Origin of the sequence: Fibrella aestuarina BUZ 2 (assembly GCF_000331105.1) — a bacterium.
Lineage (GTDB): Bacteria > Bacteroidota > Bacteroidia > Cytophagales > Spirosomataceae > Fibrella > Fibrella aestuarina.
The window spans coordinates 1,734,969-1,850,311 of the sequence record NC_020054.1; the positions used below are offsets into that span (position 1 = coordinate 1,734,969).

The 115,343-nt window shown below is 57.1% G+C and carries 92 protein-coding genes (1 of these 92 only partly in view); 30 read left to right on the plus strand and 62 right to left on the minus strand.

Annotation, left to right across the window (positions count from 1 at the left end):
* Positions 1-305 precede the first annotated feature (305 nt).
* Positions 306-767 carry a VOC family protein gene (locus FAES_RS07060; protein ID WP_015330514.1) on the plus strand — a complete coding sequence of 154 codons (462 nt, stop codon included), beginning with the start codon at positions 306-308 and terminating at the stop codon, positions 765-767.
* A 77-nt stretch (positions 768-844) separates the two neighbouring features.
* Here FAES_RS07060 and FAES_RS07065 read toward each other — a convergent pair whose 3' ends face one another.
* From FAES_RS07065 to FAES_RS07110, 10 genes are all read right to left on the minus strand, one after another.
* The gene (locus tag FAES_RS07065) at positions 845-1,981 is read right to left on the minus strand and encodes an acetamidase/formamidase family protein (RefSeq protein WP_015330515.1); all 1,137 of its coding nucleotides are present in this window, start codon (positions 1,979-1,981) and stop codon (positions 845-847) included.
* A 204-nt stretch (positions 1,982-2,185) separates the two neighbouring features.
* Positions 2,186-3,901: a GMC oxidoreductase gene (locus FAES_RS07070; RefSeq protein WP_015330516.1), complete on the minus strand. Its 1,716-nt coding sequence runs from the start codon at positions 3,899-3,901 to the stop codon at positions 2,186-2,188.
* An 18-nt stretch (positions 3,902-3,919) separates the two neighbouring features.
* Complete coding sequence (locus tag FAES_RS07075; protein ID WP_015330517.1) at positions 3,920-4,462, minus strand: gluconate 2-dehydrogenase subunit 3 family protein; 543 nt, start codon at positions 4,460-4,462, stop codon at positions 3,920-3,922.
* A gap of 254 nt (positions 4,463-4,716) precedes the next feature.
* Entirely contained in the window at positions 4,717-5,577 is an 861-nt protein-coding gene (locus FAES_RS07080) for a sugar phosphate isomerase/epimerase family protein (RefSeq protein WP_015330518.1), read from the minus strand.
* A gap of 86 nt (positions 5,578-5,663) precedes the next feature.
* A complete protein-coding gene (locus FAES_RS07085) occupies positions 5,664-7,382 on the minus strand; it encodes a GMC oxidoreductase (protein ID WP_015330519.1) in 1,719 nt (572 codons plus the stop codon).
* A 6-nt stretch (positions 7,383-7,388) separates the two neighbouring features.
* Positions 7,389-7,919, minus strand: a complete 531-nt coding sequence (locus FAES_RS07090; RefSeq protein WP_015330520.1) for a gluconate 2-dehydrogenase subunit 3 family protein — start codon at positions 7,917-7,919, stop codon at positions 7,389-7,391.
* A 118-nt stretch (positions 7,920-8,037) separates the two neighbouring features.
* A complete protein-coding gene (locus FAES_RS07095; protein WP_015330521.1) occupies positions 8,038-9,762 on the minus strand; it encodes an ATP-binding protein in 1,725 nt (574 codons plus the stop codon).
* 231 nt (positions 9,763-9,993) lie between these two features.
* Positions 9,994-11,352, minus strand: coding sequence for a cryptochrome/photolyase family protein (locus FAES_RS07100; protein WP_015330522.1), 1,359 nt, complete (start codon positions 11,350-11,352; stop codon positions 9,994-9,996).
* A 99-nt stretch (positions 11,353-11,451) separates the two neighbouring features.
* Positions 11,452-12,372, minus strand: a complete 921-nt coding sequence (locus FAES_RS07105; RefSeq protein WP_041257631.1) for a serine hydrolase — start codon at positions 12,370-12,372, stop codon at positions 11,452-11,454.
* A gap of 106 nt (positions 12,373-12,478) precedes the next feature.
* Positions 12,479-13,441, minus strand: coding sequence for an NAD-dependent epimerase/dehydratase family protein (locus FAES_RS07110; RefSeq protein WP_015330524.1), 963 nt, complete (start codon positions 13,439-13,441; stop codon positions 12,479-12,481).
* A gap of 83 nt (positions 13,442-13,524) precedes the next feature.
* Here FAES_RS07110 and FAES_RS07115 point away from each other — a divergent pair, with 83 nt between their 5' ends.
* Positions 13,525-13,815: a hypothetical protein gene (locus FAES_RS07115; protein ID WP_015330525.1), complete on the plus strand. Its 291-nt coding sequence runs from the start codon at positions 13,525-13,527 to the stop codon at positions 13,813-13,815.
* Here FAES_RS07115 and FAES_RS07120 read toward each other — a convergent pair.
* The 7 genes from FAES_RS07120 to FAES_RS07150 all read right to left on the minus strand — a co-directional run bounded on the left by FAES_RS07120 (position 13,812) and on the right by FAES_RS07150 (position 26,962).
* Positions 13,812-14,891 carry an NADH:flavin oxidoreductase/NADH oxidase gene (locus tag FAES_RS07120; RefSeq protein WP_083891470.1) on the minus strand — a complete coding sequence of 360 codons (1,080 nt, stop codon included), beginning with the start codon at positions 14,889-14,891 and terminating at the stop codon, positions 13,812-13,814. The genes FAES_RS07115 and FAES_RS07120 overlap by 4 nt on opposite strands.
* Positions 14,892-15,056: 165 nt before the next feature.
* Positions 15,057-16,628 carry a glycoside hydrolase family 32 protein gene (locus FAES_RS07125; protein WP_015330527.1) on the minus strand — a complete coding sequence of 524 codons (1,572 nt, stop codon included), beginning with the start codon at positions 16,626-16,628 and terminating at the stop codon, positions 15,057-15,059.
* A 68-nt stretch (positions 16,629-16,696) separates the two neighbouring features.
* A complete protein-coding gene (locus tag FAES_RS07130; protein ID WP_015330528.1) occupies positions 16,697-18,415 on the minus strand; it encodes a RagB/SusD family nutrient uptake outer membrane protein in 1,719 nt (572 codons plus the stop codon).
* 54 nt (positions 18,416-18,469) lie between these two features.
* Positions 18,470-21,592, minus strand: a complete 3,123-nt coding sequence (locus tag FAES_RS07135; RefSeq protein WP_015330529.1) for a SusC/RagA family TonB-linked outer membrane protein — start codon at positions 21,590-21,592, stop codon at positions 18,470-18,472.
* 43 nt (positions 21,593-21,635) lie between these two features.
* On the minus strand, positions 21,636-22,574 hold the full coding sequence (locus FAES_RS07140; RefSeq protein ID WP_015330530.1) for a carbohydrate kinase family protein: 939 nt from the start codon (positions 22,572-22,574) through the stop codon (positions 21,636-21,638).
* A gap of 39 nt (positions 22,575-22,613) precedes the next feature.
* A complete protein-coding gene (locus FAES_RS07145; protein WP_015330531.1) occupies positions 22,614-23,948 on the minus strand; it encodes a sugar porter family MFS transporter in 1,335 nt (444 codons plus the stop codon).
* A gap of 245 nt (positions 23,949-24,193) precedes the next feature.
* Positions 24,194-26,962, minus strand: coding sequence for a hybrid sensor histidine kinase/response regulator transcription factor (locus FAES_RS07150; RefSeq protein WP_015330532.1), 2,769 nt, complete (start codon positions 26,960-26,962; stop codon positions 24,194-24,196).
* A 322-nt stretch (positions 26,963-27,284) separates the two neighbouring features.
* Here FAES_RS07150 and FAES_RS07155 point away from each other — a divergent pair, with 322 nt between their 5' ends.
* On the plus strand, positions 27,285-29,810 hold the full coding sequence (locus tag FAES_RS07155; protein ID WP_041257633.1) for a glutaminase family protein: 2,526 nt from the start codon (positions 27,285-27,287) through the stop codon (positions 29,808-29,810).
* 43 nt (positions 29,811-29,853) lie between these two features.
* On the opposite strand, the gene FAES_RS07160 is transcribed toward FAES_RS07155, so the two are convergent.
* The 5 genes from FAES_RS07160 to rpsT all read right to left on the minus strand — a co-directional run bounded on the left by FAES_RS07160 (position 29,854) and on the right by rpsT (position 34,355).
* Entirely contained in the window at positions 29,854-31,158 is a 1,305-nt protein-coding gene (locus FAES_RS07160) for a 3-deoxy-D-manno-octulosonic acid transferase (RefSeq protein WP_015330534.1), read from the minus strand.
* An 80-nt stretch (positions 31,159-31,238) separates the two neighbouring features.
* A complete protein-coding gene (locus FAES_RS07165; protein ID WP_015330535.1) occupies positions 31,239-32,423 on the minus strand; it encodes a site-2 protease family protein in 1,185 nt (394 codons plus the stop codon).
* A gap of 72 nt (positions 32,424-32,495) precedes the next feature.
* On the minus strand, positions 32,496-33,140 hold the full coding sequence (locus FAES_RS07170) for an HAD family hydrolase (RefSeq protein WP_229364437.1): 645 nt from the start codon (positions 33,138-33,140) through the stop codon (positions 32,496-32,498).
* A gap of 150 nt (positions 33,141-33,290) precedes the next feature.
* Complete coding sequence (gene radC / locus FAES_RS07175) at positions 33,291-33,989, minus strand: RadC family protein (RefSeq protein ID WP_015330537.1); 699 nt, start codon at positions 33,987-33,989, stop codon at positions 33,291-33,293.
* Positions 33,990-34,094: 105 nt separating this feature from the next.
* Positions 34,095-34,355 (minus strand): 30S ribosomal protein S20, encoded by a 261-nt coding sequence (gene rpsT / locus FAES_RS07180; RefSeq protein WP_015330538.1) that lies wholly within the window; start codon positions 34,353-34,355, stop codon positions 34,095-34,097.
* 316 nt (positions 34,356-34,671) lie between these two features.
* On the opposite strand from rpsT, the gene FAES_RS07185 reads away from it, so the two are divergent.
* Complete coding sequence (locus FAES_RS07185) at positions 34,672-35,067, plus strand: hypothetical protein (protein ID WP_015330539.1); 396 nt, start codon at positions 34,672-34,674, stop codon at positions 35,065-35,067.
* A gap of 58 nt (positions 35,068-35,125) precedes the next feature.
* On the opposite strand, the gene FAES_RS07190 is transcribed toward FAES_RS07185, so the two are convergent.
* Positions 35,126-36,895 carry a DUF6044 family protein gene (locus FAES_RS07190; RefSeq protein WP_015330540.1) on the minus strand — a complete coding sequence of 590 codons (1,770 nt, stop codon included), beginning with the start codon at positions 36,893-36,895 and terminating at the stop codon, positions 35,126-35,128.
* A gap of 87 nt (positions 36,896-36,982) precedes the next feature.
* Between FAES_RS07190 and FAES_RS07195 the strand changes: the two genes are divergently transcribed.
* Entirely contained in the window at positions 36,983-37,594 is a 612-nt protein-coding gene (locus FAES_RS07195; RefSeq protein WP_015330541.1) for a hypothetical protein, read from the plus strand.
* A 67-nt stretch (positions 37,595-37,661) separates the two neighbouring features.
* Here the strand turns inward: FAES_RS07195 and FAES_RS07200 are convergent, their stop codons facing one another.
* The 6 genes from FAES_RS07200 to FAES_RS07225 form a co-directional block, all read right to left on the minus strand.
* Positions 37,662-39,473: a family 43 glycosylhydrolase gene (locus FAES_RS07200; RefSeq protein ID WP_015330542.1), complete on the minus strand. Its 1,812-nt coding sequence runs from the start codon at positions 39,471-39,473 to the stop codon at positions 37,662-37,664.
* Between the two features lie 71 nt (positions 39,474-39,544).
* Positions 39,545-39,808: a hypothetical protein gene (locus FAES_RS07205; protein ID WP_148289305.1), complete on the minus strand. Its 264-nt coding sequence runs from the start codon at positions 39,806-39,808 to the stop codon at positions 39,545-39,547.
* A gap of 156 nt (positions 39,809-39,964) precedes the next feature.
* A complete protein-coding gene (locus FAES_RS07210; RefSeq protein ID WP_041257635.1) occupies positions 39,965-40,582 on the minus strand; it encodes a DinB family protein in 618 nt (205 codons plus the stop codon).
* A gap of 11 nt (positions 40,583-40,593) precedes the next feature.
* Positions 40,594-41,031, minus strand: coding sequence for a DsrE family protein (locus FAES_RS07215; protein ID WP_041258649.1), 438 nt, complete (start codon positions 41,029-41,031; stop codon positions 40,594-40,596).
* 72 nt (positions 41,032-41,103) lie between these two features.
* The gene (locus FAES_RS07220) at positions 41,104-41,493 is read right to left on the minus strand and encodes a hypothetical protein (RefSeq protein ID WP_015330546.1); all 390 of its coding nucleotides are present in this window, start codon (positions 41,491-41,493) and stop codon (positions 41,104-41,106) included.
* Between the two features lie 189 nt (positions 41,494-41,682).
* Positions 41,683-42,111: a hypothetical protein gene (locus FAES_RS07225; protein ID WP_015330547.1), complete on the minus strand. Its 429-nt coding sequence runs from the start codon at positions 42,109-42,111 to the stop codon at positions 41,683-41,685.
* Between the two features lie 705 nt (positions 42,112-42,816).
* On the opposite strand from FAES_RS07225, the gene FAES_RS07230 reads away from it, so the two are divergent.
* From FAES_RS07230 to galU, 5 genes are all read left to right on the plus strand, one after another.
* Positions 42,817-43,245, plus strand: a complete 429-nt coding sequence (locus tag FAES_RS07230; RefSeq protein WP_015330548.1) for a thioredoxin family protein — start codon at positions 42,817-42,819, stop codon at positions 43,243-43,245.
* Positions 43,246-43,461: 216 nt separating this feature from the next.
* Positions 43,462-45,906, plus strand: a complete 2,445-nt coding sequence (locus FAES_RS07235) for an endonuclease MutS2 (RefSeq protein ID WP_015330549.1) — start codon at positions 43,462-43,464, stop codon at positions 45,904-45,906.
* Between the two features lie 109 nt (positions 45,907-46,015).
* Positions 46,016-46,801 (plus strand): META domain-containing protein, encoded by a 786-nt coding sequence (locus FAES_RS07240; protein WP_015330550.1) that lies wholly within the window; start codon positions 46,016-46,018, stop codon positions 46,799-46,801.
* A 114-nt stretch (positions 46,802-46,915) separates the two neighbouring features.
* Entirely contained in the window at positions 46,916-47,911 is a 996-nt protein-coding gene (locus FAES_RS07245) for a mevalonate kinase family protein (protein ID WP_015330551.1), read from the plus strand.
* A 116-nt stretch (positions 47,912-48,027) separates the two neighbouring features.
* Positions 48,028-48,888 (plus strand): UTP--glucose-1-phosphate uridylyltransferase GalU, encoded by an 861-nt coding sequence (gene galU / locus FAES_RS07250; RefSeq protein WP_015330552.1) that lies wholly within the window; start codon positions 48,028-48,030, stop codon positions 48,886-48,888.
* A gap of 91 nt (positions 48,889-48,979) precedes the next feature.
* On the opposite strand, the gene FAES_RS07255 is transcribed toward galU, so the two are convergent.
* From FAES_RS07255 to thrA, 3 genes are read right to left on the minus strand one after another with little or no spacing between them, the layout of a single operon-like run.
* Positions 48,980-49,333, minus strand: coding sequence for a DUF5615 family PIN-like protein (locus FAES_RS07255; protein WP_041257636.1), 354 nt, complete (start codon positions 49,331-49,333; stop codon positions 48,980-48,982).
* Complete coding sequence (locus FAES_RS07260) at positions 49,330-49,566, minus strand: DUF433 domain-containing protein (RefSeq protein ID WP_015330553.1); 237 nt, start codon at positions 49,564-49,566, stop codon at positions 49,330-49,332. Before FAES_RS07260 ends, FAES_RS07255 begins: the two co-directional genes overlap by 4 nt.
* 37 nt (positions 49,567-49,603) lie before the next feature.
* On the minus strand, positions 49,604-52,072 hold the full coding sequence (thrA, locus tag FAES_RS07265) for a bifunctional aspartate kinase/homoserine dehydrogenase I (RefSeq protein ID WP_015330554.1): 2,469 nt from the start codon (positions 52,070-52,072) through the stop codon (positions 49,604-49,606).
* A 202-nt stretch (positions 52,073-52,274) separates the two neighbouring features.
* Here thrA and FAES_RS07270 point away from each other — a divergent pair, with 202 nt between their 5' ends.
* Positions 52,275-53,816, plus strand: a complete 1,542-nt coding sequence (locus FAES_RS07270) for an FG-GAP repeat domain-containing protein (protein ID WP_015330555.1) — start codon at positions 52,275-52,277, stop codon at positions 53,814-53,816.
* Here the strand turns inward: FAES_RS07270 and ggt are convergent, their stop codons facing one another.
* A complete protein-coding gene (gene ggt / locus FAES_RS07275; RefSeq protein ID WP_015330556.1) occupies positions 53,817-55,628 on the minus strand; it encodes a gamma-glutamyltransferase in 1,812 nt (603 codons plus the stop codon).
* A gap of 249 nt (positions 55,629-55,877) precedes the next feature.
* On the opposite strand from ggt, the gene FAES_RS07280 reads away from it, so the two are divergent.
* On the plus strand, positions 55,878-56,840 hold the full coding sequence (locus FAES_RS07280) for a glycosyltransferase family 2 protein (protein ID WP_015330557.1): 963 nt from the start codon (positions 55,878-55,880) through the stop codon (positions 56,838-56,840).
* A 281-nt stretch (positions 56,841-57,121) separates the two neighbouring features.
* Positions 57,122-58,363, plus strand: coding sequence for an ABC transporter permease (locus FAES_RS07285; RefSeq protein ID WP_041258651.1), 1,242 nt, complete (start codon positions 57,122-57,124; stop codon positions 58,361-58,363).
* 2 nt (positions 58,364-58,365) lie between these two features.
* Here the strand turns inward: FAES_RS07285 and FAES_RS07290 are convergent, their stop codons facing one another.
* Positions 58,366-59,100, minus strand: coding sequence for a response regulator transcription factor (locus tag FAES_RS07290; RefSeq protein ID WP_015330559.1), 735 nt, complete (start codon positions 59,098-59,100; stop codon positions 58,366-58,368).
* Positions 59,094-60,386: a sensor histidine kinase gene (locus tag FAES_RS07295; protein WP_015330560.1), complete on the minus strand. Its 1,293-nt coding sequence runs from the start codon at positions 60,384-60,386 to the stop codon at positions 59,094-59,096. The genes FAES_RS07290 and FAES_RS07295 overlap by 7 nt, the downstream gene beginning before the upstream one ends.
* 189 nt (positions 60,387-60,575) lie before the next feature.
* Here FAES_RS07295 and FAES_RS07300 point away from each other — a divergent pair, with 189 nt between their 5' ends.
* Complete coding sequence (locus FAES_RS07300) at positions 60,576-60,971, plus strand: DUF1573 domain-containing protein (protein ID WP_015330561.1); 396 nt, start codon at positions 60,576-60,578, stop codon at positions 60,969-60,971.
* Between the two features lie 127 nt (positions 60,972-61,098).
* Positions 61,099-62,388: a chorismate-binding protein gene (locus FAES_RS07305; RefSeq protein ID WP_015330562.1), complete on the plus strand. Its 1,290-nt coding sequence runs from the start codon at positions 61,099-61,101 to the stop codon at positions 62,386-62,388.
* A gap of 14 nt (positions 62,389-62,402) precedes the next feature.
* Here the strand turns inward: FAES_RS07305 and FAES_RS07310 are convergent, their stop codons facing one another.
* The 4 genes from FAES_RS07310 to surE form a co-directional block, all read right to left on the minus strand.
* Positions 62,403-64,229 (minus strand): hypothetical protein, encoded by a 1,827-nt coding sequence (locus FAES_RS07310; RefSeq protein ID WP_015330563.1) that lies wholly within the window; start codon positions 64,227-64,229, stop codon positions 62,403-62,405.
* Positions 64,230-64,245: 16 nt separating this feature from the next.
* Positions 64,246-66,018, minus strand: a complete 1,773-nt coding sequence (locus FAES_RS07315) for a S1 family peptidase (RefSeq protein ID WP_015330564.1) — start codon at positions 66,016-66,018, stop codon at positions 64,246-64,248.
* 92 nt (positions 66,019-66,110) lie between these two features.
* Positions 66,111-67,685, minus strand: a complete 1,575-nt coding sequence (locus FAES_RS07320; RefSeq protein ID WP_015330565.1) for a GH3 family acyl-acid amido synthetase — start codon at positions 67,683-67,685, stop codon at positions 66,111-66,113.
* A 102-nt stretch (positions 67,686-67,787) separates the two neighbouring features.
* A complete protein-coding gene (surE, locus tag FAES_RS07325; protein WP_015330566.1) occupies positions 67,788-68,591 on the minus strand; it encodes a 5'/3'-nucleotidase SurE in 804 nt (267 codons plus the stop codon).
* 186 nt (positions 68,592-68,777) lie between these two features.
* Here surE and FAES_RS07330 point away from each other — a divergent pair, with 186 nt between their 5' ends.
* Entirely contained in the window at positions 68,778-69,470 is a 693-nt protein-coding gene (locus FAES_RS07330; protein WP_015330567.1) for a sulfite oxidase-like oxidoreductase, read from the plus strand.
* Positions 69,471-69,584: 114 nt separating this feature from the next.
* Here FAES_RS07330 and FAES_RS07335 read toward each other — a convergent pair whose 3' ends face one another.
* A complete protein-coding gene (locus tag FAES_RS07335) occupies positions 69,585-69,980 on the minus strand; it encodes a lipocalin-like domain-containing protein (protein ID WP_041257638.1) in 396 nt (131 codons plus the stop codon).
* Between the two features lie 95 nt (positions 69,981-70,075).
* Positions 70,076-70,558: a GAF domain-containing protein gene (locus tag FAES_RS07340; protein ID WP_015330568.1), complete on the minus strand. Its 483-nt coding sequence runs from the start codon at positions 70,556-70,558 to the stop codon at positions 70,076-70,078.
* A 140-nt stretch (positions 70,559-70,698) separates the two neighbouring features.
* On the opposite strand from FAES_RS07340, the gene FAES_RS07345 reads away from it, so the two are divergent.
* On the plus strand, positions 70,699-71,265 hold the full coding sequence (locus FAES_RS07345; protein WP_015330569.1) for an AAA family ATPase: 567 nt from the start codon (positions 70,699-70,701) through the stop codon (positions 71,263-71,265).
* Here the strand turns inward: FAES_RS07345 and FAES_RS07350 are convergent.
* The 8 genes from FAES_RS07350 to FAES_RS07385 form a co-directional block, all read right to left on the minus strand.
* Positions 71,233-72,060, minus strand: coding sequence for an inositol monophosphatase family protein (locus FAES_RS07350; RefSeq protein WP_015330570.1), 828 nt, complete (start codon positions 72,058-72,060; stop codon positions 71,233-71,235). The two genes, FAES_RS07345 and FAES_RS07350, sit on opposite strands and share 33 nt — an antisense overlap.
* A gap of 57 nt (positions 72,061-72,117) precedes the next feature.
* Positions 72,118-73,380: a lipoprotein N-acyltransferase Lnb domain-containing protein gene (locus FAES_RS07355; protein ID WP_041257639.1), complete on the minus strand. Its 1,263-nt coding sequence runs from the start codon at positions 73,378-73,380 to the stop codon at positions 72,118-72,120.
* Entirely contained in the window at positions 73,352-74,113 is a 762-nt protein-coding gene (gene rsmI / locus FAES_RS07360; RefSeq protein WP_015330572.1) for a 16S rRNA (cytidine(1402)-2'-O)-methyltransferase, read from the minus strand. Before rsmI ends, FAES_RS07355 begins: the two co-directional genes overlap by 29 nt.
* A gap of 85 nt (positions 74,114-74,198) precedes the next feature.
* Positions 74,199-74,435 (minus strand): 4a-hydroxytetrahydrobiopterin dehydratase, encoded by a 237-nt coding sequence (locus FAES_RS07365; RefSeq protein WP_015330573.1) that lies wholly within the window; start codon positions 74,433-74,435, stop codon positions 74,199-74,201.
* A gap of 116 nt (positions 74,436-74,551) precedes the next feature.
* A complete protein-coding gene (locus FAES_RS07370) occupies positions 74,552-75,877 on the minus strand; it encodes an ABC transporter permease (RefSeq protein ID WP_015330574.1) in 1,326 nt (441 codons plus the stop codon).
* A gap of 15 nt (positions 75,878-75,892) precedes the next feature.
* Complete coding sequence (locus tag FAES_RS07375) at positions 75,893-76,807, minus strand: ABC transporter ATP-binding protein (protein WP_015330575.1); 915 nt, start codon at positions 76,805-76,807, stop codon at positions 75,893-75,895.
* Between the two features lie 203 nt (positions 76,808-77,010).
* Positions 77,011-77,427, minus strand: a complete 417-nt coding sequence (locus FAES_RS07380; RefSeq protein ID WP_015330576.1) for an RDD family protein — start codon at positions 77,425-77,427, stop codon at positions 77,011-77,013.
* 86 nt (positions 77,428-77,513) lie between these two features.
* Entirely contained in the window at positions 77,514-77,957 is a 444-nt protein-coding gene (locus tag FAES_RS07385; RefSeq protein WP_015330577.1) for an SRPBCC family protein, read from the minus strand.
* Positions 77,958-78,059: 102 nt separating this feature from the next.
* Here FAES_RS07385 and FAES_RS07390 point away from each other — a divergent pair, with 102 nt between their 5' ends.
* The gene (locus FAES_RS07390) at positions 78,060-78,509 is read left to right on the plus strand and encodes a DUF2147 domain-containing protein (RefSeq protein WP_041257640.1); all 450 of its coding nucleotides are present in this window, start codon (positions 78,060-78,062) and stop codon (positions 78,507-78,509) included.
* A gap of 85 nt (positions 78,510-78,594) precedes the next feature.
* On the opposite strand, the gene FAES_RS07395 is transcribed toward FAES_RS07390, so the two are convergent.
* The 6 genes from FAES_RS07395 to FAES_RS07420 form a co-directional block, all read right to left on the minus strand.
* Positions 78,595-79,152 carry a carboxymuconolactone decarboxylase family protein gene (locus tag FAES_RS07395; protein ID WP_015330579.1) on the minus strand — a complete coding sequence of 186 codons (558 nt, stop codon included), beginning with the start codon at positions 79,150-79,152 and terminating at the stop codon, positions 78,595-78,597.
* 99 nt (positions 79,153-79,251) lie between these two features.
* A complete protein-coding gene (locus tag FAES_RS07400; RefSeq protein ID WP_015330580.1) occupies positions 79,252-79,815 on the minus strand; it encodes a carboxymuconolactone decarboxylase family protein in 564 nt (187 codons plus the stop codon).
* A 14-nt stretch (positions 79,816-79,829) separates the two neighbouring features.
* Complete coding sequence (locus FAES_RS07405) at positions 79,830-81,095, minus strand: MFS transporter (RefSeq protein ID WP_229364438.1); 1,266 nt, start codon at positions 81,093-81,095, stop codon at positions 79,830-79,832.
* Positions 81,096-81,153: 58 nt separating this feature from the next.
* Positions 81,154-83,943, minus strand: a complete 2,790-nt coding sequence (locus tag FAES_RS07410; RefSeq protein WP_015330582.1) for a TonB-dependent receptor — start codon at positions 83,941-83,943, stop codon at positions 81,154-81,156.
* A 43-nt stretch (positions 83,944-83,986) separates the two neighbouring features.
* Complete coding sequence (locus FAES_RS07415; RefSeq protein ID WP_015330583.1) at positions 83,987-84,547, minus strand: carboxymuconolactone decarboxylase family protein; 561 nt, start codon at positions 84,545-84,547, stop codon at positions 83,987-83,989.
* Between the two features lie 465 nt (positions 84,548-85,012).
* On the minus strand, positions 85,013-85,558 hold the full coding sequence (locus FAES_RS07420; RefSeq protein WP_015330584.1) for a hypothetical protein: 546 nt from the start codon (positions 85,556-85,558) through the stop codon (positions 85,013-85,015).
* A gap of 646 nt (positions 85,559-86,204) precedes the next feature.
* Here FAES_RS07420 and FAES_RS07425 point away from each other — a divergent pair.
* From FAES_RS07425 to FAES_RS07450, 6 genes are all read left to right on the plus strand, one after another.
* Positions 86,205-87,251, plus strand: coding sequence for an isoaspartyl peptidase/L-asparaginase family protein (locus FAES_RS07425; RefSeq protein ID WP_015330586.1), 1,047 nt, complete (start codon positions 86,205-86,207; stop codon positions 87,249-87,251).
* A gap of 362 nt (positions 87,252-87,613) precedes the next feature.
* Positions 87,614-90,715 (plus strand): SusC/RagA family TonB-linked outer membrane protein, encoded by a 3,102-nt coding sequence (locus FAES_RS07430; protein ID WP_015330587.1) that lies wholly within the window; start codon positions 87,614-87,616, stop codon positions 90,713-90,715.
* A 16-nt stretch (positions 90,716-90,731) separates the two neighbouring features.
* Complete coding sequence (locus FAES_RS07435) at positions 90,732-92,333, plus strand: SusD/RagB family nutrient-binding outer membrane lipoprotein (RefSeq protein ID WP_015330588.1); 1,602 nt, start codon at positions 90,732-90,734, stop codon at positions 92,331-92,333.
* Positions 92,334-92,601: 268 nt separating this feature from the next.
* Complete coding sequence (locus FAES_RS07440) at positions 92,602-93,858, plus strand: endo-beta-N-acetylglucosaminidase H (protein WP_015330589.1); 1,257 nt, start codon at positions 92,602-92,604, stop codon at positions 93,856-93,858.
* 352 nt (positions 93,859-94,210) lie between these two features.
* Positions 94,211-97,477 (plus strand): VCBS repeat-containing protein, encoded by a 3,267-nt coding sequence (locus tag FAES_RS07445; RefSeq protein ID WP_229364439.1) that lies wholly within the window; start codon positions 94,211-94,213, stop codon positions 97,475-97,477.
* The gene (locus tag FAES_RS07450; RefSeq protein WP_015330591.1) at positions 97,474-98,835 is read left to right on the plus strand and encodes a vanadium-dependent haloperoxidase; all 1,362 of its coding nucleotides are present in this window, start codon (positions 97,474-97,476) and stop codon (positions 98,833-98,835) included. The genes FAES_RS07445 and FAES_RS07450 overlap by 4 nt, the downstream gene beginning before the upstream one ends.
* On the opposite strand, the gene FAES_RS07455 is transcribed toward FAES_RS07450, so the two are convergent.
* On the minus strand, positions 98,818-100,047 hold the full coding sequence (locus FAES_RS07455; RefSeq protein WP_015330592.1) for an ROK family transcriptional regulator: 1,230 nt from the start codon (positions 100,045-100,047) through the stop codon (positions 98,818-98,820). The two genes, FAES_RS07450 and FAES_RS07455, sit on opposite strands and share 18 nt — an antisense overlap.
* Positions 100,048-100,280: 233 nt before the next feature.
* On the opposite strand from FAES_RS07455, the gene FAES_RS07460 reads away from it, so the two are divergent.
* The 4 genes from FAES_RS07460 to FAES_RS07475 all read left to right on the plus strand — a co-directional run bounded on the left by FAES_RS07460 (position 100,281) and on the right by FAES_RS07475 (position 105,806).
* Entirely contained in the window at positions 100,281-101,426 is a 1,146-nt protein-coding gene (locus FAES_RS07460; protein ID WP_015330593.1) for a glycoside hydrolase family 18 protein, read from the plus strand.
* Positions 101,427-101,519: 93 nt separating this feature from the next.
* Positions 101,520-102,974 carry an alpha-L-fucosidase gene (locus FAES_RS07465; RefSeq protein WP_015330594.1) on the plus strand — a complete coding sequence of 485 codons (1,455 nt, stop codon included), beginning with the start codon at positions 101,520-101,522 and terminating at the stop codon, positions 102,972-102,974.
* Between the two features lie 76 nt (positions 102,975-103,050).
* Positions 103,051-105,330, plus strand: a complete 2,280-nt coding sequence (locus FAES_RS07470) for a family 20 glycosylhydrolase (RefSeq protein WP_015330595.1) — start codon at positions 103,051-103,053, stop codon at positions 105,328-105,330.
* Between the two features lie 182 nt (positions 105,331-105,512).
* A complete protein-coding gene (locus FAES_RS07475; RefSeq protein WP_015330596.1) occupies positions 105,513-105,806 on the plus strand; it encodes a hypothetical protein in 294 nt (97 codons plus the stop codon).
* A gap of 52 nt (positions 105,807-105,858) precedes the next feature.
* On the opposite strand, the gene FAES_RS07480 is transcribed toward FAES_RS07475, so the two are convergent.
* Both FAES_RS07480 and FAES_RS07485 read right to left on the minus strand, forming a co-directional pair.
* A complete protein-coding gene (locus FAES_RS07480; protein WP_015330597.1) occupies positions 105,859-107,424 on the minus strand; it encodes a DUF1501 domain-containing protein in 1,566 nt (521 codons plus the stop codon).
* Between the two features lie 69 nt (positions 107,425-107,493).
* Positions 107,494-109,062 carry a DUF1800 domain-containing protein gene (locus FAES_RS07485; protein ID WP_041257641.1) on the minus strand — a complete coding sequence of 523 codons (1,569 nt, stop codon included), beginning with the start codon at positions 109,060-109,062 and terminating at the stop codon, positions 107,494-107,496.
* Between the two features lie 292 nt (positions 109,063-109,354).
* Here FAES_RS07485 and FAES_RS07490 point away from each other — a divergent pair, with 292 nt between their 5' ends.
* Positions 109,355-110,470, plus strand: coding sequence for a nucleotidyltransferase family protein (locus FAES_RS07490; RefSeq protein WP_015330599.1), 1,116 nt, complete (start codon positions 109,355-109,357; stop codon positions 110,468-110,470).
* An 11-nt stretch (positions 110,471-110,481) separates the two neighbouring features.
* On the opposite strand, the gene FAES_RS07495 is transcribed toward FAES_RS07490, so the two are convergent.
* Together FAES_RS07495 and FAES_RS07500 are read right to left on the minus strand one after the other, a co-directional pair.
* On the minus strand, positions 110,482-111,846 hold the full coding sequence (locus FAES_RS07495) for an amidohydrolase family protein (protein WP_041257642.1): 1,365 nt from the start codon (positions 111,844-111,846) through the stop codon (positions 110,482-110,484).
* Between the two features lie 62 nt (positions 111,847-111,908).
* Positions 111,909-112,436, minus strand: a complete 528-nt coding sequence (locus FAES_RS07500) for a helix-hairpin-helix domain-containing protein (protein WP_015330601.1) — start codon at positions 112,434-112,436, stop codon at positions 111,909-111,911.
* 149 nt (positions 112,437-112,585) lie between these two features.
* On the opposite strand from FAES_RS07500, the gene FAES_RS07505 reads away from it, so the two are divergent.
* Positions 112,586-113,722, plus strand: a complete 1,137-nt coding sequence (locus tag FAES_RS07505; RefSeq protein WP_015330602.1) for a Fic family protein — start codon at positions 112,586-112,588, stop codon at positions 113,720-113,722.
* Between the two features lie 50 nt (positions 113,723-113,772).
* On the opposite strand, the gene FAES_RS30550 is transcribed toward FAES_RS07505, so the two are convergent.
* Positions 113,773-115,125, minus strand: coding sequence for a DUF6600 domain-containing protein (locus FAES_RS30550; protein ID WP_015330603.1), 1,353 nt, complete (start codon positions 115,123-115,125; stop codon positions 113,773-113,775).
* 159 nt (positions 115,126-115,284) lie between these two features.
* Positions 115,285-115,343, minus strand: the end of a protein-coding gene (locus FAES_RS07515) for a serine hydrolase domain-containing protein (RefSeq protein WP_041257643.1). The gene runs 1,564 nt beyond the window's last position; the window shows 59 of its 1,623 coding nt (coding positions 1,565-1,623); the start codon falls outside the window, past its right edge; it ends in the stop codon at positions 115,285-115,287.

Here is a 115,343-nt window from a genome sequence, read left to right on the forward strand (position 1 = left end):
GCAACAGGTTTCGGATGTAGCACCGCCAGACGGGCGACTACCTACAAAACAGCTGTTAAAGGTAAGTGGCGCACCGTATTTCTGCTCAAAAGCTTGCACTGGCTTTTTTGCCCGACCTGATTAGCCTGTTCGTAAGTAATAAATCAGATGAAGTCTGTCCACCACTGTTCGTTGTGGAAGAGTCGCTGGGGTTGGGTCCACGTTTCTCAGGTTGTCGCAAAGCCCCCTTCAGGCTGGCGTATTTCCCCTCCCCCGTGGACGGTAGACAGGCGTATCTTTGAGCGGTAACCAAACCAGTAAACAACATGAGCAAGATCACCACGTTTCTGACCTACAACAACCAGGCGGAAGAGGCGGTAAGGCACTACACAGCCATTTTTCCGAACTCGGAAATCAAGCACATCAGCTATTACAACGAAGGGGGGCATTTGCCAGAAGGCACGGCCATGTCGGTGGTGTTCATCCTGAATGGGCAGACGTATTATGCACTCAACGCGGGATCGGGTTTTGGGTTTTCCGAGGGAATGTCGCTGCTCGTGACCTGCGAGACGCAGACCGAAATTGACGCCTATTGGCAAAAGCTGACGGAAGGCGGCCAACCCGGGCCCTGTGGCTGGCTCAAAGACAAGTTTGGGGTTTCGTGGCAGGTAGTCCCCGAAGGACTCGACAAGTTATTGCAGCACAGCGATCCCGCGAAAGCAAAGCGGGTGATGGCCGCTATGATGAAGATGTCGAAACTTGATGTCGCCGCCCTGGAAGCCGCGTAAGTGGTTATAAACCTATAAGGTCTTAGACGGGGTCGCCTAGACGGGGTCGCCCAGACCTTATAGGTTTTGGCCTAGTGCTACGTCCAGTAAGGGAACTTGCGTTTGGTGAAGATGGCCTTCGGGATCATGGCGTGTACACCCAGCGTCTGATCCACCACCTGGCTCACTTCAAAGTCGACGCCTGTGCTGGCGATCGACAGGGCTTCGTTGAACGTAAAGCCCAACTCGTCTTTCATGAACGTAACGGCTTCGGTCAGCGCGTTTTTCATGGCTTTGTTCAGGTCTTTGTCGAGCCCCACAGCAATGAAATGCGTGGGTGTTTCGGCGCGGGGCATGGTCAGCTTCTTGCCTTTGTGCACGATAAATTTGGCCGTAAGGGTCAGCGCCGTTTCGATGGCCACCCCACTCACTTCGCCGTTGCCCTGCGCGCCGTGTCCGTCGCCGGTGGTGAACATCCCACCCGGTACCGACACCGGCAGGTATAGCGTAGTACCTTTGGTCAGGTGCTTGATGTCGAGGTTGCCGCCGAAAAAGGCGGGTGGAATGGAACTGACGCGGCCCGTTTCAGGGGGCGGCGACAGCGCCATCACGCCCATAAACGGCTTGAGTGGAATCTCGACACCCTCTTTCAATATGGCCACTTTTCGTTTGGCATCGTAACGGTACACAAACGTTTCGCGGCTGGTGACCGCCTCGGGGATGCCCCCGCCACCGGGCCACACGCTGTTAACGCCGAAACCGGCCGGAAACGTTAGGTCGAGCATCCGAATCTCGAGCGTGTCGCCGGGCTGGGCACCGTCGATGGCAATGGGGCCGGTGAGCATGTGGCCGCGAATCCCCGATGGTTCGGGTTTCACGGTCTTCATGATGGCGATCACCTCCTGCGCGTGGGCGTCGATGGGCAGGTTGTTTTTCGTGTAAAACTCCTCGGGATTGGTGCGGCTCACCCCCGACGGATTGACGGTTTGAATCTCGACCACGTCGCCGTCCTTGACCGTGTACACCGCAGGTACGTTAGCGCCAAAGTAGCCCCACACCATGTTTTCGGGTAGGGAGCGAACCACATGGTCGGGCTTAATACGGGCCGGTTCGGGGCGGGTGGCTGGTTCGTCGGGCAGCAGGGCCGAGGCGGCTGCGGGGAAGCTGGCAACCGATAAAGCTGCCAGCCCACTCTGGGCGGTCCGGCGTAAAAAATGGCGTCGAGATGGTATCATCAGGTTGTCTGGTTATCGCGTAAGGAGCGGTATGTAAGGTAAAAAATAGCCATCGCAAACGCACGTCATTCAACCCGCATCAGCCCATAGATAACCCGATTTGCCCACAAAAAAACACCGCTGCCAGCGGGCGACTGGTTTAGAGTCACGGGCTGGCAGCGGTGCTGGGTACTCCGCCCTTGCTGGGCAGGCTATTCGGCATTCTTACAGGTTCCCTTTCTTCATTTCCTTCACGGCATAATCGGCCGAGCGGGCCGTAAACGCCATGTAGGTGAGCGAGGGGTTCTGCGTGCTGGTCGAGGTCATGCTGGCGCCGTCGGTAACAAACACATTTTTCACCGCATGGAGCTGATTCCACTTGTTGAGCAGCGAGGTCTTAGGGTCTTTACCCATGCGCACGCCGCCCATCTCGTGGATGTCGAGGCCGGGGTTCCGCTTGTCGTCGCGGGTGCGGATGTTGGTGAAGCCGGCCGCCGTAAACATCTCGGTCATCTGCTCCAGGTAATCCTTCACCATTTTCTCGTCGTTGTCGTCATACGCCACCGCGATTTTGAGTTGCGGAATGCCATACGGGTCTTTCAGCGACTTGTCGAGGGCGACGTAATTGCTCTCTTTCGGGATGGTTTCGCCCATCATGTGTGAGCCTACGTACCAGCCGCCCAACGTTTCGGTCAGCAGGTTGGCTTTGAGGTCGGCACCGATGCCCTCCTGGCTATTGCGCGAGATACGACCTGCCGAGAAACCCGCCGCATAGCCGCGCAGGAAGTCGGTCTCCTGCTTGTGCAGGTTGCGGAAACGCGGAATGTACGGGCTGTTGGGCCGCCGACCGTCGGTGGTGCTGTCCAGGAAGCCATCGTACTGCCCCGAAATACCCGCCCGGTAATTGTGGAAGGCGACGTATTTGCCCATCAGGCCGTTGTCGTTACCCAACCCGTTGGGGAAGCGGCTCGACGTGGAGTTGAGCAGGATCAGGTTGGTGTTCAGCGCGGCGGCATTCACGAAAATAATGCGGGCGTAATACTCCGTCATCTGCTTCGTGTTGGCGTCGACGACGCGCACACCCGTCGCTTTTTTCTTTCCTTCGTCGTAGATGATTGAGTGCACCACCGAGTTGGGGCGTAGCGTCATTTTGCCGCTTTTCGCCGCCCAGGGAATGGTGGTGGCGTTGCTGCTGAAATAGCCGCCGAAGGGACAACCCCGCTCGCAGATGGTGCGGTGCTGGCACTGCGCCCGGCCCTGCTGCGCGTGAATCGGCTTCGGCTGGGTCAGGTGCGCGGCGCGGCCCATGATCACGGGGCGGCTGTTCTGGTACTTTTTGGCCATCTGCTGGCTGAAATAGTTCTCCACGCAGTTCCACTCGTGGGCGGGCAGAAACTCGCCGTCGGGCAGTTGGGGCAAGCCGTCTTTGTTGCCGCTGATGCCGGCAAACTTCTCCACGTAGCTGTACCAGGGCGCAATGTCGGCGTAGCGGATAGGCCAATCCACGGCGAAGCCATCGCGGGCGGGGCCGTCAAAATCGAAGTCGCTCCAGCGCTGGGTTTGCCGCGCCCACATCAGCGATTTACCGCCGACCTGATAGCCGCGAATCCAGTCGAAGGGTTTCTCCTGCACATACGGGTGCTCGGCATCTTTCACGAAAAACTGTTCGGTGCCTTCGTAAAAGGCGTAGCATTTGCTGATGATCGGGTTGGCCTCCCGCACATCCTGTTTGAGCTGGTTGCGGTGCTCAAACTCCCAGGGTTGCATGTTGGTGGTGGGGTAGTCGGTCACGTGCCGCACGTCGCGGCCCCGTTCCAGCACCAGTGTCCGCAGGCCTTTGCCCGTTAATTCTTTGGCGGCCCAGCCGCCGCTGATCCCCGACCCAATCACGATGGCGTCGTAGGTGTTGGCGGCCTGAGCGTCGATATTCAGATAAGACATAGCTTGGCGTAAGGCGCGTTATTTCGTTTGAGAAATGGGTTTAGCGGGCACAGGCACGCAGCCGTGGTAGCGACCCGGTATCATTTCGTAATGCGTCAGGTTGGTCATCACGTATTCCGAGGTCATGTAGCCGCGGATGGTCAGCCCTTTCACCAACTGGTAAAAGGCTTTCTGGTCGGCGTCGGTCGACTGTTCCATCCGTTTCAGCACATCGATGCGCTGCGCCGTGTCGGCCTCCGTAAAAGGCCGGTTGTAGGTTTGCCGGGCTAGTGCGTCGGCGGCGTTCAGCCCGTTCGACAGCGTGGTCTGGGCTTTGGGTTCGTAGCAATCGGCCACCATCTTCTGCACAAACGTCGCGACACCCAGCGATTTGGCACCCGGCGTATCGGTTTCGGGAATGAAGGTGTCGACAACGCCCGTAAGCAGCGCGGTTTGGTCGGCCGTGAACGCGTTGGGCAACGTACCCAGCGACTGACGGCTCCAGCCATTGGCCCATTCGGGTACAACCAGCATGGCCCCCAACGACGCCGACAGCGTTTGTAATGCTTGTCTCCGTTTCATGAATTGATTATCGACACGAACTGTCAGTTAAGTAACAACGTGGTAGCAAGACAAATTCGTACCAGCGAAGTTACGTGGCAGTTTAGTTGTAATTAGTAGGGTTAATCCTAGATTTGGTCAGTTGCCTTCGGCGTCATTAGGCTTCGCGTCATTAGTGGTCAGTTGCCTTCGGCGTCATCCGTTGTTTTTACGATGAATGACAACGAATGACCATGAATGACGCGAAGCCTAATGACGCCGAAGGCAACTGACCATCAATTCCGCAAACTCTTCAGATAGGCGATGCTGGCGGGCATTTGCTCGAACTCCTTGTTGCTTTCGTCTTCAATGAAGAAGTGCTTGATGCCGATGCGGTTGGCTTCTTTCAAAATGCCTACAAAATCAGCCTGACCCGCGCCCACCACGACGTCGTTTTCGGGTGGGGTGCCGCCCGTGAGGTCGCCTTTGATGCCCTTTTTGAGGTCTTTCACGTGCATCAGTTTCCAGCGGTTGCCATACTTTTTCAGCAGGGCTACCGGGTCGGCCCCGCCGTGGAGGGTCCAGAGCACGTCCATCTCGAATGACACGTACCTGGGATCGGTGTTCTGGATGATGTAGTCCATCAGGGTGCCGTCGCCGTGCTTCTGGAACTCATACCCGTGATCGTGGTAGCAGAATGTCAGCCCGTTGTCGCGCATCACCTTGCCAATCGCGTTGAAATCGGCCACGGCTTTCTTGGCGTTGTCGAGGGTGAAGTTGCCTTTCTGATGTGGAATCCAGGCGCACATCACGTAGCTGGCACCCAGCGCTTTGGCGTTGTTGGCGGCTTCCTGCGGGTTGGCCACCAACTGCTCATAGCCGCCGCCCGTCGATGGAATGCTGATGCCGCGTTCGTTACAGGCTTTTTTGAACTCGGCCGCCGTTATGCCTTTGGGCGCGCCGCCTTCCAGTTCGGTAAAGCCCAGTGCCTTGATAGTGTCGAGCGTGGCGATAATGCCCTTAGGGAAGGCGTTACGGAAGGTGTAAGCCTGCACGCCGAAGGCCGCTTTGTAAAGCGGTGCGCCTTTTTTCTGCCCGAACGACAGAGTCGCGCAGAGCGTCAGGCAAAGGAAGAGGGTCGTTTTTTTCGTACGCATAAAGAATCGTATAGGTCTGGTTAATTGGTAGTCGTTTTTGTTTTTTTACCTGTCATCCCTCCGTTGTCGGGATGACAGAAAACGTGTTACAGGTTTCGCTTTTTCAACTCCTTCACGGCATGATCTACGGCGCGGGCGGTGAGGGCCATGTAGGTAAGCGACGGGTTCTGCGTGCCGGTCGAGGTCATGCTGGCGCCATCGGTGACGAAGACATTTTTACAGGCGTGGAGTTGATTCCACTCGTTGAGCAACGAGGTTTTGGGGTCTTTGCCCATGCGCACGCCGCCCATCTCGTGGATGTCGGAGCCGGGGTTTGATTTGGTGTCGGTAGCGCGCACATTCTTGAACCCCGCCAGCGTAAACATCTCCGTAATCTGCTCGTTGAAATCCTGCACCATCCGCGCGTCGTTGTCGGTCCATTTCGCCGACAAAATGATCTGCGGAATGCCATATTTATCGGTCTGATCGGTCGAGAGCCGAACGTGATTTTCTTCGATCGGCACGCATTCGCCCATCATCCAGGCGCTGATGTTCCAGTTACCGTAGTGCGGGTTGAGGAGTTGCGCCTTCAGGTCATCGCCCAGCCCATCGCGGTTCGAGGTAAGGCCCCGCCCGCCGCCAATGCCAATGGCGTACCCCCGCAGAAACTGGGATGCCGGCCCCGTCGTCTCCTGCTTGTACACATTGCGGAACCGGGGCATGTAGCCGTTGCTGGGGTTTTTGCCGTCGGTGCGTTTATCCTGAAGACCGTCGAATTCGGCGTTGGCTTTGCCCCGGTAGTTGTGCCACGACAGGTATTTGCCCATCAGGCCGTTGTCGTTGCCCAGCCCGTTGGGAAAACGGCCCGATTGGGAGTTGAGCAGGATGGCGTTGGAGTTGATGGCCGACGCGTTGACGAAGATGATGTTGGCGAAATACTCGATCGGTTCGAGCGAATTGGCATCGATGATACGTACCCCAACGGCCTTCTTTTTGACCTCATCGTAGATCACCGACTGCACTACCGAGTGCGGCCGCAGGGTAAGCTTGCCCGTTCGGGCGGCCCAGGGCAGGGTTGAGGCGTTGCTGCTGAAATAGCCGCCGTAGGGGCAACCTCGCACGCACAACGCCCGGTGCTGGCATTTGGCGCGACCCTGTTCGCCATGGATGGCCTGCGGGTCGGTGATGTGCGCGGCGCGGCCCTGAATGAAGTGCCGGTCCTTGTAGTTTTTGTCGATCGACGCTTTGAGGTGTTGCTCCACGCAGCTCAGCTCGAAGGGAGGCAGAAATTCGCCGTCGGGCAGCACGTCGAGGCCGTCTTTGTTGCCACTGATGCCAGCGAATTTCTCGACGTGGCTATACCAGGGGGCCAGGTCTTTGTAGCGGATGGGCCAATCGATAGCGAAACCGTCGCGGGCGGGGCCGTCGAAATCGAAGTCGCTCCAGCGTTGGGTTTGCCGCGCCCACAGCAGCGATTTGCCGCCCACGTGGTAGCCCCGCGTCCAGGTGAAGGGTTGCTCTTCGATGATGGGTTGCTCGTCGGGTTTGATGGCCCAGTGGAGTGTTTCTTCGCGCATAAACGAGCGGCTGCTGTAGCGGTTGCGCACCTCGAGCGGCACCTGCCCCCGGTGCGGAAGCTCCCAGGGGTTGAGCATGGCCGTGGGGTAGTCGGCGATGTGCTTGACGTCGCGTCCCCGCTCCAGGACGAGCGTTTTCAGGCCTTTCTCGCACAGCTCTTTGGCCGCCCAGCCGCCGCTAATGCCCGACCCGATCACGATGGCGTCGTAAGTATTGCGCTTCTTACTGTCGATGTTGAACGTAGCCATTGCGATTTATACGGTTACGCAGCCATGATAGTGGCCGGGTGCCATTACGTAGTTGAGGTGATTGACCATCACGTATTCCGAGGTGGTGTACCCCTGAATGGTCAGGCTTTTGAGCAGACCGAAAAATTCCTTCTGCGTCGCGTCGGTGGTTTGTCCAAAGGCGGTTAGCAGGGCGAGCTTCTCGGCGGGCTGAAGCGCCACAAACGGTTTGCCATAGGTCGTCTGAGCGCTGCCGTCGATCGCCGCCAGGCCCTTTTTGAAATCAGCCTGGGCGGCTGGTTCGTAGCAGTCGGCAAGCATCGTTTCGATGAACGCCGGTACGCCCACCCCTGTCGCGCCCACCACCTGACCGTCGGGAATGATGGTCGAGACGATGTCTGTCAACAACGTGGTCTGGTCGGCGGTGAGCAGGCCGGGTCCTGCGGGACCGGACAACGTACCCAGCGAGGTTCGATTCCAGGCCGTGGCCCAATCGGGCCAGACCAGTACGGCACTCAGCGACGCCGACAGCGTTTGCAGGGCCTGTCTCCGTTTCATCAGTAAGTCGGTTAAGAGCGTACGCTCAGATCGTGTACCCCGTTGTGGGTACGTACCTGAAAAGAAGATTACGCCTTCCGATTACCTATGCCCGGTGGTATCGACGTACCGGCCGCGCTTATTCGGGAAAGTAGATGTAAAACGTAGCGCCCTGGCCGGGCTGGCTGAAGGCCGTAATCCCTCCCCCGTGATTGGTGACGACCTTCTGGCAAATGGCAAGGCCGATGCCCGTACCCGTAAATTCGGTTCTGTTGTGCAGCCGTTGGAACACCTGAAAGATGCGATCGGTATGCCGTTGGTCAAACCCGATGCCATTGTCGCTTACACTGATCCGGTGGTAGGTAGGGGTTTGTCGCACCGGCTTCACCGTCGTGGGCAGGTCGCTGGCCGGGATCCGCTGGGCGGTCAGCTGGATCTGGGGCGGGATGTAGTGCCCCAATGCGTCCTTGCGGCGAAATTTCAGCGCGTTGCTCAGCAGGTTCTGAAACAGCTGGCCCAACTGCGAGGCGTCGCCCTGTATGGTTGGCAGGGGAGCCAGCGTGATGAGCGCCTGGGTTTCGTCGATGACCAGCTCCAGATCCAGCAGCGTGGTCTGCACGACCTGGTTGAGCGAAACAGGGCTGGCCGCTTCCTGCCGGGTCGAGATGCGGGCATAGGCCAGCAAGTCTTTGATCAGCGCCGACATACGCCCGGCCGACTGCTGCATGCGGTCGATGTATTCGATGCCGTCGCCCAGTGAGTTGCCGTACCGTTCCCTGAGCATGTCGCTGAACGACTGAATTTTGCGCAGCGGCTCCTGCAGATCGTGGGAGGCGATGTAGGCAAATTGTTGCAGGCTCTGGTTCGACCGTTCGAGGTCTTGAATCGAGGCCTGTAGCTCCCGGGTTCGTTCGGCGACTTCCTGCTCCAGGTGTTCCGACAACGTTCGGTACCGTTGTTCGCTGACTTCCAGCGCCTGGCGGGCCACGACCTGCTCGGTGACATCCACCGACACATCGAGAATGGCATAGACCGCGCCCGCTTCGTTGAAGAGAGGCGTAAACGTGATGTTGTAATACCGGTCGATCACGCCGCCGTCCCGGGTAATCTGCAACCGCGATTCGAAGGCCTGAAACAACTGCCCCGACGTGTAGACCTCGTCAAGAATCTGCAGAAATGGCTGATGCGCCAGTTCGGGCATTACCTCGCCCAGGGGTTTGCCGGCAATATCGGGGCCCCGACCGATGACGTCGATGAAGGTTTGGTTGGGTAATTCAATGATCAGATCGCGACCGATGAACAGGCCAATGGCCACCGGAGCGGTCGATACGATTGCCTGTAATTTGGCCTGGCTAACCTGAAGGGCCAGGTCGGCCTGGCGACGTTCGGTGATGTTGGTGTGCACCCCAACCCACTCCCGAATGCTGCCGTCGTCGTTCAGCACGGGTACCGCCCGAATGGAAAACAGCGCCCAGTGGCCAGCTTTGACCCGTACCCGATGCTCAAAAATGAAAGGTTTGCGCTCCTGAACGGCTACCTGCCAGGCCTCGATGGTGGGTTGTGCATCGTCGGGATGAACGGCTTTGGCCCAGCCGTACCCCTGGTATTCGTCGTAGGATTGCCCCGTCAGCGACGCCCAGCCGCGTTGCTCGCCGGTCATCTCACCGGCGGCATTGTTGGTCCATAAGATGCCCTGAACAGCCTCAATGGCCGCTCTGAACCGATCATCGTGCTCCCGAATGACCAGATCAGCGGCCGGTTGGTCGGGAAGGTCAACCGCCGGGGTGTCGCTCACTGCCGATAACGGCTGGTCGGTGGTAGCAGGGTCTGAATGGATCGCCGGTGCCGTAGCCTTATCGAGCATAGAAACGAATGAAATAGCCAGCGATCTGGAGGGGGTTCAGACAGCTGGCGGTGATCGTAGTCAAGTTACTAAACTGGACTGCACGGATAACTAAGTCTGTACAAAGTTAGTTTTTGCCCCGCAGCAACCAGCTATGGCATCTGCTAAAGGTATCCGGAGGTTGTTTTCGAGACAGGCTTTAGGCTACGCTGAACGTGGGTACGTAGCGTAGCCCGTCAACTGTGGTAGGGGCTATCGGAGTTTGACCGGTTCTCCGTTCTTTTCGGCATTGAGTGCGGTTTTGTAGGTCGTGATCGCCCGTTGGCGGGCAAATGCATGGTCCACGATGGGCGCTGGGTACGTTACCGAAGCACCGGCCGGGTTGTTGTACTCGGGCACCCACCGCCGGATGTATTCGCCCTTGGGATCGAATTTGCGGGCCTGTTCGGTGGGGTTGAACACCCGGAAATAGGGGGCCGCGTCGGTACCCGAGCCAGCGGCCCATTGCCAGCCCCCGTTGTTGGCCGACAGGTCGTAATCGCGCAGTTTCTCGGCAAAATACGCCTCGCCGATGCGCCAGTCGATCAGCAGATGCTTCACGCAGAAACTCGCCGTCACCATCCTGACGCGATTGTGCATCCAGCCAATTTCGTTCAGTTGGCGCATCCCCGCATCGACCAGCGGATAGCCTGTCTGGCCCGCTTTCCAGCGCTCGATGTCCTCCGGACGATTGAGCCAGGGCACCTGGTCATATTCCCGGCGGAAGGATTCGTGCTCGACGTGGGGGAAATGGTCGAGCACCTGGAAATAGAAATCACGCCAGCAGAGTTCTTTCAGGTACGTCAGGTTATTGGCCTGCGCCTGCCGGGCCAGCTCGCGGATGCTGATGGTGCCAAAGCGCAGGTGAATGCTCAGTTCGCTGGTGCCGCGCTGAGCGGGAAAATCGCGGGTTTTGTCGTAGGTGGTCAGCAGTTTGTCGGATACCGTCGATTTGGGGAATTTTTCGTTCAGCGGTTCAAAGCCCATCTGCTCGAGTGTGACCATCGGCGTGGGCGCCGTTTTGAGGAACCGGTCGGCGTATTTTTCGGTCGGGTACGATTTGAGGTAAAACGGATCGTCGAGTTTGCTCAGCCAGTTGCGGCTGTAGGGGCCAAACACGGTATAGGGCTTGCCGGAGCCGGTGAGCACCTCGTCACGATCGAAGAGGGTCTGATCTTTGTAGCTGTGAAACCCCGCGTTTACGCTTTTCAGGTACGTTGCTACTTCGGCGTCGCGGCCTTTGGCGTAGGTTTCGTAGTCGTAATTGGTAAACACGTTGGCGAGGGTGTACTCGCTGGCCAGTTCCTTGAACACGTCCAGCGGTCGCCCATACCGCACCAGCAGCGTTGACCCCTGTTTGTGCAGGGCCTGCTGCATGGCCAGTACTTCTTCGTAAATGAATTCCACCCGGCGGTCGCGCTTGTCGTTAAGGTGGTCGAGGATGTCTTTGTCGAAAATGAAGAGTGGCAGTACGGGGCGTCCGGCTTTCAGGGCGTAGTAGAGGGCCGCGTTGTCGTGCAGACGCAGATCGCGCCGATGCCACATGATGGCAATGGGAGTTTCAGGTTTCATGGTTCACGTTTCCGGTGCGCGTTGCCTGGGCACAAAAGGTGTGTTAGCCGCGCACTTGACACGCTAACCCTGAAACCTGAAACGCACCCTAAGGGTTTATCACCATTTTTCGTAGCCAGCAACGGGTTTGAAGTCCGATTTGGGTTCAAAGTGCTGCCAGAGGAGCGCGCCCACGGTGCGTAGCAGGGTGCTGCCCTCATTGGTGCGCCCCCAGCTTTCGTCCTGCTGATTTTTGGTCATCAGGCAGTAGACGTAATCGCCGTGGGGCGCGTGTACCAGCACCACCTCCGACCGCGACCGGTTGACGGCCCCGTTTTTGGAGGCCACCTTTACGTTGGCGGGCAGTTGTGAAAGACCGTCGTGGTCCCAATATTGCCGACAGAGGTTGCGGTACATGCGGTCGGAGGCGTCGGGGCTGACGGCGCGGCCATCGCGGATGTAGGTCAGCAGGCTGGCCAGTTCGCGGGGGGTGGTTTGGCCCCAGCCGTAGCGCGCCTGAAACTCCTTGCGGCCCGGCGTCCGCGAGTTCATGCGGGTGTTCGGGAATCCATTGGCGTCGAGCCAGGCGTTGATGGCCGTGCCGCCACCCGCCAGTGCCTGACACCACAGGCTGCCCGTATTGTCGGAAACGGTTTCCATCAGCATCACCACCTGGCTCAGCGGGATTTTGGCCCCATCGCGCAGCGAGCCCACGATGCCATCGTCGTAGTGCAGGGAGTCGCGGTACACCAGTTCCTGTTCGTAGCTGACAGTGCCTTTCTGAATCTGGTCGAACAGCCCGATCATGATGGGAATCTTGATGGTACTGGCCGTGGGAAAGGTGCTGTCGGCGTTGATCGCGACGGTTTTGCCCGTTTTTAGGTGGCGCACATACACGCCTACGTCGCCCCGGAAGCCACGAAGCGCATCGGCCAGTTGTTGCGTGAGACGGGCATCGGGTTTATCGGGTACCGTCTGGGCAACGGCTGGGTACGTTAGGAGAAGCAAGATCAGGCAAAGAAAACGGGCAAGTATACGCATGGTTGATGGGTTGACTATGAAACCGATTGATTCGCGTTGTTTACAGGCGGTGTAACGCGGCATCTTTTCGTAATCGGCTATTCCGATAAGGCCGTTAAGGCCGTGATTAGGCGTTTGCCAGCGCCGCTACGACTCGCCGGACGGCGTCGGCGTTGGTGGTGGGTACGTAGTTGAAGGTCTTGTTATACTTGGCCGAATCGAAGAAATAGGGGCGGTCGTACTGGTAGCGCATCTCATACATTTCGCGTAGGATTGGCACAAACAGGCCCAGCGCCCGCAGGCCCCAGCCGGGTAGCGTTTGCACGCTATGCCACAGTTTGGTGGGCACCCCGCCCGAGCCGGGCAGGCTGTCGATCGCTTCGGCAAACAGACTGACCCATTGCGCCCCGGTGATCGGCTGCGGGTCGGTGGGTAGGTTCCAGATTTGGTTAAAGGCGGAAGGCGTATTGCCCAGCCGGGCCGTGCCGATAGCCAGATCAGGCGTGTAGCCGGTGCTGTGCAGCTGGTTGGCATCGCAAAACCACTGCGCCTGTTTGCCCTTGATCAGGTTGTCGTAGATCAGGTTCATAGTGATGCTCGTGGCTTTGATCGGGCCGAAGAAATCGGGCGACCGGGCAATGATAGCATCTACCCTGCCTTTCTCGACCGCCTCGAGGATGAGCCGATCGACCTCAGCGCGGGTCTCGCCTTTTTTGCTGGTCGGGCTGATGGGCGACGACTCTGTGAGGTGCCGCACGTTGTCGCCCCCTATGGCGTAGACATTATCGAAAAAGACGAGCTTACTCTGGTGGCGGCTACAGGCTTCCAGCACGTTGCGGATAAGGAGAGGCCACTGTTGCTGCCATATCTTGGTGTTGTAGGGCAGGCCCGCGACCAGGTACACGACCGTGCTGCCTTCCACGGCCTGCATGACCTGCGCCGGGTCCAGCAGGTCGGCGGGGCGCAGGCTGTCAGACGCGTTGACCGCTACGGGCTTACGGCTCACCAGCCGGATATCCTTCGTGTAGGCGGGCAGGGCTTTGGCGAGTTCAACGCCGATGGCGCCGCCCGCCCCCAGGATCGTTTGCATGGGGTTGTCGTGTTTGGGTATGTGGTTCTCCGCTACCTTTAATCAAACAAAACGGCAACGTACGCATAAATCCAAACCGAACGATGAACCTCAACGAGTTTACTGCCTCGCTCGCTCAACCCACGCCACCCGTAGGTCTGAACCCCATCCTGACGGCCCTTTGGCACGATGCAAATGGCGACTGGGAGGCCGCCCACGAAGTCGCTCAGTCGCGCGAGGGGACCCCGGCCTACGACCGGCTCCACGCCTACCTGCACCGCAAGGAAGGTGATGCCTTCAACGCCGGGTATTGGTACCGCCGGGCCAGAACGAGTGTCTACACTGGTCCGCTGGCCGACGAGTGGCGGGAGCTGGTCGAAGCCAATCAGGACTAGCGCGCGGGTCTCGGTTTGGCCCGTTCGTACTGCACGGGCCACGGTTGCTCGTCGCCCAGGATGTGCGCGGCATGCAGCGGAAAATACGGATCACGGAGCGACTCCCGCGCCAGCAGGATCAGGTCAGCCTGCCCGTTGGTCAGGATGGCTTCGGCCTGGTCGGCGTCGGTGATGAGGCCCACGGCACCCGTTGGTACCCCCGTTTCGCGTTTGATGCGCTCGGCAAACGGCACCTGATAGCCTGGCCCCGTCGGGATGGTGGCTTTGGGTACGTTGCCGCCCGTTGAGCAGTCGATCAGGTCAACGCCCTGCTCGTTCAACAAGGCTACCAGCGCCACAGAATCATCGGCGGTCCAGCCGCCTTCGGTCCAGTCGGTCGCCGAAATGCGCACGAAAAGCGGGTACTCATCGGGCCAGATAGCGCGCACATCATCGACCACTTCTTGCAGTAACCGGATGCGATTGGCAAACGAGCCGCCGTAGTCGTCGGTCCGGTGGTTGCTCTGGGGCGAAAGGAACTGGTGAAGCAGATAACCGTGGGCGGCGTGAAGTTCGGCCACCACAAACCCCGCCTGCAAGGCCCGTATCGCCGCCGCCCGGAAATCGGCCCGCACCTGCTGAATGCCGTCGAGCGTAAGGGCCGTGGGCGCTGGTTCGTTGTCGGTAAAGGGGATGGCGCTGGGGGCTACCGTTTGCCAGCCGGTGGGCTGGTCGGGGGCGATGGCCTGACCGCCGTCCCAAGGGCGTTGATGGCTGGCTTTTCGCCCGGCATGAGCCAGTTGAATGCCCGGCACAGCCCCGTTGGCCGTTAGAAAATCGGTGATGCGTTGTAGCCCTGGCACGTGATCGTCGGACCAGATACCGAGGTCATTGGGTGTGATGCGGCCCTCGGGCGATACGGCGGTGGCTTCGGTGATAATCAGGCCCGCGCCGCCCACGGCCCGGCTTCCCAGGTGTACCAGGTGCCAGTCGGTGGCGAATCCGTCGACACTCGAATACTGGCACATGGGTGAGACAACGAGGCGGTTTTTGAGCGTAACCCCGCGTAACGTCAGGGGTGAAAGTAAAACAGACATAGTGGTTGGCATACGTACTAGGGGCATAACCGACGGTTGGCCCGTTGAGTTGCCCGTTGCGCTCAAACAGGGGCTACCAAGGCAACGTACCCCGTCCAGACTGTCCCAACCCTGAGTGATCCGGTTGAAACAGCGTAGACGGGGTACGTTGTCAGGCTGGCAGGCTTACTGCTGGGTCGGTTTGCTAGACCAGCGGGTAATCTGCCTGATCTCGGCGCTGCCCCCTTCGGCAAATAGGTCGATGCCGCCGGTTGTCTCCGTCGGGAAAATGTAATCCGTAATGACGCGCTCCCCGTCGTTGGCATACACTTCCACAATCGATTTGTCCACGAAAATACGTAGCGTAATCAGGCCGTTTTTCGGGGTTAACGGGGCTTCTTCGACGCTGGCAAACCGCTTGTTGAACGTTACATTCCCCGACTGCCGCCGGTCGAGCTGAAGCTTGCCATCGGCATAATAGATGGCGGTGGCTTCGTTGGCGCTCCGGGCCAGTTTCAACCCAACCTTTTTGGCAGTACCGGGGGCAATCGTTACCTCCAGTTCATAGGCGTTGTCGGTAGCCGATTCAAAAGGGATGATTTGGTTGGTGAGGCGAATAGCCTGTCTGGTGCGTTTGTCGCCACGTAGTTTAGCGGTGGCAGCAATGGGCTGTTGCAGCAGTTGCAGGCCCGCCGGGGTCCGTTTCAGCGCGATCTGCCGGGGCAACGACATGGCGCCTTTAAACGGGGTCGTGGGCAAATCACCCGCATAGGCCCAGTTATTGAGCCAGCCAATCATCACCGGTCCCGGCTGACTGGCGGGCAGGTTGTTGTACTGGATGGCCGCGTAATAGTCTTTTCCCCAATCGACCACGTTGCCCGTCGCGGGCGCAATAGGTTTGGGGTTGGCCGGGTCGAGGATGAAGCGGGTGCCGTCGAACGTACCCACGAAGTATTGCATGCCGATAAAGTCTTTCTGGGGGTGCCCCGCCGAGATGAACAGCACCCATTCCTGATCGCCCGTAACGCGCCCGGTTTCGTCCTGAACGGGCACCGGCATCAGGGCCGGGCATTCCCATATTTTGGACGTATCGCCCACGGCACCGAAGTCGCTCAGCAGCTCCCAGTTTTTCAGGTCCTTGGAGGCATAAAACAGCGCCCGGTGCTCAAGCGGTTTGACGGTCGTCATGATCCATTTCTGCTGGGGCGCATACCAGAACACGTTCGGGTCGCGGAATTCTTTGAGCCCCAGATCGACGACGGGGTTTTTGGCATATTGGGTCCAGGTACGTCCCTTATCGGCGCTGTAGGCCAGGTTCTGGTACTGAGCCAGGTGCTCATCGCCTTTGGTCACGTGGCCGGTGTAGAGGGCCACCATACAGTCTTTAGTGCCGGTGGGGCAGAGGCCGTTCCGATTTCCGGCATCAATAACCGAACTGCCTGAGAAAATGGCCGTTTTGGTTTGGCCATCAGTGTGCGTGAACTCGGGGATGGCGACGGGCAGGTGCTGCCAGTGCAACAGATCGGGGCTGACGGCGTGGCCCCAGCTCATGTGCCCCCACTGGTTGGCAAAGGGGTTATGCTGATAAAACAGGTGGTATTCGCCCTCGTAATAGACTAGGCCGTTGGGGTCGTTGATCCAGTTCTGGGGCGGCGTGAAGTGGTACAGCGGCCGGTAGTCGGGCTTGGGTTGCGCCTGCGCCGTAGCTGTGTTGGACAGCGTGGCCAGTACCGCCAGGGCGATCAGTTGGTTTCTCATACGATTGTTGGGCGTAGCGACGGCGGATGACGATAATTGATTGGGTGCGTCATCCGCCGTCGGGTCGGTTAAAAGCCTGGATTCTGCTTGTACAGCCCTTTGCTGAAGTTGATCTGGTTAAACGGAATAGGCAGGTACTCGTCGCGGTTTTTGGTGAACTTGGCTTCTTTCAGGTATTCGCGCTTCGTTTTCTCGACCGTGAAGTAGCTGTTCAGGTAATCGGCCGCGATACCCCAGCGCACCAGATCAAAGAACCGGTTGCCTTCCATCGCTAATTCGAGGCGACGCTCCCACCGCAACGCCTGCCGGGCGAACGACTGGTTCCAGGTGCAGTTGGTGCCCGGCTTGTACACGTCGATCCGGTAGGTCGAAGTAGGCTTACCCGTCGCATCGATCAGCAGGCTCGTACTCTTACTAGCCCGCGCCCGAATCTGGTTGATCAGCGGCAGGGCTTCGTCCTGCCGACCCAGCTCGATCAGGGCTTCGGCGCGCCACAGCAGCACGTCGGCGTAGCGGATCAGCACCGAATTTTTGGAGCTGCTCATAAACGGCGGCAGCTTGCGGAAGGCCGGGCTATCAGGCGACACCACTTCTTTCAGCGACGCCGTGGCACCGTAGATTTCCGGCGCCCGCGCCCATTCCGATTTGAAGATCAGGTTTGGCTTGTACTTGTACGGATGCCCCGGAATGGTGGCCGTGTGGTCGACGCGCGGATCGACGGGATTGGCCCGGAAATCGTCGGGCGTTTTGATATCGGCGTTGTTAAACGTATCGAAAAGCGGCAGGCCGTTGGCATTGGTTTTAAACGCGTTGAGCAGGTTCTGGCTGGGTAGGTGGAAGCCGCAGCAGCCAAACTCGGGGTTCATGGGGTAATTGAGCATGCTGCTGTAATCGAGCCGGCCTTTGGGGGTGCCGTCGTCGAGTGAGCGCTGAATGGCAAAGATCGATTCGAGGCCGTTGTCATACTCGGGCAGGAAGTTCTTGCCAAAATCGTCGTACAGGCCGTATTTGCCCGACGTGATGATGTCGTTGGTCAGCGTCAGCACTTCCTGAAGCTTGGCGGCGTCGGTGCCCGTCACGTTGTAGCTGGCATCCTGCTTATAGGCCTGATAAAGCAGCGTTTTGGCCAGATACGCTTTGGCCGACAACTGGTTGGCGCGGCCCACTTCCGACTGCGTGAGGGGCAGATCCTGCACCCCCGCCCGGAAATCGGCGGCAATCTTATCCCAGAGTTCGTCGCTCGTCAGGGCTACGTTCGAGATGGTCGCGTATTGATCGTCGGCTACCGTTTCGTCGATGTACGGCACCCGGTTCCAGAGCGTTTTCAGCGCGAAATAGGAATGCCCGCGCAGGAAGCGCATCTCGGCCATGCGCACCTTCTTGCTCGGAAACTCGGTCTCGCTGATGGCGCTCAAGCGGCGCAGCGCATCGTTGGCCCGCGAAATCGACACGTAGTACCGGAACCAGAGCTTGTCGGCAGGTCCCAGATCGGGCCGGATGTAGGCGAAGGTTTCAAAGAAATGGTACTCGAAAATATCGGCCGTGCCACCCCCACCTTTGTAGGCGTCGCCCGAGCGAAGGTTGCCGTAGGGCCAGAGCGTGAAGGGCGCCGTAAAATGGTCGTTGCCGATGGCCGAATAGGCCGCTACCACCAGCTTGTCGAGGTTGTCGGGTGTGTTCAGGTCATCGCCGCTGATGACAGCTTTCGGGGTTACGTCGAGCGTATCCTGGCAGGAGAAACTCGTGGCCAGCAGCGCCGAGAGAACTAACGTTTTGATCGTTTTCATAAAGAGTAAGTTCGTTGCCGCTGCCGCAAGTGGCGGGCAGCAGCGGCAATTGGTTTAGAAGGAGACGTTCACGCCGGCCGTGTACATGGCCGGGATTGGGTACGTGCTGTTGGGCGTTTCGGGGTCGACGCCCGTGTAGGCGTTGGCGCGCGTGCCGGGCCTGATCGTCAGGATGTTCTGGCCCTGCACATACACGCGGGCGCGCTGCATCTTCAGGCGTTGTGTCAGCGCCGTGGGTACGTTGTAGCCGAACTGGATGTTCCGCAGTTTCAGGTACGACCCGTTCTCGATGAAGTAGGTCGACGTACGGCCTTCGTTGTTTTTGTCGGTCAGCGTTACGGCCGGAATCGACGAGCCCGTGTTGGTCGGTGACCAGGCCTGCAACGTGCGCGCGCCCCAGTTGGTACCGGCCCAGAGCGACGTAAAGTCGGTCAGGATTTTATTGTCGTTGTAGACGTCGACACCCTGCACACCCTGGAAGAACAGAGCCAGATCGAAGCCCCGGTACGACAGGCTGGTGTTGAACCCGTAGATAAATTTGGGGTCACGAACGGCAATCCAGGTGCGGTCGTTCGCGTCGATCTTGTTGTCGCCGTTCAGGTCTTTGTAGCGGATGCGCCCGACGCCTTTCCCCACCTGATCGCCCACCGCATCGACCTCAGCCTGGCTCTGAAAAATACCGTCGGTCACGTACCCATAGGTCGAGTTGATCGACCGGCCCAGGATGTTGTCGGTCGTGCCGTTGCCGCCGTAGGCATTGACCACCTCTTCGGGCAGCGCCACCACCCTGTTGCGGTAGGTTGAGACGTTGGCCGAGATGTTGTAGCTGAACTCCGAACCGATTTTATTCTGGTAGCCCAGTTGCACTTCGACACCCCGGTTTTGCAGGGCAGCCCCGTTGACCCACCGGCCACCGCCGTCGCCCACAACGGCCAGGTAGGGCGGTTGCACCAGAATGTCTTTGGTATTCTTGACAAAGTAATCGATCGAGCCGGTCAGTTTGTAGTTGAACAGGCTGAAATCAAGCCCGACATTGGTCTGGGTCAGGGTTTCCCAGCGCAGGTTGCTGTTGCCCAACTGAATGCGCCGGAAGCCCGACGGTAACGTACCCGACGCCTGCCCACCAATGGCGTAGGCCGTGCCGTTGTCGTTGTCCCAGGTAGCGTCGGTACCGTATTGGGGGATGTAGAGCGCGTAGATGGCGTTGTTGGCGATGTTTTGGTTGCCCGTCTGGCCCCAGCCCGCACGCAGTTTCAGGTCCGAAATGATCGGAAGCCGGTCTTTGACGAAGGCTTCTTCGCTGATGCGCCAGCCGAGCGATACCGCCGGGAACGTACCATAGCGATTGTCCTGCCCGAAGCGCGACGAGCCATCGCGGCGTAGCGTGACCGCTGCCAGATAGCGGTCGTTGAACGCGTAGTTGACTTTCCCGAAAAACGACATCAGCGCGTAGGCTTGCCCCGACCCGCCATTGTCTTTGTTGCCCGACCCGGCGTCGAGGTACATGTAGTCAGGGTTTTGCAGGGCGAAGTTTTCGCGCATGGCTGAGAAACCACTGCCCGTGAACTGAATCTGCTCGGTGCCAGCCAGGGCTTCCACCCGGCTCTTGCCCAGCGTCAGGTCATAGTTCAGCGTGTTCTGCCAGACCCAGTTGCCATAAAAATTGCTGAAGTTGGTCACCCGGTTGGTGTTGTCCGACAGGAAGCCCGACGTGTACGCCTTGTACATCGATCGTAGGCTGGTCAGGGTGTAATCGACACCGATGTTCGAGCGCAGCCGAAGCCCTTTCAGCGGCTCTACCTCGATAAACGCGTTCCCGAAGAGCCGGCCGCCGTAGGTTTTGTTCTGCGCGTTGTCTTCGATGAGCCGCACCGGATTGTGCCGGTCGGTCATGCTTGGTGCGGGGCCGCCCCAGCCGCCCGTTTCCGTGTAGACCGGCACAATGGGCTGCTGCACCAGGGCCAGGTACATGATGTCGCCCACCGGGATCTCGGTGTTACGTGTCTTGGTGAACATGACATTCTCGCCCACTTTGAGCCGCCCGTTCAGGAAGCTGTAGTCTGAGTTCATGCGGGCCGTAATCCGGTTGAAGTTGGTGCCCCGGATGATGCCGTCGTGGTTGAAATAGTTGAGCGAAAACAGCATGTTGCCCCGCTCACCGCCGTTGGCCAGGCTCAGGTCATACGACTGGATAATGCCCGTCCGCGCTATTTCGTCGAACCAGCGCGTATCGGACGGGCGCATGGTTTTCTGGGGGTCTATAAACTCAGGTACGTTCACGCTCTGTAACACCGGCTTGCCATCGGGGCCGGGCACAGTCTGGAACGAATAGATGGGGCTGACGGGCGTTACGCCGTCGTTGGTAGCCGCCTGCCAGAACACCCGCCCCCGCTGCTCGGTATTCAGCACATCGAGTTTCGAGTTGTAGCGCTGGGCAGTAGTATAGGCGGTGAAGTCGATGCGGCTGACACCTTTTTTGGCCCGCTTGGTGGTCACGATGATGACGCCATTCCCCGCCCGTGAACCATAGATGCTGGCTGCCGACGCGTCTTTGAGCACCTGAATCGACTCGATGTCGTTCTGATTGAGCGTTTGCAGCCCTTCGGTCGTTGGCACACCGTCGATGACGTAGAGCGGGCTGTTGTTGCCCAACGTACCTACCCCGCGAATCTGCACGTTGGCCCCCGCGCCGGGGTTTCCGTCGGTGGTGATAAACACGCCCGCCACGCGCCCCTGCAGGTTTTGCATCACGTTGGGGGCGGGCAGCGTTTTCACGTCGCTCACGTTCACCACGGCAACGGCTCCCGTCAGGTCGGCTTTGCGTTCGGTTCGGTAACCCGTCACGACCACCTCCGTCAGGTTTTGCTGGTCTTCGGCCAGCGTTACGTTGAGGGTGCCGCCGTTACCCACGGGCACCTCTTTGGGCAGCATCCCGACGAAAGAGAACACCAGCGTGGAGCCCGGCGAAACCGTGAGTTGGTAGACACCGTCGGCGTTGGACGTCGTCCCGTTTTGCCGAACCGCCGGACCATCGCCTTTTTCAATGACGGTTACACCGGGAATGGGCCTGCCGTCGGCCTGCCCCGTCACCACCCCGGTGACAGAAAGTTTGCTTTGAGCCAGCGCCATCTGGCTAATGCCCAAAGCCAGCATAAGGAAGAGTACGGCTTGTTTCATACGTTTTGAGGAGTTATTGGATTTAGTAAAGGGAAAGAAGGGGCTAGGGTATGGCCGGTGCCAGCGAACCAGCCAGTGGGCGGGCGGCGGCCAGGAAAGCCTGAATCGTGTCTTCGGAAAAGGATGGTGTGGCGCCGTGCTGGGTGGCGACGTAAGCGCCGGTCGCGCAGGCCAGTTCGAGCGCCTGCCGGGTGGGTCTGCCCGCCCGCAGGCTGGCCAGCAACGCCGCCAGAAACGAATCACCACTGCCGATGGTGTCGGCCACCTGCACCGGAAAGCCCCCCTGCCGAACGTACCCAGCGTGGTCGAGCAAGGCCGCGCCGTCAGGCCCCAGCGTGACGCAGAGCGTGTCGAGCTGGTAGTGGTTATATAGCTGCTGCATGGCTAGTTTGAGATCGGGTTCGTAGCCGTGCCAGTCGGTCAGCTCGATCAGTTCATGCTCATTGAGCTTCACCAGATTGGCCCGGCTCAGCAACGCCTCGATCGTTGGCCGGTCGTAGTGCGGGGCGCGCAGGTTCACGTCAAATACCGTTTGCGTACCCGATTGGGCGGCTACGTCCAGGAGCCCGAGCAGCGTCTCGCCGGTTTGTGGGCTCCGCGCCGCCAGACTGCCGTAGATGAATACCTCGCTTTGTCGAACCAGTTCGGTCTGGGCGTCGTCGGGCTGGATGTAATCCCAGGCGACCGGCTGCACAATCTTGTAGGTGACTTCGTTGGCATCCGAAACGTTCGCTTTGGCCACGCCCGTCAGGTGCGATTGACCGATCTGCACGTAAGGGGTGGACAGGCCGTGGTCGTGCAGGAAATCGAGCAGTTCGCGGCCCAGGTCGTCGGTGCCTACCCGGCTGATGAGCTGGGCCTGCTGCCCGAGGTTGCGCAGGTGCAGCGCCACGTTCATGGGCGCACCACCGGCTTGTTTACCCGTCGGCAGCACGTCCCAGAGGACTTCACCGAAACAGACGAATGTGGGTAGTTGAGTCATTAGTTGGGGTGTTTGGGGGGTGTAGCCAGGCGTCGGCGGTTAGTGCACCACGAAGGTTTTGCCGACTTGTTCGAGGCTGGTCCCTTTGGTTTCGGGCATCCATTTCCAGACAAAGACCAGTTGGAGCACCATCATCAGGCAGAAGAACAGGAAGGTGTAAGCACCGCCCAGCTTTTCGGCGAAGTAGGGAAACGCAAACGTGATGACGGCGGCCATGAGCCAGTGGGTAAAGCTGCCCAGCGCCTGCCCGTTGGCACGCACCTCGTTGGGGAAGATTTCGGAGATGAACACCCAGATCACGCCGCCCTGCGAAAAGGCAAAGAAGGCGATGTAGACAAACAGGAGTACCGGTACCGACATGCCCCCGAAGTCGTGCACGTAGAAGGCGCGGGCAACCAGACCCAGCGTGGCGATCAACCCCAGCGACCCGATGAACATGAGCGTCCGGCGGCCAAAGCGGTCGATCAGGTTCATGGCCAAGAGCGTGAAGAGCAGGTTGATCACCCCGATTCCTGCCGACGACAGCAGCGCCGAGCTTTTGCCCAAGCCCGTCATTTCAAAAATCCGGGGGGCGTAGTAGATGATGGCGTTGATGCCCGATACCTGGTTAAACACGGCAAACAGCACGGCCAGCATCACGGGCACTTTGTAACGGGCAGAAAACAGCCGGGCGGGTTGCTGCGAGAGGGTTTGCTGCTCGGCCGTGTAGCGGAGGGCGTCGAGCGTATCTTCGTAATGGTCGGCGTCGATCAGTTGCAGCACCTCGCGGGCTTCTTCCACGCGCCCGGCTCGCAACAGCAGCCAGCGGGGGCTTTCGGGAATCAGGAGCACCGCCAGCAGAAACAACAGCGACGGGATGGCCTGCACGCCGAGCATCCAGCGCCAGGCGGCATCGCCTGCGTTCTGCAAGAGGTAATTCGACAGGTAGGCGATCAGAATGCCCAGCACCACGTTGAACTGGAACAAGGCCACCAGCCGCCCCCGCGACCGGGCCGGCGAGATTTCGGTGATGTACATGGGAGCGGCCACCGACGACGCCCCGACGCCCAGCCCGCCCAGAAAACGGAAGACAAGAAAGACGCTCCAGTCGACGGCGAGCGACGTACCCAGCGATGAAACCAAATACAGAACGGCAATCCAGAAGAGGGTTTTACGGCGCCCGTAGCGCTCGGCCGGGATACCGCCCAGCATGGCGCCGAGCACCGTACCGAACAGCGCCATCGAGACTGTAAGGCCGTGTTCCCACACGCTGAGTTGCCAGAGTTCCTGAAGCGACTGCTCGACACCCGAGATTACGGCCGTGTCAAACCCGAAAAGAAAGCCGCCCAGAGCAGCCGTAATAGACCAAAGAAAAATGCGTTGTTGTTGGCTCATGTCAGACAGGGAAGCGTCGTTTGATGAGCCAAAGCTAGTAGGGCACCTGCCCCGCCGACTTACGAAAATCGTTCAGATACTTATGTATTGAATGATTATTGAATATCGTTGATTGTCAATATATTAACTTGAAAGGCTGCAGGCTGAGTTTCGATTTTGATACGGCTAGTTTGGGTTTTGTTACAAACTCGTATAGCCTCATACTTCGTAGAGGCTTGCCCATTGGCGGGCAACGTACCTGCCCGTCAGGCGATCGCCGCTTTCCGAAACTCCGACGGCGTGCGTTGGGTGTGCTGCTTGAAAAAGGTCGTGAAGTAAGCGGGCGAACTAAAGCCGGTTTCGTAGGCAATTTCGGCGATAGGCTTACCGGTTTCCGTCAAGAGCACCTTGGCTTTCTTCAGGCGGATTTCGGCAAAATAATCGTTTACGTTTCGGCCCAGCAGCGTCTGCGCTTTTCGGTACAGCTGCACCCGCGACAGCCCCATTTCACGGCTCAGCTGCTCGACGCCAAACGCCGGGTCGGCAAGGTGCTGCTCAATCAGGGTGGTTAGTTCGTTCAGGAATTTCTTCTCCTGCCGGTTTTCGGTTTTGGCCAGGTAATCGCCCGTGTATCGGTTCTGCCACTTGGCGCGGTTGGCCAGAATGGTGTTGATTGTTTCGAGCAGGTACGTCATCTGAAACGGCTTGGCGATGTAGGCGTCGGCGCCGGCACGGGTGCCCTCGATCCGCTCGTTCATTTGCCCTTTGGCCGTTAATAAAATGACCGGGATGGTCGATGTTCTGAAATCGGCTTTGATCTGTTGGGTGAGCTGAAGGCCACTGATGCCGGGCAGCATAATGTCACTGATAATCAGGTCGGGGAGTGTGTCCAGAATCTGTTCCCAACCCCGTTCTGCCGACGGCTCGGCCAGGATCTCGAAGTGGTCGCCTAGCCGGGTGGTCAGATACTGCCGCAGGTCGTCGTGGTCTTCGATGATGAGCAACGTACCTGCCTTGTTCCGACCGACCGGCGGGGAGATTATCGGTTCGGTTTCCTGCCAATCGTCGTCGGCGGGCAGATAGGTGGCCGATGTGCCCGGCGTCCCCAGCTCAGAGGCATCGAGGTGGGCGTTACCCAGCGGCAGCGTCAGTGTGAACGTAGTGCCTTTGTCTTTGGCTGATTCTACCTGCAAGTCGCCGTGATGCAACGACACAAACTCCCGCGACAGCGCTAGGCCAAGGCCGTTGCCCAGGGTGAAGTTGGTGTTGCTGGTGTAGAACAGGTCAAAGATGCGCGTCTGTTCGTCGGGCGTCATGCCTTCGCCATTATCCTGAACCTGAAGCTGCACGGTGTCATCAGTTCGTGTCAGCCGAACGTGGATAAACCCGCCCCGCGGCGTGTATTTGACCGCATTCGACAACAGGTTGAACAGTACCTTATCCAGCTTTTCAGGATCAAACCAGAGGGCTAGTTGCGGCTCCGTCGTCAGCAGGCGAAGGTCGATGCGCAGTTTGTCGGCTTTTGCCTGAAAATCCTGCACGATCTCGCGCGTGAACCCGACGATGTCGCCCTCCTGCGCCCGCAACAGTAGCTTCCCGGCATCCGCCCGGCGCAGATCGAGCATCTGATCAACGAGCCGTAATAGGCGATGCGCGTTTTTGCGGATCAATTGCAGGTTGCTGCGCACCTCGCGGCTGTCGGTCTGTTTGCGGGTGAGCATATCCTCGGTGGGCGTCAGAATCAGGCTCAGCGGCGTGTTGAACTCGTGCGAGATGTAGGAATAGAACCGTAGCTTCTCTTCCGTGGCCAGCCGGGCCTGCTTCGATACGGCCTCGATCTGGTCTTTCTGTTGCCGAATCTCTTCGGTCTGCTGCGTCAGGCGCTGGTAGGCCGTCTGTTTTTCGCGCACCAGATACAGCGCGTAGGCGCCCAGCACAATCACGATCAGCAAACTGACCAGCGTGACGTAGAGCCGATTACGCTGGTTGGAATACGTGCGGTTCAGGTCGCTAATGCGTTTATGTTGCCGGTCAATATCCAATTGCTGCTCGATTACCTTGTCGTTTTGCAGCTTCATGGTCGGCACGTTTGTCGAGTCGATGAGGGTAATGGGCAGGCGATTTTCCCGCTTGAAGGGTTGTTTTTTCAGAATCGCCAGCGCCGTTCGGATGGCCTCCCGACCACCGGTGGGGTAGAGCACGGTCGCGTTAAGCACCCCCCGATCGACCAGATCAATGCCCTCGTTTTGTCCCGGCAGGCCATCGACACCAATAATCGTTACGCGATCGGCCAGACCCACCCGCTGGCAAACGCGATACGCTTTCAACGCCATGCGGTCGTTCTGCGAGAAAATAAGATCGACGGTCGGCTGAGCCGTGAGCAGGCGGGTCAATTGGTCGTCGAATGACTGCTTGTCCCAGTCGCCCGCCAGTTTTCTGACCACCTGTATTCCCGGCGTCTGCCTGATCGCCTCCATGAAGCCCCGGTGCCGGTCGGTGTCGGCCGACGAACCCGGTGATTCACCAATTTCGACGACGGTGCCCCGGCCTTTAAGCAGGTTGCTGGCGTACATACCGGCGGTACGGCCCACTTCTACGTTATCGGCCCCTACATAGGCCGTGTACTGGTCGGACGCCGTCCGCCGATCGAGCACAACAACCGGAATTCCCTGCTGATAGGCTTTCTCCACAACCGGGGTAATGGGCTGTGCCGAATTGGGCGATACAATCAGCAGATCGATTTGCTGATCGAGAAGCTCCTGAATCTGGGCGGCTTGGCGGGCGCTTTGGCCACCGGCATCTTTGACGATGAAGGCGACATCTGGCGAGAACGAAAGCTCCTGATTCATGTTGTCCAGCATCGTCCGGCGCCAGGTATCGGCGGTGGTGCGTTGCGAGAAACCAATGCGGTACGTTGTTTCCGGCGTCGGGTCAGCGCAACCCAGCAAGCTGAGTGCAGCCCCAATCACCAGATAGAATTGCTGAATGACGAAGCGCCACTGGCAAACAACGCGCCGGTTCTGCTGATGAAACATTGAGTAGAGAGAAGGTAGCCTTTGGGCCAGTCGGTAGTCGTGAAAATGCCGTTATCTCTATCAAATATAGCTTTAATGTAGGAGAATAAGTCTATTTCGGCTCTGTATGATGCAATCGACGGGTTGTTTATGGGGTACGTTGTCTTTGCTTATCAGGCTGACAGCCACCGACATACTGCACGCCAATACCTGTAATGGACTGTGTAGGGTCTATATGAGGAAAACATTAAAATAGTACATAAATATGTTATATAGGTACAATAATTGCGTTATACCATTTAGTTTTAAGGGAAAACTTGTATTTGCCCTTTTTCTCGTAACGATGAACATAACCGATTGCCTGGCACAACCCACTGCCCGGCTAACCAACCTATCAGCGGCGCTACCCGGTGCCGCCAGCGCGGCGCTGAATCCGCCCGCAACGCCCCTTATTACGGTCGATCCGTATACCAGCATCTGGTCCTTTGGCGATCAGCTTAACGACCAGCCCACCCGCCACTGGACCGGTCGTCCGCATGACCTTAACGGGCTGATCCGCGTAGACGGGCGGCTGTATCGCTTCATGGGCAACCCCATGTTTGCGGGTGATACGCTCGTGCGCCCTGGCGCCCGCGTGACGCAGGAAGCCCGTTTTCAGACCGAAGCGCCTGATAACGACCGCTGGATGCAGCCCGATTTCGACGACAGCCATTGGTTGCGGGGCCTAGCGCCGTTTGGCTCGCGCCCAACTGACCGTACGCCCTGGAAAACGCCCGACATCTGGGTACGTCGGGAGGTGATGCTCGACCAGCTTCCAAAAGGGCGGCTGCTGGTGAGTGCCAGCTACAACGACAACTACGAACTGTTTATCAACGGGCAGCGGGTGGCGCAGGCGAGCGGCGTGTCGGCCCGCTACGAACTGACGAGCACCAACCGCGCGATCAGCGAGTTGCTTAAACCCGGCCGAAACGTAATTGCCTTCCACAGCCAGAATTTCGGTGGGCAGCAGTTTGTCGACGTGGGGCTGTTGCAGGAGCGTACGCTGGACCTACGCGCGGCCACTCAAACGGGCAAATCCATGTCGGCCACGCAGTCGCGCTACACGTTTGAGGCGGGTGGCGTCGGGCTGACAGTCACGTTTATGGCTCCGCTACTTATGGATAACCTCGACGTGCTTTCCCGGCCGGTGCAGTACGTCTCGTATCAGGTACGTTCCATCGATGGACAGCAACACCGCGTTGAACTGTATCAGGATGCCTCGTCGGACATCGCCATCGATAATCCCGGCCAGACCGTTACGTGGCGGCGCGGCCGGGTGGCCGCCTCGTCGGCCAAGCAGTTGCCGTTGAACTGGCTACGCGTGGGAACGGCCGAACAGCCTGTGCTGGGCAAGAAAGGCGACAACGTCCGCATCGACTGGGGTTACCTGTACGTGGCGGCCCCGGCAAACCCCGGCATCAGCCACCGCATTGGTACGCTGGCAGGGGCGATCAACCAGTTTGAACGCGAAGGCATCGTCTCCGACATCCGGGCGGGTGGCCGCCCGCTCATGCTGACCGATAGCGCGGTGGTGCTGTCGACGTCGTTTGATCTGGGCATGGTGTCGGAAAAAGCCGTCGAGCGGCATTTACTGGTCGGTTACGACGATCGGCAATCGATCAATTATTTCGGCAAACCGCTCAATGCCTGGTGGCGGCGTTACGACAAACAAAGCACCGATGCGGCGATGGAGCAGGCCCTCCAAGCCGCCGAAGCCGACTACCCGACGCTTCAGAAAGCCTGCTCGGCCTTTGACCAGACACTGTATGCCGATGCGCTGAAGGCGGGTGGGGACACTTACGCCGATCTGTGTGTGCTGGCCTACCGGCAGGCGATTGCGGCGCACAAACTGGTGGCTAACCCAGCGCAGACGGGTGCGCCGCAACCGCTGTTTTTCTCGAAAGAAAACTTCAGCAACGGGTCCATCGGCACCGTCGACGTGACGTACCCGTCGGCTCCGTTGTTTTTGAAATACAACCCGACGCTGCTGAAAGGCATGATGGAGCCGATTTTCGAGTACTCGGAAAGCGGCCGCTGGACTAAACCCTTTGCCGCGCACGACGTGGGTACGTACCCAATCGCGACGGGGCAAACTTACGGCGAAGACATGCCGGTTGAAGAGTGCGGGAACATGCTGGTGCTGACCGCGGCGCTGGCGCACGTGGAAGGCAACGCCAACTACGCCCGTCGTCATTGGCCTGTATTGACCACTTGGGTCGAGTACCTGAAAAAAGAAGGGTTCGACCCGGCCAATCAGCTCTGCACCGACGATTTTGCCGGCCACATTGCCCGCAACGCCAACTTGAGCATCAAGGCGATCATGGGTATTGCCAGCTACGGCTATATGGCTGGCAAACTGGGCGACAAACAAACGGAAACCACGTACCTGACGCTCGCCCGTGATATGGCCAGGAAATGGATGGAACTGGCGAAAGATCCGTCCGGCACGCACTATACACTGACCTTTGAGAACCCAGGTACGTGGAGCCAGAAATACAACCTGGTTTGGGATAAGCTGCTCGGGCTGAATATCTTCCCGATCGAGGTCGCGCAACAGGAAGTGGCCTTTTACCTGACCAAACAGCAACCGTTTGGCCTGCCGCTCGACAGCCGACGTACCTACACCAAATCGGACTGGATTGTCTGGACAGCCACACTGGCAACCACGCAGGCTGATTTCGAGGCGCTGATTCAGCCCATCCGCCGGTTCGTCACGGAGAGCCCCGACCGGGTTCCCCTCAACGACTGGCACGAAACCACCAACGGCCACAAAGTAGGCTTCCAGGCCCGGTCGGTCGTGGGAGGCTACTTTATCAAGATGCTGGAGTAGCGCGCCCAGACCTATAAGGTTTCCAAAACCTTATAGGTCTACCTTAAGCGGCCCCGTTTCCCATGCCTTGTAGGGCCAACCCGTCAACTATCCCCATCACTTTCCCGGTGGCACCGACGTTGTCCAGCACGTAAGCTTTGCAGATCGCCCCGGCCCGTTCGCGCGTCGGGGCGTTTTCGTAGAGGCGGGTGAAGGCCTGCGTGAGTTCGTCGGTATTGCTGATGGCGAACGCCCCGCCCTGCGCCACCAGATCGACGGCCTCCTGAAACTTGCGGTGATTCGGTCCAAAGAGCAACGGTAGGCCAAACGTCGCTGCTTCAAGGCAGTTGTGCAGCCCCTTGCCAAACGCCCCCCCGATGTAGGCCATCGTCCCATACTGATACAGCGACGACAACATACCGATGTTATCGATGAACAGGTAGCGGGGCACCTCACCAGGGGCGGTCCCGCGGCCGGGTGGGGTCGTCAGCGACGAAAAGCGTACCGACGGGGCGGTAAGCTGGGACTGCCAGCGTTCAATGTCGGCGTCGTGAATCTCGTGGGGGGCGATGATGACGCGGAGCGGGGCCGAAAACTGATTGATCATCGGAATGAGCACAGCCATGTCGGCGGCCCACGCGCTGCCTACGACCAGCGTAGGTACGTTGTCCGCTGCGAAGGCCGCTACCTCGGGAATGTCCCGTTTGTTGGCCGCTACCTGCGCAACCCGGTCGAAACGGGTATCACCCGCCAGTATCGCATCAATACCGATTCCCCGCAGCAGATCGACCGATTCCTGGTTCTGCACCAGAATGGCCCGGAAGTACGTCAAGAGCTTTCGGTAAAAACCGCCCCACGGCTTGAAAAAAAGCTGATTGGGCCGGAAAATAGCAGAGAATGAAATCGTGGGTACAGCTTGTCCAGCTCCGGCGGGATTGGCCTCGTTGAGTGCGTGGAGGTAATGGTACCAGAATTCGTACTTGATGAAAAAGGCAAGTTGTGGCCGTACGGTTGCGAGCCACTCCTGAGCGTTGGCGGCGGTGTCGGCGGGCAGGTACGTGATTACGTCGGCGCCCGCGTAGTTTTTGCGCACCTCGTAGCCCGACGGCGAAAAAAACGACAGCACAATCTGATACTGTGGGTACGTGGCCCGCAACGCTTCGATCACCGGTCGGCCCTGTTCAAACTCACCCAGCGAGGCCGCATGAAACCACGCCACCGGCCGAGCGGGATCGAGGGGTTTGGCCCGAAATGGCTCCCGCCACGCCGCCCGCCCCGCCACCAGTAACCGCGCTTTCCGGTTGAACGGAGCCGCCAGCCGGATCAGCAGGCCGTATAGCAGGATGGAAAGGGTGTAGAGATAGTGCATGGGGCTAACGGCAGGGAGCAAGGGGCAGGGTGCTGCGCGCTGTCAAGAACCCTGCTATCCCAGCGCGCAGCACTCTGCTCTTAGCTAAAAATAAACGGCTTGGGGCTGAAGCAGAGCACGAAGATCAGCAGGGCAAGCCAGCCGAGGAGTTGGCGTTTGGTGTCGAGTGGCTCGTCGATTTCGGTTTCGGGGTGATACACGCCCAGGAACCGGCCCAGTACCACGGCAAAGACCATGAAGCCGATGTACCCCTCCGCCTGCGGGAAGAAATACGACACCACCAATTGCCCGAATACGACAGCCAAGGCCATCAGCAGGGACGTAACGGGCTGCTCGTTGATGCGCGAAAAGGCCAGAAATAGGGCGCCCACGTAAATCACCAGACTCCATAACTGGCTGGTGAAAGCGGCATTGTCGCCGGTGGCAAAGTCGGAGATGCGGAAGAAACCGATGCCCGAATAGAAGACAAAAGCCGTAAACAGCACCGGCGCCACCTTATTGAACCGTTTGCGACCAATGAGCGCGTACAGAATATGCCCCCCGTCGAGCTGCCCAATGGGAATCAGGTTCAAGGCCGTGAAGAACAGCGACAGGTATCCCGCCAGCAGGTAGGGGTAATGCACCATCTCGAACGGATGCGGCAGTAGGCTGGCATCGGCCACGTAGGTTTTAAAAAACCAGAACAGCAGGTTGTCGCCAAGGGCTACCGCCGAGCCGCCACCCTTCGCCAGATTCATGTTGATGTATTCGCCGTAGCGAAGGCCGTATTTCTTGTATTCCGGGTGGATCTGGAAAATGTAGTCGATAGGGGGGAGGTGCGTGAACCCGTACCACAGCAGCAGCAGTGCCACTACGAAGCCCGCCAGCGGACCGGCCAGTCCAATATCGAAGTATTTGCGGCGGCTGTTGATGTAATCCTGAATGCGAATGAACGCGCCCATCGTGCCGATTGCCTGAAACGACGGTAGCCAGAACGGGATGTAATAGGGCAGTGTAACCCGCACCCGGTTGGCTTTGGCCACGAAAAAGTGCCCGAACTCGTGCACCGTCAGCACCGTCAAAAACGGGATTGAGAAGTTGAGCCCCGCCAGAAACTCAGGCCACCCCAACGCCCGTAGCTTATACTGCGCGATGGTTTTAGCATCGGCATACCATTCGGGCGGGATAAAGTTGAGACCGTAAATCCACTCCGCACCGGCGGCGGTGGTGGTGGCCAACGTAATCAGAAACAGAATACTATGAAGCAGGTAATTGGGTCGTTGCATGAATGAGGAGTTCAAGGTTCAATGGGATGTTGCGCCGCGTTGAACCCTGGACGTTGAACCTTGAACTTAATTTTAAGCTCCTAATTCGGCGAGGTAATCGATAATCGTTTTGGGCGCCACCACGTGCACGGCCCGAATACCTAACGCAGCGGCGGCATCGATGTTTGCCCGGTTGTCATCCAGAAAGACGGTTTCTTCCGCAACAAGGTTCGCTTCGGAGAGTACATGCTGATAAATGCCGGGATTGGGCTTCATCAGCTTCACTTCGTGCGAATAAAACACCCGTTCGAACAGTTCTTCCAGCGTCGGTTTTCCGAGCGAAACCAGTCGGCGGTTTACTTCCCGGATGTGGATGGCGTTGGTGTTGCTCAGCAAAAAGAGCCGGTGCGGCCTCCCGTGATGCTGTCCCTGCAACGCCTGAATCCGGTCGATACGCTCCACCGGGAGGTCGAGCAGGACGGTATTCCAGGCAGTGTCGATCAGCTCATCGGCCCATTTGTCGGGCGCATCCGTCTCATGCCGGACGAGTTCGCGCACCGCCTGCCGGAAATTCTCGTCGTCGATCAATCCCGTTTCGTATTGTTGCCAGATCCCGTGCTTCTTCCAGAGGGCCTCCATAGCCTCTTCTGATTGATTGGCCAGCATAGCGAAGTTGCGAAGGGGCGCCCGCAGATCAATCGGAATGATGACGTCGCCAAGGTCGAAGATGATGTTCATAAGAGAAGTAAGGGTCATTTGGCTACGCCGTCATTCATGGTCATTGGTAGTCATTTGTCTGTGGCGTCATTAATAGTCATTAATCGTTTTTGACAATAAATGACGGCGCAGCCAAATGACCATGAATGACGCCGTAGGCAAATGACTTTTCTATAGAATGCCTTCGTCCGCGAAGCTCAGGTACGTTCGGTCGGAGAAGATAAGGTGATCGAGTACGGGAATGTCGAGCACCCGGCCCGCTTCTTTGAGCTTGCGCGTCAGGTCGCGGTCGGGTTGCGAGGGAGTCAGGTTGCCCGACGGGTGGTTGTGAAACAGAATGACGCCACTCGCCAGGTGTTCCAGGGCGGCTTTGAAGATCAGGCGCGGATCGGCCACCGTGCCCGAGATGCCACCCGCGCTGATCTGAACGGGCCGAAGCACCTCGTTGGCGCGGTTAAGCAGCAACACCCAGAATTCTTCGTGCTGCTTGTCGAGCAGGTAGGGGCGGATCTCTTCGTACGCGTCGCGCGAGCAGGTGATGCGTCGGCGGTCCACCGGGGCCTGTTCGCGACGGCGCCGACCCAGTTCCAGGGCGGCCACGATGCTGATGGCGCGGGCTTCGCCAATACCCCGAAACTTCGACAGGTCCTTCACGCTGCGTTTGGCCAGCTCATGCAGGTTGTTACCCACGCCGTCCAGCACCTTCCGGGCCACGTCGACGGCCGACAGCTCCGCCGTGCCGGAGTTGATCAGGATGGCGATCAGTTCGGCGTCGGTGAGGGCAGCGGTCCCTTTCAACATCAGTTTTTCGCGCGGGCGATCTTCTTCGGCCCAGCTTTTAATGCTGCGCAGTGGCTGGTAGGTGTTCATGGGGTATTGGTCAGTTTGGTGGTCGCCAAACTTAGCCACGATACAAACAAAAAACCTTATCCGCGCTGACAGATAAGGTCTTGCTGTATCGCCACAAACAGGGGATTACGCCGTAGCGAGGCCGTTCACAAAGCGGGTCAGCTTCGATTTGTTGTTCGAAGCTTTGTTCTTGTGAATGACGTTGCGTTTAGCCAGCCGATCGAGTTTCGAGATAACCGTCTTCAGCAGTTCGCTGGCTTCGGCGTGATCAGTGGTGCCGCGAAGTTTCTTCACGAGGTTCCGGCTGGTTACGGCCTGATACCGGTTCAGGAGCCGCTTTTTCGCACTATTCCGAATAGCTTTCTTGGTATTCTTATGGTTTGCCATTGATTGGACTTGATTCGTGTTCCGAAAATGAGTCCGCAAAAGTAGGGGTTTATCTTGATTATCACAAGGGGAAAGGCAACGTAAACGGCACGATATCTACGACATAGGCAGTAAGTCGATTGGCGACCGTCTGGCCGGCTATGTTACTCTTTATGGATTGTACAAAATTAATGGTTTATAGGATTGATTACTGGTCGATTACTTAAGTAATTTGGTGGATTGCCGATTAGGCAAAATTTAATCTATTCCAACATTAAACGAACGGTTGTTTTATTCGGTCAAACGAATAGATTTGTTTCTGTAACTGTGACCTACTATGAGAACCGTATCGTATGAATCACTTCAGGCGGATCAGGCCTGGATGGTGGTATCAGATCAACTTAACCAGCGAAACACGCTTTTATCCCGGGGCATTTCGAAGTTAGAACAACAGCAACAGTCGTTGCCCATCGCCAGCCGATTGATGACGCTGCGTTTTCACCTCCGGCAAAGCCTGCGCCGCCTCACGTCGGAAGCCCGTCGGCGTCCCGAGAACGCCGATCAGGCCGAAGCGCTCAACCAACAGTGGTGCCACGTGCATCAACTTTACTTTCTGCTGCGTCAGATCGACGCCGAACTGACCAACGCGCGCGAAGACAGCGACGCCCTCAACGAGTGGCTCAACACCATGGAATCGCGGGTTTACAAATCGGCGCTGGTTCATTTGAATTAAAAGCCGGTAGTTGAAGGCGCGGGGATTGCAGGCAACCTACCTGACTATGCCCGCGCCCTCAACTACCGGCTCCGTGCAGTCTGTACAAATACACTTTCCAGTAGCTTTCCGAATCGGAGAAGATGCGTTCGAGGCGTAGGTGTTGGGCGGCGGCGTTGCGGATGGGTAGCCCTGCCAACACATAGCGACAGCCCAACTGGCGCAGAACATCGGTGTTCAGTTGCAGATGTTGCAGCGCCTGGTGCTCATATTTCGATACCATCACGTCGTTCTCCGACAGCCCCAGCTCCGCCGAAAACGCATAGCAACGGTTGGCGTAATAATCGAAGTACGTACGCAGCGTCGGGCTTTTGGCCAGCTCTGCCGCTATCACGCGCCGAAAGAGGTGTTTGTAGGGTAGTGGATAGTTGTTTTGATAGCTGTCGAGTGTGTAGAGACCGTTGTACAGGGCTACGGCCGGGGGAATCCCCACACTCACCACCCGGTAGTTGGCCGGCGCCAGACCCGTGTAGTTGCTGATTTGAGTAAACTGCCGCTCGGCAAAAAAGGCCCGATAGGCTGGGTACGTTGCCTCATTGTCGACTCCTGCCATTTTCGCCACGTTGATACGCCACTCAATATTGGCCAGCCCCATCACGGCCAGCTGACCCAGCAACAAACCACGTACCCACCAACTCGTTGGCGTAAACTGGCGCAGACTCAGGGCTAGCAGCAACAGCCACAGCAGCGGTAGCATGAAATAAAATCGATCGCACTGGAGCGCCTGTAAGAGATTGCCTGCTCCCGCCCAGGTGGCCGGAAAGCGATAGAAGCCATGGCACAGGCAGATGAGGCCGATGAGCCCGAGCAAAGGCAGTATAACCCGGGGCTGCCCGGTTAGGCGCGGCCCCTCGGCAACGGCTTGGCGTCGTCTCCACCAATCCGCCCCTATCACCCACAGACTACCTAGCAGAATGAGCGGCGTGTAAAATGCACCAGAATGGTATTGCGTCTGGATAAACAGGTAAAAGGTCGCTTTCAGGCTGGCCCATAGCGTAATCGGCATCAGGCGGGCGTAGTCATACTCGGTGCGGTGCGAAATGTATGTTTTCGTGACAAAGGCGTAGAGTAACTGCCATTCGGATGCGATGTACAGGCTTGCCAGCATGACCAGCGCCCCCACAAACGGCCACACGATGGCTCGGCGCCGAGCCATCACCAACGCGCCTAACCCAGCCAGGAGCAAGCCCGCAAACAGGCCCGACCAGACCAGAAAGGAATAGAACGGAAACAGCGCTATGATGAGCCAGTCGCGCCATGATGCCCGGCGATTCAGCAGATTCAGGAAGGCAAACAGGAGCAGCGGCTGGCCGGTAACACTCGCGCCATGCACCGTGTAACACGGCACCAGCGCAAACAGTAAGGCCACACCCACGCGGATGGGCGCCTGTGGGGGATCAGGCAGTACGTAGCGCCGAAGCAGCGCGTACATGCCCATAAACCCGATGGCATGAATCAGCCCGAAATTGACGAGCCAGGCGCCGTAAGGAGGCAGTAGCGCGTAGGTCAGCACTTCGAGGTTCAGGCCCGACCGCAATACGGCCCGGGGCAGGCCATTCATCACGATGGGTAGCCGTGCCGCTGAATCAAGCGTAATGGCTTTGCCACTATGCGCCAGTAGCCGCAGGTACAGAAAGTCGCTGTCGAGGTTGTCGTGGATGGTCAGGTACGCGCCTTCGCCCAGCCACACGTAGGGGAGGAGGTACAGCACCAACAGGCCCAGCGCCACCCACAGATAGGGTTTGTCACGGGCAATCCAGAACGATCGAGGAGCAGAACGATGAGGCATCAGACCGGCAAAATACGACCGGGAGCCCTATTTTAGAAAGCGGACTTTTCTGTATATCTTGTCGTTGCACTCAACTGCTTGCCCAATATGGTCGCTGAGAAAAAACCACGCCGTTCGTCGGCCCGTACCGTACCGTCGGCGCTCATCTACGAGATGTGGGCCGGGAAACCTGTGTATTACAAAGGTTACCGGGAGGTGCTGGCTGGCAAAAAAACCATCCAGGAAGTTATGTCATGTTCAGATCTGCAGGGGGTGCTGGTATCTATTCTACATGGTACGCTGTATGGATTAATTGACCGAAAGCAGTACCTTCTGGCTACGAACGAATCGGGTCTTCATCTGGCTACCAACGAACATCTGAGTAACGACATTGCTATCTACGAGAAAGTCAACGTTGGGAAACTACGGGATAAATACTTCGACATTCCGCCAAAGGTGGTCATCGAAGTCGATATCAAAGCCGACGTGGCCGAATTCGAAAACGGAAACGATGGCTATCTGATGCAGAAAGCCCGTAAACTCCTCGACTTTGGGGTTGAGCGCGTACTCTGGATCGTGACAAATGTGCAGAAAACCTACGTTATCGACCGAAACGACCCCACCTGGTACGTAGTCGACTGGTCAGAAACCATCAAGGTTCTCGACGAGTGTACACTCAACATCGGGCAACTGCTGGCCGATGAGCAGATCGAGTATTAGTGGTTAAGCCGTCCGCCGTTGCGGGTTCAACGGGCAAAGTACTGGTCGATCCCTCCAGGCATTGGCGCTATTTTTTCACGAAGCCATCGCTCACTACCGGGCTTAGCGCCGATACGCCGTTTTCGTTGAATGCTTCAACCGCGAAATAATACGGTACCCCCCGGTTCAGCGCGCGTAGTTCAAACGGCCGGCCGGGGCGCCCCATTGGGTCATCGGCCCAGAACTGATAGGTCTGGTAGAGCTTATCGGGCGCAATTCCCCAGCGAATGTTATAACCGACGGCGCCCGGCACGGGTTGCCAGCTCAGGTCGGCGTTGCGATCGTCGGGTTGGCGTTTGGCGGTCAGGCCGGCCGGTACGCCCGGTACGTTGCCCGTTCCTTTTCCGAAAATACGAAAGCCATTAATGGCCAGGTAAGGCCCCGCCGTGTAAACATGCTCATAGCGAACGTACCTGGCTTTCTCGGGCTGCGATAGTTCCACATACGCACTAGCCCGGTCGCGTTTGCCGTAGCGGGTGGTGTCGGTCAGGTCGGCGAGGGTACGCCAGCGTTTGCCATCGGCTGAGCCCAGGATCCGGAACTGCGTGTAGACCGAAGCATCGGTTTTGAAGATTGTGTTCTTATGGTCGACGTAATTTACCTGTACGGCTCGGATCGTCTGCTCACTGCCTAGATCGACGGTCAGGGTTTCGCCGGGTTTGTTGCGGGTGGCCCAGAAGGTGCGCACGTTTTCGTCGTTCACAAACGAAGCCTGTAGGGTATCGAGCGTTGAACTAGCCGTGACTGGCTTCTTGTAGTTGAGCAGCATCCAGCCCGTAAAGGTATCGTCGGCGATGGGTCCGTTCTGGGTATCCCATTTTCGGGTGGGTAGCTTGTGGGGCCAGTCGCCGAAGCGCGTGTCGGCGTAGAGCTGATCCGTTTTGTCGAACCCCGCGGGGTGCATCACCATCCGGCGTTCCATCGCCCAGACCAGCCCTATCCACGACGTACCCGTGTTCCAATAATTGCCATAGGCATCCTGAAACGTATTTCCATGCCCGCAGCCCACGGCATAACCGCCGGGGTGATAGGCGATGGGGTTATACGGGGCATATTCCCAGGGACCGAGTGGCGAATTACCCACGTAGGTGCCGTTGGCGTAGACATTGTATTCGGTGCCAGGCGCGCCGTATTGCAGGTAATATTTGCCGTTATGCTTCGTCATCCAGGCGCCTTCCACGAAGGGTTTCACCAGATCGGCGTGGTTGGGGCCGAAGCGTTCCCAGCCGTGCACCCAGGGATCGAGCCAGAACATGGGCTTGTAGGCATTGGCCGGGTTGCGGTCGGCATAGGTAAGCTGCCGATTCTTATCGAGCTCGGCCCCGAACAGCGGGTAGACGTTTGACGATCCCCAATACATGTACCATTTATTGGTATCAGGGTCGTGGAACAGGGCCGGATCCCAAGGACCGATGTCTTTAGGCAATTGGGGTAGCCAGCGATTATAGAATTGCAGCTTACCCGTTTCGGGAGCCGTCGAAATCAGGATGGGGCGTTGCTGGAACGTCGACTGAAAGAGATACAGCGTGTCGCCAACCGACGCGGCCGCCGGGGCGCACATGTCTTCCATGGGCCACATCGACGGGGTGATGTATTTCCAGTTGACCAGATCCGTCGAGCGCCAGTAGCCGCCCTGAATCGTGACGAACATGTAGTAGGCATCCTTGTGCCGGATAATGACCGGATCGGCCCCGGACCGGTACGAAATGCCCTCGTTCTGCTGCTCGAAGTTATAGCGGTAATCGAGGTCGATGGGGTTGCAATAGGTCGTTTGCTTTGCCGGTTGCGCGAGCGTCGGGATAGCCAGCAGGCTAAGAAGTAAGAGCAGGTAGGAGTTCATAAACGAAAAACGCTATGATCAGAAACAGGCAGGTATGCTCAAAACGCAGAACCCCCGCCTGCCTACTGCCATCAGCTACGCCGAACCACGAGCGTGGCCGGTGGCTGCCATGCGCCGTTTTGCCAGGTGAAAACGATAGGCTTTGGCGAAACGGACCACATAATCCACTTGCCGGCGTTGATGGTATCGCTGGTGTTGAGCCGATACTCGCGCGTCATAACGGGCGAGGATGCAACCTGCTGCCCGTCGGTGCCGGTGGGTGGTAAGCTGGCCAGTACGGTGTCGTAGTCGGCCTGCAGCACAATGTGTTCGATTTGTTGGCTGGGAGTAGTCATAGGGCCGCGAAGGTACGCACCGCCCCATAAACACCGGGCCCGTTGGCTCATCGGTTCAGGGTTGGTGGAGTCGGGGTCTGCTTGCCGACGTTCAACGACATAGCCCATAGCCATAAGACAGGCGAACTATATATGGTACTCACCTGCCAGGCTAGCTCACCAGGGATCAAAAATCGCTTTGTTGGTGTGAAACACGCGGCTATACGTACCCCGCACGTACCGGATCTGATAAAGGTGGCCCGACAGGTGCGAGACGTGGATCCGGAGCATGTTTCGAATGGTAGTAGGGAAACGACCCACAAACGTAATTTCTCGGTTCAACTGCTCCGGCGTCAGCTTGGCCGACAGTTGATCCAGCCGGTCGAAATCGGCATCAAACCGGGCTTTTAGCGCTGTTAAGGAAGGCTCGGATAGTTTCCCCGGCTTCTTATCCGTGAGGTAGCGCCCTTTATTTTCAATCGTGTCGGCGGCCCATTGCTCAAACCAGCATAGGTGCTCAACCATCCAGCGGGTCGAATTCGATTCTGGATTTGGCTTCCAGTCGGCTTCCTTTTCGTCGATACCCGTCATGATTTGCCATAAGAAGTCGTAAGCCGATTTCGCCATCTCACGCACCACCATGACCTCGTGCCGTAGCAGGGCGGCTTCGTCGGGTTCGGTCAGGCCGTGCGGGACTAAGCGATCCGCTGAGAGGTCAGCGGGCCAGCCCAGAAGCCCGGCGGTGGCCAGCGTTCCGCTGGTCAGCAGGCGTCGCCTTGATAGTGATTCGGTCATTGGTTTGGGCATTAGTAAGTGAACAGTCGGTCACTAGTGGCCGCCAACTGTACCAGCTTTGTGGGCATGGCAAACTCGGCGGGCTTTCCCTGTAGATCACTCTCGGTTATGCCCCGCGCCTTCGCCGACAGGCCCGATACGTAGAACCGCCCGCCTGCTTTCACGATGGCTTCGAAATGCTCGCGGAGTTTGCCGGTGCCAAGGCCTTCGACCTGGTCGAGTTCGGCGTCACGGAGTAGCACGGCCGCATCGCCCGCCAGAAAAAGCGTGACGGAATGCCCTTCGGCCAGGGCCGTTTTAGCCACCAGAAAGCCAAGGGCAGCGCGGGTAGGGTCGGCAGGGCCACAGGTGATATGGATGAGCATGTTCATTTTCTTCGACAAGCTCATTTGTGCCTGACTGTAGGTAGCCGTCAGCACGAGTAGCAGGCAGATACTAAGTGATTTCATCATAACAAGAGGAAGGCGTTTAACGGGCGGCTTATGGCCGGACAACGTATAGGCAACTGATGCCGTAGGCAGTCAGGCTACCGCGGGGTTGGGCCGAGCCAGTAGTGCGGCCCAACCGCCTACCAGCACAGCCATCAGGACCTGTAGCCAGGCCATCGGCGTTTCTACGCCATTAAGAATGGCAGTTACGTGTACCAGCAGAAACACTACGTTCGATACGATCAGCATCCAGAGCATTGCCCGGCTCGCGGTTGTTGACCCTTGGTTTCGCAGGAGCCAGCAGGCTACGCCCTCACCCAGCAGCATGGCCCCCCAACCCTGGGCTAGCAGTCTGGCGGCTGGGTTAATCCAGTTGGGGTCGGTGAGGTATAGATTGGCCATCAGTTGAGGCGAAAAAGCCAGCCCCAACCCAAATACGAGGCAAATAAAGGCCACTAATGAGAATAGATTTCGGATAGTCATAGTCAGTTAGGTTGACGTGAGGTTCGGATGAAGAACTGGCTAGATTGATCGTAAACGGCGTTGTTCGACAAGTGCTGAAAAGCCCTGAGGTCAACCCGTTGACAAACCGCGAACGGAGCGACGTCCGCGCTTTGCAGACCGTAGCGCTGGTGAGCCGACAGCGGAGGCATCCCCCGTTTATCAGACGGCTTACTCGTTCGATTGGGTGACGCGGTAACCTACGTCTTTGCCCGAAACGACGGCATCGGCAAACAGTTTGTAATGCGCAGCCCCCTGCTTGGCCCCGTACATTTTCTTCACCAGCGATTCGATGTCGTAGTCTTCCCCCTTGATATAAGGGTCCATGATGAACAGGTACGTGTAGGTGCCATCCGCATTGGCCCGGGTTGGATGCAGGACGCGCGTTTGCCGAAACACCCGTTGGCCTGCAGCTGGGAGTTTTTTGGCTCCTGGCCAGAAGATGTCATGTACGAAATGCTCGTACTGTTTTTGTTTGCCGGCTTTCACCGGATAGGCCCATACGTGGACTTCCTCGCCGGGTTTGGCCATCTGGCGCGTTTGCGCGACCGTTGCTGTGCTAGCCGCGACCAGCAGGAACAGGAGTAGATTTGGCTTCATGAGACGGAAAACAGCGGAAACAATGTTGATCGATTTGCCGGAAAGAGACTGCTTAAGTTAAAAAGTTAGGTATGCGCGCTGGCAGTTGTTACAACAGCAGCGAAAGGAGTAAACGGTGTTTCATGCGTGTAATAAGCAAGGTGTGAATAAGCCTGCGCCCAACGTACCTGGCTGGTTGATAAGGCAGTGATAACGGTCACCCATGAGAAAAGATGGCGCGTAATCAGTCGACTTCAGGGAGTTGACAGATAGCTAAGCTAGACGAACACCATCAGCCGTGTTACGACAGCAAGCTTCGCATGCGATTATGCAAAGGTTGTTGTAGGGTGGGGCTAATAACAATACTGTCTATAGGGTATTTTTAGTCAATAATACTGTGCGGTAGTTATGTGGTTAGAGCTGCTATAAAAGGGTAGATTTAGCGCTATGTAACAGAGTTGACGAGTTACAATAGTTTGTTGACGGTAAGAGAGTTATGGTAAGATTTTGTCGGCCTGATGCAACACCTGCTTAGCTGGCAGGTCAGACAGGTGAAGTGAGTAGATGCACGCATAGCAGGCGCGGGGAGTGATCCTCTGGGTGCAGGAGGGCGAGTGAGCCGCGTAAAGGAGCCGGACAGGAGTTTATAGGCGGGCGAAAACGAAAACTGGTTAATTCTTCGTTACTTCGCTATATCACCAAAAAGTCTATCGACGAGAAGCACCCATGTTTCGATTAGTCAGCGTTTGCCTGCTTGTTGTGCTGAGCACCTCATCGTTCAAACCGAGCGAAGAACCGGGCATTCAATTCTCCAGCGCCCGGTGGGCTGAGGTGCTGAAGCAAGCCAAGGCGCAGAAGAAGGTTATCTTCCTCGACGCCTATGCCAGTTGGTGCGGCCCCTGCAAAATGCTTCAGAAGCAGGTCTTTACGCAACGTTCAGTTGGTGACTACTTCAATAAGCGGTTTATCAACGTGAAGATGGATATGGAAAAAGGCGAAGGCCCTGCCCTGTCGCAGGTCTATCCGCTGGAAGCCTATCCGACGCTCCTCTTCATTGACGGCAGCGGCCGCGTGGTGAAAAAAGCCATCGGCTACATGAGCGCCGAAGACCTACTCGACGTAGCCAAGAGCGTGAAACCCGCAGGCGGCGTCTAACCCAGCCCTTGTCGCTTACCCAGAATGGCTCTGCTTGTCCGGCAGTTTTTCGGCAAGTGGAGCCATTCTGCTTGTTATCGTGTTCTATAGATGGCCATCTGGTAACCTGAGCGGGCTCTTTTGAGCGCTCAGCCTCAGTTGATTGCCATTGGCAAACCACCGCTCCGGCTGGCCCATCAGTTCAGAGCAGACTATCCTTTTTAGCATCCAGCGTAAATGCTTTACCCGAATACCCTCGAACAAAAACTTGGTTTCGACAAAATCCGCGAGTTGCTCCGGCAGGCCTGTATTTCGCCGCTGGGCCAGGACTACGTGGACAAAATTCGCTTCACCGACAATCACCAACTGATCGATAAGCTGCTGCGGCAGACCTACGAGTTTACGCAGATCGTGCAGTACGAACCCGATTTTCCGCAGAGTAACTACCTCGACGTGCGCCCCCAATTGCAAAAGGCCCGCGTGGAAGGCATTACGCTCATGGAAGACGAGTTTTTTGACCTTAAACTGGCGCTGAAAACCATTCAGGACTGCCTTCGTTTCCTCGAAAAACAGGAAGAAGGCCAGTATCCGTATCTGGTTGAACTGGCCGGGCCCGTAACGGTCGACAAAGGTATCGTGGCCGCGCTCGACCGCGTGATCGACGACCGGGGCCGGGTACGTGACAACGCCTCGCCCGCGCTGGCCGATATCCGGCGGCGGATCATCTCGGAGCAGGCCAACCTGCGCAAACGCCTCGACAGCATCCTGCGCACGGCCCGCCAGCAGGGCTGGATTCCCGACGACCTGAGCCTGACGGTGCGCGGCGGGCGGCTCGTGATCCCGATTGCGGCCGAACACAAACGCAAGATTCGCGGCTTCGTGCACGACGAATCTGACACGGGTAAAACCGTCTACATCGAACCCGCCGAAGTATTCGACGGCAACAACGAGGTGCGCGAACTGGAATATGAAGAGCGCCGCGAGGTGTTCCGCATCCTGCTCGCCCTCACCGATCAGGTACGTCCCGCCCTGCCCGAACTGAACAAGGCCGTCAATTTCTTGGCGCAGATCGACTTTATCCGGGCCAAGGCCAAACTAGCCGGGCAGCTACAGGCCGGTATGCCGCAGGTGATGAATCGCCCCGTGGTGAACTGGATCGCCGCCCGCCACCCGCTGCTCTACCTGTCGCACCAGAAACAGGGCAAGGCGGTGGTGCCGCTCAACATTCAGCTCGACGAACAGCCAGGGACGCCTGCCGCAGGAACGCCTGCCGAACGCATCCTGATTATCTCAGGGCCCAACGCGGGGGGGAAATCCATCGCGCTGAAAACCATTGGCCTGCTGCAATACATGATGCAGTGCGGGCTGCTGGTGCCGATGGCCGAACACTCCGACATGGGCGTGTTTCAGAACCTCTTTATCGACATCGGCGACGAACAGTCGATCGAGAACGATTTGAGCACCTACTCGTCGCACCTGACCAACATGCAGCGATTCCTGGTGGGTGCCAACCGCCGCACGCTCTTCCTGATCGACGAGTTCGGGACGGGCACCGAGCCGGGGCAGGGAGGCGCCATTGCCGAAGCCATCCTGGAGGAGTTGAACAAGTCGGGGGCGTATGGCGTCATCAACACGCACTACACCAACCTGAAAGTCTTTGCCGATAAAACGCCGGGCCTCATCAACGGGGCGATGCGCTTCGACGGCGAAAAACTGGAACCGCTCTACGAACTCGAAATGGGTCGGCCGGGCTCGTCGTTTGCCTTCGAAATTGCCCAGAAGATCAACCTGCCCAACGCGGTGATCAACCGGGCGAAGGAAAAGCTCGGTTCGCAGCAGGTCAACTTCGAGAAACTGCTGAAAGAACTGGACATTGAAAAGCGCGTTTTCTCGGAAAAGAACCTCGACATCAGCATCAATCAGCGGAAGCTGGCGCAGCAGGTGGCCGAATACACAGCCCTGAAAACCAAGCTCGACAACGAGCAGAAACAGCTGATCAACACGGCCAAAGCGAAGGCAAAGGCGCTGGTGCAGGAGGCCAACCAGAAGATCGAAAACACGATCCGCGAGATCAAGGAAACGAAGGCCGATAAGGAGCAGACCCGCCAGGTACGTGCCGAACTGCAACGCTTCGAGCAGGCTAGCCTGAAACCCGAGGTCATCGTTGAGCCCGAGAAACCCAAGTCGGCCGAAGAGGAATTTGAACTGGCCGGCGGCGAGATCGGCGTGGGTAATTTTGTACGGATACAGGGGCAAAATGCCATTGGTGAAGTACTGGCGATTCGTGGAAAAGACGCCGAAATCCGCATTGGTGAGCTAAAATCGAACATCAAGCTCAACCGGCTGGAGAAGGTGAGTCGCAAAACGTACCGCGAAGCCGTGGGCGAGAAACAGGCCCCGCGCAGCCAGGGTATGGACCTGAATGAGAAGATGATGAACTTCTCGTTTAACCTCGACATCCGCGGACGACGCGGCGAAGAAGCGCTGGTGGAAGTAGACAAGTTTATGGATAGCGCCCTGATGCTCGGCTACCCCGAACTCCGCATCGTCCACGGCAAAGGCGACGGTATTCTGCGGCAGTTGATCCGCAATCACCTGCGTTCCTACAAGCAGGTCGCCAGCATGGCCGATGAGCACGCCGACCGGGGCGGCCCCGGCGTGACGCTCGTCCGGATGAAATAAACGCGGGGCCGTACGGGGTTAGGTGTTTACTGCCAGCCCCGTACTCCCTTGTATTTTCAAACCTTCCGGCGGCATCGGTAGTCTATAAGGGCGAATACACCTTCACGTTATGCGCCTGCTACCCCTTGCCCTGTTGGTCGTTGTGTCGGCCTGCCATCGCCCCGCTCCCAAAACAACCAGCCGCCCTGCGCCCCCGCCCGCAGCCGCCGACGACGTACCCGACTACAGCCAGTATGTGCGGCAGGGTGTCAGCTATTTTGCCGTTGGGAATGAACCGAGCTGGGGGCTGATCATCCAGTCGGACCGCCGCATGCACCTGCGCACACCTACAGACACGCTGTCGGTGCCAACGCCGAGCCCGATCGTATCGGCCAACGGCGAACGTACCTACGAAGGCCGCAACCGGGGGAATTCGATTCGGGTCAATCTGCGACCGGCCCGCTATACCGATAACATGTCGGGTCAGCAGTTTGCGTATACGGCCAACGTAACCGTGAAAAAAGGGCGTGGGCCGGTACGTACCTACAGCGGCGGCGCCACAGCCCTGAACCAACTGATGCTACTGGGTGAAAACTGGCGTATCGTCAGCCTGAATGGCAAAACCACCCCGGCGCAGGGCCGTCAGCAACCGTTTATCGAGTTTCAGCCCAGCGCTAACCGCGTGCTGGGCAGTGGCGGCTGCAACCGGTTCTCGGGTACGTTCCGCGCCGATAACCAACTGATCAAATTCAGCCCCGTTGTTGCTACGAAGATGGCCTGTGCCAACGAAGTAAATACCTTCGAAACCGAGCTGTTCAGGGCCCTTACCGGCACCCTGACCTACAGCATCGAACGTGGCCACCTAACGCTGAGCCGCGACGGCAAGGCCGTCCTGATTGCCAAACGTCGCGACTAGACGGACTTGCCGTTACCAGTCGCACAGACGTAAGAAATAGCAAACCGCCGCGGCAGACTGTGTCAAACCGATTTCCAAATGCTGTTTCTTTGTTGGTAAACGATTCTGATTCTCTTGATCATCGAAACACGCGCCTACGCCCGTGCCGGGCTGCTGGGCAATCCGTCCGACGGATTTTTTGGAAAAACCATTGCCTTATCGGTCCGCAACTTCGGGGCGTCGGTGAAGCTGTATGAGTCGCCCGAACTGGTGATTGAACCACAGCCACAGGATACCAACAGCTTCCGCAGCCTGCACCACCTGCGCGACGCCGTGGCGACGTTGGGGTATCAGGGCGGGATTCCGCTGCTGAAAGCCGCCGCCAAAACGTTTCTCGACTACTGCGATCGGCAGGGTATCCGGCTGCCCAACAAGAATTTCACGCTGCGTTACGCCACGTCGATTCCCCGTCAGGTGGGGCTGTCGGGTTCCAGCGCCATCATCGTGGCGGCGTATCGGGCCATGATGACGTTCTACAACATCGAGATTCCGCTGCCCGAACTCCCCAATATCGTGCTGGCGACCGAAACCAATGAGCTGGGTATTGCGGCGGGCTTGCAGGACCGCGTGATTCAGTGCTACGAAGGCTGCGTGTATATGGACTTCGACAAGACGCTGATGGAGCAGCAGGGGCACGGGTTGTATGACCCGATCCCGCCGCAACTCCTGCCCAATCTGTACATCGCCTACAAAACCACGCTTGGCAAACAGTCGGGCCGGGTGCATTCCGACGTGCGCTCGCGCTGGCAGAAAGGGGAGCCGCTGGTGGTCGATACCCTGCACAACATTGCCGATCTGGCCCGGCAGGGCCGCGAGGCACTGCTCAACGGCCAAACCGACCGGCTCAACGAGCTCATCAACCAGAATTTTGACTACCGAAAGCAGATTTATCCCATCAGTGAGGCCAATCAGGCCATGATCGACACGGCGCGGCGGTGTGGGGCTTCGGCCTCCTTCACGGGTTCGGGCGGATCGATTATTGGCGCCTACCAGGACGACGCCATGCTCAATCGTCTGTTTGTCGAACTAAAACGCCTGGATGCCCGCGTCATCCGTCCTTTTGCACAATAGCACTACGTGGTCATTCGGCTTCGCCGTCATTAGTAGTCATTCAGTGTTACAAGAAAGAAGAACGACGAATGACTAGTAATGACGGCGAAGCCGAATGACAACTAAGTACCACTATCATGATCAAAAAAGCCGTTATTCCCGCCGCTGGCCTGGGCACTCGTTTTCTGCCCGCCACCAAAGCCCAACCCAAAGAAATGCTGCCGATCATCGACCGGCCCACCATCCAGTATGTGGTGCAGGAAGCCGTCGATTCGGGCATTGAAGATATCCTGATTATCACGGGAAAAGGCAAACGCGCCATCGAAGACCACTTCGACCGCAACTACGAACTGGAGAGCCGCCTCGCCGAAAAGGAAGACCGGCTGCTGCTCGACGAGATGCGCCGTCTCTCGGATATGGCCAACTTGCATTACGTTCGGCAACGCGAACTCAACGGTCTTGGCGACGCCATTCGCTATGCCCGGCAACACGTTGGCAATGAGCCGTTCGCTGTGCTGTTGGGTGATACCATTATGGATGCCGTTATGCCCGTGACGCAGCAATTGATCGATACCTATGAGCAATATGGCGGGTCGGTGATTGCGGTGGAAGAAGTGCCGGCCGACAAAGTGAACCGGTATGGGATTGTGGGTGGCCGAGCCCTGAGCGAACGCATTATGGCCCTCGACACCCTGATCGAAAAACCGTCCATCGAGGAAGCACCCAGCAACCTGGCGATTGCGGGTAGGTACGTGCTCACGCCCGACGTGTTCGACGCGCTCGACCGCACACCCGTCGGCAAAAACGGCGAGGTGCAACTCACCGACGCCTTGAAGCTGATGCTCACCCGCGAAAACCTGTTTGCACACCGCATCGAAGGCAAACGCCACGACATCGGTAACAAACTCGACTTCCTGAAAACCACCGTCGAATTTGCGCTCAAACGCCCCGAATTCGCCGAACCCTTCCGAACCTACCTGAAAAGCCTCAACTTGTAAACCTATAAGGTCTCCAAAGACCTTATAGGTTTGAGGAAATTACCCCAGATAGCTCCCGATGCTGACCAGACCGGGAATACGCTGAAGGCCACTACTCATGAATCAGGTAGGCTTCGTTCGTTAATTCGATAAAACAATGATGCGCAAAAAGGGTGTCTATTTCGTCGATAGTTGCCCGAAATAAATCAAGCAACTTTCGGTTCTTGATATTTCCGGTGGTCAGCAATAACAGCTTTGGTGGTACTTTTTGGAGTAAATAACTGTCTTGGAAGTCAGTATCTTTCGTAACTACGATTCGACTTTCTTTCGCGGCAAGCAATCGAATGTACTGATCGCCCGTGCGTTCTCGGTCGGGGAGATCATCCGTGTGTAAGACATCGAAATGACGTTGCCTCAATACCTCAGCTAACAGATACGGGAGTTGGGCGTCAATGAGGTATTTCACGCCAGTACACGGTGTATACTTTTTACGTCGGAAAGCCGGGCCGCATAAGCCAGACACGCGCGTACATCGGCTTCTTCCATAGCTGGATAGTCAGCCAGAATTTCGTCCGCAGTCATGCCAGCCGAGAGCAGATCAAGAACCATCGTTACCGGGTAACGCATGTGCCGAATTGTAGGCTTGCCATGACAGATGTCTGGATCCAGCGTAATGCGTTGCAGCAGGTTCTCGCTCATGATTGTTCTCGCTGATTTATGCGAAGATAACCGATTTTTACCCCAGATAGCTCCCGATGCTAACCATGTCGGCGAAGACGCCGGAGGCCGTCACTTCGGCACCGGCGCCGGGGCCTTTAATCACCAGCGGGCGCTCTTTGTAACGCTCGGTGGTGAACGAGATGATGTTGTCGGCGCCGGTTAGTTGGTAGAACGGGTGTTCGGGACCCACGCCGCGCAGGCCGATCACAGCTTTACCATTCTCGAACGTAGCGATCATCCGCAGCTTTTCGCCCCGGTCGCTGGCGTCGCTCAGGAGTTTTTCAAAATACCCATTCTCTGCCTCGAGCGAGTCGAAAAACGCCGGGATCGTGGGGGCGGCCAGGCAGGCGGGGGGGAGCAGTGTTTCGACCGTAACATCGCTGGGTTCCAGCTCAAAACCGGCTTCCCGCGCCAGAATCAGGATCTTCCGGGCCACGTCTTGCCCGCTAAGGTCGTCTCGCGGGTCGGGCTCGGTATAGCCCTTCTCTTTGGCTTCCCGTACCACATCGACAAACTTGGACCCTGGCGCAAACGAGTTGAAAATGTAGGACAACGTACCTGACAGGATCGCTTCGATTTTCAGGAACCGGTCGCCCGACGTGAGCAGGCCCTGCAAGGTGTTGATGATGGGCAGACCCGCGCCCACGTTGGTCTCGTACAGGAACTTTACGCCCCGGTTCAGCGCCGTGCGTTGCAGGCGGCGGTATTCGGCATACGAACCCGAGTTGGCCACCTTATTGGGTGTCACCACCGAAATGTTGGCGTCGAGCAGCGACTCGTAATGCTGCACGATGTCTTTGTCCGAGGTGCAGTCGATGAAGACCGAGTTGGGTAGGTTATACGATTTGATCTTCTCGACAAAGGCCTCCAGCGAGGTCGTTACGCCGTCGATCTGTTGCGCGTCCTGCCATTGTTCGAGGTTCAGGCCTTTCGGGTCGAGCACCATCTTTTTGGTATTGGCCAAACCCACCACGCAGATTTTGAGCAGTTTCTCCTGCCGCAGGTAGGCGTCCTGCGCGTGGATCTGGCGCAGCAGCGTCTGTCCGATCAGCCCGGTACCGACCAGGAATACGTTCAGCACGCGCGCTTCCGACTGGAAGAACACGTTGTGCAAGGCGTTGAGGGCTTTCGAGAGGTTGTTCTTCGTAATCACTACCGAGATGTTGATCTCCGACGACCCCTGGGCCACCGCCACGATGTTGACCCCGTTTTTACCCAGCACCGAAAATAGCTTACCGGCAATACCACTCGACTTGCGCATGCCTTCGCCCACCGTCGCGATGATGCTCAAGTCGCGCTCAATGCTGATGTTGTCGATATGCCCGTGGTCAATGTCGACGGCAAATTCAGCGTCCAGAATGGCCTTCACCCGGTCGGCGCCTTTCGGATCGATGGCGAAACAGATCGAGTGCTCCGACGACGCCTGCGAGATCAGAATGACGCTGATGCGGTGCGCGGCCAGGACGCCAAACAGCTTGGCCGATACGCCCGCCACCCCGATCATTCCCGACCCCTGCACGTTCACCAGCGCCACATCGTCGATGCTCGAAATGCCGGTGATCGTATACTGCCGACGCTCGGCGGTGCGGCTCACCAACGTACCTGGGTGATCGGCGTTGAAGGTGTTGAGCACCCGAATCGGAATGTTGCGGGCGAAAGCGGGTTGGAGGCTGGGCGGGTAGATCACCTTCGCGCCAAAATGGCTCAGCTCCATGGCCTCGGCGTAGGTGATCGTCGGGATGTTGAAGGCGTTGGGTACCTTGCGCGGGTCGGCCGTCATCATGCCATCCACGTCGGTCCAGATGTCGATGACCTCGGCGTTGAGCGCCGCGCCCAGAATACTGGCCGTATAATCGGAGCCGCCCCGGCCCAGCGTGGTCGTCTCGCCTTTCTCGGTCGAGCCGATAAAGCCCGTCACGAACGGAATTGGCGACGATGAGTTGCTCAGGTCCGCAAAATAGCCCTGCACCAGCGGGGTCGTCAACGTATAATTCACCTCGGCATGCCCAAACTGCGCGTCGGTCTTGATCAGATCGCGGGCGTCGCAGAACGTAGCAGGTGTGCCGCCTGCTTTCACGCACTCGGCCACCACGAGGTTCGACAGCCGTTCGCCAAAGCTCATAATCAGGTCCATGGTGCGGGGGGTGAGTTCGCGAATGAGCGACACGCCCCGCAGCAGGTCTTCGAGTTCGTTGATCGTCCCGCGCACGGTCGCAAACACCTTGCTCTGCTCCTTGATGGGAATCAACGCTTTGATGACGTTGAAATGACGGTCTTCAATCCGCCGCGCCAGCTCCATGTAGTCGAGCTGCCCGTTGGTGGCCATACGCCCGATTTCGATGAGCTGATTGGTAACGCCACCCATCGCCGACAACACAACGGCAATAGGGTTCGACTGCTGGCGGTGGGAGTCAACGATGCGGATTACCTGCCGGATGCTCTCGACCGAGCCAACCGATGTGCCGCCAAATTTGAGAACGTGCATGTGGGCAAAAAGAGTGAAAGTGCGAATGAGTGAAAGCCTGATTCCGTGCCGCAACCACCTGTTCACCTGCTCGCCTGGCACAAATATAGGGCCGTTCGGGGTAGCGGCTGTGCAAAAGCCGCTTACAACGTACCTGGCTTGCGTTTTTGGGCGAGTATTGGCCCGAATCGCGTAGTTTTACAAAGACTTCGTTGTGTCTGTAATGAAAAATGGTCTGGGTCTGCTGGCTGGCGGAATTATTCTGATTAGTGCGTTGAGTATTGGTTTGCCGATGGCCTGTAAACCCGCCGAAGCTACTGGGCAGCAACTGGCCGAGCAGCATTGCGGCAACTGCCACCAATACCCTCAACCGGCTTTGCTACCCAAGAAAACGTGGTTACACGGCGTATTGCCGCAAATGGCCCTTCGGCTGGGGCTGGTTGGCGACACGCTGGCGTTGGCCCAGCAGATCAGTCAGCAGGAGGAACGCGAGCGGGGTGTTCAGCAGGGCTATCTCCCTGCGCAACCTTTGCTGACACCCGACGAATGGAAACGGCTGGTCGATTTTTACGTCGACAAAGCGCCCGATTCGTTGGCCGTAACGGAACCGGCCCCCACGCCTTCGCTGACGTTATTCAAACCCATCACGCCGACCAAGCCCCTGGCGGCTCTCTCGACCTGTGTGCGCATCGACCCCGTTGCGCACCGCGTGATCGTGGGCGATCAGATGGGGGCTATTCAGACGTTCGATGCTCACTTGCAACGGACCGACTCGGTGCGGGTGGTGAGTCCGCTGACCGACGTGGTGCGGGTACCGGGCCAGAACACCTACGCCCGGCTGCTGGTCGGCATCATGAACCCCAACGACCGGAAAACGGGCGAGTTACGGCTACCGGGTGAAAAAGGCGTTGACACACTTCGACGCCCCGTGCAATTGGCCGTGGGCGACCTCAACCGCGACGGCAAAGCCGATTGGGTGGTGTGCGAGTTTGGGCATAATGTGGGGCAACTGAGCGCCTTCATCAAAACGGGCAACACGTACCTGGAAACTATCCTCGATCCCACGCCGGGGGCGCGCCGGGCTATCATTCAGGATGTCAACGCCGATGGCTGGCCCGACGTGGTGGCCTTACTCGCGCAGGGTGACGAACAGGTTGCGGTTTACTACGGACAACCCGATGGTAAATTCCTGAAAAAGACCGTGCTGCGGTTTCCACCCGCCAACGGCTCGTCGTATCTGGAGCTAGCCGATATGAACCGCGATGGGAAGGTCGATATCGTGTACACCAACGGCGATAACGCCGATTATTCGCAGGTGTACAAGCCCTACCACGGCGTCCATATTTTCCTGAACGACGGTACATTCGGCTTCAAAAAAGCCTGGACCTACGCCATGCCGGGGGCCGGGCAGGTGCTCGCCCGTGACTTCGATCAGGACGGCGACCTCGACTTGGTAGCGATTTCGTTCTTTCCGTTGCTCGACCCGAACCGACAGCGTCCCGCTCAGTTGTTTGTCTACTTCGAAAATCAGGGCAATCTACGGTTTCAGGCACGTACCTGGCGCGGTGCCGATGTGGGTCGTTGGCTGGTGATGGACGCGGCTGACCTCGATGGTGACGGCGACGAGGACATCGTGCTAGGCTCCAATTTTCGATCGCTGTCCAACACACCCGCCGCTTGGCGGCAATACTGGCACGACAGCCCTAGCGGTTTGCTGCTGCTCGAGAATCAGGTACGTTCCGCTAAGGCTGTCGCCACAAACTAATCACCAGCCCATTGCCGTGTTGTCGGCGCGGGGGTCAGAGGCGCCTTCGTAGGTGCCATCGGGGCGAACGAGCACGCAATCCATCCGGCCGAGCGTATTGGTGAGCCGTTCGAGCTGATAGCCTTTGCTCGTCAGGTTCTGCTGCGTGGCGTCGGTGAAGGCGCCGTTCTCGAAAATGACTTTTTCGGGCAACCACTGATGATGGAATTTCAGCGCATTGACGGCCTGCTGCATCGTCATACCGTGCTCGACCACGTTCAGAATCGTCTGAAATACCGACGTCATGATGGTGGAACCGCCCGGCGTGCCTACCACCAAAAACAGCTTACCATCGCGCTCCAGAATAGTCGGCGTCATGCTCGACAGCATTCGTTTGCCGGGGGCAATGGCGTTGGCCTGATTGCCGATCAGGCCGTACATGTTCGGCGCGCCGGGTTTCACGCTGAAATCATCCATCTCGTTGTTCATGAAAAAGCCCGCGCCGCCCACAACGACCCGGCTGCCAAAGCCACCGTTGAGCGTGGTGGTGATACTGACGGCGTTACCTTCGCGGTCGACGATCGAGAAGTGCGTGGTTTCCATGCTTTCGTAGCCAGGTACGTTGCCACCCCGCACGCTGCTGCTGGGCGTGGCCTGGGCGAAGCTGAACGTTCCCCAGCGCTGGCGCAGGTAGTCGGGGCTGATTAGTTGCTGAACGGGTACCTTCACAAAATCAGGATCGCCCAAGAATTTGGCCCGGTCGGCATAGACACGGCGTTCGGCCTCGATCATCGTCTGCACGGTGCTGTCGCGGTTCCAGCCCCAGCGGCGCAGTGGATAAGGCTCCACAAAGCGCATGAGTTGCACCAGCGCCACCCCGCCGCTCGAGGTAGGGGGCATGGTGATGATGTTGTAGTTTTTGTAACCGGCCCGGATGGGGTCGCGCCAGACGGCCTGATACGCCGCCAGATCAGCCTCGGTGATCAGCCCTTTACCGCCGGTGGGGCTACCGCGTTCCATTTCGGCGGCCAGCAGTCGGGCGGTTTCGCCCGCGTAGAAGCCCGCGCGGCCCTGCGCCTGAATGCGGCGCAACGTTTTGCCTAGATCAGCCTGTACCAGCGTATCGCCTTTGGCCCACGCCCGTCCGTCGGGCCGCATAAAGTACGTCTTCCCGGGGTTGTAGGTCAGCAGGTCGGTTTTGATGCGGTTGAGGCCCGTGGCGTCGCGTTCGGTGAGCGAAAAGCCTCTCTCGGCCAGATCAACGGCGGGTTGCAACACCTGCGCCCAGGGCAATTTGCCGAATTTCTGGTGTGCCTGCACCATACCGTCGACGGCGCCGGGTACACCGCTGGCCAGGTGGCCGTTGATGCTCAGCGCCCCCGCCCGCACGTTGCCGAGCGAATCGAGGTACATATTCGGCGTAGCCCGGCCCGGTGCTTTTTCGCGGTAATCGAGGCTGCTGGTGTTACCGCTCTTGTCGCGATAGACCATAAAGCCACCCCCACCGATGTTACCCGCCACCGGGTAACAAACCGCCAGAGCAAACTGCACCGCCACGGCCGCGTCGACAGCGTTACCACCCGCTTTCAGGATATTCAGGCCCACGAGTGAGGCTTCGGGATGCGCCGACGCCACCATGCCATTTCGCCCGATGACGCCCTGCCGATCCGAGAAAAACGGTTTGCGAAGCGGGTCTTCTTCCCGGTACTGATAAACGCCTTGTCCGGTTTGAATAGAGGCTGTAGTGGGTTGCTGGGAGGTGGGTTGCGTGGGTTTGCAGGCGAGAGCCAGCAGGTACGTGGCCGCGAAAAGGGAGAATAGACGAAAGCGCATAGAGAATGAGACGGTTACGGTTCCCCTGGCTGCCTTTGGCGCGCGATAGGGAGGGATAGTGGGTAAGTCTGTGCTACTAAACTACGGAATCTACCCGTGCATAAAATAACCTATCGGGCGCAGGCATGCTTGTTGCCGTATATTTGGGACTAAAATTCGGTTCGATCCTGGCTGTTCAGGCGTTTGCCAGCTACTAATCTGCTGGTCTGCCCAGTCAATATCGAACCCCGAACGCTGATTTACTTTCCTATGTCGCAAGTTTCTATTGTTGCGCCGCTGTATAATGAACAGGCCACGTTTCCGCATCTGGTAAAACGCCTCAACGCACTCATGGATACCAGCGATCTCGATATCGATGTAGTGTTGGTGGATGATGGGAGCCGTGACCAGACAGCCGTGATGATGAGCGACTTAGCCCTGAATGACCCTCGTTACCATGCGGTCTTTCTGTCGCGCAACTACGGGCATCAAACGGCCCTGACGGCTGGTTTGGCCGTGGCGCGGGGCACCGAGGCCGTGATGGTGATCGACGGTGATTTGCAGGACCCGCCCGAACTGGTCACCAGCTTTTACGCCAAGCTCAAAGAAGGCTACGACGTGGTGTATGCCGTGCGGCAGAAACGCAAGGAGGGCATCGTGAAGCGGTCGGCCTATTTTCTGTTTTATCGGTTTCTGGCGTCGATTTCGTCCATCAAAATTCCGCTCGATAGCGGCGATTTTGCCATGATGAGCCGCCGGGTGGTGAACGTGATGAACAGCATGCCCGAAGAGAGCCGCTACCTGCGCGGGATGCGGAGCTGGATTGGCTTTAAGCAGATCGGGATGCCCTACGAGCGCGACGAACGCATCGCCGGCGAGGCTAAGTATTCGTTCAAGATGCTCTGGCGGCTGGCCTACAACGGCATTTTTAACTTCAGCGAATACCCCATCAAGTTCATCACCAACCTTGGCCTCTGGACGCTCGGATTCGCCGTCATTTACCTGATCTATAACCTGGTCCGTAAGTTCGCTTACGACGACGTACCCCAGGGCTTTACGGCAACGATCTTCCTGATCACGCTCTTCAGCGGCGTGCAGCTGATTGCCCTGGGTATCATTGGTGAGTATGTACTGCGCATTTTCTTCCAGGTGAAAGGGCGCCCGCTGTTCATCATTCGCGAACAGATCAAAGACAGCCAGCCGGTAGGGCAGGGGGAGGTGTTGAATGTATAGTGAAGAATTTATAATGTATAATGTATAGTGTATAATGAAGAATGTATGATGCGATGGTGGAGCAGGGTACTTCGGATCAGCTCATCGTACATTATACATTGTACACTATACATTATGTATTCCTCTCCAACCACTCGCCCCGTATTCCAACCCCTTAGCCCAAAGGAATTGGAATGTTGAGGGAAGCGCCGGAAGTTTAGGGTTCACGGATCGGTTGGCCTTGCTAAAGGTTGCCACTGATCGTAAGGCCCCACGACTCCCGACAAACGCCCCTTGCTGTGATCGCTGTTTTCCGTCAAATCTATGAGAGCCTGCGGTTTGCCTGGCAGGCGCTGCGCTCCAACCTGCTGCGCACGACCCTGTCATTGCTGGGCGTGACGGTTGGTATTTTTGCTATCATCGCGGTGTTTACCATCGTCGATTCGTTGCAGCGCAACATTAAGGAGACGCTGGGCTCACTGGGTACCAACGTGGTGTACGTGCAGAAATGGCCGTTCGACTTCAGCGGCGATTATCCGTGGTGGAAATACTTCCAGCGCCCCGAACCCAAATACACCGAATACCGATTGCTGGCCGACCGGCTCGAAAATGCGCAGGCGGTGGTGGCGATGGGTGGCCGGGGCGGCATCACCATCAAACGTGGCAGCAACAGCCTGTCGGCGCGGGTATCGGGCGTTACCTTCGACTACAACAAGATTTCCGACGTACCCATCGCCGAGGGGCGCTATTTTGTGCCGCAGGAGGTGGAGTCGGCGCGTAACGTAGCCATCATCGGCTCGACGGTTGCCGAAACGCTGTTTCCGAATCAGAGCGCTATGGGTCAGTCGGTGCAGATTGCCGGGCTGCGGTTTGTAGTGATCGGCGTGGGCGAGAAAAAGGGATCGGGTATTCTGGAAATCGGCGGCGACCCCGACAAACGGGTGATTATTCCCTACGGCACCTTCGCCAAGCTGTTCAATTCCATCAACCCCAGCCTGACCATCGCCGTGAAAGGCTATGAGTCGGATAAGGGGCTGGAAAACCTCGAAGGCGAAATAAAAGGGCTGCTGCGCGCCCGCCGCAGCCTGCGCCCGCAACAGGAAGACAGTTTCGCCATCAACCGCCCCGAGGCGCTGGCCAAATTTATCGGTGGTATCTTCGCCGTGCTGACGGTAGCGGGCTGGTTCATCGGCGGTTTTTCCATGCTGGTCGGCGGCTTCGGCATCGCCAACATTATGTTCGTGTCGGTGAAAGAGCGCACCAACATCATCGGCATTCAGAAATCATTAGGCGCCAAAAACTACGTGATTCTGCTTCAGTTTCTGTTCGAATCGGTGCTGCTGGCGCTGGTTGGCGGGCTGGTCGGAATTGGGCTGGTCTACCTGATGTCCTTTGCCAACCTGGGGAGTCTGGATATTCAGTTGAGCACGGGCAATATCCTGCTTGGCGTAATGGTCTCCAGCCTGATTGGTGTCGTATTCGGGATTCTGCCCGCCGCGCTGGCCGCCCGCATGAACCCGGTCGATGCGATTCGCTCAAAATAACGTTAGACGACCAGCCGAAAACCAACGCCGTGGACCGCGTCGATGCGCAGGCTCGGATCGGCCGCCAGCCGTTTTCGCAGCCGCGACACAAACACGTCGAGGCTGCGTCCCATGAAATAATCGTCGTCGCCCCAGATGGCCCGCAGCAGGTCGTCGCGTCGCACCACCGCGTTGGGCCGGGCCAGCAGGTAGGCCAGTACGTCGGCTTCGCGCTGGGTTAGTTCGTGGGTACGTTCTGCACGGTGCAACGTCAGATTCGCCCGATCGAAACGATACGTACCCAGCGGCACGCCACCGGGCTGCCAGCGGGTCGGTGCAGGTACGTCCGGCGCTGGTTTTCGGCCACTTCGTTTGAGAAATACCTCGATTTTGAGTAGTAGTTCGTCGATGCTGAATGGCTTGGTCAGGTAATCGTCGGCACCGAGGCGCAGGCCCGTCAGGCGGTCGGCGCGGTCGGTGCGGGCGCTCAGAAACAAGATGGGTACGTTGGTATCGACCGCCCGAATCTGCTGCGCCAGCGCGAAGCCATCCGTTTCGGGCAGCATCACATCGAGCAGGCAAAGGTCGAACGTACCGGATTGGAAGGTGTGCCAGCCCTCGCGGCCGGTGGCGCAATGCTGCACCGCAAACCCAGCCGCTTCGAGGTTGTCACGCGTGACGAAGCTCAGGTTGATGTCATCTTCCACATACAGCAGATTCGCTTTAGGTGGCGTTGACTGCGGCAAATCGGTCAGCATACAGGTTCAGCAACAGCGGGTTGTGGAACGAAACTGGCCAGCGGGGCCGTAAACGTGAACGTGCTGCCGAGGCCGGGCGTGCTGTCGAGACGAAGCTGCCAGCCGTGCGCCCGCGCCACCCGCGAGACGTAATACAGCCCCAGACCGAAGCCTTTGCCCGTGGGTACGTTGCCAGTTGGCACCCGGTAAAACTGTCGGAACACCGCCCGCTGATGCGCTTTGGCAATCCCAACGCCCTTATCCGCCACCGACCAGATCAGGCGCTGCCCTACGGTACGGCTGCTCAGGAGAATGTCGGGTTGATCGGTGCAGTAAGTCCGGGCGTTGTCGATGAGGTTGTTCAGCAGGGTTTCGAGCGCGTAGGCGTCGGCCAGGAGCCAGGCGGGCGCGGCTTGCAGGTCGAGCCGGATGGGTACGGTATGGGCCTGCGCCACGTCGGTGAGTAGCTGGTTCAAATCCAGCACGACCCGATCCGTCGCAAAGCCGGTGTGCTGCCGACGCGCCAGATTGAGCACGGCCTGCACCTGCCGCTGAAGCCGACCGCTTTCTTCGGCCACCACGCGGGCATACTGCCCCAGCCGCTCGGGCTGCTGACTGATACCTGGCTGTTGCAGCACCCCCGCCGCAATGCGGAGCGTCGACACGGGCGTTTGTAGTTCGTGGGTAACGTTGTTGATAAACTCGCGCTGAATATCGGCCAGTTGGCGTTGGCGCAGCACGACCCAGAGCGTATAGCCAAACAGTACGACCACCAGCGCTACGGCCACCGACGACGCCAGCCAGCCGTTGAGTTGCCCCGTCACGAAACCCGCCTGCCCCGGAAACCGAATCTCGAAATAATGCGTGTAACCGGGGAAACGCGGCGGTTGCTGTCGGCCGGGTAGGGCATTGTTGACGGTCGTTTGAGTCACCGACGACACGTAGGCCCCGTAGACCATCCGTTCGGTTTCGCAATTGTAGATGCCGTATTCGAAATCGGTCAGGAGCCGGTGCCGACGGAGCGCCGTTTGCAGGTAATGTTCCAGCAGCACCGGGTTGATGGGCGCGTCGGTACGAACCACGAAATAATCGGCGGATAGCTGCACGACGGCCGCCTGCGTTTGCCGGATGCGGTTGAGTTTGGCCACCTGATCGGCCACTTCCTGCAACGCCACGAAAGCCGTTTGGCGAAACTGCCGCTCGCCCAGCGCGTAGGCCCGCCGCAGCCATACGGCCTGCACCGTCAGAATGCCGACGATGGCAATCACCGACAAGACGACCAAACTTCGAATCAACGCACGGGACATAGCAGCCGGGTTAGTCAGATACGGCGGTAAACTTACGGGCTTTGGTGGCTGGTTGGTCCGCGTTAACAAGTCATTAACAACTGATAACGACTCATTAACACCCCCGCCCGTTGACTCACGCTACGTTTGTGCCGTTACCCACCGGCCGACGAACGGCCACCGGGGGAATCAACCAAATCGCTGTTTTTTATGAAAAACACATTCGCATTTCTGGTCGCGCTGCTGTTGCTGGCAGGTACCGTTTTCGCCCACACCCTGGCCTCGTTTGGCTGGGCCAGTACCGTCCAGGAACTGGGCCGGATTCAGCAGGGCAAGCCCGTAACGGTCACCTACACGTTCACCAATACCGGCACCACGCCCTTGGTTATCACGAAGGCGAAGGGATCGTGTGGCTGCACGGGCGTTGAGTGGCCCAAAGAGGCCGTGCTGCCCGGGGCGTCGGGGCAGATCAACGCGACGTTTAACGCCGCCGCGCTGGGTACGTTCAACAAATCGGTCTTTGTGGAGTCGAATGCGGGTGAGGGCATAGCGACGTTGCAGTTCAAAGGCGAAGTAGTGAGCGACGTACCTGTCGAGAAGCCGTAAGCAGATTGGGGGCGCGATGCGTCGCGCCTCCGCTTGCAGCGAAAAACAAGGGTACGGATGTCGGGGCCGACGAAAACTCTTTCGTTGGCGAAACGTGTTATAACCCTGAACAAGGTCGCTTTCCGCCATGATCGCTTCGTCAGCAAAACCCACCGCTCGCCAACTTGCCCCTTCCCTGAGTCATATCTGGCAAACTGCGCTTGATACCAATCAGCCAGCCGCGCTGTGGCGGTTGCCCAACCAGACCGACAAGCGGCTGATTGTGCACCTCGGCGACAAACTGACTGAGCAGCCCATCGACCTGGACGAACTGCGCCCCGGCTTTGCCATTGGCCTGTTCGACAATCCCACCGACCCGAACCGTGAGGAGATGGCAAAAGCCTTTTACCTGCACGCCGATTTACAGTATACCATTGACGGGAACGGGCAGGTTGAGCCAAAACGCGACGTGCCCACTGCGTCGCTAAACCCGCTCGCCGATGCCTTTCAGGTACGTGTGCGGGCGGCCATGCAGGCTGGTCAGGAACCCCGCCCGAGCGGGGCAGGCTCCTTGTCGGCAATTGAGTTTACCGAAACCACCCAACCCGACGCGCAACGCAACTTTGAAGATGCCGTGGCCGAGGCCGTACGGGCCATGCAGGCCGGGAAATTCTGGAAGGTGGTGATTTCGCGCACCAAGACCATCGAATTCGCTGAGCAGCCCGACGTGACCATTCTGTTCGATCGGTTGTGTGCGGCCTATCCGGCGGCGTTTGTGTCGGCGGTGTGGTTGCCCGAAGGCACGGGCGGTGCTCCGGCTCAAATCTGGCTTTCGGCCACCCCCGAGCGTCTCGTCAGTGTCGAAGCCGATGGCGTTTTTCGCACGGTAGCGCTGGCCGGTACGCAGTCGGCTTATTACCCCGATGGCACACTGAAACGCACCGCCGACGCTCTCTGGTCGCAAAAAGAGATTGAAGAGCAGGCGCTGGTGAGTCGGTATATCATCGGCTGTTTCAAGAAAATCCGGTTGCGGGAATATGTCGAAGAAGGGCCCAAAACGGCGCAGGCGGGCAACCTGATGCACCTGTGTACGCAATACACCGTCGATACGAACGCGGTCAATTTTCCGCAATTGGGCACGGTGATGCTACGGCTGTTGCACCCCACGTCGGCGGTCTGCGGGATGCCCCGCCCCGAGGCGCTGCACTTCATCCAGACCCACGAGCGCCACGACCGGCGTTTCTATGCGGGGTTTGCCGGCCCTGTCAATATCGACGCCGCTAGCCACCTGTTTGTGCACATCCGCTGCCTGAAACTGGAAGGCAAGACGGCTACGCTCTACGCCGGGGCCGGCCTCACCGAAGACTCCGACCCGCAAAAAGAATGGCTGGAAACCGAGATGAAGTGCCAGACGCTCCTGCGCGGCATGCGCGGGTAAAGGCAACCATCGCCTCAGTTTGTCGTGACAATTTTTTCATTTTTGCCCCAGTTGAAGGTCAGACCGAAGAACCATCTGCCCCGGAACGTATCCACGTAGGTAAACGGAGTTGAGTCGCTGGTGGCATAGTTGTTCAATTTCTCATACCGAGCAGACAACTCACGCTGAATACCAAACGACCGCCCGTACGTGAAGACGACCCGTTGAGCGCGTCCCAACAGCAGGCTGGCCCCAACGACTACGATCGGGCGTCCTTTAAACGTAATGCCGCTGCCGGCTGTCAGGCCAGGCGTAACGGTGCCGCCCAAAATGGGCAGCCGCCAGTAGGCGTGAGCCAAAACACCCAGTGCGACTGTTAGTTTGTTGGCGTCATCAACATCTTTGATCTGCCGGGTAATAGTGGCCGTTGATGACGTCGGTTTGAAGGTCGTGTCGCGGGTACTGAAGGATTCATCGGCCAACCCCGAAAAGAAGACGCCTGCGCTGTAGTCGATTTTCAGCCGCCCTGTTACCCATAAATCGTAACTCTGTTTCGTGGGCGAAACCGCGGTATTGCCAGCGGGAGCCGTGCTAAGCGTAATCCGAATGACGTCGGCACCAGTGTATTGTTTTGGACTGAACGGACGTAGCCGTAGTGTGCTACCCTCCACGACGTCGTCGAGGGTCTGTATCAATTTGAACGTACGACTGGCCAGATCAGCGGTCAAGGCATATTCTGCAAGCGCCCGTACATACAGCGTGTATTCATCAGCCTGACCGGCATCGGTAACCAGACTGTTATTCTGGCTCGTGGTAACACTTCTGACTGTCGTGGTTAGCCCGGTGGCCGGCGTTGTTGTACTGGAGTTCACGGCACTTGTGGTGCTACTGATGCTCGTGGAACTAATCATCGATACGGCCGTCAGACTGGCCAGCGCTGCATTGGCAGCTTGAGTGAGTGTGGCTTTGAGCGCAAATTCATCGGCGATCTTATAGTCATCTAAAACGCGTTGCTGTTCAACTTTGAGTGAGCGGAGTAGCGCAAGATCCGCCTCTGATAAACAGTCTAGCCGTTTGGTTATGCTTAGCCGCTGACTGATAACTGGTGCAATACCGGTTAACTTCTCCAGTTTTCGAACAGTCGCATTCCTAGAAATGGAGGAACTGAGGTCATTTTTCTTGAAGAAGGTACCGCTCTGATCGAAGATGCCACTGACCGCTGAAAAGGCTGCGCCGGGGTCGGTGTTGAAAGCGATACCGTCTGTCCCTAATGCAGCATTATAGCGAAGCGGGTTTACGTGGCGCACCACTGCTCGTATGGTCTCGTCGGCTTTAATGAATGGCCACTTTCTGGCAAATGGAAAACGGACTCCCTGGTTGTCTTCTGCGCAGAAATCAATTTGAATGGCGTTGTCCTCCTGCGAGGTAAAGCCAGGCTGAATATCAGGCAACAGCAAGTGTAAAGGCCGGAGAGTGGTGTCTGACCAGGGTACTGCCCGGATCAGTTGGTTCTTGGTCGGGACAAATTCCGTTTTATTGTCTGGTTGCAAATCCAGTACGTAGTCTAACTGAATGGTGCCAGTCGCCAAATTGACCGAGGCTGGTTCCTGATGCCTGATGGTTGCCAGGGCAAGTGACTGATTAGCGCTGGAGGGCGCATCGTCTACTTTCAGCCTCAACTGAAACAGGTTTTTATTGGCTTTGGCCTGCGCAAACTCAGCAGCCGTTATCGGAAGAGGTACGACCAAGGGGGTGGCTCCCTGAAGCTGGGTGTACGACAAGGTGTGGTTAATCACGTGGGTGTTCTGACCGAAAACCCGTAAACTCACAATCAACGGGAGAAGTAGTTTTATGTAGCGCATGGTGTGGTGTAGGTTATTAAACTGACAGAAAAAGGCCGTTGTTAAGGAGGTAATTATGAACGGGAAGGATGTAGGAGGCGACTTCGTTATTGGCGATGAGCAAGCCGATAACCTTTGCTTTCTGGTTCGTATCAAGTATGAAAACCGCTGCCCCTGAATCCCCTTTGTTGGAGAGAAGCTGCGTTTTTATTAGTCCTTCCATGCGGGCTGGACGCACTAGATTGGGAATGTCTTCATACTGCCCTTCCTGATACAGCGCTGAAATCGTGGCCGATTGAACGTTTGAGAAAGCACCAACCATATTCACTAGTTGATGTAGCTTCGGCTGAGGCTCGGTATCCGTGAGGCGAATCGACATCCCTAACGGTGTTTTATCGACATCTGTGGGCGTCATCAAACGCACCAGAGCAAAGTCTTCTTTACTGTTGAACGATGCCTTCACGACGGTGCCGATTTGCTGCGTATCATGATTGGTAGGCACCACTACATCGATGGGGCCGTGCTCGGACGAATCGTAAAACCAGGGCATGTCGTTGATAAGGTGCCCGCATAAAACGTGGCAGCAAGTCAGAACATACTCACCGGTACTGTCATGCACCCGTAGGCCTAACGTCCCCCAATTTTCGGGTTCGGCTAAGGTTGATCGGGTTGCTACGCTACTCCCCACTCCTGTCGGTAGCCGGTTGTTGCGTCGGGCCTGACCTTCACGGTAACCAAATCGGGTAATACCCACTTCTTCAACATCAGTAGGTATGTCGATCGATTGTCCATTGGCTAGCGGGACCGTGAACGAGGGCGGAATGGCGCCCACAGTCAAGTTGGCCGGTTTCTGGCTCACTTCAAACACAATGGCTGCCTGACCGGTGGGGCGACCTGCCGTGGTTTTAAGCTGAGCAGCTATGCCTGTTACGTTCGGATACGCTTGCTGCCAAAGCGGCCCATACTGTCGGATGGCCGTTTCTATTTGCGGCAACGCTAGCGTTGCCGTTGTACTCGAACTGTTTGCCGACGTATTCAACGGGACCGGGGGCGTAAGGCTACCATCTGGCAGAATCACATTTTTGATGCGTTGCAACAGATCAACCACCCGTCCTGAGAAGAAACCCAGAATGAAGGCCACCAGGATCTGATTGGGGCTAAACTTGACCATATCCAGCACTTTCTGATCAGTGATAGCCAGACTTAATCCCAGAAAAATGGCGATTGAACAGAGAGGCGCGTAGAAAAACTTGGCAATGTGGGTCCAGACTTCAGACTGGTCAAAGCTCTTTGAATCGGTACGTAATGCCTCAGATACGCTGAACAATAGGCTGGCAATCAGGCCAAACCAAGTCCAGAAGATGACCTCCCAGTAAAGCCATCCGCCCATCAGCCAAAAATAGGAGCGAACCGGAAAGGTATGTTCTTTGAGGGCACTCATCAGGGCACCCGGCTGATTGAACAGGTTTATCCAGTTTTGAAGGGTATCCGCATCACTCGGATACATGGGGTACGTGTTTACGATGTAGCTGTAAGCACGTAAACGTTGGCTGTCGGTAAGTTGTCGCTGGCTATCTGGAACCGTGGCTGTCTGGGGAGTAGGGGGTGTGGCCGTTGTTGAGGTAGGCTTGGGTTCGTAAAGCAGCGAACTGAGCGTTGTCATGTCTCCGGTCGTCAACGTCGTAGCTGAACGACCAACGGAAAGCTGCCAGTGAGGTAACAGATAACTGATTGCTAAAAACAACAACAGCCCAATCGTCCAGAGGAACCATTGGGCTGTTGACAGGCGAAGGGAGTGGAGCGAAGACATAGGGGTGATACGGTCTGACTTACATGCCAAACATACTCACCTTACAGCTCACTTTTTGCCGGGATTTTTCACGGATTTTTACACCGAACTACCTATTTGTCAGGGTGAATAGACGGCGTTCCGGCTGCAACAAACGCCTCCCATTCCTTAATCTGTTCTTTCTTCAGGACGCGGGGAAATTTGTGCTGACCGCCCATCTTGCCTTTGGCGGCCATCCAGTCGTAGAAACGCTGGGCTGGCAATACCGTCAGGAAAACGTTCTTCAGGGCGTGTTGCCGTTCGGTGGCGTAGTCGTCGTTTAATTCTTTCAGGTGCGCGTCGATGCGGTTGCAGAGTTGATCGGCGTCCACGTCGTCGCCTTCAACACCCACGTACCAGTGATGCGCAAACAGCGGGTCATGATTGATGCCCGCCACGGTAAACTCGCGCACGTTGAGGTGCATTTCCCGCGCCGATAGCTCCACCGCTTTGTTCATGTTGTCGACGGACAGGTGCTCGCCGCAGAGGCTCAAGAAATGCTTGGTGCGCCCCGTGATGACAATTTCGGCTCGTTTTTTTGAGACAAACCGAATGGTGTCGCCAATCAGGTAGCGCCACGTACCCGAGCAAGTCGACAGCAACAGGGCATATTCTTTTCCTTCCTCAACCTCGTCGATCATCAGCGTCTGGGGGTTTTCCACCATCACGCCATCAGCCGAGAAATTGGCTTCCGTGAAAGGGACGAACTCGTGGAAAATGCCGTTGTTCAGCACCAGTTGCATGCCCTCGGCCTCGGGGTGCGTCTGATAGGCGATGAAGCCCTCCGAGGCCAGGTACGTCTCGATGTAGGTAATGGGCCGCGCCAGCAACTTCTCGAAGCCCGGCTTGTAGGGTTCAAACGACACGCCGCCGTGGCAGAAAACGGCCAGATTTGGCCAGATGTCGTGGATGGTTTTGACCTTGTAGTGCGCGATGATTTTTTCCATCAGCAACTGGATCCAGGCCGGCACGCCCACCACGTACCCAATGTCCCAGTCGGCAGCCTGTTGCGTAATCTCGTCGAGCTTGGTGCCCCAGTCGCGCTCTCGGGCAATAGACGGGCCAGGCTTGTAGAACCGCTGAAACCAGAACGGAATCTGGCTCGCCGTGATGCCGCTCAGGTCACCTTCAAAATGGCCTTCGCGGGCGTTGAGCTGCGTGCTGCCACCCAGCATCAGGTATCCTTTTTCGTAGAGCGAAGCGGGCAGGTGCGTGTATTGACCCAGCGTCAGAATCTGGCGGATGCTCGTCTTCTGAATGGCCTTGCTCATGGCCTTGGTCACGGGAATGTACTTCGAGGCGGCTTCCGACGTCCCTGAACTGAGCGCGAAGTACTTCACCCGCCCCGGCCAGGTCACGTTCTTCTCGCCCGCGAGCGACCGGTGCCACCACTCGCCGTAGATCTTGTTGTAGTCGTAGATCGGCACCAGGCGTTTGTAGGCGTCGTAAAACGCACGCTGATCACCAAAATGGCCTTCGCGCAGGACCTCATCAAACCCGTATTTGGCCCCAAACTGCGTATGCCGTGCTTTTTCAACCAGCCGCAGCAGCGTTTTTTTCTGCGCCTTAAACGGGTTTAACTTCTTGCGCCGCTGTACCGCGTTGGTCAGCCGAATACCGCGTTTTAAGAGTGTGCCTAGGATTGCCATTTCTTAATGTATAATGTACAATGAATAATGGACAATGCGGATGCGACGGAACGTACCTGACTAGTGCGGAGCCATTGTACATTGTGCATCATACATTATACATTACAACTTCCACTCCTCCATCGCCTTCATGACGCCGTAGGCGGTGAGGTCAAACTGGCAGGGAACGATTGACGCGTAATTGTTGGCGATGGCGTATTCGTCGGTGTCGGTGCCGGTGTCATTATTGACAAACTCACCGTCGAGCCAGAAGTAGCGGCGGCCGTGCGGGTCGCGGCGCTCATCGAAAATCTCGTGCCATTTGGCATTGGCTTGCCGGCAGATTTTCACGCCTTTCAGCGGCTCCGGGCCGCGCACGGGGAAGTTCACGTTCAGCGCCACACCCGTCGGGAGGCCGCGCTCAAGTACGTTGCGCGCAATAGCCTGTACGTGGTCGCGGATGTGCGAGAAATCGGGCTCACGGCTGAAATCGTTGAGCGAAAAACCAATCGCTGGAATGCCTTCGATGGCCGCTTCGATCGCCGCCGACATGGTGCCCGAATACAATACGCTGACCGACGTGTTGCTGCCGTGGTTGACGCCGCTCACCACCAGATCGGGGGCGCGGTCTTTCAGTACGTAATGCTTACCCAGCTTCACGCAGTCGGCGGGCGTGCCTGAGCACTCGTAAGCTGGCAGGCCCGAAAAGACCGTTGATGGATAGAGCCGCAACGGACTCGAAATAGTAATGGCATGGCCCATACCCGACTGAGGGCTGTTGGGTGCCACGACCACCACGGTGCCCAGTTCGCTCATGCATTCGACCAGAAAGCCAATACCTCGGGCGGTGATGCCGTCGTCGTTGGTTATCAAAATCAGCGGTGCGCCCGATGCGTCGGACCGGCCCGGCGGTTTTTGTTCGCTCATAAGGAAGTTGTTCGTGGCACAAAGGTACAACCCGAACAAGCGAACCCTGAAACACGTTTCTACCGCAAAGGGCGCAAAGGCGTTACTTGCGGTATTCTTAACAAAAAGAAAATCCCCACAAGCTGCCCGCAATTGGCAATGCGAACTGCTACGCGATTTTCTTGATGCCCTTTGTGTTATACCAGCATGGAAGAGAACGAGAAACTAGACCGGATCGTAGACGCTCGGATGAAGCTGAAACGGCGGTTTGAAGACAAGATGGCCCAAACGCCGTCGGTTGCCGACGAGAAGCCACGGGGCAAGGGGCCAACCAACCGGCACGGAATGCCGCAAGTGCCTATCGGGCAGACGGTTACGCAAAAGTGGCCGGTGCTGGATCTGGGCTACCAACCCGTGATTCCGCTCGACAAATGGCAACTAAACATCGACGGCGAAGTAAACAACCCCGTTCGGCTGAAATGGGATGACCTGATGGCACTGCCGCAGGTGGAAGACACCAGCGATTTCCACTGCGTTACGACTTGGTCTCGGCTCGACGTACCTTGGGTTGGCGTGCGGTTCATGGACCTGGCCGCCCTCGTCGACCCCAAAGGCTCGGCTACGCACGTGATGTGCTATGGCTACGACGGCTATGCCACGAACATTTCGCTCGAAGAAGCCCTTAAGCCCGACGTCCTGCTGGTACACACCGCCGATGGCCAACCGCTCACCAAAGAACATGGTGGCCCGTTGCGGATGATTACGCCGCAGCTGTATGCTTGGAAAGGCTCGAAGTGGATCAAGCGGATCGAGTTTATGGCCGGTAACCGGCTCGGATTCTGGGAAGAGCGCGGTTACTCAGACACGGCTTACCCCTGGCGCAATGACCGGTATAGCTGAGGGGTGAAGCAGATTGGTCATTAATCGTTGTCTGATCTGTCTCGCTGTCGCGTAAACCGTTTGCCTGAGCGTGTTGGAAGTCCACATGCGTTCAGACTTTATTGATGCCCATTGTTACTGCCTTTTGTACTTAAGCAACTGCTGGTTCACGCTGATCACTAGCGCGTCTTCAGAGAGACTGACAACCCGGTATTCAGGAATTGGATGGTAATAGATGGAAATGCATTCCGGTTCGCTGTACTTAAAAACAAGTCTGCTACCAGTATAAGGTTGATACGTGTATTGGCGGGCCCAGTTGCATTCATTGCCATCTAAAATGGGATCTGTGCCAGCGACAGTTCCATCTGCCTTGAAAATAAGCGTTTGCTTATCTGCTGTAGATAGCGGAATCCAGGTTTGCTCTAGTCGCTCCGTTTTGAGCCATTGACCAACTAATAGCTGAATTTGCGGATCATCCGTTTTGCAAGCGAAGCAGAGCGTGATCAATACGATGTAGAGGCTATTTTTCATCGTTAACTGGCTTTTGTCAAGCAATATAGCTAATCAACGAACTAGTAACCAATCGGGTCCTTTGGGGGAGTTGGTAGGTTGCTTTGCGCTCGGGTTTATTCTCCCACAAACGCCCGGATAGGCGCGAGCAGGCCGGGGAGTTGTTTCTCTACGTAGGCTCGCTCGTCGGCCGTCCAGGTACGTGCCTGACCGAAAAGGCAGGGCTGCAAAATGCCCCAGAGTTGTCCGTCGGCCTGCACGTGGGCGTGGATAAGAGCACGATGCCCAAACGTGTTGTGCTCGAAATCGCGGTTCAGTACGTCGGGTCCGGCCGTTTCTACGTCAGGTACGTATACGGAGGGCTGGAGCGTCAGCGCGGCGCGGAAAAGCGGATCTTCCTGGGGTAGGTCGATGGTGTCGGGTTGCCAGTCGGGCTGAATCACGTCGGGAATAGTCGTAGCGCGCCGCCACTGGAAGGCGATGCGGCCGTGCTGCTGGCTGGGCTGACGAACGTACAGAAAACAGCGGTCGGCGTTGAGGTGGCGACCGACCGCTTCGACGGTGGCGGTCAGCAGGGCTTGGGCGGTTTGTTTATCCATACAGGAAGAAGCGCCCCGCGCCCATAAAGTTTTGAACTTTAGTCTGAAAAGGCCACGACGTGCAGCGTCGTAGCCTTTTCGTTGGCCCAAGGGCTAATCTGGCGGGGCTTAATTCGGCTTCCTCGGGGTAACTTGCACCGATGAAACGAATCGCCATTTTCGGGTCGCCGGGTTCGGGAAAAAGCACGCTGGCGCGGAAGCTGTCGGCCCAAACAGGGTTGCCCGTCGTTCACCTGGATAGGTATTATTTCAATCCCGGCTGGGTGATTACATCCGATGCCGTCTTCCGACAAGCCATCACAAGAGCCATAGCCGCCGAGTGCTGGATCACCGACGGCAATTACACGACCGAGTCGCAACTGACGGGCCGGCTTGACCGCGCCGATACGCTGATTCTGCTGGAGTGTCCGCGGTGGCTGTGCCTGTGGCGGGTCATCCGGCGAATCGTGTCGTATTACGGGCGCGTCCGCCCCGATCAGGCGCCGGGTTGCCCCGAACGGCTCGACTGGGGTTTTCTGCGCTTTGTCTGGCAATTCCCTACCAAAGTGGAACGTACCCGACAACTGCTGTTGAGCCTGAGCGATCAGAAACGAGTGTACTTCCTGCGTAACAAGGCCGAGATCGAACAGTTTCTGGCTACTGCCACCACTTCGGAACCGGAGATAGGTAGCTCTTTATTGCCGCCAGATCGTATCGATCACGCCTAGTAGCTCGGGTTGAATGGCGCAACCGGATACGACGTCGCCGCCAAACAGGGTCGTATCGCCGCCGTTAAAGTCGGTGACGATGCCGCCCGCTTCGCGGACCAGACAGATGCCCGCGGCCATGTCCCAGGGCTTCAAGTTGTATTCGAAAAACGCCTCGAATCGCCCCGCCGCCACGTAGGCCAGATCAATAGCGGCCGACCCCATGCGGCGCAGGCCGTGGGTGTGTTGCATCAGCTGCTCCAGAATCTGCAAATAGGCCTGCATCTGCTCGAAGCGGTAATACGGGAACCCGGTGGCAATGAGGCTGTCGGCCAGCCGTTGCGTGGGTGAAACACGCATGGGTTGTTCGTCCGCGCCGTTCACGCTCAGCCACGCTCCCTGCCCCTCGACAGCCGAGAAGCATTCGTCGCGGTTGGGGTCATAGACCACACCGGCGATGGGGTGACTGCCCTGCGCCAGCCCGATGCTCACCGCATAAATGGGCAGGCCGTGAATGAAGTTGGTCGTGCCGTCGAGCGGGTCGATGATCCAGTTGAGTCCGGTCGGCGTTCCGAGGGTGCGGTCGGCTTGTTCGGTGGTGCCTTCTTCGGTGATGAAACCCGCCTCGGGCAGCAGCGCGTGCAGCTTCGGCACCAGCATCTTCTCGCACTCCTTATCGACGTACGACACCAGGTCGTTCAAGCCTTTGTATTCGATGGCGTCAAGGCTGAATTTCTGGCGCTCAGCCAGCAAAAAGGCACCGGCCTCCCGGGCAATGGCGTTGAGTCGGGGGCGGAATTGATCGGGAAATGTCATTGGAAGGAAAAGAAAAAGCGAAAAGGGGAGTAGGACCTTCGTTGAAGTGACAAGAAACTACACCCGAACGACGTCGGCACGGTGGCTGACGTTGCCGGTACGTACCCACGACCGGAACAGCGCCCGCACCAGCAACGTACCCACGAGCAGGGTATCGGCAAAGCCCGGCGCGTTGAGGAAAAAGAACGATAGCACCAGCAGTGCCGCCGTAATGCGGAAGTATGTACCCGTCTGAAACGGATGCCGTTTGGCCGAGGTTGCCCAGAAAATACCGGGCAGGTGCAGGGGCATGAGCCAGAGCAGGGTGGGGTTCCAGGTCGTTACACCGTGGTCGGTGGCAAACCAAAGCAGGAACAGAAACCAGCCCCAGCCACCAGCAATGCCAAACAGAAGCCGATCGAGCCAGAGGCCAGTCCGCTCGCCCGCCCGGACTCCGGTGTTCCAGTGCCGCCACGTAAACAGAGCCACCACGATCAAGACGATCAGGAAGACAAAATCGGGATAGAGTACAATGGGCAGGGTCGGCTTAAACAGCGGTTGGCCGGCAAACAACGTCTGCGTCTGGGTTACCAGCGGCACCAACTGCCCGTTGGGCATGCGTACCTGCGCTTTGGCTAGTTCGGCAAACACATTATTGGGCAGGTACATCGCTTCCCAACCCGTGGTCACCTTGTCGGAAGGCCGGCCGATGGCGAGGTTCATGCCCAGTCGCTCCCAGGGTTTGGGCGTGAGGTAATCGTTCATCCAGGCGCGGTACGATTTGGTCGGCTGTTTCACGGTAGGTGCCCAAACCAGACTATCACCCATCGCGTTGGCGATCATGTCGCGGGGCCGCGTGGCGCAGTTGTCGTAGTAAAACTTGTAGCGGTACTCGCGGTTCTGCGGCAACAGGTTGGTTTCCAATGCCGTAAATAGCCGTTGCCGCTGTGGTGCCGAGAGGTTTAGCTCCTGCTCGCGGATGCTGCGGTTGTTTTGCTGGTAATACCAAACCACCTGACTCAGCGTGTGCGATGAGAGGTGATAAGGCAACGTACCCCGCAGAAATTTGATGACGAAATTATCGGCGTTGTAATCAAAACCGCCGTAGCTGTAATCGCGGTCGATGCCCAGCATCGGGTCGTAAACCCGGATTTCGGTATGGCCAAATACCGACGAAATATCATCCTGCCCCGGCCCGTACGTGATCAGGCTGACGCGGGCCGATGGCGAGAGCGTTTGGGCCTGTGCCTTCGGCCGGATACCGACGGTTGCCAACACCAGACTCAAGGCAAAAAGAACGTACCTGACCCGGTTAGTCGTCCTGCTCCTCGTCGTCGTCATTATCGGTATGGCGTTGTTTGTAATAATCATCCCCTTTCTTGTTGCGCTTCTCCGACCGGCTGGCTTCGGGTTTGCCACCTACGCACACCACGATTTCGCCTTTAATCGGTTTTTCGGCAAAATAAGCCGCAATTTCCGACAAACTGCCCCGCACGGTCTCTTCAAACAGCTTTGTTAACTCACGCGACACACTGGCGGGCCGGTCGGGACCAAACACCTCGGCAAGTTGCTCAAGCAGTTTCAGCAGTCGGTGCGGCGATTCGTAGAAAATCATCGTCCGGCTTTCGTTAGCCAACGCCTCAAGGCGCGTCTGACGACCTTTTTTATGGGGCAAAAACCCCTCAAACGTGAAGCGGTCGTTGGGCAGGCCCGAGTTAACGAGCGCCGGTACGAACGCCGTGGGGCCAGGCAGGCACTCCACAGGTACGTCGAAATCGAGGCATTCGCGCACCAGCAGAAAACCGGGATCGGAGATGGCGGGCGTGCCGGCATCCGACACCAGCGCCAGGGTCTTGCCTTGCTTCAACTGCGCGATAATCTTCTGAATGCTACCGTGCTCGTTAAACATGTGGTAGCTGTGCAGCGGCTTGTTGATGCCCAGGTGCTTCAGCAGGAAGCCCGTCGTGCGGGTGTCCTCGGCCAGAATCCCATCCACGCTTTGCAGCACCTTAATGGCCCGCAACGTGATGTCGTCCAGATTGCCGATAGGCGTAGGAACGAGGTAAAGTTTCATGAACAAAGAATGTATAATGAATAATGCATGATGTACAATGGGGATGCATCAGCGGTACGCCATCTAACCCATTATACATCGTACATTATTCATTATACATTGAGTTTATCGCCTTCGCCAGCGCCCGGTCTTTGTCGGTGACGGTGTTACCGGCGTCGTGGGTCGTGAGTTCGATGGTGACTTGGTTGTAGACGTTAGTCCAGAAGGGGTGATGGTCCATCTTCTCGGCGATCAGCGCCACCCGCGTCATGAAGGCAAAGGCCTCCGTAAAATCGGCAAACGTAAACTGCCGAACGAGCTTATTATCGGTTTCCTGCCACATAAGTTGGGGTCATTTGCTGCGCGTCATTCATGGTCATTGACAGTCATTTATTGCTAATTGAGACAAACAATAAATGACTGTCAATGACCATGAATGACGCGCAGCAAATGACCAATTTACGCTTTATAAAAAATCCACTTCGAGAGTTCTTTGTAGGTCGGTTTCTTGCCGTACATCAGGATGCCGACGCGGTAGATGCGGGCGGCGAGCCAGGTAGTGGCCAGAAAACCTGCTACGAGCAGTGCCATCGATAGGACAAGCTGCCAGACCGGTACGCCAAACGGAATGCGCACCATCATGATGATGGGCGACGTAAACGGGATCATCGACATCCAGAACGCCAGCGGGCCGTCGGGATCGCGAACGATAAACTGCGCCAGCGCAATCGACGCGATAATCGGGATCGTGATCGGGAACATGAACTGCTGCGTCTCGGTCTCGCTGTCGACAGCCGCCCCAATCGCCCCGAACAGCGAACTGTAGAGCAGGTAGCCGCCCAGGAAGTAGAAGATAAAGCAGAACACAATCAGCGGCACGTTGAGTGTGTCGAGGGCGGCGGTCAGTTCGGCAACGGGGTTCTTGCTGTTTTCCATTTTGCGCTGCACGTCGGCCTGTCCCGGCCCCATCGCCATCGATGTGCGGGCTTTGGCGGCGTCGCGGGTGTATTTAGCCCCCAGAATGGCCGTGCCCGCCGAAATCACACCGATGGTGAGCAAAATCCAGAGCAGAAACTGCGTAAGACCGACCAATCCAACGCCCACAATCTTGCCCATCATAAGCTGAAACGGCTTCACCGATGAGATAATGACCTCGATGATGCGGTTGGTCTTTTCCTCCAGCACGCCCCGCATCACCTGGGCGCCGTAGATAAACACCGAGAGGTAAATCAGGAAGGCGCAGAAACCGCCAATGACCGTGGTGATGATCGAATTCGTGTTTTTTTCGCCCTGATCGCTCAGGTTGATCGTCGTGGCGTCGACATTCACCTTGGCGTCTTCGATGACCTGTTGCGTAATACCCGCCGCGCTGAGCTTGATCCGCTCGATCCGCTTCGAAATAGCCGATTCGATGTTCGATTGCATACTCAGGCTGACGCTCTTGTTCGAAAAGATCTGCACCGTCTTGGGCTGCTCGATCACGTCGGCGGGAATGACCACCAGGGCGTCGTACCCTTTGTTGGCCAGGCTGGCTTTGGCGCTGGCGAGCGATTCGGTGGGGTACACGTAGGCCGTTTCGTCGTTGTTCTTGAACTGCCCTTTAAACTGCCCGTTCTGGTCGACGATGGCCACTTTTTTCTGCGAAATCGAGCCGACCGCTGCCCAGCCAATCGCCCCGTAGAAGGCCGCCATCAGCAGCGGTGCCAGCAGGGTCATGACGATAAACGATTTCTTCCGGACGCGAACCAGATACTCGCGCTTGATGATCGTAAGGATAATGTTCATAGACGGTTAGTTTGGTCAGGTGGTTGGCACCTCGCCGACGGCTTTGATAAAGATGTCGTTCATGCTGGGAATATTTTCGCCGAAGCTACGTACCTGTACCCGGTCGAGTAGCAGGCGGATCAGGTCGTTGACCGATGCATCGGGCGGAATCTTGATGTCGACGCGGCTAAACCCATCGTCGGTCTGGCCAGCGGGCACTGCCGCGAAGGCAGGGGGTAGCTCGCCCAGATTGCCCTGGTATTCAAACCGGTACGTATGCGTTTTGAACTGATTCTTGATGGCCAGTTTGGGGCCGTCGAGCACTTTCTTCGAGCGGTGAATCAAAGCGATGTGGTCGCAGAGTTCTTCCACCGTATCCATGCGGTGCGTCGAGAAGATAATCGTGGTGCCCTGCTGCTTCAACTCCAGGATTTCGTCGCGGATCAGGTTGGCGTTGATGGGGTCGAAACCCGAAAAAGGTTCGTCCAGAATCAGCAGGTCGGGCTGATGCAGCACCGTCGCCACAAACTGCACTTTCTGCTGCATACCTTTCGAGAGATCTTCGACGCTCTTGCTCCACCAGGTCTTGATATCGAACTTCTCAAACCAGATTTTGAGCTTGTCCATCGCCTCCCGCTCGCTCAGCCCCTTCAGCTTGGCCAGGTAGAGCAACTGCTCGCCTACCTTCATCTTTTTGTACAGACCACGCTCTTCGGGCAGGTAGCCGATGCGCCGAATGTGCTCTGGGCCAAGGGCTTTGCCGTCGAATAGGACTTCGCCGCCATCGGGGCCGGTAATCTGGTTGATGATGCGGATGAGCGATGTTTTGCCCGCGCCGTTGGGGCCTAATAGCCCGAAAATCTGTCCTTTAGGGATACTAACGCTGACATCGTCAAGCGCCCGGTGTTCGGCGTACTGTTTAGTAATATGGCGGGTTTCCAGGATCGTCATACAGCCATGGTTCGGTTAATAACCAAAGATACACCGGCTGGGGCAGTCCCCGCTGTGGCAAAGGGGAGAATGGGCTTTTTCATCCACCATCGGCAAAAAGAAAGCACAACGCCCAACGGATAAAGTTGGCCGACGCAAACGAGGCTCGCATCGGTTACTTTGCCCGTTGGGCGTTGTGCTTTCTTTTTATAGAAACGGACCGGCTAGGCTTTCACGACAATCGTTTTGGCCCACTCGTCGCCAAACCGTTTCGAGTTGTCGCGGAAGATCACGAGCGCATCGACCAGGTTGAGTAGCGGAATGATTTGCGGGATGGCCCGGACCACGCCCGTGCCGTAGTCGCCCATGATGCTGGCACCGGTATCTTCCTTAATGACCTTAATGCCCATCAGTTTTTTGCCAACACTTTGCCCGTTCAGGAAAGGCAGGCTGTCGCGGGTCAGGAGGTAAGCGATGTAAACAAGATACCCCAGAGTTGCCAGCTTATACGATATGAACGAAAGCACGAGCAGCGGAACGTACCCAACGAGGCCATCGATAAAAATAGCAACGAAGCGAATAATGGGGCTGGCTTTTTCGCGGGAAAGGACAGATGGTGACGAATACGAAACAGGTTCCATGGAAGCGGAGAACGTTTAGGTTTATGAATAACTTGCGTGAACAAGTTATCAACCTTCCAGACCGTAGACAATAGCTATCCGAGTTTTTATTTTAAACGGCTAAATGTCTGTTTATAAATGGGTTTTCGGTAGACAAACTGCGCCCACATCAGCGGGTACATCAGGTAATCAAACAGGCGATTGGGCGTCTGGTAGGTGATTTCGTCGGCGATCACGGTGCCGCTGCCTTGCCGGATCAGGCGGTGCTTGTGGTGCCAGGCGCGCAGGAAGAAAGGGAGCTTCACCCCCTGATCGACGAAGTAGATTTCGTCGGGCGTGGTTTGCTGGTCGACGATGTCGCTGGTCCAGGTTTGTTTGAAGAGCAGAAAATTCAGTTCAAGCGATACCACGTCGCCGGTGAGGCAGCCGTCGAAGCGCAGTACCCTGACGGGCGGAAAGGGTGGGCTGAGCCGATCAAACAGGGCGCGGTTGAACCCGGCCCAAACTCGGTCGATGGGTTGATCGACGGCAGTACGAATGGTGATTGTCATCCTAATCTCGTTCTAATTAATCCTTGCGGTGTGAATCTTGTCTTAGTGCTGTATCTTTGCTTTCTTGTTAAAATCATATTTAAACCAACCATTACACAACGCATGAACGGCAAGCGCTTCATCTTACCCTTACTGCTGGTTACCTTCCTGACCACGGCTTTCAAATCGGCTGAGAATCCCGATGCCGTGCTGGGTACGTGGCTCAACGGCACTAAGAAAGGCCACATTCAGATTTACAAACAAGCCAACAAATATTACGGCAAGCTGATCTGGCTGTCGGAGCCCAACGACCCCGCCACCGGAAAGCCTAAAGTTGACTCGAAAAACCCCGATGGCAAACTAAAAAGCCGTCCCCTGCTTAATCTGAACATTATGCAGGACTTTGTGTTCGACGGCGACGACCAGTGGGAAGATGGGAAAATCTACAATCCCGAAGACGGCAAAACGTATAGCTGCTACATGAAACTCAATGACCCTAACTCGCTCTATGTGCGTGGGTACGTGGGGATTCGGGCCATCGGTAAAACGCAGACCTGGACACGAATCAAGTAGGCCCATTCAGCTCATAAAAACCAGAAAGGCCCACAACGAGAATAATGCTCCGTTGTGGGCCTTTCTGGTTTTAAGCGATAAGCAATCAGGACGCCGCGTACCCGTTCTGAACAACAAGCGCTGCCCGGTTGCGGTAGAAGTCAGGATCATTGACGGGCGCCAACGTACCCAGCCCGTCGACGTACCGATTATACATGCAGAAGGCCGCCGCAATCAGCACGGTATCATGGATATCGCGGTCGGTAGCCCCTTCGGAGCGGGCTGCCTCGATCTGTTCGGCGGTTACGGACCGGCCCCCCTGCTGTACACTGCCCGCTACCATAAGCAGCGCTTTGAGCTTTTCGGAAACGCAGGCGTTTGCGTAATCTCGTTTCACAGATTGCACCAAACTCCAGTCCTCATCGCCGAGGTGATGGCTGGCGACGGCGCCGTGGATGGTTTGGCAAAAGAAGCAGTCGTTTTGCGAGGACACGTAGGTCGCGATTAATTCGCGTTCGCCTTCGCTCAGCGTAGATGCCGGGTGGTAGGCATTGGTACGAAGCAGCCAGTTGGCGAGTTCGTTCAGCGGGCGAGCTGTTTCGGGGCTAAAGGCCATCGGCCCGCGAATGCCGGGTATTCCGGCTGGTAAGTCGATATGGGGCATTGTTTTGAGTTGGCGCGGTAGTCAAGATGCCCCCAGCCATAACCAGACTGGGGGATACAAACTACTAACCTATGGTAAGGAGTGAAGATCAGAGTTAGCTTACTGCAGTTTTACAGGGGTGGGTAACACGTACCCCAACGTACCCATCCGCTCACCCATCGCCGCATACGCCGCCGGGTCGGTGGGGGTTAAAGTTGCCAACCCGTCGACGTAGCGATTATACATGCAGAAAGAAGCGGCAATCAGCACCGTGTCGTGAATGTCGCCATCCGTCGCGCCCAGCGTTCGGGCTGCTTCGACCAGCTCGGTGCTAACCGTTCGGGCATCAGCCTGTACGTGATCAGCAACGGCCAGTAGGGCACGAAGCTTCGGCGAAATAGCCGCCGTGTCAGGCGAACGAAGCACCTGATCGACAATAGATGCCTGGTCGCCATACAGAAAACGAGCGGCTGCGGCGTGGCTGTTCATGCAGAAGTCGGTGCAGTTTCGGCTCGATACGAAAGCGGCAATCAGCTCGCGATCGGCGTCCATGAGTGTGCTGTCGGGTGAACCAGCGCGCAGCAGCGCCTGGGCCAGTTCGTAAAGCGGCTGACCGGTATCGGGCCGGTACATAGCCAGGCTCCGGATACCCGGCGCGTCATTACTGAGTTGAATGTGAGGCATTGTTTCGTAACGAGTTAGCTGTGAACAGATGTTGACTTGGCAATAGGCTGTTTGTCAAATGGTTTGTAACGTACCCAGACCGTAAGCAGGGCGATCAGAAAAGCCATCGAAAACACGAGCAGGGCATTTCCGAAACCACCCAGCCCAGCTACCATCGTCCCGACAAAAAACACGGCAGTAGCGGTGAAGAATCGTCCGATATTAAAGCTGATGCCCGCCGCTGTAGCGCGGATATGAACCGGAAAGAGCGCCGGAATAATGCTGGATAACGCTCCCTGACTAATGCCAAAAAACAAGGCGACGAAGGCCGTTTCGGCATAAATGAGTGGTGAGAATTGGCGGTTAGTCAGGAAGAGCAGACCACAGCCGCCCGCACAACCCACGAAGGTCATTAACAGGGTTCGGCGTGAACCGAACTGGTTGATCAACAGGCCCGAGAGCATCCCACCAACAATGCCGCCCATACCGAGCAGCATCATGGTCAGGCCCCGCTCTCGCGCCCCCGTTTGACCCGGTGGCAATAAGGTCTGCACCCAGGTGGGAATCCAGGAGAACGTACCCCAGAGCCCAATGAGCACAGCGCCAAAGACGAGTACACCCGTGATCAGGTTCGCCTGAGTGCCTGCTGTCCAGGCTTGGTGGGCCAACTGGTGCCGACCCTGCTGCTCACGCTGCCAACTCACCGATTCGGGTAAACGAAATAGCATCACGAAAGCAACCAGCACTGGAACATGGCCGAGTCCAAAGGCCTGCCGCCAGGTCACCTGCCCCACGTTCAGCCCACCCGTGGCCACGATGCCAACCGGAAACATGACCGCCAGTATACCCAGCACCACCGCCCGATTGCGGGCGGGCCAAATCTCAGAAATGTAGACCGTCGTGAGTAGCAACACGCCACCAACGCCCGCGCCCGTCAGGAAACGGCACAGCAAGAGGACCGGCCAGTTGGGTACCACGGTAGTAGCCAGCATAGCGATGCCATATAGGGCTGTCGCAAAAGCCACCGCTCGCGATCGGCCAATGCGGTCGCTAACGAAGCCGAAAACAAGCCCGCCCGTCATCCAGCCGTAGAGAAAAGCGGCGCTGATGTACGCCCCGATATCGCCCAGTTCGGCCGTACCGGCTTTAGTACCCAGCAGTTCGGGCACCACGACGGGTAAAAACGAGGCCATAAGCGTAGAGGCCGTCCCGCCAAGCAGATACGAGAGTGCACAGAGGCCAAAGGCGAGCCAATTGGCCGTCAGCCGATCGGCTTCGATGTTGGTTGATTCAATAGTCATAACCATGTTAGTAGAGGGATGCTACTGGTAATCAGTTGATTAGTGGTGGTTTTTTGTTCTATTTAACCCCTTGATCGAACGTGAGCGAGAGGTAATACAAACCACCAACGGCGGGTGATCCGTAGGCTTGCACAACGTATTGGTTGGTGAGGTTCGATGCGCCCAGCTTAAACACTGTTTTCAGCGATGGCACCCGGTAGTTGACCTGTGCATCGAGCAGGTGATAGGCCGGTACTCGACCCGGAATTAGGGCGTTAAATGAACCTACCCAGTCGAAGGCTTCCTGCCAGTGCCAGGCCACGTTGAAACCAAGCGCGGCGCCGGCCCGATTAGACGTTACATTCCGGTGGCCAAACGTTACGTTGGTTTTCAGGCGGGGCGTGTTGAACGCCGCTACGTTGTTCGGGTCGGCGTTACGGAGATTGAACGCCGACCAGCTGCCATTCCCGCTCAGCAGATAGCCGCCCGGCGTGCGGAAGTTCAGGCCCAGCGTTGCGCCCTGCGCCGAAACTTTGTCGGGTGCGTTGGTATACAGTTGAAACGCCTGTACCCGACCACTCAGAATATCCTGCGCGGCGGCGGGGTTGGGTTTGCCGTCGCTGCCCAACACGGGGCTGTCTGGGCGCAGCACAACGGTGTTCAGAATGAAGTTGTTATAGACACCATAATAGTAATTGGCGTCAACCGAAAGGTTGCTAGTGAGCACACCACGATACCCTACTTCAACACTGTTTACGCGCTCGGGCGCGATGTAGGGCACCGCCGATTTTTGCAGCTTGTCTTTGTTGTTGAGTACCGCCTGTTGCGGACCTACCTTACTGACATCGGCCCCGAAACCAGCTCCAAACAGGTTGGCACTGCTGGCAGTATATGAATTTTCATACACGTTCATGCCCGCACTGTTGCTCGGTGCCCCGCCCAGAATTGTGATCGGCCCGACGTTCAGTTTGATGAACTGGTCAGAAGGCGTTGGGTTGCGGAAGCCCGTCTGGTAGCTGGCCCGGAAATGGTGTCGATCTGTGGCGGAGAACACCGCCGCCGCCCGTGGCGTGAAATAGCCCGCGAAGTTCTGATTCTTGTCGTACCGTCCCGAAACGGTCAGTTTCAGTCGGTCGGCGAGCAGCGTTTTACTCACCTGCATGAATGCGCCGAACTCATTGTACAGAATGCGACCGCCTTTATCGTCGAATAAGGTTCCGTTGGTAAACAGGCTGTATTGCCGGTAATTACCACCAATCAGTACCTCCGCCACGTTCTTCAGTGCCGGTGTCAGGTTATACTGGCCATCCGCGTGCCACATGCTCGTCTGGCTCAAAATCCCGGCCCCTGCCAGCCCCTGAATGCCGATCAGCCTGCTTTTCTGCGCTTCGTATTCCGACGTACCTGGCAGCAGCCGACCCTGATCGGCAAAGGCACGGGCTGCTGTCTGGTTATTGGCACCCACTGACGGAATGCTGCCAGCGAAAGCGGCGGCGTACCGATCGAACCAGGTCTGATCAGCCTTGTCGGGCGAGACCACGTTGCCGTTCAGATCACGTACCCAGGCCCGGTTGATCTGCTGCCCCAGCGACCGCGTGTTGAAGGAGTCGTGCGAATCTTCGGCATTGCTATACCAGCGTACGAAGAAGTTGCTGCCCCGCAGTTCGATCCGGTGCTGAATGAGCGAAAAGCCGTTGACCGAGAACCGGTTAGAGCCCGTGTAATTGGCTGTTCCTTTGGCGAAATTGTACGCGTAGATGGCCTCGAGTTTGGGCGTAATCCGATAGTGAAGCGCCCCGTTCAGTTTCAGGCTATAGACGTTGTAGTCGGTCAGGTCTTTTTCTTCGTATCCCGTTCGCGATACCTGCCCAATGCCCGGCAGTGTCCGAACCACTTCATCGCCATAAATATTGAGCGCATTCCGGGCCGGATTGTTAGCGCCGCGTAGTTCGGGTGATGTCGTCTGATTTACGTCGGAATAATCGGTAGCAAACCAATCTAAACCAGCCATGTACGAGGCATTGAGCTTGAACGCAAACTTAGACCCGAAGGCTTTGGCGTAACGAATAGCATGGTCGGTATAGATTGCCGCGCCGGTATTCGCATCGCCCAGGTGATTAACCCCCACCTTCGATTGCACGCTGAGGCCCTGATTACGGAACGGGTCTTTGCTGGTCATCAGCAACACGCCGTTGAACGCCGCCGGGCCATAAAGGGCCGACGCCGCACCCGGTACCAATTCAACGCTTTCGGCGTCGAGGTCGCTCAGTCCGAACATGTTCCCCACCGAAAACCCAAACCCAGCGGGCTGGTTGTCGATGCCGTCGATAAGCTGTAGAAACCGGCTGTTGCCCGTGCTCGCAAAACCGCGTGTGTTAATCTGCCGGTAGGTCAGCCCGCTGGTGACCATATCGACCCCCTTGAGGTTATTGATGCCTTCGTAGAACGATGCTGATGGCGTTTCTCGAATGGCTCGGACATCCATTTTCTCCACCGTAACGGGCGCCCTGAGCAGGCGTTCTTCCACGCGCGAAGCGCCCACCACTACTTCGTCGAGTTGGCTCGTCATCGCTGCCAGACGTACCTCTACCAGCTGGCCATCTGTGCCAACGGTCAGATCCTGCCGCTCGTGTCCGATCATCGAGATGGCCAGTACCAGCGACCCTTTCTGATTGACATTAAGCGAAAAACGGCCGTCGCCGTCGGTCGTCACGCCAGCCAGTTGGCCTTTAATCGCAACCGATGCACCCGGTAACGGCTGTCCCTGGCTATCGCGGATTATGCCCGTTATGCGCCGCGATTGGGCTCGTGTAGGCAATGAAAGAGTAAGCATCATCGCCAGAGCGATGACTGTGTATATAAATTTCATGATTGTTAGCGTAAAAAGTGGTTTCCCTGTTTTCAGGGCGCATTTACTTCGCTGGTGTGGGATAACCACCCGGTGGTCGAACGTACCCACGCCCCGTGATGCGATCGCCCAGCGTCTGATAATACGCCGGGTCGGTTGGCGTTACGGTGGCCAGCCCATCCACGTACTTGTTGTACAGACAGAACAGGGCCGCAATCAGCACGGTATCGTGAATCTCGCGGTCGGTGGCCCCGGCGACACGCGCCCGCTCAACGGCTTCTGGCGACACCGCACGTCCCGACTGTTGGGTAAGGGCGGCAATCTGAAGCAGGGCTTTCAGCTTTTCGCTCACGGGTGCCGTTTCGATATCATCCTTTACCGCGCGAGCCGTTTCGGCCTCGCCCAGCAACAGATCGGCGGCTTTTGTGTGGGCGGCGTTGCAGAAATTAGTGCAGTTGCGCGACGATACCAGCGCGGCAATTAATTCGCGTTCGCCTTCGGTCAGCGTCGACTCGCCACGTAGGAGTAGTTGCGTCAGTGTACGAATCGGCGCGGCCGTATCCAGGCGATATTCAAGCAGGCCCGTAATACCCGGCAGGTGATCAGGAAGTGGAATGTGCGGCATAGCGTCAAAATGATTTAGTAACCAGGTTGTTATATACCGAAAAGAGACTTCTTGAGGGCTGCGATTCACCCCCGGGCAGGAGCGTATGGTACGCTGTATGGCAGCGTAAATTGGATAACAAGAAGGTGTTCATGGAAGGGAATAGTCCAAGCCCTGCCAGGTACGTTGGCTGCTGTTAGCGCAATAGCGATTTAAATCGGCCGGCAGTAAACGCATGCCTCATCAGCCTCCGAATGGTGTTATCGCACAAGCATAACACACACCGGAAGAAGGCGGGAACGTACCTGCATCGACCATCAACTAGCCGGAACAACGACGCCCGATTAGCTGGGCGCCCTGGAGCAGACCTGGACGAATTGAGTTGATTGACTGATTGATCAAGAATCCTGAGCAGCGCAGAACAGCATCAGGTACGTACCTGACTACGTGCTAGCGGCCCGAGAACAACAAAACAGTAAAACTCAATCAGCCACGCGGAGGTGGAGCGAGCACCGCCAGATAGCGGGCGAGAATTGGCAGAGAAGTGTCGGCAATGCGGACATCGACCAGCCAGGATAGGAGGGAAGGCGACAAAATCAGCCGGTCGGCCAACTGATATTCTTTGAGCAGCAATTTTAGCCAGTGCCCCGCCTTGCGATGCGTATCATCACCGCTGGCGGTACTGATTGTTTTTTTGACAAACGAGAGCAGGTCCTGCTGCCAGAAACCGGCGGTCTTATTTTCCATGCCGGCGATGCGTAGAGTGTCGCCGCTGAGGTCAACACTAATCACATCGTAGAACTTGCCGTGGTAGGCAAAGCCATCCTTTGTGGTCTGTTCAACTAGTTGCTGAGCTTGACCGGCACCCAAAACAACCTGAAACTCGACCATGCTATCCACCGAGGAATACACCGTCAGCTGTTTGGTCAGGTCGTGCTGATCCTGCCACCAGACGCCAACCGCCACCCATACCGTTGCCAGCGTATGGTAGAGCAGTAAGGCCAGTAAGCTAAGACTCAGCAGGCGTTTCATGGTTAAACAGATCGCTAAATGACGACTAAGTTGAAATTAATCGTGGAAAAATAGAACAACTAAAGCAAAATGTGGGTTAAAGCGGGCTCTTTTTGTTGAAAAAAGCAATTGTTACGCCAATTGCTCAGAAAGGCGGCGTTCGCAGCCAGGCCACTAGCTCGTCGAGGCTAAAGTTGATCGACCATTCGATCTGAAGTACATGCAGGTTGCGATGTTCCTTGGCCGGATTGCGAATCAGATCCTGTTACCGATAGCCTAACTCAATTCTTCCCCAGTTGCCTGTGTTGTAGCCAACCCCGGTGTAGCGCCAGTTTTCGCCCTAAAACGCATTTTTGAGCTGATCGGGCTGTTTATTCGCTCCTGAAAAACAAAAGAACGCTTCGTTTGATAGTGCACCCTACCAGCCTGTTATATGCTGATTGAGATCGAACAAAGGAATGGTCGCCGCGGCATGATAGCGGCCCAGTTGTGCCAGCGATCATTTATTGGTCGAGAGGCGTAAGGGGTACCGTTCTTCATAGCGCAACTGGTGACTCATCTTGATTCGGTGTAAAAGTTATGGTCATCACCAATGGCGCTACGGCCCCTGCTTTTTTCTATTTTTAGCCACTCAACCTGATTCTGTCACCTCACAAACCGTTACGCAATGCCATCGCGCCGTCGATTTCTCCGCTTAGGGGCCATGCTGCCCAGCCTTTCCTGGACTAACCTTTGGGCCGCCAACGCCCCGGCTCCGCAACGCCCCGTCGTGATCTCGACCTGGGATAGTGGCGTAACGGCCAACAAAGCGGCTTGGGCCACCCTGAAAGCCAACGGGCGGGCCATCGACGCGGTCGAACAGGCCGGAATCGCCATCGAAAATGAACCCAGTTGCTGCGTCGGCCTCGACGGCAATCCCGATCGCGATGGCTTTGTCACACTCGATGCCTGCATCATGGACGACCGGTTCAACTGCGGGTCGGTGGCGTTCCTGGAACGGATCAAACACCCAATTTCGGTGGCCCGTAAGGTGATGGAAACCACCCCGCACGTGATGCTGGTGGGGAGTGGCGCCCAGCAGTTTGCCGTCGCCAATGGCTTTGCCCTCGAACCCGCCAAACTCTCGGCCGATGCTGAGAAAGCCTACCGCGAGTGGCTGAAGAAATCGGAATACAAGCCGGTGATCAACATCGAGAACACGAAATCGACGCCGCAACGAGGCCGGGGTCCCTACGACCCAACGCAGTTCAGCCCCAACTATTTCGACGATGGGAGCTTCAACCACGACACGATGGGTACCGTAGCCCTCGACGCGGCGGGCAACCTGTCGGGCATGTGTACCACCAGCGGTATGGCGTTCAAGATGCGTGGCCGCATTGGCGATTCTCCGCTGATTGGGCCGGGTCTGTACGTCGACAATGAAGTAGGTGCTGTAACCGGATCGGGGCAGGGCGAGGAGGTGATCCGGATGTGCGGTGCTCACACCATCGTGGAGGCTATGCGCCACGGGCTATCGCCGAAAGAAGCCTGCCAGCGGGCGATCGAACGCATCGTGAAGCGCGACCCGGCGCGGGCCAAAGATTTTCAGGTGGGCTTCATCGCCGTGAACAAACAGGGCGAAATCGGGGCCTTCTCGGTGCAGAAAGGGTTTTCCTACACGCTGACCACAGCTACGATCGAGCACAAGGTCTATCAGGCCGAGAATTACATGTAGTCCATTTCGGGGACTAATCATACAAACGGGGCGATGCTGTCCTGACTAGCCATGACTTGGGTTGCTCAACCAACCTGACTCATGGCTAGTTGTTTTTGCACCAATCGATCCGCTGAGGCCAATAAACTTATTTACTTAAACCTATTCGGTAACTACTCAAAGTAGATGTAGGAGGTGCTGTTTGCCAGCTGAAAAGAAGGCTTTTCAGCTGCGCAGGGGGAGAATATTTTTAAAATTAATCGCCTGCATTGTTAATTTATTAAAAAATTTTAAAAACTCGAAATATATTTGCCAAAAGGGTTGGCTAACAAAAGGCCAGTTCATACTAAGTACATCTTACAGCTACTCTTCAAGCATAGCGTATGGAACAAAGATTACGAAAAGCCTTTCTGAAAGGTTTGCTCCTGGTGGGAGCGTGGTTAGTCGTAGGGCTAGTACCCCTTCTGGCAGCCGACCGGGAAATCACCGGCGTCGTGACAGACGAAAAAGGAAATGGCCTGGCAGGTGCTACGGTTAGCATCAAGGGAACCGTGCGGGGGACCAACACGGGCGCCGACGGTAGCTATCGGATCAACGTACCGCAGAATGACGCCGTGCTGGTGATTTCGTACATTGGCTACACTCGGCAGGAGATCACCGTGGGTACACAAACGGTAATTAACGTGCAACTGCTGCCCGGCGACGCCACCCTGAACGAAGTGGTCGTGACGGCACTGGGCGTATCGAAAGATGCCCGCAAGGTTGGTTACGCCGTGACAACCGTCGATGCCGCTCAGTTTACCAAAGCTCGTGAAACCAACATCGGTAACTCACTGGCGGGCCGCGTGGCAGGTCTGAATGTGAAAGGCACGAGCAGTGGCCCCGGCGGTACAGCTAAGATCCTGATGCGGGGTATGCCCAGCATGAACTCAGCCGGTTCGCCGCTGATTGTGATCAACGGCGTGCCGATGGACAACACGCAGCGCGGGAGCGCGGGTGAGTGGGGCGGTGCCGATGGTGGCGACGGCCTGGGTAACCTTAACCCGGACGACATCGAAACGATGACAGTGCTGAAAGGCCAGTCGGCATCGGCACTGTACGGTGCCCGTGCGTCAAACGGCGTTATTCTGGTAACGACCAAGCGGGGCCGTAAGGGTGATTTTGCGGTTGAATACAACATGAACCTGACGGCCGATAGCCCGGTTAACTTCACTGATTTTCAGTATGAATACGGGCAGGGGCTCCAGGGTGCCAAACCGACGACACAGGCACTGGCGCAGCAAACGGGCCGCATGAGCTGGGGTAGTAAACTGGACGGTAGCAGCACCATCCAGTTCGATGGCAAAATGTACCCATACACGGCACAGCGCGACAACATCAAGAACTTCTACAAAACGGGGTCAAACTTCACCAACACGGTGTCCGTGACCAAAGGGGGCGATAACGGGTCGTTCCGCCTGTCGCTGTCGAACCTCGACAACAAAGCCATTATCGAGAACAGCGGCCTGACCCGGAAGACGATCAACCTGACGGTGGATCAGAACATCACCTCGAAGCTGAGCTTCAGCGTGCTGGCCAACTACATCGACGAGCGCGTAAAGAACAAGCCTAACCTGAGTGATGCGCCCTTGAACGCCAACAACGGTTTGCTACTGGCGACTAACATCGATCAGCGGATTCTGGCGCCGGGTTATGATCCGGTAACGGGGCGGGAGATTATCTTCAGCGACGATGAATACGTGACGAACCCCTACTTCGTAACGAGCCAGTTCGTGAACAACGTTGATCGGAAGCGCCTGATCTCAATGGCTTCGACGAAATACCAGTTCGCCAACTGGATTTACGCGCAGGCTCGGATCGGCTACGACAACGCCAACGACCGGATCTTCAAAGTAACGCCCTGGGGAACGGCCTTCTCGAATGGTACCAAGGGGGGCCTCGACGAACTGTCGAACGCTCAACGGACGGAGTTGAACGTGGACGCCTTGGTTGGTATCAACAAAGCAATCACGCCTGACTTCACGATTGATGCCTTGCTTGGTGGCAACGTTCGGAAGAACCAATACGAAAAAGTCGGCGTAAGCGGTAGTCCTTTTGTACTGCCTTATCTGTACAGCTGGAACAACGTAGTGAACTTCGGCCGGAACTACGAAGTGGCTAACACCGAGGTGCAATCAGCTTACTACAACGTAGACCTGGGCTACAAAGGCTTCCTGAACCTGAGCACGACGGGCCGTTATGATACGTATTCAACGCTGCCCAGCGCCAACCGGAGCATCTTCACACCGTCGGTAACGGGTGCGTTCATCTTCCACGACTTCCTGCGCGTGCCGCAACTGAGCTTTGGTAAACTGCGGGCGGCCTACGCCGTAACCAGCGGTGAGCCCACCAGTGCCTACGGGACGAGTGTGTATTACGGCGTTGGTAATGCCATCAACGGTACCGCTACGGGTAACTTCAGCGAAGAACTGCCCAACCTGTTCCTGAAGCCCTTCACGAAGAGCGAGATCGAATTGGGTCTGGAACTGCGCTTCTTCGGTAGCCGTCTGGGCTTCGACATTGCGTATTATACTCAGAAGACGCAGAACGAGATCATGCCCGCCAACTATAGCTGGGCAACGGGCTATACGCGCGGCGTAGTAGGAACGGGCTCGACGCAGAACACAGGGGTAGAAATTCAGATCAACGGTACGCCCATCAAGAAGGCGGGCCTGACCTGGAACTCGTCGCTTAACCTGACATCGGTACGTAACAAAATTCTGCAAACTGACGCGGCCAATAACCCGATTAGTCTTGGTTCAAACCGGGCCACGCTGGGCAACGCCATTACGGCATTTGTGGTGGGCGAATCGGGACCGCAGATCCGGGCGTATGATTACAAGTACGGTACCAATGGCCAGATCGTCGTCGATGCATCGGGCCTGCCGGTACGGGGCGACCTCATCAACCTGGGTACGGTACTGCCCACGCTCTACGGTGGCTGGAACAACGACTTCCTGCTCGGCAACTTCAACCTGTCGTTCCTGGTGGATTACAACTACGGCAACAAAATTCTGTCGGCCACCGAGAACTACGCCTACCGTCGCGGTCTGCACAAGGAAACGCTGGTTGGCCGCGAAGGTGGTATCACAACCGGTGTAACGAGCGACGGCAACCCCAACACGGTGAAGGCATCGGCGCAGGATTACTACACGGCACTGGCCAACAACGTAACGAAAGTGAGCGTAGAAAATGGTGATTTCATCAAGATGCGCCAGATCACCTTCGGTTACAACCTGCCGCCTCGCCTGCTCGAAAAACTGCCGCTGATCCGGGGCATCAATGTCTCGCTGGTAGCGCGTAACCTCTTCTACTTCATGAAGAAGACCGACAACATCGATCCAGAGGCTTCGTTTGGCGCTAACCTCCGCTACTCAGGCATTGAAGGGGGGAACCTCCCGTCGGTGCGGAACTACGGCGTCAACGTAAACATCAAGTTTAAATAAGAGGCACCCTCGCATCATGACCAAGAAACTAATTGCTTTATCGTGCTTAATCGGGGCCATGCAGTTCTCCTGCACTAACGACCTCGATCAGCTGAATACCGACCCTACCAAAGCGTCGGCGGCCACTTTCGATCCCAACCTGTTGCTGGCGAGTGCTCAGTACGAGAACGTGAATGCTACGGCCGGGTACAACGGGCCCATTCTGTTCCAGAGCATGTGGGTGCAGATTATGGCCTCGACCTCGTCAGGGGCGGCCAACTACTACTCAAATGCCGATAAGTACGTGATCTCAGGTAACACCAACGACTACCTGCAACGTACCTGGAACATCAATTACAAAGCGGCTAGCTATGCCTACGAAATGGAGCAGTTGACCAAAGGCAAACCCGCCCTGGCCAACCTCAACAGTATCGCTGTCATTATGCAGGCTCAGGCCCTGTCGACGATTGCCGATACCTATGGCGACATTCCGTATACGCAGGCGTTGCAGGCGAAAGCCGGTAATACGCTGCCTGTGTACGACACGCAGGAGAGCGTCTATAAATCGCTGCTGACTCGCCTCGAAACGGCTACGGCAGCGCTGAACGCTTCGTCGCCCATTCCTACCAATGATGCTTATGCGTACAAAGGCAATGTGGCTCAGTGGAAAAAGTTTGGCTACTCGCTCATGCTGAAGCTGGCCATGCGGCTGACGAAAGCGGATGCCGCCACCGCCAAAACCTACGCGGAGAAAGCCGCCGCCGGTGGCGTGTTCACCAGTGTTGCCGACGACGCCTATGTGCTGACCGACGACTCGAAAGGGTTCACCAACAGCAACGGACAAGCCCTGACTACCCTGGCCGATATCTACCAGGTACGTTGGAGCAAGACGCTGATCGATTACCTCAAAGCGACCAACGATCCGCGCCTGAGCAAAGTAGCCGAGGTACCTGCTGCCGGTTTGGCGGCAAACCAGACGGCTGCCGGTACGTCAAACTCGGCGCCGGCCGCGCAGGTTGGGTTACCAAATGGCTATGACCTGAACGGTGGCGCTACTGATATCAGCAAGTCAGCGGGTTATCCTGGCGCTACGGGTACGGGGGCCGACGTGACGCCGATTGGCAAGTACTCACGCCCAACAAACATCTACCGCAACCGTAGCGCGCCGCTGTTCGTACTGACTTACGCTGAAGTTGAATTGTTGCTGGCTGAAGCTGCAACACGGGGCTACAACGTAGGCGGTACGGCGGCTCAGCACTATAAAAATGGGGTTGTGGCAGGTATCCAGTCGCTGGGTACGTATGGAACCGGTGGCGTGATCGAGGCAACCGTGGCTACGGCCTATGCCGACGCCAACCCACTGATAGCCGCTAACGCACTGAAGCAGATTAACGAGCAATACTGGGCAACCACTGGCCTGCTGATGAATTTCTCAGAGGCCTGGAACAACTGGAAACGGTCGGGCTTCCCCGTGCTGACGCCGGTAAACTACGTAGGTAACTTCTCGGGTGGCCAAATTCCGCGCCGTCAGCCCTATCCAACGGGCGAAGCTACGCTGAACACCGCCAACTACCAGTCGGCAACCGGGAAGCTTTCGGGTGGCGATACCTGGATAGCCCGCGTTTGGTGGGATAAATAAGCTAATACCTTGTAAACAAAAAGGGCAGCCCGCTAATCGGGCTGCCCTTTTTGTTTATGGCTACTCAGATACAGATAACAATTGACGTAAGACCAGGGCAACGTTTTGATTCAGGCTGGCCAACTTAATTCGGCATTGGCTAGAAAAAGGGACCATATACATTCTTTTTTAGGAGTACACTTGATTATTTTATCATACATTGCTATGGTAATTTTTCGCTTATTTTTTGCATTTATTCTCCATGAAATAACTTAACTTTTTTAGAATTATGAAAACTACAACGAAAGCTTTTTTTGGGAGAATTGCCTTTTTGGGTACATTATTTAGTCTTTCCTTTTGGGCCTGTAAGGTGGAAGATCCTGTTCCGTCAAGTGAAAAAAATGATGCTGGCGCGAGATCTGCTAAAAATGCTATTGGCTTAACCGCCAATGCTATTGGTGTTAACGGCCCCAAAGCAGTATGCTATGTTGAAGTGAACAACAATGACATTCGTAATGTAGGCAAGTACTATCTGGCCTCTGGTCAGCAATTATTTGACATTGGAATCATTTTCGCTGCCAACATTAATTACAATACCGCTACGCAGAAGGCCGAGTTGTATTTCAATAATCAGGTAGCAAACGTATTGACCAATAAGGCCACGTATATTCAGCCGCTCCAGGCTAAAGGAATAAAGGTATTGCTCTCGATTCTGGGCAATCATCAGGGGGCCGGTATCTGCAATTTTCCTACTCAGGCTGCAGCAAATGATTTTGCCCAGCAACTGGCCAATGCAGTGAATACGTATGGTCTCGATGGGATTGATTTTGACGATGAATATGCCGATTACGGCACCAATGGGACGGGACAGCCCAATAGTTACTCGTTTGTGTACCTGGTAACTGCCTTGCGTAATCTGCTGCCGAACAAACTTATTTCCTTCTACTATTACGGGCCCGCAGCTAGTCGTTTATCCTACAATAGCGTGACCGTAGGTTCGAAAGTAAATTACAGTTGGAATGCCATTTACGGTACCTATTCCGTACCCAATGTGCCGGGTTTGACTAGTGCTAATCTTGGGCCCGCTGCCATCGATATTCAATCGACCGCTTCGAGTACGGCTACATCACTTGCGCAGCGTACAAAAACGGATGGCTATGGAGTTTATCTGACGTATAATCTGCCAAATACGAATGTCAGCGGTTATTTATCTGGGGTGTCAAACGCCCTGTATGGCCAATCGACTGTGTATAATGACGGTACCGGCACTACCACTAGTGGCGTGAAATTCTTTACGGATATCAATTACGGCGGCGCTGCAACATCCACAATTCCTAAGGGCAATTACACGCTCTCACAATTGCAAAGTTACGGCTTCGTGAATGATTGGGCTTCTTCGGTAACCATACCGGCGGGCTGGACGGTGACGCTGTATGAACACGATAATTTTGCTGGTACGTCGTGGACCCTGACCGCTAATAAAGCTGATTTTACAACCATGTCTCCCAACGCAAATGATAAAGTATCGTCGGTGAAAATTCAATGAGCCGATTTATAGATTAGCGTTAAGCAAGTGCCAGTGCAATAGGCTTGCACTAGGCTACTAATGGGTAGTGCTCTAAAAAGTTGGTTAGAGGGCTACCCATTTGCATGTGAAAAAGGGCCAGCGAATGACGTTGCTGACTACGTATGACCTACTAACGCAACTAAGCTGGTTCACTGCCTTTGTTGCTCCCGGAAGCTGAAGTATTTTTACTACATGTTTCAGACTTACGCACGGACCAGCTATCGTGTGTACATCCTCTTAGCTTATTTTGAATAAAGGTGACTTGGTGCTGCGTTACAGTAAAGCCTGCGTCCGACTGACTGCGGTTGGGCTTTGGCTGCTGTTAGGCTCAGTGAACGCACAGACGCCGTTGTTCCGGCCTTTACCCGCCGCTCAAACGGGGATCAGCTTCCGGAATGATATCGACGAGACGGAGAGCCTCAACGTGCTGGCCTATGAATACTTCTTCAACGGCGCGGGCGTGGCCGTGGGCGACTTTAACAACGATGGGCTGCCCGACCTGTTTTTTACGGCCAACATGAAGCCATGTCGGCTGTATCTGAATCAAGGAAAACTCAGTTTCAAAGACATTACGCGTGAGGCCAGTCCGGCACTTGGCGGACGGGCAGGAGGCTGGAAAACGGGCGTTAGCCTGGTCGACATCAACAATGATGGCTGGCTGGATATTTACGTGTGTTACTCGGGTAAAGGCGACGCTACCAAACGCGGCAACCAACTCTTCATCAACCAGACGGGCCAGAAAGGTGCGCCGGTTCGGTTTGTCGAGAAAGCGAAGGAATACGGCCTGAACGATGCGGGCTACAACACACAGGCCACCTTTTTCGACTACGACCGCGACGGTGACCTCGACGTGTTTCTGCTGCACCACAACGTGAAGAAATACGACAACCTGGAACTGGCCCGGCTGCACCAGGAAACCGACGAACTGGCCGGTAACAAACTACTGGAAAACCAGCGCGGGCGATTTGTCGACGTGTCGAAAAAGGCGGGTATCCACCAGTATCCGCTGACGTTTGGCCTCGGCGTAGCTGTTTCCGACATCAACCTCGATGGCTGGCCCGATCTGTACGTGACCAACGATTACAACGAACCCGACTACCTCTACATTAACCAGAAAAACGGCACGTTTAGCGATCAGACGGCCCAAAGCTTCCGGCACTTGCCGCAGTTTTCGATGGGCGTCGATGTGGCCGATTACAACAACGACGGACTGCCCGACGTGATGTCGCTGGATATGCTGCCCGAAGACAACCGGCGGCAGAAACTGCTGCAATTGCAGGAAAATTACGAGTCGTTTGAACTGATGCAGCAGCAGGGCCTGCAACGGCAGTATATGCGCAACATGCTTCAGCTGAACAACGGCGACGGTACGTTCAGCGAAATCGCCCAACTGGCTGGCGTGTCCAACACCGACTGGAGTTGGTCGCCGTTGCTGGCCGATTTCGACAACGACGGCTACAAAGACCTGTTCATCACCAACGGCTACCTGCGCGATTACACCAACAAAGATTTTCTGCGCTATTGGGGCGACTACAAAATCAGGAAGGCCATCGACCGGGAACCCATTCAACTGATGGACCTGGTACGGGCTATGCCGTCGACCAAAGTGCCCAACTACATTTTTCGGAATAACCAGGATCTGACCTTCTCGAACCGGCAGCGCGAGTGGGGCTTGCAGGAGCCGACTATCTCGGCGGGTGCGGCCTGCGCCGACCTCGACCTCGACGGTGATCTCGACCTGATCATCAACAACACCAACGACGTTGCCTCGCTCTACGAGAATCTGGCCAGCAGTACATCGGGCAACACGTACCTGCAAATTCGCCTGGAGCCGATCACCGGAAATACGCAGGCTGTGGGGGCTAAAGTGTGGGTGTACACCGGCCCGCAGCAGCAGTTTCAGGAGCTAAATCCGGTGCGGGGCTACCTCTCGACCCAACCGACTACGCTGCATTTCGGGCTGGGTACGTCCACGCTGGCCGACTCGGTGCGGGTAGTCTGGCCCGACGGGTCGGTGCAGCGCATCAGTGAAGCAAAGGCGAATCAGCAGCTGACCATCAAGCAGCAGCCTTCGGGCAACGAAGCGGCCTTTGTCCGGAAAGCACCGGTGCCCTTGTTTCGGCGGCAGCCGTCGCTCATCGACCGGACGTTCGAGGGGTATCAGGAAAATGATTTCAAGCGGCAGCCGCTCATGCTCTGGATGTACTCGCACGTGGGGCCGGTGCTGGCCAAAAGCGACCTGAACAAAGACGGACGCGAAGACCTGTTTATCAGTGGCGACCAGAAACAGCCGGGGACCGTGTGGATGCAGCAGCCCAACGGCACGCTGTCACCGATGAGCAGCCTCAGCATCGGTGATGAAACCGTGTCGGCGGTATCGGCGGCGGCGTTTTTCGATGCCAACGGTGACGGCTACGACGACCTGTACGTGGCGAAAGGCGGGTACTCGCTGTTTGAGCCCGGCACCCCCTCGCTCCAGGATGATCTCTACCTGAACGACGGCAAAGGCGGGCTGGCACTCGTCCCCAATGCCCTGCCCAACCTGACGGGTAGCAGCAAAGCCTGCGTGCGTCCTTACGACTATGACGGCGACGGCGATATGGACCTGTTTGTGGGGGGGCGCGTCGTTCCCGGTCGTTATCCCGAGCCGCCACCGTCGTACCTGCTCGTGAACAAGGGCAAGGGGGCCGGTGGGCAGCCGCAGTTTCAACTGGCTGAGGTACCGTTTGCCAACGTGGGTATGGTCACCGACGCCCGTTGGATCGACCTGAACGCCGATGGTCGCGCCGATCTGGTGCTGTGTGGCGAGTTTATGCCGTTGAAAGCTTACCTGAACACACCCACTGGGTTTGTTGATCAAAGCAAGCAGTACTTCCCCGATCAGGCGCTCGGCTTCTGGCAAACGCTCACGTTCGCCGACCTGAACGCCGACGGCCGCCCCGATCTGGTGGCGGGGAATCTGGGCACCAATACGCAACTAAGCATCACGTCCGAGCAACCCGCCGAGCTGCTCTACGCTGATTTCGACAACAATGGCTCAATCGACCCTTTTTTCTGTTTCTACGTGCAGGGAACGATGTACCCCTTTGTGAGCCGCGACGAACTGAACGATCAGATCTACGGCATGCGGCGGCGGTTTGGCTATTACAAAGACTACGCCGATGCCTCGATCGAAAAAATTCTGACACCCGATGAGCTGGGCAAGGCGCAGAAACTGGCTGTTACCGATGTGCAGACAAGCTATTTTCTCAACACCGGTCGGGGGTTTGCCAAACAGTTTTTGCCGGTTCAGGCGCAGTTCTCGCCGGTGACCCAGATTGTGGTTAATGACGCAAACGCAGATGGCCGCGCCGATCTGCTGCTGCTGGGTAACAAGTCGGACAACCGGCTCAAACTGGGCAGTATGGACGCCAACTACGGTTGCCTGCTGCTGAACGACGGTCGGGGCGGCTTTACCTACGTATCCCAGACTGAATCGGGCCTGTCGGTACTTGGCGATGTCAAATCCGCTGTCGAATTGACCATCAGTGGAAAGCCAAACTGGGTCATTGGGGCGTATAATCAGCCTATTCAGGTGTACCAAACACAACGTCCATGAAAGCGCAGCGACATACAACCCGAACGTACCTGCTGCTTGCCTGTCTGTGGTTGATCAGCCATGTGGCGGGGGCAAAACCACGCCCGCAGGCCACCAAAGAACTGCAACCCACCGTGTTTGCGCTGACGATGGTGATGATGCATGACGTAGTGAATCCGCCCGCCGCGAGCCGCTTTTACAGTTATTGCCTGTTGGGAGCGCACGAACTGGTGGCCCGCCACAATCCGCAACTGGTGGCGCCCCGGCAGTTGTTGCAAACCAGCCCAACGTACCCGGCCGTCACCGACAACACCTACGATTACCAGATTGCGGCCCTGTATTGCATCCTCGAAACAGGGCGGCTCTTGCTGCCATCAGGTACGTTGCTGGAAAAAGACCAGCAGCAGTTGCTCGAACGGCTGCGGCGCGATGGCTACACCGATGCCGTGATCCAACGGTCGGTGCAGGAGGCGCAGCGCGTAGCCCAGGCGGTTGTGGCCTACGCCCGCAGCGACAATTACGGAAAGCTGAGCGCCCGTGGCCGTTACCGTCCGACCAAAAAAGACGGCTATTGGTACCCAACGCCGCCCGCATACATGGAAGCCATTGAGCCGCATTGGCGCACCATCCGGCCCATGCTGATCGACTCCTGCACGCAATTCATGCCCAAGCCGCCCGCCGCCTTCAGCACCGATACGAGCAGTACGTTTTATCGGCTGACGCGTGAAGTGCACCGCACGAGCCAGACCCTTACGCCGTCGCAACGCCTCATCGCCGCCTATTGGGACTGCAATCCGTTTGCCGTCAATACGGCGGGGCATATGGCTATCGGATTCAAAAAAATCAGCCCCGGCGGGCATTGGATTAACATCACCAGCCAAGTGACGCAGCAGGCCAAACTCCCCTTCGACGAGGCCGTGCAAGTGCATTCGCTGGCCGCCCTGACGCTGATGGACGCCTTTATCAGTTGCTGGGACGAGAAGTACCGCAGCAGCCGGGTACGTCCCGAAACCGTGATTAATCGCCACATCGACCCGCACTGGCAACCGATGCTGCAAACGCCACCCTTCCCCGAATACCCCAGCGGCCACAGCGTCATTTCGGGGGCTGTGTCGGAAGTGCTGACGTACCTGCTCGGTGATCAGTTTGCGTTTACTGACACCACCGAAGAACTCTTTGAGCTGCCGTCGCGCTCGTTTACGTCGTTCCGGCAGGCAGCGGCTGAGGCGGCGGTTTCCCGGCTGTACGGCGGCATTCATTACCGCGATGCCATCGACAACGGGCTGGCGCAGGGGCAGGCCCTGGGTACGTTTGTGGTCGATAAGCTGAAAAAAGCGGGGGTGAAAGGAGGCAAAAAAACGCTAAGCCGCCGCGAATAAATTCTCGATCAGGTGGGCGTGCGTGCCGAGCCATTTGGCATCGCCGTTCAGTTGGGTAATCTCTACCGTCAGGGTGTCGCGGAAACCGCTGAGGCAGTATCGGTTGATGGCCTGTTGCAGGGCGTTGGTCACGAACAGCGACGCTTCGGCCAGCACGCCATCCACGATGATGATTTCCGGGTTGAAGAGCGTGACGGCGATCGCCAGCGCTTTGCCCAGGTGCGAGCCGGTTTCGTAGAGTTGTTCGATCGCAAACGCGTCCCCCTGATACGCCGCCTGCACAATCTGGCTCACGGTGATCTGCTCAGGTACGTGCCGTAGGCTGGCTAAGTGGGTCGCCTGCCCCGACACGACCGCCTGCTGAACGCGCCGTACCAGCGCCGAGGCCGACGCCAGCGTATCGACACAGCCAATCTTGCCACAGTAACAAAGCGAGCCTTTGGGGTCGGCCTGAATGTGGCCCAGTTCGCCCGCGAAGCCGGAAGCGCCCTGAAACACGTCGCCGTTGATGATGATCCCCAGCCCGACGCCCCAGTCGATGTTGATAGCCAGGGCGTGTTGTTTGCCTTTGGCCCGGCCGAAGCGGTGTTCGCCCAACGCGGTGGCTTTGGTATCGTTCAGCAGAAAAACGGGTAGCTGCCATTGTAACTCTAGCCACGAGGTTAGCGATTGCCCCGGCATACCCAGTCCGGGATAGCTCAGATTGAGGCTTTGCCGGGAGTCGATCAGGCCGGGCAGCGACAGCCCAACCCCAAGCATATCCTGGCGGGCAAGCCCCGAATCCAGTAGGCAGTCGTTCACGAAGTCGACCAGAAACGCCGAGAATTCAGGCCGGTCTTCCAGCGGGTAATCGACACTTCGCTCAAAAAGAATCTGGCGTAACAGATTGACAATCAGCAAGCGGGTGCCGTGGGTGCCACTGTCGAGAATAATAGAATAGTGTCCCGTTGGATTAAACCTGAATACGGCGGGCCGACGCCCGTTGTTACCGGCTGCGGTACCAATGGCGATCACCCAGCCGTCGTCGATGAGCTGATCGACCAGGTTGGTGACCGACGGAATACTGGTGTGCAGTTCGCTGGCCAATTCGGCCAGTGTACACGAGCCTTCCTGGTAGAGATAAGCAAGGGCTTTTCTGAACTTCAGGTTCTTTTTGTAAGCAACAACAGACTGTTTGGTGAGGGAGTCTTCGGGCGTGGTTGAGGGTAACATAGGAGCGGCCGCGCTGAGGAAGTCGATTGGTAGTTGAGTAGGTGAAAGGGGGAAGTGGTTAGAAAATCACGATGAAATCTCGCTTTTACATAAAAAATGAGCGAAATCAGCTAATTTCTTTGAAAGATAGGAAAGGTCGAAGACAGTAAATTAAAAATTTGTCAAAAAGTAGATGAGTTTTTAAAAAAATTAAAAAACTATATTTTTGCCATACATAATTCTGACTACGTTCTATGCGACCCCTTTTCCTGGCGTTATTCACCTACCTGATTAGTTTGTCAGGTTTCGGCAATCCGGCAACAGCAGCGACACCACCGGCTAAAGGGCGCGTGCTGATTGGTTACGTCAGCGGCGGCGGCTGGACCAAAGCGCAGATTGACCCCAACAAAGTAACTCATATCAACTATGCGTTTGCGGTACCCGCCGAAACGGGTGAGCTGGCTCCGATCTCGGCTAAAGACGCGGCCAATCTGGCGGCGTTGACCTCCTTGCGAAGCCAGAACAAAGACCTGAAAATTCTGATCTCCATCGGGGGGTGGGGCGGCTGCAAGTACTTCTCGGATGCCGCCCTGACCGATGCCTCGCGGCGCCGGTTTGCCAACAGTGCTGTTGCGCTGCTGAAAAAACACCGGCTCGACGGCCTCGATATCGACTGGGAATACCCGGCGCAGATTGGGGCAGGTAACATCTACCGGCCCGAAGATAAACCGAACTTCACGTTGTTTCTGAAGGCCCTCCGCGACCGCCTCGACGAGCAGGGCAAACTGGATAAACGCACGGGTGCCAACCACTACCTGCTGACCGCCGCAACGGGTGGCGACACGGCCTTTGTGAACCACACCAACCTGGGCGAAGCGCAACGCTACCTCGACTACGTGAACATCATGACCTACGACCTCTACCACGGCAATGACAAGGTGACGGGGCATCATAGTCCGCTGGCGCAGTCGAAAAAGGGCGACCAGTCGCGCAACAGCTCGATGTCGGCGGTCGATGGGCACATTAGGGCGGGTGTTCCGGTCGAAAAAATTGTGCTTGGGCTTCCGTTCTACGGCCGGGGCTGGGCCGACTGCAAGCCTGTCGACAATGGCCTTTACCAACCCGCCGCCGGGAAGCATTCGTTTATCAGCTACGACGAACTGGTGGCGAAGTATATCAACAAAAATGGCTTCGTGCGCCATTGGGACGACGATGCCAAGGCGCCCTACCTCTGGAACCCCGATAGCCGCACGTTTATCTCTTACGCCGACACCGAATCGTTCGACCCCAAAATCGACTACGTGAAGCAGAAAGGCTTAGCCGGGGTCATGTTCTGGGAGTACATCTACGATCTACACGAAAACGTCCTGCTGAACCACCTGGTGAAAACCATGAAATAGGGACTATGAATGATGAACGATAAATTGGCTGACGCACGAATGCCTTAGGGCAATTCATCATTCCTGATCCCTCACCTCCCACTCCTTACTACCATGCACAACCTACGTTCACTCCCTTTTAGCTGGCTGCTGGCACTCTTGCTGGCACCGGGTACGTTGCTGGCGCAACAGCACTCCGAGCAGAATCACGCCCATTATGTCGTACCCAAAGACAGCCTCGTGCGGCAGAAACTGGCTCAGTGGCAGGACATCAAGTTTGGTCTGCTAATGCACTGGGGTACGTATAGCGAGTGGGGTATCGTGGAATCGTGGTCGCTGTGCCCGGAAGATGAAGGCTGGTGCGAACGGCGCGGTCCCTACGCCGCCAATTGGTATGACTACAAAAAGGCCTACGAAAACCTACAGACGACCTTCAACCCGGTAAAGTTCAACCCCGATCGCTGGGCAACGGCGGCTAAAAATGCCGGGATGAAGTACGTGGTCTTCACCACGAAGCACCACGACGGCTTCTGCATGTTCGACACCAAACAGACCGACTACAAGGTTACTGACGCGAAAACGCCGTTCTCGAAAAACCCGCGCAGCAACATTGCCAACGAGGTGTTCAAATCGTTCCGGGATCAGAACTTCATGGTCGGCGCCTACTTCTCGAAACCCGACTGGCACACCACGACCTATTGGGACCCGTACTTCCCGCCCAAAGACCGGAACGTGTCATATTCGCCCAAGAAGTACCCCGAGCGCTGGCAGAAATTCAAGGATTTCACGTACAACCAGATCGAGGAACTGATGACGAACTACGGCAAAGTCGATATTCTGTGGCTCGACGGCGGCTGGGTACGTCCGGCCAGCACCATCGACTCGACGATTAGCTGGCAGCGCACCATTCCCTACGATCAGGACATCGACATGGCCCGCATTGCGCAGATGGCGCGCCGCCATCAGCCCGGTTTGCTGGTGGTCGACCGGACTGTGACGGGTGAGTTCGAGAACTACGTAACCCCCGAGCAGTCGATTCCGGAAACGTACCTGCCCATCCCCTGGGAATCGTGCCTGACGATGGGCGATTCGTGGTCGTATATCCCGAAAGAGAACTTCAAACCGGCCCGCAAGCTGGTGCAGACGCTCGTGGATATCGTGGCCAAAAACGGCAACCTGCTGCTCAACATCGCGCCCGGTCCCGACGGCGAGTGGCACGAAGAAGCCTACCAGCGCCTTCAGGAAATCGGGGCGTGGTTACAGGTCAACGGCGAGTCGATCTACGGCACCAAACCCGTCGCGCCCTACCGGCAGGGGCAGTGGGCCTTTACGGGCAACGGCAAGGCGTTCTACCAAACGTACCTGCCCAAAGACGGCGAGCCTCTACCGGCTACGGTAACGCTTTCGGCGGGCACCATTCCGGCCAAAGCCGAGGTGCGGCTGTTGGGGTACGCCAAACCGCTGAAAGCCCAGAAAACGGCGGCTGGCCTGGTCGTTAACCTGCCTGAAGCTGCCCGGCAAACGGCCTCAAAACAAGCCGCCTGGGTGTTCAAGCTCACCAGCCGGTAAGCGTTTTGTCTTCTAATCATTATTAAACCTATAAGGTTTTAAATGGGGCCTCCCAGGCCTTATAGGTTTGACTCTCATGCCTAAATTACTATCCCTGCTAGGCGTTTGTCTGCTGCTGACCAGCGCGGTACACGCCCAAACGGAATCGGCGCGCTACCCGCTGATTCCGTATCCCACGTCGCTGACGCCCGCTGCGGGTCAGTTTACGGTTAATGCCCAAACGGTGCTGCGGTCACCGGATCGCCGTTTTGGGAACGAAGCCGAGCAGTTGCAACAATTAATGGTGCACGGGCTGGGGCGCCGCCTGCCCACAACAGGCAACGCGCCGACCATCCAATTGCAGTACGACGCGACCCTTACGGCTCCCGAAGCCTACGCGCTGACCATCACGCCGAAACAGGTGGTGTTGCGGGCTAAGACGGCGGCGGGGATGTTCCGGGCGGTACAGACAGTCCGGCAATTGCTGCCACCAACCAGCGAGCGGCGGACGAGTGCGTCGCTGACCCTGCCCGCCGTACAGATTCAGGATCAGCCCACGTATGCCTGGCGAGGGATGCACCTCGACGTATCGCGCCACTTTTTCTCGCTCGATTACCTGCGCACGTACATCGACCGGCTGGCGCTGTACAAATTCAACACCTTCCACCTCCACCTGACCGACGATCAGGGGTGGCGCATCGAGATCAAAAAGTACCCGAAACTGACGAGCGAGGGTGCCTGGCGCACCTTCAACAACCAGGATTCGGTGGTGATGAAACGGGCTAAATCGGAGCCTGATTTTGAGTTGCCCCGCCAGTTTATCCGGCAACGGGGCGGTAAAACCGAATACGGCGGCTACTACACGCAGGCGCAGTTGCGCGAGTTGATTGCCTACGCTGCCGCCCGCCACATCCAGATTGTGCCGGAGATCGATATGCCCGGCCACCTGAGCGCCGCCATTCAGGCCTATTCGTTTTTAAGCTGTACGGGTCAGCCGGGGATGGGCAAGACGTTTTCGGTGCCGGTTTGCCCTTGCAACGAACCGACCTACACGTTCATGCAGAACGTGCTCGATGAGGTGATCGCGCTCTTCCCCAGCCAATATGTGCACATTGGGGCCGACGAAGTGGAGAAAACGACCTGGGCGCAATCGGCGGCCTGCCAGGCGCTGATGAAAGAAAAAGGCATCAAAACGGTCGAGGAATTGCAGAGCTATTTCGTGCATCGGATGGGTGATTACATTCAGTCGAAAGGCAAAAAGCTGCTGGTGTGGGACGATGCGCTGGAGGGCGGCCTCAAGCCCTCGGCTACGGTCATGTACTGGCGGAGCTGGGTGAAAGATGCACCGCGCAAAGCCGCCGAAAACGGCAATTCTATTGTGATGACGCCCGTGAGTGCGCTCTATTTCGACAGCCCGCCGGGTAAGCAATCGGTGGAGCAGGTGTATCGGGTGCCAGTGGTACCTGCCGGGGTCAAGCCCGAACAGGCGCACTTGGTCAAAGGGGCGCAGGCCAACCTCTGGACGGAGTACATCGCCACCGAAAACCGCGCCGATTACATGGTGATGCCCCGCATGGTGGCCCTGTCGGAAGCCATCTGGACCGCCCGCGATCTGTACCCCTCGTTTCAGCAGCGGTTGCTGGCGCACTATGACCGGATGGAGCAGCTAAACATTCACTACCGCTTGCCTGACCTGACGGGCTTTGCCGAAGAAAACGTGTTTGTCGATCAGGCAACATTGTCCATCAAGGCCCCGATACCCAGCTACACGCTCCGCTACACCACCGATGGCTCGTTACCCCAGCCAACCGCGCCGGTTTTGCCCGATGGGTTTGTAGTCACGAAGCCGCAGACGATCAAGGTGGCGGCGTTTACGGCGAGTGGCCTGCGCGGCGACGTCTACACGTTACGATACCAGCAGCAATCCTACGCCCAGCCTGTTACCAATGCGGCCACGGGCCAGCCCGGCCTGACGGCGCGCTTTTTCAAAAAATACTTCCAGGAAACGAAACGGATGACTGGGCTTACACCCGACAGCACGTTTGTGACGCCCAATGTGGCGATACCTGCGGCGGTGGGTGCCCCGAGTTTTGGCGTGCAGTTTCGCGGCTATCTGAACGTACCTGAAACGGGCGTCTACATGTTCTTCTACACCTGCGACGATGGCGGCGTGTTACGCATTGCTAACCGGCTGGTTGTCGATAACGACGGCAACCACTTCCCCATTGAGAAAAGTGGGCAGGTGGCCCTCGCCGCCGGCCAACATCCCATCGAAGCCGATTTCATCGAAGGCGGTGGTGGCTTCACGCTTAAGCTGACCTACAGCGTCAATGGATCGGCCCCCGCTCCCGTCCCCGACCGTTGGTTTAGCCACTGACCTTGCTATGGTGGAGGTAACGGGTAGAAACAAAAATTTGAGGGCGTATCCGGTATGTAATCAATTGGCTATCAAGGTTTAGTGGCTAAGTGAGTCGCATAAATACTGTCGGGGCAGTATTTCCGATGGCTGGGGTGTAGTCGATTTTTGCTTGTGTAAAGCATCTATCAACTCCATTTGCCATGAAGAAATTAATCTATCTCTTGCCCTTACTCGCGCTGATAGCCTGTGAAACGGAAGAGCCCGACTGCGGGTCATCCATCACCTTCATTAACAAGACCCCTGAAGTGCTGCAAATCAGCGTCAACGGTTCTGTTCCGGGCGGATGTGGGTACGTTTCGCCCGATCAAAAATGCACCGCTACTGTATCGCCAAATGTTACGTTTACTTACGAAGCGAAGGGATCTAAAAACCGCTGGGAGGGGTCTGATGCCATTCCGAAGTGCACCAACACGAATCTCAGTCTAACCTATTAACGGAACGACTCTAATGCAGTGCCATTGGCGTAAATAATTAGATGACAGCTCGTTATCGCGCCACGACGAGCCGGGCTGAAAGGCGTTGGCCGTTGGTGTCGACCGTGACGACGTAAACTCCGGCGGGTAGTTGTTGCACGTTTAGACCGAGCAGGCGATCGGAGAGGCGGGTGCTGGGTACGTTGGTTGAGCGACCGGCGGCATCGTGGACCCGCACGGTTCCGGTGCTGCTGGCAAACGCATCGGCTTCGAGCGTGACGGCGGCGGTGGCAGGGTTTGGGTAAACGCGCAGGGTCGGGGCGAGCGGTTCGGTGGCTGTAATGACTTGCCTGAAGATGGGTACGTTGTCGAAACTGCGTTGGAGCACCGTGGTCATGTCGGCTTTGCTGGCTCCCAGCCAGTCGGTCAGCAGCGTGGCATAAACCTGCCGAAAATCGGTCTGCATTTTTATGTTGCTGTTATCGAGGTCGGTGAGGCTTGGGTTCTTGCCGATGACGGGCGTTTTCACCCCTTTGCCAAATACAAACAGCGGTGCCGCGAGGCCGTGGTCGGTGCCAAAACTACCGTTGGAAACCGCCCGCCTACCAAACTCCGAGAACGTCATGCCGGCCACGCGGTGGTCGACGCCCTGCAGCTTCAGATCGTCCTGAAACGCCTTGATAGCCTCTGACAGTTGCTTCATCAGGTTGGCGTGGGGCCCGGTCGTGGTGTCGGTGGCGACGACCTGCCCGGCATGCGTATCGAAGCCGCCGATGGTCACGTAATAAACGCGGGTTTGTAGCCCGCCGTGAATAAGGCGCGCCACAATTTTGAGCTGATCGGCCAGGCCATTGCTGGCTGGGTACGTGGTCAGATTCTTGCCTTTGCCCGCCGCCGTTTTGATCTGCGCCGCGTACTGCACCGACGAGACCTGCTGCTGCCGGATGAAGCTGATGTGGCGGCCCGCTACTGTGTTGGCAACGGGTTCGGTGTCGACCACCGGCTTATCGCCAACCAATTGGGCAAAGGTGTCGGGGTTAGGAATGGCGACGGCCAATGGGCCACCCGGTCCGGCAAAGGCCGTGCTGGTGATGTAGCCAATCTGGATAGCCAGCGGATCGGGCATATCGGCGGTGGGGTAACCCGTCGGGTAACCGGGCCATTCGCCTTCCAGATAACGCCCGGCCCAACCCGTAAGGAGGGTTTGGTTGGCGTCGGCCCCCGTAAACCAGATGTCGCTGGCCCGAAAGTGCGAAAAGCTGGGTGTCGGATACGCCACACTGTGCACAATCGAGAGCAGCCCGTCGTTGTAAAGCCGTTGCAAGCCCGTCATAGCCGGGTGGAGGCCCGTCGCGGTGTTGTTGGCGAGGCGGAGCACCTTGCTTTCGGGCAGGGCAATGTTGGCCCGCAGGCTATTGTATTGGCTCATCTGATCGAGCGGTACCACCATATTGAGGCCGTCATTGCCCCCCGCCAACTGAATCAGCACCAAAACCCGGTCGGTAGCCGTAGCCAGATTGGCCAGCGTCTGCATCAGGGCCGACGTGGGTTGCCCGAATGCGTTGGCCCCGAAACCGTCCAGAAAAACGGGCAATGCCAGGGCGGCAGTAGCATGCTGTAAAAAATGTCGGCGGTTCATACATCGAATGAGCGAAGGAGATAAAGAGTGGTTGTGTAGCGCTTAGTCACTCATTATCTCTTTCACTCTTTAGTTAAGTTGATACTCGGCCATGCTGAGCATGTAGGTGAGCAGGTTGGTAAGGCGCGTACGCACGGCGTTCAGGCGAGCCGGATTGGTAGGAGCGGCCATGTAATCGGTCCAGATCGTGGCCCATTCGTAGCGCGGTACGCCGACCATCAGGACACTATCGATCAGGAAATCGCGCTGGTTTTGCGTTAGCTGAGTGGCAAACAGGAGGGCAGTCCACTCGTCGATAAGCTTGACGGGGTCGGCGGGGTCGCTGGTAAGTTTGGCCTGCGCGATCAGATCGAAGGTGATCCGGTCGGTGCCGTACTTCACTGCGCCCGCGCTCACTTCATTGGCAAACCGGCTGCGCAGGGCCAGCGTGGTGCTGTTGATCCAGAGTTCGTAGAACCCAACGTCGTAATACGGTCGCCAGCCAAATACGCTGGGCTGGTCCATTACGTTTTGTTGCTGCTCATTAGTGCGGGCCTGTAGGTAGGCCATCAGCGCCGTAAAGCCCGTAGCGTTGGCGACGGGGTCGGGCGCGGCCAGCCCAAAGTAGCGCAACGTGCCGATCGTCAGCTCGACGGGGGCTTTGATCATAGCGCCCCGGAGGGCGTCGTCGAAAAAATGTTCGCTCGTCAGTAGGGCGGTTAGCACAGGTTTCAGCTCATAATCTTTCCGAAACAGCGCCGCCAGTGGTTCGATGAAGCCCTGCTCGATGGTGGCTGGAATATCGGCATTGATAAACCAGCGGTACAGTTTCCGAACGATAAAACGGGCCGTTTCGGGCTGTTTAAGGATCATGTCGACCAGGTCGCCCAGTTCGGCGTCGCCTGCGGTGGTGCCACTCCGGCCTTTAATGACGGTGTTGCCGTAAGCCGCCGAAAATGGCTTGTCAGTGGTGTCGTGCTGGGCGGCCCGGAAGGTAGCGGTCATATCGGCGGTGGTTTCGCTGCGGTAGCCGGTGTCGGTCCAGCCCGTGAGCACCCGCGCGGCCGCCTTGACGTCGTCTTCTGAGTAATTCCGGGTGCCCGTAATCGGGTTAGTGGCCCCGATGGTAAACAACTCCTGTAGCTCGCGGGCGTAGTTTTCGTTGGGCTTGCCGACGATGTTCTGGTTGCCATTGAGGTAGCGCAGCATAGCCGGGTCTTTGGTCACGTCGATCACGAACGACCGGAAATTACCCAGCGCGTGGCGGCGAAGCAGCGCGTTTTGCCGATACATATACCGGGCATCATTGACTACGGCAAAGGTGGAAACAAAGTGATTCTGCCAGAACAGCGTCATTTTTTCGCGTAGCGACGTCCCTTCGTTCAGCATGAGGCCCAGCCACCAGTATTTGGTTGCCGACTGCCACGTGCCCTGCAAGGGTTGACTGAAAGCCAGGGTGTTGAAAGGCTTGAGGGTGGTCGGGTCGATGGGCGGGGTTGGCGTTGGGGAAGTTGCCAGCAGCGTCTGTAGGGCGGTCTGCGGGGTTTGCCCCGTAAACTGCCTGATCTGCGCCGGGGTCGGGCCCAGGGTCGCTCGCCGGAGTAAGTGAGCCGCTTGCGCCTGCGTTAGTGGTTTCCGAAAAGGGTCAGTAAGGGCCATAGATCGGCAGAAAAAGGAGTCATGGGAGCACGCACTCGATGAGCGACTGTCGGGCGCGACTCCGCTCATTAAAGATCGAATCCGCTAGGCAGTTTTACTAATTAAACCCTTGTTAATGGCCCGCCGAACGTACCTGATGCCGTACTACTTACCATGGGAAAGGTAGATGGGCACACGAAATCGCGCGTCCACTAAACTTTTTCCTAAGTAGCGGCAACTGGTACAATACTTGCCACGGTTGGTATACGCCTGCATCAGTTGCCACCAACGGCTGCTCAGGAAGGCACCTAGAATGACCACCGCTTCCTACTCCCTGACGACCGAACACGCCCATTTACTCCGGGCCGCTCTTTGCCCGCCCGACGAAGCTCTGGCGCACTGGCAGGCGTGGCGAAAGATTCGCAACCTGCATGCTGCTTCGCCCGCGCCTGAGTCGGTGAAACGCGCTTTTACCCTGCTCGACGGCAGCGCGCAGCAATTGCTGCCGATGATCTGCCGCAAGCTGGAGCAGTCGGACGACGCGCTGATGGGCTACTTACAGCAAGCCTATGAGACAACGCTGCACGAGAACCAACGCCGACTACGGGTAATGAGTACAGCCCTCCAGGCGCTTCGGCAGGCCAATGTGGCGTCGTTGTTGCTGGGCAGCCTGCCACTGTCATTGACACATTACGGTGATATGGGCATGCGGGCCATGGATAAACTGTCGCTGCTGATCCCGACCGAAAAGACCGATGTCGCGTTGGCTGCCCTGCGTCAGCAGCAGTTGCTGCCGTCGACCGTTGGGTTGCGGCACCGGCGCCAACTAGCTTCACTACTTCTGACGGGACCGGACGGGGTCGGCATACGGCTGCATTGGCATACCTTGCCCCAGCACACGTATGCCGGTGCCGACGATCCCTTCTGGGCCGATGCGAGTCAACTCGAGTTGCCAACAGGATTACCCGCTCTAACCCTCTCGCCCACGCACCTGCTCTTTCAGACGCTGGTTGTTGGCTATCAGGGAGGCCGCCGGACGGCGTTACCTGCCATGCCCGACAGCATGCAACTCATCCGGACCGGGCAGATCGTGTGGGATGAATTGCTCGACCTGACCGAACGCTTTACGTTCCGTATCCCGGTGCGCCGGGGCTTGATGGCCCTGCAAACGCACGCCGATCTGGTTTTGCCACCTGCCGTGCAGCATCGGCTGCGTCAGATGGTGCCGACGGTGGCCGAGCAGCGCTATTTCGATTTACTCAGTTCCATTCCGAAAAACCCGCTGAGCCAGCGTTTTCAGCGCCTGCGCTGTAGCCGACTAGCATTGCGGCTTTTTCATCAGAACAGGTCGCGGGAGTCGTTGCGCACCGTGGTCTGGCACCACCTAAATCCCCGCCTGGCCTGGCCCGAGGGGGAGTGGTCGCGTTGAGCCGCAGGCGGCTATTGCCGTGACAAGCGGCTGAGCGTTTGGTCTATATAGGATTTGGGGAGCCAGTTGGTACCCATCATGACACCCTCGATCTGCCGGGTATTCCCGATGTTGATGAGTGGGTTAGCACGTAGCAAGACCAGATCCGATACATTACCGACTTTGATGGTGCCCCAATCCGGTTTGTTGAGGTAGTCGGCTACGTTGACCGTTCCGGCGCGCAGGGTTTGGTAGGGGGTAAGGCCCGCGTCGACCATGTATTGCATTTCGTGGTGAATGGAAAAGCCAGGCACGTTGAAGACCTGCGGCGCATCGGAGCCAAGCAACAGCGGAATGCCATTCTTCTGACATTCGTAAATCAGTTTCCGACGTACCTGAATCAGCCGGTCGGCCTTGGCTTTGGTGAAGTTAGGGCTGTTGAGGTAGTTGGTTTTGGCGTTGACCCAGTTCGTAATCTCCTGCGGCTTCATGTAACGCATTTCTGGCGCATTGGTGTATGCTTCAGCGGGTTGCGCCGACAGCCACCGTTCGGCCAGCGCCTGCGTCGGCACCACCCGAATGTTGGTCCCGCGCAGGGCGGCGATTAACTTCGGAATGCGGGCCTCGTCGGTGCGATCGGCGATCCAGGCGCCAAACAACCCCGTTTCGGGCTCCGCCAGGGTGTCGCTGCCTGGCGTAATGGCTTCGATAAACCCATCGAGGTGATCGATAGACGAATACCGGGCGTCGATAGCCCGCCACACGCCCACGTTGAACGACACATGCCCAACAAACGGAATACCAACCTCTTTTGCTGTGCGGGCAATGGCTGGGAAGGTCTGATTGGTAAGACCGGGATGGAGTTTAAGGAAATCGTAGCCCGCCGCTTTTTGCTCGCGCACCATCTCGGCGCCACGTTCCGGCGTTTTCACCGTCTGCCCGTTGAAGGAGGGGCCAGTGGTATACACATGCGGCCCCAGCACCGTACCGTCGTTGACCTGGCTGCGCAGTTCGAGGTGTCGCGGGTGGCCGAGCATGCCCCGGATCGTCGTGATCCCGTTGACCAGATACAGCATCAGCACGTCTTTCATCGGTTCCATATCATCGATGGGCGGGATATGGGCGTGCATTTCGGCCCAACCGGGTACCAGGTATTTACCCGTGCCGTCAATATAAAGCGACTCACTGCCGCGTTTGATGGACTGCTTACTAGGATAGATGCCCGTGATCCGACCATCACTGATCGTCACAGTCTGGTTGGTCAGCACCCGCTCCCGGTCCATTGGAATAACATTGACGCCCACAAAAACGATCTCCCGAGCCCGGTTGCTGACCAGTTCCTGCCCGACAACGGTATTGACGAGCGAGACAAAGAGAAAGAAAAAGAAGATGCGCATAGGCGTAGCTGGTTTCGACGCCAAGGTACGGCAAAGGAGCGTTTGACCACGACGCCGATCCATCAGGCGGTGGCTTCGCCGCCTGTTTTTTCGTTGGGCCACTGCGCGAAGCCAAAGGGCAACTGGGCGTCGGCGTCGGGTCCAAATGGGTCTGTCTTGGCAAGCTGCCCAGCCTGTTCGGTCCAGTTGGCGGCTTCATGAATGCGGAAATGTGTGCCGCCCGCTTCCAGAATGGCGCGGATGCGCTCGACAGGGGTGTTGGCCAACTGGTTGAATGTACGGATGCCGCCCGCGATGAGCAGTGAGGCTACTTCCGGCCCGATTCCCTCGACCGACACAAAATTGTCGACCACGTCCATGTTTGGGTCAGTGGGAGAGGGCTCTTCCAGCGAGATCAGTTCAACGTGGGTGCCGTCGCCTTCGTTGGTAATGTCGATTGTTTCGGCCCGCACGCCATCCATCGTATCGACGGTGTCGGCCAGTTCGGTGATAGAGTTATTAGGCCCAACATACACGTCGAGCGTGGTATTGGGGTCGAGGGGCGCTTGCTCGTCGTCGGTTGGTTCGGGAACAGGTGCTTGAGTTGCCATACAAGTGGTGTCAGGTTGCCTTGTCTAGACCTACTATCCTTGTATATCGTTTGAGGTACTTATTCAACGGCAGATCGGTCGGCTGGGTACAAGAGTAAGTTATGCGGTGAATAATACTTATATTCGCCGCATAGTATGCGGTGAATAGCATGTACATCTACCAAAGACACGATTGGCCCGCTTTTCACTGGGATCAGGAATACGTATCGAGGCCACTGGCTCAGGTGCGGTACAGGCAGGGAAGGCTTATTGGCCACATGACGGCATTAGGTTTTTCGCTTCAAAATGAGGCGATGCTGGATACTCTGACGCTCGATGTCCTGAAATCGAACGAAATCGAAGGGGAGCTCCTCAACGCCGAACAGGTACGTTCGTCGATTGCAAGACGGTTGGGGATCGAGACGTTTGGGCTGGTTGCTGTCGACCGTGACGTAGAAGGCATTGTCGATGTCCTTTTTGATGCGACGCAGCGGTTTACTGAGTTGTTGACCGGGGATCGCTTGTTCGACTGGCATGCCGCCCTATTTCCGACTGGGCGCAGTGGCATGCACCGCATTACAGTGGCGAACTGGCGCACCCAGGAAGCTGGCCCAATGCAGGTGGTATCGGGCGCGTCTGGCCGGGAAATTGTGCATTTTCAGGCACCTGATTCGGCTATAGTGGGTGCTGAAATGCAGCAGTTTATCGATTGGTTTAATGCCGATGTACCAATTGACCCCGTGTTGAAAGCCGCCGTTGCCCACCTGTGGTTTGTAACCGTGCACCCCTTTGATGACGGGAACGGTCGGCTAGCCCGCACTATCGCTGACATGCAGTTGGCGAGGGCTGATCGTAGTCATAGGCGTTTCTATAGCATGTCGGCGCAGATTCGTAAAGAGCGTAACGCCTATTATGCTGTACTCGAACGCACTCAACGCGGTGATTTGAACATTACCGATTGGTTAAGCTGGTTTCTAGGCTGTCTGGACAGAGCCCTATCGGCTGCCGAAGCGGGGCTGGCAGTAGTGCTACGGAAAGCACGCTACTGGGAATGGTTGCACACCAAATCGCTCAATGACCGTCAGCGACTGCTCATCAACAAATTGCTGGACGGTTTCGATGGAAAACTCACTTCCTCCAAGTGGGCGAAGATTGCCAAATGCTCGCAGGATACGGCACTGCGCGATATTCAGTCTTTGCTGGAACAAGGCGTTCTGGAAAAAGAAGCAGGGGGCGGGCGAAGTACAAGTTACTGCTTGATTGATTTGCCAGCCAATGGGTTGGATGGATACGGCCCTCAGCCATAAAAAAAGCGAGCGATGGGGTTAGCCATCGCTCGCTGGTTACGGTGGGACTCTTACTGATTGCCGCGTGAGCTACCACGGCCGCTGCGATACTCCCCGCCGGGTTGACCTTGTCCGCGCGGTTCGGTGCCGCCGCGGGGCAATTGTTGCTGCCGACCGGCATCAGCGGGGTTTACTTCCCGCTGTTGATAACTGCCCCCCTCAGCCCGGCGATTGCCCCACTCGCGCTGCGGCGCCGGCTGTTGGCTGGGCTGCGGGTACGTTTGCTGCGGTGAAGGCTGTGGCGACGGCTGCGGCGAAGGTTGACTCGGTTGCGACTGGGGTTGTCCTTCGTAGCCCGAGCGGCCCCGACTGCCCCGCGATGAGCCATAGCCACCCGAGGGATACGACGGCGACGGGTCGGTAGGGGTACTGCGAGGAGCTTCGTAGCCTCCGCCGGTTGGGTTGGGCGTCGGGCTGCCATACGTACCGGCATTGCCCCGGCCCCGGTTGTAGCCACCGTCGCGCGGCGTTGTGTTTCCGTTGTTGAAGGGCTCGTTGTAGGTGCGGCTGCTACCCCGACCACTGCGGTTGGCATCCGACGGTCCAGAGGTACGACCCCCATTGGGTCGGTAGATCCCCACGGCATCGCCCCGCACTTCATCGCGGCCCGGCCGACCCGTGTTTTCAACGCGGTATACGGGTACAGGGCGGCGCGTTACCCGCTCGATGTCTTCCCGCCGCGGGCCGTAGCCATACACCCGGTTGTCGACCCGGTACACGTTGTTGATAATGGTCGTATTGCGGTAGATGTTCACCACCTGCGGGCGTGGCACGCAGTAGCTGTAGAGACGCGGGCTGCCAATGTACACCTCCGGTACGAACACCCAGTAATTGGCCGGGATGTTGACGTTCACGTTGATATTGAGGCCAGGGCTCAGCGGTGCCCAGCCATAATAGCCAGCTCCTGACCGCCACGATACCCAGGCGGGGCCCCAATCGTAGCCCGGCACCCAGGCCCAGCCCATCCGGGGGTCCTGATACCAGCGTCCGTAATGGAAAGGTGCCCAACCCCAGGCGTAGTCAGACACCCAGGTGTTGCCGTATTCGGTCCAGACCCAGTGCCCGTTGGAGGCGTAGGGCTGGAAATTCCGATCGACGTTACCCGGAATCCAGACGCGGCCATATTCGGGTGTGTTGACCCACTGGCCGTAGGGGCTCAACTGACCGTAGAAATCGGGGTTGCCCTGCTGATTGTATTGCCCGTATTGATCATACCCCTGATCGTAGGGCTGCTGACCATAGCCAGGCTGTTGCCCATAGCCCGGTTGCTGACCATAACTACCCTGCGCACAGGAGGTAAGCCCACCGGCTACACTCAGTACCAGTCCGGCTACCGCTAGTTGAAAAATCGCTGCTCGTTTCATCGCCTTCTGTTTGGCTTATAGCCATTAGATGCAATTGATGAGCAAACGTTTAAGTGAGGCGCAGAATATTATAACGTACGCCATAAACGCCTTGCTGCCGCACAGGCTAAGGCGTGGCAGCAAGGCGTTTATGGGCTATACCGACTAACAACAGCGCGCTTAGGCCTTTTTCATGCCAACCGACTCGCGGAGTTTGCCCTGCAAAACGGGGCGTTTGT

Excerpts from the sequence above, each read along its gene's own strand:
- FAES_RS07060 (WP_015330514.1), top strand. The coding sequence starts at position 306 with ATGAGCAAGATCACCACGTTTCTGACCTACAACAACCAGGCGGAAGAG.
- FAES_RS07065 (WP_015330515.1), bottom strand. The coding sequence starts at position 1,981 with ATGATACCATCTCGACGCCATTTTTTACGCCGGACCGCCCAGAGTGGG.
- FAES_RS07070 (WP_015330516.1), bottom strand. The coding sequence starts at position 3,901 with ATGTCTTATCTGAATATCGACGCTCAGGCCGCCAACACCTACGACGCC.
- FAES_RS07075 (WP_015330517.1), bottom strand. The coding sequence starts at position 4,462 with ATGAAACGGAGACAAGCATTACAAACGCTGTCGGCGTCGTTGGGGGCC.
- FAES_RS07080 (WP_015330518.1), bottom strand. The coding sequence starts at position 5,577 with ATGCGTACGAAAAAAACGACCCTCTTCCTTTGCCTGACGCTCTGCGCG.
- FAES_RS07085 (WP_015330519.1), bottom strand. The coding sequence starts at position 7,382 with ATGGCTACGTTCAACATCGACAGTAAGAAGCGCAATACTTACGACGCC.
- FAES_RS07090 (WP_015330520.1), bottom strand. The coding sequence starts at position 7,919 with ATGAAACGGAGACAGGCCCTGCAAACGCTGTCGGCGTCGCTGAGTGCC.
- FAES_RS07095 (WP_015330521.1), bottom strand. The coding sequence starts at position 9,762 with ATGCTCGATAAGGCTACGGCACCGGCGATCCATTCAGACCCTGCTACC.
- FAES_RS07100 (WP_015330522.1), bottom strand. The coding sequence starts at position 11,352 with ATGAAACCTGAAACTCCCATTGCCATCATGTGGCATCGGCGCGATCTG.
- FAES_RS07105 (WP_041257631.1), bottom strand. The coding sequence starts at position 12,372 with ATGCGTATACTTGCCCGTTTTCTTTGCCTGATCTTGCTTCTCCTAACG.
- FAES_RS07110 (WP_015330524.1), bottom strand. The coding sequence starts at position 13,441 with ATGCAAACGATCCTGGGGGCGGGCGGCGCCATCGGCGTTGAACTCGCC.
- FAES_RS07115 (WP_015330525.1), top strand. The coding sequence starts at position 13,525 with ATGAACCTCAACGAGTTTACTGCCTCGCTCGCTCAACCCACGCCACCC.
- FAES_RS07120 (WP_083891470.1), bottom strand. The coding sequence starts at position 14,891 with ATGTCTGTTTTACTTTCACCCCTGACGTTACGCGGGGTTACGCTCAAA.
- FAES_RS07125 (WP_015330527.1), bottom strand. The coding sequence starts at position 16,628 with ATGAGAAACCAACTGATCGCCCTGGCGGTACTGGCCACGCTGTCCAAC.
- FAES_RS07130 (WP_015330528.1), bottom strand. The coding sequence starts at position 18,415 with ATGAAAACGATCAAAACGTTAGTTCTCTCGGCGCTGCTGGCCACGAGT.
- FAES_RS07135 (WP_015330529.1), bottom strand. The coding sequence starts at position 21,592 with ATGAAACAAGCCGTACTCTTCCTTATGCTGGCTTTGGGCATTAGCCAG.
- FAES_RS07140 (WP_015330530.1), bottom strand. The coding sequence starts at position 22,574 with ATGACTCAACTACCCACATTCGTCTGTTTCGGTGAAGTCCTCTGGGAC.
- FAES_RS07145 (WP_015330531.1), bottom strand. The coding sequence starts at position 23,948 with ATGAGCCAACAACAACGCATTTTTCTTTGGTCTATTACGGCTGCTCTG.
- FAES_RS07150 (WP_015330532.1), bottom strand. The coding sequence starts at position 26,962 with ATGTTTCATCAGCAGAACCGGCGCGTTGTTTGCCAGTGGCGCTTCGTC.
- FAES_RS07155 (WP_041257633.1), top strand. The coding sequence starts at position 27,285 with ATGAACATAACCGATTGCCTGGCACAACCCACTGCCCGGCTAACCAAC.
- FAES_RS07160 (WP_015330534.1), bottom strand. The coding sequence starts at position 31,158 with ATGCACTATCTCTACACCCTTTCCATCCTGCTATACGGCCTGCTGATC.
- FAES_RS07165 (WP_015330535.1), bottom strand. The coding sequence starts at position 32,423 with ATGCAACGACCCAATTACCTGCTTCATAGTATTCTGTTTCTGATTACG.
- FAES_RS07170 (WP_229364437.1), bottom strand. The coding sequence starts at position 33,140 with ATGAACATCATCTTCGACCTTGGCGACGTCATCATTCCGATTGATCTG.
- radC (WP_015330537.1), bottom strand. The coding sequence starts at position 33,989 with ATGAACACCTACCAGCCACTGCGCAGCATTAAAAGCTGGGCCGAAGAA.
- rpsT (WP_015330538.1), bottom strand. The coding sequence starts at position 34,355 with ATGGCAAACCATAAGAATACCAAGAAAGCTATTCGGAATAGTGCGAAA.
- FAES_RS07185 (WP_015330539.1), top strand. The coding sequence starts at position 34,672 with ATGAGAACCGTATCGTATGAATCACTTCAGGCGGATCAGGCCTGGATG.
- FAES_RS07190 (WP_015330540.1), bottom strand. The coding sequence starts at position 36,895 with ATGCCTCATCGTTCTGCTCCTCGATCGTTCTGGATTGCCCGTGACAAA.
- FAES_RS07195 (WP_015330541.1), top strand. The coding sequence starts at position 36,983 with ATGGTCGCTGAGAAAAAACCACGCCGTTCGTCGGCCCGTACCGTACCG.
- FAES_RS07200 (WP_015330542.1), bottom strand. The coding sequence starts at position 39,473 with ATGAACTCCTACCTGCTCTTACTTCTTAGCCTGCTGGCTATCCCGACG.
- FAES_RS07205 (WP_148289305.1), bottom strand. The coding sequence starts at position 39,808 with ATGACTACTCCCAGCCAACAAATCGAACACATTGTGCTGCAGGCCGAC.
- FAES_RS07210 (WP_041257635.1), bottom strand. The coding sequence starts at position 40,582 with ATGACCGAATCACTATCAAGGCGACGCCTGCTGACCAGCGGAACGCTG.
- FAES_RS07215 (WP_041258649.1), bottom strand. The coding sequence starts at position 41,031 with ATGAAATCACTTAGTATCTGCCTGCTACTCGTGCTGACGGCTACCTAC.
- FAES_RS07220 (WP_015330546.1), bottom strand. The coding sequence starts at position 41,493 with ATGACTATCCGAAATCTATTCTCATTAGTGGCCTTTATTTGCCTCGTA.
- FAES_RS07225 (WP_015330547.1), bottom strand. The coding sequence starts at position 42,111 with ATGAAGCCAAATCTACTCCTGTTCCTGCTGGTCGCGGCTAGCACAGCA.
- FAES_RS07230 (WP_015330548.1), top strand. The coding sequence starts at position 42,817 with ATGTTTCGATTAGTCAGCGTTTGCCTGCTTGTTGTGCTGAGCACCTCA.
- FAES_RS07235 (WP_015330549.1), top strand. The coding sequence starts at position 43,462 with ATGCTTTACCCGAATACCCTCGAACAAAAACTTGGTTTCGACAAAATC.
- FAES_RS07240 (WP_015330550.1), top strand. The coding sequence starts at position 46,016 with ATGCGCCTGCTACCCCTTGCCCTGTTGGTCGTTGTGTCGGCCTGCCAT.
- galU (WP_015330552.1), top strand. The coding sequence starts at position 48,028 with ATGATCAAAAAAGCCGTTATTCCCGCCGCTGGCCTGGGCACTCGTTTT.
- FAES_RS07260 (WP_015330553.1), bottom strand. The coding sequence starts at position 49,566 with ATGAGCGAGAACCTGCTGCAACGCATTACGCTGGATCCAGACATCTGT.
- thrA (WP_015330554.1), bottom strand. The coding sequence starts at position 52,072 with ATGCACGTTCTCAAATTTGGCGGCACATCGGTTGGCTCGGTCGAGAGC.
- FAES_RS07270 (WP_015330555.1), top strand. The coding sequence starts at position 52,275 with ATGAAAAATGGTCTGGGTCTGCTGGCTGGCGGAATTATTCTGATTAGT.
- ggt (WP_015330556.1), bottom strand. The coding sequence starts at position 55,628 with ATGCGCTTTCGTCTATTCTCCCTTTTCGCGGCCACGTACCTGCTGGCT.
- FAES_RS07280 (WP_015330557.1), top strand. The coding sequence starts at position 55,878 with ATGTCGCAAGTTTCTATTGTTGCGCCGCTGTATAATGAACAGGCCACG.
- FAES_RS07290 (WP_015330559.1), bottom strand. The coding sequence starts at position 59,100 with ATGCTGACCGATTTGCCGCAGTCAACGCCACCTAAAGCGAATCTGCTG.
- FAES_RS07295 (WP_015330560.1), bottom strand. The coding sequence starts at position 60,386 with ATGTCCCGTGCGTTGATTCGAAGTTTGGTCGTCTTGTCGGTGATTGCC.
- FAES_RS07300 (WP_015330561.1), top strand. The coding sequence starts at position 60,576 with ATGAAAAACACATTCGCATTTCTGGTCGCGCTGCTGTTGCTGGCAGGT.
- FAES_RS07305 (WP_015330562.1), top strand. The coding sequence starts at position 61,099 with ATGATCGCTTCGTCAGCAAAACCCACCGCTCGCCAACTTGCCCCTTCC.
- FAES_RS07310 (WP_015330563.1), bottom strand. The coding sequence starts at position 64,229 with ATGCGCTACATAAAACTACTTCTCCCGTTGATTGTGAGTTTACGGGTT.
- FAES_RS07315 (WP_015330564.1), bottom strand. The coding sequence starts at position 66,018 with ATGTCTTCGCTCCACTCCCTTCGCCTGTCAACAGCCCAATGGTTCCTC.
- FAES_RS07320 (WP_015330565.1), bottom strand. The coding sequence starts at position 67,685 with ATGGCAATCCTAGGCACACTCTTAAAACGCGGTATTCGGCTGACCAAC.
- surE (WP_015330566.1), bottom strand. The coding sequence starts at position 68,591 with ATGAGCGAACAAAAACCGCCGGGCCGGTCCGACGCATCGGGCGCACCG.
- FAES_RS07330 (WP_015330567.1), top strand. The coding sequence starts at position 68,778 with ATGGAAGAGAACGAGAAACTAGACCGGATCGTAGACGCTCGGATGAAG.
- FAES_RS07335 (WP_041257638.1), bottom strand. The coding sequence starts at position 69,980 with ATGAAAAATAGCCTCTACATCGTATTGATCACGCTCTGCTTCGCTTGC.
- FAES_RS07340 (WP_015330568.1), bottom strand. The coding sequence starts at position 70,558 with ATGGATAAACAAACCGCCCAAGCCCTGCTGACCGCCACCGTCGAAGCG.
- FAES_RS07345 (WP_015330569.1), top strand. The coding sequence starts at position 70,699 with ATGAAACGAATCGCCATTTTCGGGTCGCCGGGTTCGGGAAAAAGCACG.
- FAES_RS07350 (WP_015330570.1), bottom strand. The coding sequence starts at position 72,060 with ATGACATTTCCCGATCAATTCCGCCCCCGACTCAACGCCATTGCCCGG.
- FAES_RS07355 (WP_041257639.1), bottom strand. The coding sequence starts at position 73,380 with ATGACGACGACGAGGAGCAGGACGACTAACCGGGTCAGGTACGTTCTT.
- rsmI (WP_015330572.1), bottom strand. The coding sequence starts at position 74,113 with ATGAAACTTTACCTCGTTCCTACGCCTATCGGCAATCTGGACGACATC.
- FAES_RS07365 (WP_015330573.1), bottom strand. The coding sequence starts at position 74,435 with ATGTGGCAGGAAACCGATAATAAGCTCGTTCGGCAGTTTACGTTTGCC.
- FAES_RS07370 (WP_015330574.1), bottom strand. The coding sequence starts at position 75,877 with ATGAACATTATCCTTACGATCATCAAGCGCGAGTATCTGGTTCGCGTC.
- FAES_RS07375 (WP_015330575.1), bottom strand. The coding sequence starts at position 76,807 with ATGACGATCCTGGAAACCCGCCATATTACTAAACAGTACGCCGAACAC.
- FAES_RS07380 (WP_015330576.1), bottom strand. The coding sequence starts at position 77,427 with ATGGAACCTGTTTCGTATTCGTCACCATCTGTCCTTTCCCGCGAAAAA.
- FAES_RS07385 (WP_015330577.1), bottom strand. The coding sequence starts at position 77,957 with ATGACAATCACCATTCGTACTGCCGTCGATCAACCCATCGACCGAGTT.
- FAES_RS07390 (WP_041257640.1), top strand. The coding sequence starts at position 78,060 with ATGAACGGCAAGCGCTTCATCTTACCCTTACTGCTGGTTACCTTCCTG.
- FAES_RS07395 (WP_015330579.1), bottom strand. The coding sequence starts at position 79,152 with ATGCCCCATATCGACTTACCAGCCGGAATACCCGGCATTCGCGGGCCG.
- FAES_RS07400 (WP_015330580.1), bottom strand. The coding sequence starts at position 79,815 with ATGCCTCACATTCAACTCAGTAATGACGCGCCGGGTATCCGGAGCCTG.
- FAES_RS07405 (WP_229364438.1), bottom strand. The coding sequence starts at position 81,095 with ATGACTATTGAATCAACCAACATCGAAGCCGATCGGCTGACGGCCAAT.
- FAES_RS07410 (WP_015330582.1), bottom strand. The coding sequence starts at position 83,943 with ATGAAATTTATATACACAGTCATCGCTCTGGCGATGATGCTTACTCTT.
- FAES_RS07415 (WP_015330583.1), bottom strand. The coding sequence starts at position 84,547 with ATGCCGCACATTCCACTTCCTGATCACCTGCCGGGTATTACGGGCCTG.
- FAES_RS07420 (WP_015330584.1), bottom strand. The coding sequence starts at position 85,558 with ATGAAACGCCTGCTGAGTCTTAGCTTACTGGCCTTACTGCTCTACCAT.
- FAES_RS07425 (WP_015330586.1), top strand. The coding sequence starts at position 86,205 with ATGCCATCGCGCCGTCGATTTCTCCGCTTAGGGGCCATGCTGCCCAGC.
- FAES_RS07430 (WP_015330587.1), top strand. The coding sequence starts at position 87,614 with ATGGAACAAAGATTACGAAAAGCCTTTCTGAAAGGTTTGCTCCTGGTG.
- FAES_RS07435 (WP_015330588.1), top strand. The coding sequence starts at position 90,732 with ATGACCAAGAAACTAATTGCTTTATCGTGCTTAATCGGGGCCATGCAG.
- FAES_RS07440 (WP_015330589.1), top strand. The coding sequence starts at position 92,602 with ATGAAAACTACAACGAAAGCTTTTTTTGGGAGAATTGCCTTTTTGGGT.
- FAES_RS07450 (WP_015330591.1), top strand. The coding sequence starts at position 97,474 with ATGAAAGCGCAGCGACATACAACCCGAACGTACCTGCTGCTTGCCTGT.
- FAES_RS07455 (WP_015330592.1), bottom strand. The coding sequence starts at position 100,047 with ATGTTACCCTCAACCACGCCCGAAGACTCCCTCACCAAACAGTCTGTT.
- FAES_RS07460 (WP_015330593.1), top strand. The coding sequence starts at position 100,281 with ATGCGACCCCTTTTCCTGGCGTTATTCACCTACCTGATTAGTTTGTCA.
- FAES_RS07465 (WP_015330594.1), top strand. The coding sequence starts at position 101,520 with ATGCACAACCTACGTTCACTCCCTTTTAGCTGGCTGCTGGCACTCTTG.
- FAES_RS07470 (WP_015330595.1), top strand. The coding sequence starts at position 103,051 with ATGCCTAAATTACTATCCCTGCTAGGCGTTTGTCTGCTGCTGACCAGC.
- FAES_RS07475 (WP_015330596.1), top strand. The coding sequence starts at position 105,513 with ATGAAGAAATTAATCTATCTCTTGCCCTTACTCGCGCTGATAGCCTGT.
- FAES_RS07480 (WP_015330597.1), bottom strand. The coding sequence starts at position 107,424 with ATGAACCGCCGACATTTTTTACAGCATGCTACTGCCGCCCTGGCATTG.
- FAES_RS07485 (WP_041257641.1), bottom strand. The coding sequence starts at position 109,062 with ATGGCCCTTACTGACCCTTTTCGGAAACCACTAACGCAGGCGCAAGCG.
- FAES_RS07490 (WP_015330599.1), top strand. The coding sequence starts at position 109,355 with ATGACCACCGCTTCCTACTCCCTGACGACCGAACACGCCCATTTACTC.
- FAES_RS07495 (WP_041257642.1), bottom strand. The coding sequence starts at position 111,846 with ATGCGCATCTTCTTTTTCTTTCTCTTTGTCTCGCTCGTCAATACCGTT.
- FAES_RS07500 (WP_015330601.1), bottom strand. The coding sequence starts at position 112,436 with ATGGCAACTCAAGCACCTGTTCCCGAACCAACCGACGACGAGCAAGCG.
- FAES_RS07505 (WP_015330602.1), top strand. The coding sequence starts at position 112,586 with ATGTACATCTACCAAAGACACGATTGGCCCGCTTTTCACTGGGATCAG.
- FAES_RS30550 (WP_015330603.1), bottom strand. The coding sequence starts at position 115,125 with ATGAAACGAGCAGCGATTTTTCAACTAGCGGTAGCCGGACTGGTACTG.